At 66.1% G+C, this 113,749-nt stretch carries 101 protein-coding genes, 2 tRNA genes and 1 riboswitch; of the genes, 55 read left to right on the forward strand and 48 right to left on the reverse strand.

The window, feature by feature from the left end; all coding sequences use genetic code 11:
• Position 1: 1 nt before the first annotated feature.
• Together CK625_RS03365 and CK625_RS03370 are read right to left on the reverse strand one after the other, a co-directional pair.
• Positions 2–835 carry an SDR family oxidoreductase gene (locus CK625_RS03365; RefSeq protein ID WP_095538809.1) on the reverse strand — a complete coding sequence of 278 codons (834 nt, stop codon included), beginning with the start codon at positions 833–835 and terminating at the stop codon, positions 2–4.
• Between the two features lie 200 nt (positions 836–1,035).
• Positions 1,036–3,408, reverse strand: coding sequence for a Tex family protein (locus tag CK625_RS03370; protein ID WP_095538810.1), 2,373 nt, complete (start codon positions 3,406–3,408; stop codon positions 1,036–1,038).
• Between the two features lie 334 nt (positions 3,409–3,742).
• Between CK625_RS03370 and CK625_RS03375 the strand changes: the two genes are divergently transcribed.
• On the forward strand, positions 3,743–4,903 hold the full coding sequence (locus tag CK625_RS03375) for a hypothetical protein (RefSeq protein WP_095538811.1): 1,161 nt from the start codon (positions 3,743–3,745) through the stop codon (positions 4,901–4,903).
• A gap of 144 nt (positions 4,904–5,047) precedes the next feature.
• Here CK625_RS03375 and glmM read toward each other — a convergent pair whose 3' ends face one another.
• The 5 genes from glmM to recQ all read right to left on the reverse strand — a co-directional run bounded on the left by glmM (position 5,048) and on the right by recQ (position 12,927).
• A complete protein-coding gene (glmM, locus tag CK625_RS03380; RefSeq protein WP_095538812.1) occupies positions 5,048–6,379 on the reverse strand; it encodes a phosphoglucosamine mutase in 1,332 nt (443 codons plus the stop codon).
• Positions 6,380–6,479: 100 nt separating this feature from the next.
• Complete coding sequence (gene folP / locus CK625_RS03385) at positions 6,480–7,286, reverse strand: dihydropteroate synthase (protein WP_238945511.1); 807 nt, start codon at positions 7,284–7,286, stop codon at positions 6,480–6,482.
• A 395-nt stretch (positions 7,287–7,681) separates the two neighbouring features.
• Positions 7,682–8,473: a DUF6683 family protein gene (locus CK625_RS13565; protein ID WP_143326163.1), complete on the reverse strand. Its 792-nt coding sequence runs from the start codon at positions 8,471–8,473 to the stop codon at positions 7,682–7,684.
• Positions 8,474–8,741: 268 nt separating this feature from the next.
• Positions 8,742–10,679 carry an ATP-dependent zinc metalloprotease FtsH gene (gene ftsH / locus CK625_RS03395; protein WP_095538814.1) on the reverse strand — a complete coding sequence of 646 codons (1,938 nt, stop codon included), beginning with the start codon at positions 10,677–10,679 and terminating at the stop codon, positions 8,742–8,744.
• Between the two features lie 367 nt (positions 10,680–11,046).
• Complete coding sequence (gene recQ, locus CK625_RS03400; protein WP_238945473.1) at positions 11,047–12,927, reverse strand: DNA helicase RecQ; 1,881 nt, start codon at positions 12,925–12,927, stop codon at positions 11,047–11,049.
• 342 nt (positions 12,928–13,269) lie between these two features.
• On the opposite strand from recQ, the gene CK625_RS03405 reads away from it, so the two are divergent.
• Both CK625_RS03405 and CK625_RS03410 read left to right on the forward strand, forming a co-directional pair.
• Positions 13,270–14,256, forward strand: coding sequence for an AEC family transporter (locus CK625_RS03405; RefSeq protein ID WP_095538815.1), 987 nt, complete (start codon positions 13,270–13,272; stop codon positions 14,254–14,256).
• 16 nt (positions 14,257–14,272) lie between these two features.
• On the forward strand, positions 14,273–14,569 hold the full coding sequence (locus tag CK625_RS03410; protein ID WP_095538816.1) for a hypothetical protein: 297 nt from the start codon (positions 14,273–14,275) through the stop codon (positions 14,567–14,569).
• Positions 14,570–14,883: 314 nt separating this feature from the next.
• Here CK625_RS03410 and CK625_RS03415 read toward each other — a convergent pair whose 3' ends face one another.
• Positions 14,884–15,477 (reverse strand): hypothetical protein, encoded by a 594-nt coding sequence (locus tag CK625_RS03415; RefSeq protein WP_143326164.1) that lies wholly within the window; start codon positions 15,475–15,477, stop codon positions 14,884–14,886.
• Between the two features lie 47 nt (positions 15,478–15,524).
• On the reverse strand, positions 15,525–16,979 hold the full coding sequence (locus CK625_RS03420; RefSeq protein WP_095538818.1) for a phosphomannomutase/phosphoglucomutase: 1,455 nt from the start codon (positions 16,977–16,979) through the stop codon (positions 15,525–15,527).
• A 165-nt stretch (positions 16,980–17,144) separates the two neighbouring features.
• Here CK625_RS03420 and fumC point away from each other — a divergent pair, with 165 nt between their 5' ends.
• On the forward strand, positions 17,145–18,536 hold the full coding sequence (gene fumC / locus CK625_RS03425) for a class II fumarate hydratase (protein ID WP_095539068.1): 1,392 nt from the start codon (positions 17,145–17,147) through the stop codon (positions 18,534–18,536).
• Positions 18,537–18,977: 441 nt separating this feature from the next.
• Here the strand turns inward: fumC and trxA are convergent, their stop codons facing one another.
• Positions 18,978–19,313, reverse strand: a complete 336-nt coding sequence (gene trxA, locus CK625_RS03430; RefSeq protein ID WP_095538819.1) for a thioredoxin — start codon at positions 19,311–19,313, stop codon at positions 18,978–18,980.
• 218 nt (positions 19,314–19,531) lie between these two features.
• Between trxA and thiM the strand changes: the two genes are divergently transcribed.
• The 3 genes from thiM (at position 19,532) to thiD (ending at position 22,063) form a co-directional block, all read left to right on the forward strand.
• Positions 19,532–20,437 carry a hydroxyethylthiazole kinase gene (gene thiM, locus CK625_RS03435; RefSeq protein ID WP_172425075.1) on the forward strand — a complete coding sequence of 302 codons (906 nt, stop codon included), beginning with the start codon at positions 19,532–19,534 and terminating at the stop codon, positions 20,435–20,437.
• A gap of 14 nt (positions 20,438–20,451) precedes the next feature.
• Positions 20,452–21,102: a thiamine phosphate synthase gene (gene thiE, locus CK625_RS03440; protein WP_095538820.1), complete on the forward strand. Its 651-nt coding sequence runs from the start codon at positions 20,452–20,454 to the stop codon at positions 21,100–21,102.
• A 91-nt stretch (positions 21,103–21,193) separates the two neighbouring features.
• Complete coding sequence (gene thiD / locus CK625_RS03445) at positions 21,194–22,063, forward strand: bifunctional hydroxymethylpyrimidine kinase/phosphomethylpyrimidine kinase (RefSeq protein WP_095538821.1); 870 nt, start codon at positions 21,194–21,196, stop codon at positions 22,061–22,063.
• Positions 22,064–22,130: 67 nt separating this feature from the next.
• Here thiD and aroC read toward each other — a convergent pair whose 3' ends face one another.
• From aroC to CK625_RS03480, 7 genes are all read right to left on the reverse strand, one after another.
• Entirely contained in the window at positions 22,131–23,204 is a 1,074-nt protein-coding gene (aroC, locus tag CK625_RS03450) for a chorismate synthase (protein ID WP_095538822.1), read from the reverse strand.
• A 178-nt stretch (positions 23,205–23,382) separates the two neighbouring features.
• The gene (rpsI, locus tag CK625_RS03455; RefSeq protein ID WP_095538823.1) at positions 23,383–23,775 is read right to left on the reverse strand and encodes a 30S ribosomal protein S9; all 393 of its coding nucleotides are present in this window, start codon (positions 23,773–23,775) and stop codon (positions 23,383–23,385) included.
• 12 nt (positions 23,776–23,787) lie between these two features.
• Entirely contained in the window at positions 23,788–24,216 is a 429-nt protein-coding gene (gene rplM / locus CK625_RS03460) for a 50S ribosomal protein L13 (protein ID WP_095538824.1), read from the reverse strand.
• Between the two features lie 217 nt (positions 24,217–24,433).
• Entirely contained in the window at positions 24,434–26,107 is a 1,674-nt protein-coding gene (locus tag CK625_RS03465; protein WP_095538825.1) for an ABC transporter ATP-binding protein, read from the reverse strand.
• Positions 26,108–26,141: 34 nt separating this feature from the next.
• Entirely contained in the window at positions 26,142–27,218 is a 1,077-nt protein-coding gene (locus CK625_RS03470) for an ABC transporter permease (protein ID WP_238945474.1), read from the reverse strand.
• Between the two features lie 107 nt (positions 27,219–27,325).
• Positions 27,326–28,204 carry a DNA ligase gene (locus CK625_RS03475; RefSeq protein ID WP_238945475.1) on the reverse strand — a complete coding sequence of 293 codons (879 nt, stop codon included), beginning with the start codon at positions 28,202–28,204 and terminating at the stop codon, positions 27,326–27,328.
• A gap of 278 nt (positions 28,205–28,482) precedes the next feature.
• Positions 28,483–29,124, reverse strand: coding sequence for an NYN domain-containing protein (locus CK625_RS03480; RefSeq protein WP_095538826.1), 642 nt, complete (start codon positions 29,122–29,124; stop codon positions 28,483–28,485).
• A 303-nt stretch (positions 29,125–29,427) separates the two neighbouring features.
• Between CK625_RS03480 and CK625_RS03485 the strand changes: the two genes are divergently transcribed.
• From CK625_RS03485 to greB, 8 genes are all read left to right on the forward strand, one after another.
• Positions 29,428–30,381 (forward strand): LysR family transcriptional regulator, encoded by a 954-nt coding sequence (locus CK625_RS03485; protein ID WP_095539072.1) that lies wholly within the window; start codon positions 29,428–29,430, stop codon positions 30,379–30,381.
• A 70-nt stretch (positions 30,382–30,451) separates the two neighbouring features.
• Positions 30,452–31,873 carry a 3-isopropylmalate dehydratase large subunit gene (leuC, locus tag CK625_RS03490; protein ID WP_095538827.1) on the forward strand — a complete coding sequence of 474 codons (1,422 nt, stop codon included), beginning with the start codon at positions 30,452–30,454 and terminating at the stop codon, positions 31,871–31,873.
• 157 nt (positions 31,874–32,030) lie between these two features.
• Positions 32,031–32,162 (forward strand): entericidin A/B family lipoprotein, encoded by a 132-nt coding sequence (locus CK625_RS03495; RefSeq protein ID WP_095539073.1) that lies wholly within the window; start codon positions 32,031–32,033, stop codon positions 32,160–32,162.
• Between the two features lie 81 nt (positions 32,163–32,243).
• Positions 32,244–32,789 (forward strand): hypothetical protein, encoded by a 546-nt coding sequence (locus CK625_RS03500; RefSeq protein ID WP_095538828.1) that lies wholly within the window; start codon positions 32,244–32,246, stop codon positions 32,787–32,789.
• A 1-nt stretch (position 32,790) separates the two neighbouring features.
• Positions 32,791–33,462, forward strand: a complete 672-nt coding sequence (gene leuD, locus CK625_RS03505) for a 3-isopropylmalate dehydratase small subunit (protein ID WP_095538829.1) — start codon at positions 32,791–32,793, stop codon at positions 33,460–33,462.
• Positions 33,463–33,514: 52 nt separating this feature from the next.
• A tRNA-Arg gene (locus CK625_RS03510) sits at positions 33,515–33,592 on the forward strand.
• A 76-nt stretch (positions 33,593–33,668) separates the two neighbouring features.
• Positions 33,669–33,746: transfer RNA gene (locus CK625_RS03515), tRNA-Arg, on the forward strand.
• 222 nt (positions 33,747–33,968) lie between these two features.
• Positions 33,969–34,535: a transcription elongation factor GreB gene (greB, locus tag CK625_RS03520; RefSeq protein ID WP_095538830.1), complete on the forward strand. Its 567-nt coding sequence runs from the start codon at positions 33,969–33,971 to the stop codon at positions 34,533–34,535.
• Between the two features lie 44 nt (positions 34,536–34,579).
• On the opposite strand, the gene cyaY is transcribed toward greB, so the two are convergent.
• Positions 34,580–34,912: an iron donor protein CyaY gene (gene cyaY, locus CK625_RS03525; protein ID WP_095538831.1), complete on the reverse strand. Its 333-nt coding sequence runs from the start codon at positions 34,910–34,912 to the stop codon at positions 34,580–34,582.
• A 12-nt stretch (positions 34,913–34,924) separates the two neighbouring features.
• Here cyaY and lptM point away from each other — a divergent pair, with 12 nt between their 5' ends.
• From lptM to CK625_RS03570, 10 genes are all read left to right on the forward strand, one after another.
• The gene (gene lptM / locus CK625_RS13570) at positions 34,925–35,116 is read left to right on the forward strand and encodes an LPS translocon maturation chaperone LptM (RefSeq protein ID WP_143326165.1); all 192 of its coding nucleotides are present in this window, start codon (positions 34,925–34,927) and stop codon (positions 35,114–35,116) included.
• 136 nt (positions 35,117–35,252) lie between these two features.
• Positions 35,253–36,542 carry a diaminopimelate decarboxylase gene (gene lysA / locus CK625_RS03530; protein WP_095538832.1) on the forward strand — a complete coding sequence of 430 codons (1,290 nt, stop codon included), beginning with the start codon at positions 35,253–35,255 and terminating at the stop codon, positions 36,540–36,542.
• A gap of 58 nt (positions 36,543–36,600) precedes the next feature.
• Positions 36,601–37,908, forward strand: a complete 1,308-nt coding sequence (locus CK625_RS03535; protein ID WP_095538833.1) for a PLP-dependent transferase — start codon at positions 36,601–36,603, stop codon at positions 37,906–37,908.
• Between the two features lie 101 nt (positions 37,909–38,009).
• Entirely contained in the window at positions 38,010–40,913 is a 2,904-nt protein-coding gene (locus CK625_RS03540; RefSeq protein WP_095538834.1) for an SNF2-related protein, read from the forward strand.
• A gap of 9 nt (positions 40,914–40,922) precedes the next feature.
• Complete coding sequence (locus tag CK625_RS03545; RefSeq protein ID WP_095538835.1) at positions 40,923–42,635, forward strand: DUF262 domain-containing protein; 1,713 nt, start codon at positions 40,923–40,925, stop codon at positions 42,633–42,635.
• A gap of 9 nt (positions 42,636–42,644) precedes the next feature.
• Positions 42,645–44,336, forward strand: coding sequence for a site-specific DNA-methyltransferase (locus CK625_RS03550; protein WP_095538836.1), 1,692 nt, complete (start codon positions 42,645–42,647; stop codon positions 44,334–44,336).
• The gene (locus CK625_RS03555) at positions 44,336–45,460 is read left to right on the forward strand and encodes a virulence RhuM family protein (protein WP_238945476.1); all 1,125 of its coding nucleotides are present in this window, start codon (positions 44,336–44,338) and stop codon (positions 45,458–45,460) included. Before CK625_RS03550 ends, CK625_RS03555 begins: the two co-directional genes overlap by 1 nt.
• Positions 45,457–48,234, forward strand: coding sequence for a DEAD/DEAH box helicase (locus CK625_RS03560; protein ID WP_095538838.1), 2,778 nt, complete (start codon positions 45,457–45,459; stop codon positions 48,232–48,234). The genes CK625_RS03555 and CK625_RS03560 overlap by 4 nt, the downstream gene beginning before the upstream one ends.
• Positions 48,235–48,371: 137 nt before the next feature.
• On the forward strand, positions 48,372–49,010 hold the full coding sequence (locus CK625_RS03565; protein ID WP_143326166.1) for a hypothetical protein: 639 nt from the start codon (positions 48,372–48,374) through the stop codon (positions 49,008–49,010).
• Positions 49,011–49,058: 48 nt separating this feature from the next.
• A complete protein-coding gene (locus tag CK625_RS03570) occupies positions 49,059–49,943 on the forward strand; it encodes a DUF4124 domain-containing protein (RefSeq protein ID WP_172424926.1) in 885 nt (294 codons plus the stop codon).
• A gap of 9 nt (positions 49,944–49,952) precedes the next feature.
• Here the strand turns inward: CK625_RS03570 and CK625_RS03575 are convergent, their stop codons facing one another.
• Positions 49,953–50,984, reverse strand: a complete 1,032-nt coding sequence (locus tag CK625_RS03575) for an NAD-dependent epimerase/dehydratase family protein (RefSeq protein ID WP_420894318.1) — start codon at positions 50,982–50,984, stop codon at positions 49,953–49,955.
• Between the two features lie 114 nt (positions 50,985–51,098).
• On the opposite strand from CK625_RS03575, the gene CK625_RS03580 reads away from it, so the two are divergent.
• The gene (locus CK625_RS03580; protein ID WP_095538841.1) at positions 51,099–52,163 is read left to right on the forward strand and encodes a CDP-6-deoxy-delta-3,4-glucoseen reductase; all 1,065 of its coding nucleotides are present in this window, start codon (positions 51,099–51,101) and stop codon (positions 52,161–52,163) included.
• A 50-nt stretch (positions 52,164–52,213) separates the two neighbouring features.
• Positions 52,214–53,215 (forward strand): Bug family tripartite tricarboxylate transporter substrate binding protein, encoded by a 1,002-nt coding sequence (locus CK625_RS03585; protein ID WP_095538842.1) that lies wholly within the window; start codon positions 52,214–52,216, stop codon positions 53,213–53,215.
• Between the two features lie 157 nt (positions 53,216–53,372).
• Here the strand turns inward: CK625_RS03585 and CK625_RS14210 are convergent, their stop codons facing one another.
• Positions 53,373–53,501 (reverse strand): hypothetical protein, encoded by a 129-nt coding sequence (locus CK625_RS14210; protein WP_275250342.1) that lies wholly within the window; start codon positions 53,499–53,501, stop codon positions 53,373–53,375.
• Between the two features lie 138 nt (positions 53,502–53,639).
• Here CK625_RS14210 and CK625_RS03590 point away from each other — a divergent pair, with 138 nt between their 5' ends.
• The 7 genes from CK625_RS03590 (at position 53,640) to trpA (ending at position 62,356) form a co-directional block, all read left to right on the forward strand.
• Positions 53,640–56,495, forward strand: coding sequence for a FimV/HubP family polar landmark protein (locus CK625_RS03590; RefSeq protein WP_095538843.1), 2,856 nt, complete (start codon positions 53,640–53,642; stop codon positions 56,493–56,495).
• Positions 56,496–56,704: 209 nt separating this feature from the next.
• On the forward strand, positions 56,705–57,589 hold the full coding sequence (gene truA, locus CK625_RS03595) for a tRNA pseudouridine(38-40) synthase TruA (RefSeq protein ID WP_095538844.1): 885 nt from the start codon (positions 56,705–56,707) through the stop codon (positions 57,587–57,589).
• A gap of 8 nt (positions 57,590–57,597) precedes the next feature.
• The gene (locus CK625_RS03600) at positions 57,598–58,344 is read left to right on the forward strand and encodes a phosphoribosylanthranilate isomerase (protein ID WP_095539075.1); all 747 of its coding nucleotides are present in this window, start codon (positions 57,598–57,600) and stop codon (positions 58,342–58,344) included.
• A gap of 58 nt (positions 58,345–58,402) precedes the next feature.
• Positions 58,403–59,683, forward strand: coding sequence for a tryptophan synthase subunit beta (gene trpB, locus CK625_RS03605; protein ID WP_095538845.1), 1,281 nt, complete (start codon positions 58,403–58,405; stop codon positions 59,681–59,683).
• Positions 59,684–59,710: 27 nt separating this feature from the next.
• Entirely contained in the window at positions 59,711–60,856 is a 1,146-nt protein-coding gene (locus CK625_RS03610) for an AAA family ATPase (protein ID WP_095538846.1), read from the forward strand.
• A complete protein-coding gene (locus CK625_RS03615) occupies positions 60,853–61,497 on the forward strand; it encodes a DUF4276 family protein (protein ID WP_095538847.1) in 645 nt (214 codons plus the stop codon). The genes CK625_RS03610 and CK625_RS03615 overlap by 4 nt, the downstream gene beginning before the upstream one ends.
• A 28-nt stretch (positions 61,498–61,525) precedes the next feature.
• Positions 61,526–62,356 carry a tryptophan synthase subunit alpha gene (trpA, locus tag CK625_RS03620; protein WP_095538848.1) on the forward strand — a complete coding sequence of 277 codons (831 nt, stop codon included), beginning with the start codon at positions 61,526–61,528 and terminating at the stop codon, positions 62,354–62,356.
• Between the two features lie 4 nt (positions 62,357–62,360).
• Here trpA and CK625_RS14050 read toward each other — a convergent pair whose 3' ends face one another.
• From CK625_RS14050 to CK625_RS03630, 3 genes are all read right to left on the reverse strand, one after another.
• The gene (locus tag CK625_RS14050) at positions 62,361–62,654 is read right to left on the reverse strand and encodes a hypothetical protein (protein WP_238945478.1); all 294 of its coding nucleotides are present in this window, start codon (positions 62,652–62,654) and stop codon (positions 62,361–62,363) included.
• On the reverse strand, positions 62,600–63,094 hold the full coding sequence (locus CK625_RS03625) for a hypothetical protein (protein ID WP_238945479.1): 495 nt from the start codon (positions 63,092–63,094) through the stop codon (positions 62,600–62,602). The genes CK625_RS14050 and CK625_RS03625 overlap by 55 nt, the downstream gene beginning before the upstream one ends.
• 143 nt (positions 63,095–63,237) lie before the next feature.
• Positions 63,238–64,164, reverse strand: coding sequence for a YicC/YloC family endoribonuclease (locus CK625_RS03630; protein WP_095538849.1), 927 nt, complete (start codon positions 64,162–64,164; stop codon positions 63,238–63,240).
• A gap of 317 nt (positions 64,165–64,481) precedes the next feature.
• On the opposite strand from CK625_RS03630, the gene CK625_RS03635 reads away from it, so the two are divergent.
• From CK625_RS03635 to CK625_RS13575, 15 genes are all read left to right on the forward strand, one after another.
• Positions 64,482–65,483 carry a serine/threonine protein kinase gene (locus CK625_RS03635; protein ID WP_095539076.1) on the forward strand — a complete coding sequence of 334 codons (1,002 nt, stop codon included), beginning with the start codon at positions 64,482–64,484 and terminating at the stop codon, positions 65,481–65,483.
• A gap of 167 nt (positions 65,484–65,650) precedes the next feature.
• Positions 65,651–66,523, forward strand: coding sequence for a PP2C family protein-serine/threonine phosphatase (locus tag CK625_RS03640; RefSeq protein ID WP_095539077.1), 873 nt, complete (start codon positions 65,651–65,653; stop codon positions 66,521–66,523).
• 212 nt (positions 66,524–66,735) lie between these two features.
• Positions 66,736–67,485 carry a ribonuclease PH gene (gene rph / locus CK625_RS03645; protein WP_095538850.1) on the forward strand — a complete coding sequence of 250 codons (750 nt, stop codon included), beginning with the start codon at positions 66,736–66,738 and terminating at the stop codon, positions 67,483–67,485.
• Between the two features lie 39 nt (positions 67,486–67,524).
• On the forward strand, positions 67,525–68,127 hold the full coding sequence (gene rdgB, locus CK625_RS03650; protein ID WP_095538851.1) for an RdgB/HAM1 family non-canonical purine NTP pyrophosphatase: 603 nt from the start codon (positions 67,525–67,527) through the stop codon (positions 68,125–68,127).
• Positions 68,128–68,225: 98 nt separating this feature from the next.
• Positions 68,226–69,206, forward strand: a complete 981-nt coding sequence (locus CK625_RS03655) for a bile acid:sodium symporter family protein (RefSeq protein ID WP_095539078.1) — start codon at positions 68,226–68,228, stop codon at positions 69,204–69,206.
• A gap of 210 nt (positions 69,207–69,416) precedes the next feature.
• On the forward strand, positions 69,417–69,953 hold the full coding sequence (gene iscR, locus CK625_RS03660; protein WP_095538852.1) for a Fe-S cluster assembly transcriptional regulator IscR: 537 nt from the start codon (positions 69,417–69,419) through the stop codon (positions 69,951–69,953).
• Between the two features lie 207 nt (positions 69,954–70,160).
• Positions 70,161–71,375 (forward strand): IscS subfamily cysteine desulfurase, encoded by a 1,215-nt coding sequence (locus tag CK625_RS03665; RefSeq protein ID WP_095538853.1) that lies wholly within the window; start codon positions 70,161–70,163, stop codon positions 71,373–71,375.
• A gap of 101 nt (positions 71,376–71,476) precedes the next feature.
• A complete protein-coding gene (gene iscU / locus CK625_RS03670) occupies positions 71,477–71,869 on the forward strand; it encodes a Fe-S cluster assembly scaffold IscU (protein WP_095538854.1) in 393 nt (130 codons plus the stop codon).
• 111 nt (positions 71,870–71,980) lie between these two features.
• The gene (locus tag CK625_RS03675; RefSeq protein WP_095538855.1) at positions 71,981–72,307 is read left to right on the forward strand and encodes a cupin domain-containing protein; all 327 of its coding nucleotides are present in this window, start codon (positions 71,981–71,983) and stop codon (positions 72,305–72,307) included.
• Between the two features lie 23 nt (positions 72,308–72,330).
• Complete coding sequence (gene iscA / locus CK625_RS03680) at positions 72,331–72,654, forward strand: iron-sulfur cluster assembly protein IscA (RefSeq protein WP_095538856.1); 324 nt, start codon at positions 72,331–72,333, stop codon at positions 72,652–72,654.
• Between the two features lie 239 nt (positions 72,655–72,893).
• The gene (gene hscB / locus CK625_RS03685; protein WP_095538857.1) at positions 72,894–73,406 is read left to right on the forward strand and encodes a Fe-S protein assembly co-chaperone HscB; all 513 of its coding nucleotides are present in this window, start codon (positions 72,894–72,896) and stop codon (positions 73,404–73,406) included.
• Positions 73,407–73,489: 83 nt separating this feature from the next.
• Positions 73,490–75,370, forward strand: a complete 1,881-nt coding sequence (gene hscA / locus CK625_RS03690; RefSeq protein WP_095538858.1) for a Fe-S protein assembly chaperone HscA — start codon at positions 73,490–73,492, stop codon at positions 75,368–75,370.
• Positions 75,371–75,412: 42 nt separating this feature from the next.
• Positions 75,413–75,751, forward strand: a complete 339-nt coding sequence (fdx, locus tag CK625_RS03695) for an ISC system 2Fe-2S type ferredoxin (RefSeq protein ID WP_095538859.1) — start codon at positions 75,413–75,415, stop codon at positions 75,749–75,751.
• A gap of 897 nt (positions 75,752–76,648) precedes the next feature.
• Complete coding sequence (locus CK625_RS03700; RefSeq protein ID WP_095538860.1) at positions 76,649–77,713, forward strand: Sir2 family NAD-dependent protein deacetylase; 1,065 nt, start codon at positions 76,649–76,651, stop codon at positions 77,711–77,713.
• Positions 77,714–77,952: 239 nt separating this feature from the next.
• Positions 77,953–78,687 carry a hypothetical protein gene (locus CK625_RS13575; RefSeq protein WP_143326167.1) on the forward strand — a complete coding sequence of 245 codons (735 nt, stop codon included), beginning with the start codon at positions 77,953–77,955 and terminating at the stop codon, positions 78,685–78,687.
• A gap of 125 nt (positions 78,688–78,812) precedes the next feature.
• On the opposite strand, the gene CK625_RS03710 is transcribed toward CK625_RS13575, so the two are convergent.
• The 5 genes from CK625_RS03710 to CK625_RS03730 all read right to left on the reverse strand — a co-directional run bounded on the left by CK625_RS03710 (position 78,813) and on the right by CK625_RS03730 (position 84,751).
• On the reverse strand, positions 78,813–79,721 hold the full coding sequence (locus tag CK625_RS03710; protein WP_095538862.1) for a formate dehydrogenase accessory sulfurtransferase FdhD: 909 nt from the start codon (positions 79,719–79,721) through the stop codon (positions 78,813–78,815).
• 34 nt (positions 79,722–79,755) lie between these two features.
• The gene (locus tag CK625_RS03715; RefSeq protein WP_095538863.1) at positions 79,756–80,781 is read right to left on the reverse strand and encodes a bifunctional riboflavin kinase/FAD synthetase; all 1,026 of its coding nucleotides are present in this window, start codon (positions 80,779–80,781) and stop codon (positions 79,756–79,758) included.
• 92 nt (positions 80,782–80,873) lie between these two features.
• Positions 80,874–82,202: a methyltransferase domain-containing protein gene (locus tag CK625_RS03720; RefSeq protein WP_143326168.1), complete on the reverse strand. Its 1,329-nt coding sequence runs from the start codon at positions 82,200–82,202 to the stop codon at positions 80,874–80,876.
• A gap of 143 nt (positions 82,203–82,345) precedes the next feature.
• Entirely contained in the window at positions 82,346–83,503 is a 1,158-nt protein-coding gene (locus CK625_RS03725; RefSeq protein ID WP_095538865.1) for an acyl-CoA dehydrogenase family protein, read from the reverse strand.
• Between the two features lie 66 nt (positions 83,504–83,569).
• Positions 83,570–84,751 (reverse strand): acyl-CoA dehydrogenase family protein, encoded by a 1,182-nt coding sequence (locus tag CK625_RS03730; protein ID WP_095538866.1) that lies wholly within the window; start codon positions 84,749–84,751, stop codon positions 83,570–83,572.
• Between the two features lie 250 nt (positions 84,752–85,001).
• Here CK625_RS03730 and purN point away from each other — a divergent pair, with 250 nt between their 5' ends.
• From purN to CK625_RS03745, 3 genes are all read left to right on the forward strand, one after another.
• The gene (purN, locus tag CK625_RS03735) at positions 85,002–85,592 is read left to right on the forward strand and encodes a phosphoribosylglycinamide formyltransferase (protein WP_095538867.1); all 591 of its coding nucleotides are present in this window, start codon (positions 85,002–85,004) and stop codon (positions 85,590–85,592) included.
• A gap of 47 nt (positions 85,593–85,639) precedes the next feature.
• Complete coding sequence (locus CK625_RS03740) at positions 85,640–87,076, forward strand: RsmB/NOP family class I SAM-dependent RNA methyltransferase (RefSeq protein WP_095538868.1); 1,437 nt, start codon at positions 85,640–85,642, stop codon at positions 87,074–87,076.
• A 329-nt stretch (positions 87,077–87,405) separates the two neighbouring features.
• Positions 87,406–87,663, forward strand: a complete 258-nt coding sequence (locus tag CK625_RS03745) for a hypothetical protein (protein ID WP_143326169.1) — start codon at positions 87,406–87,408, stop codon at positions 87,661–87,663.
• 78 nt (positions 87,664–87,741) lie between these two features.
• Here the strand turns inward: CK625_RS03745 and CK625_RS03750 are convergent, their stop codons facing one another.
• From CK625_RS03750 to CK625_RS03770, 5 genes are all read right to left on the reverse strand, one after another.
• A complete protein-coding gene (locus CK625_RS03750) occupies positions 87,742–88,701 on the reverse strand; it encodes a helix-turn-helix transcriptional regulator (RefSeq protein ID WP_095538870.1) in 960 nt (319 codons plus the stop codon).
• A 19-nt stretch (positions 88,702–88,720) separates the two neighbouring features.
• Positions 88,721–90,811 carry an ATP-binding protein gene (locus CK625_RS03755; RefSeq protein ID WP_172425078.1) on the reverse strand — a complete coding sequence of 697 codons (2,091 nt, stop codon included), beginning with the start codon at positions 90,809–90,811 and terminating at the stop codon, positions 88,721–88,723.
• A 388-nt stretch (positions 90,812–91,199) separates the two neighbouring features.
• Positions 91,200–92,216 carry a ketol-acid reductoisomerase gene (gene ilvC, locus CK625_RS03760; RefSeq protein ID WP_095538871.1) on the reverse strand — a complete coding sequence of 339 codons (1,017 nt, stop codon included), beginning with the start codon at positions 92,214–92,216 and terminating at the stop codon, positions 91,200–91,202.
• Between the two features lie 132 nt (positions 92,217–92,348).
• Entirely contained in the window at positions 92,349–92,840 is a 492-nt protein-coding gene (gene ilvN, locus CK625_RS03765; protein WP_095538872.1) for an acetolactate synthase small subunit, read from the reverse strand.
• A gap of 222 nt (positions 92,841–93,062) precedes the next feature.
• Positions 93,063–94,844, reverse strand: a complete 1,782-nt coding sequence (locus CK625_RS03770) for an acetolactate synthase 3 catalytic subunit (protein WP_095538873.1) — start codon at positions 94,842–94,844, stop codon at positions 93,063–93,065.
• 437 nt (positions 94,845–95,281) lie between these two features.
• Here CK625_RS03770 and CK625_RS03775 point away from each other — a divergent pair, with 437 nt between their 5' ends.
• The 3 genes from CK625_RS03775 to CK625_RS03785 all read left to right on the forward strand — a co-directional run bounded on the left by CK625_RS03775 (position 95,282) and on the right by CK625_RS03785 (position 97,380).
• Positions 95,282–95,854, forward strand: coding sequence for an RNA polymerase sigma factor (locus CK625_RS03775; RefSeq protein ID WP_095538874.1), 573 nt, complete (start codon positions 95,282–95,284; stop codon positions 95,852–95,854).
• The gene (locus tag CK625_RS03780) at positions 95,851–96,330 is read left to right on the forward strand and encodes a DUF3619 family protein (protein WP_095538875.1); all 480 of its coding nucleotides are present in this window, start codon (positions 95,851–95,853) and stop codon (positions 96,328–96,330) included. Before CK625_RS03775 ends, CK625_RS03780 begins: the two co-directional genes overlap by 4 nt.
• 105 nt (positions 96,331–96,435) lie before the next feature.
• Positions 96,436–97,380 carry a DUF3106 domain-containing protein gene (locus CK625_RS03785; protein WP_172425079.1) on the forward strand — a complete coding sequence of 315 codons (945 nt, stop codon included), beginning with the start codon at positions 96,436–96,438 and terminating at the stop codon, positions 97,378–97,380.
• Positions 97,381–97,416: 36 nt separating this feature from the next.
• Here the strand turns inward: CK625_RS03785 and CK625_RS03790 are convergent, their stop codons facing one another.
• The 15 genes from CK625_RS03790 to CK625_RS03860 form a co-directional block, all read right to left on the reverse strand.
• Positions 97,417–98,373: an LLM class flavin-dependent oxidoreductase gene (locus tag CK625_RS03790; RefSeq protein ID WP_095538877.1), complete on the reverse strand. Its 957-nt coding sequence runs from the start codon at positions 98,371–98,373 to the stop codon at positions 97,417–97,419.
• 80 nt (positions 98,374–98,453) lie between these two features.
• Complete coding sequence (locus CK625_RS03795) at positions 98,454–99,266, reverse strand: ABC transporter ATP-binding protein (RefSeq protein ID WP_095539080.1); 813 nt, start codon at positions 99,264–99,266, stop codon at positions 98,454–98,456.
• 11 nt (positions 99,267–99,277) lie between these two features.
• Positions 99,278–100,309, reverse strand: a complete 1,032-nt coding sequence (locus CK625_RS03800) for a FecCD family ABC transporter permease (RefSeq protein ID WP_095538878.1) — start codon at positions 100,307–100,309, stop codon at positions 99,278–99,280.
• The gene (locus CK625_RS03805) at positions 100,306–101,421 is read right to left on the reverse strand and encodes an ABC transporter substrate-binding protein (protein WP_238945480.1); all 1,116 of its coding nucleotides are present in this window, start codon (positions 101,419–101,421) and stop codon (positions 100,306–100,308) included. Before CK625_RS03805 ends, CK625_RS03800 begins: the two co-directional genes overlap by 4 nt.
• The gene (locus CK625_RS03810) at positions 101,418–103,643 is read right to left on the reverse strand and encodes a TonB-dependent receptor (protein WP_095538879.1); all 2,226 of its coding nucleotides are present in this window, start codon (positions 103,641–103,643) and stop codon (positions 101,418–101,420) included. Before CK625_RS03810 ends, CK625_RS03805 begins: the two co-directional genes overlap by 4 nt.
• A 152-nt stretch (positions 103,644–103,795) precedes the next feature.
• A riboswitch (cobalamin riboswitch) is annotated at positions 103,796–103,981 on the reverse strand.
• A 158-nt stretch (positions 103,982–104,139) separates the two neighbouring features.
• Positions 104,140–104,829, reverse strand: coding sequence for a response regulator (locus tag CK625_RS03815; RefSeq protein ID WP_095539082.1), 690 nt, complete (start codon positions 104,827–104,829; stop codon positions 104,140–104,142).
• A 160-nt stretch (positions 104,830–104,989) separates the two neighbouring features.
• Complete coding sequence (locus tag CK625_RS03820) at positions 104,990–107,125, reverse strand: type IV pili methyl-accepting chemotaxis transducer N-terminal domain-containing protein (RefSeq protein ID WP_238945481.1); 2,136 nt, start codon at positions 107,123–107,125, stop codon at positions 104,990–104,992.
• Between the two features lie 73 nt (positions 107,126–107,198).
• Entirely contained in the window at positions 107,199–107,726 is a 528-nt protein-coding gene (mobB, locus tag CK625_RS03825; RefSeq protein WP_238945482.1) for a molybdopterin-guanine dinucleotide biosynthesis protein B, read from the reverse strand.
• Positions 107,714–108,403 carry a carbonic anhydrase gene (locus CK625_RS03830; RefSeq protein WP_095539084.1) on the reverse strand — a complete coding sequence of 230 codons (690 nt, stop codon included), beginning with the start codon at positions 108,401–108,403 and terminating at the stop codon, positions 107,714–107,716. Before CK625_RS03830 ends, mobB begins: the two co-directional genes overlap by 13 nt.
• A 13-nt stretch (positions 108,404–108,416) precedes the next feature.
• Complete coding sequence (gene moaA, locus CK625_RS03835; RefSeq protein WP_238945512.1) at positions 108,417–109,388, reverse strand: GTP 3',8-cyclase MoaA; 972 nt, start codon at positions 109,386–109,388, stop codon at positions 108,417–108,419.
• A 71-nt stretch (positions 109,389–109,459) separates the two neighbouring features.
• Positions 109,460–110,239 (reverse strand): peptidylprolyl isomerase, encoded by a 780-nt coding sequence (locus tag CK625_RS03840; RefSeq protein WP_095538882.1) that lies wholly within the window; start codon positions 110,237–110,239, stop codon positions 109,460–109,462.
• Positions 110,240–110,268: 29 nt separating this feature from the next.
• On the reverse strand, positions 110,269–110,952 hold the full coding sequence (narI, locus tag CK625_RS03845; protein WP_095538883.1) for a respiratory nitrate reductase subunit gamma: 684 nt from the start codon (positions 110,950–110,952) through the stop codon (positions 110,269–110,271).
• Between the two features lie 24 nt (positions 110,953–110,976).
• A complete protein-coding gene (gene narJ / locus CK625_RS03850) occupies positions 110,977–111,738 on the reverse strand; it encodes a nitrate reductase molybdenum cofactor assembly chaperone (protein ID WP_095538884.1) in 762 nt (253 codons plus the stop codon).
• Positions 111,739–111,740: 2 nt separating this feature from the next.
• Positions 111,741–113,297, reverse strand: coding sequence for a nitrate reductase subunit beta (gene narH, locus CK625_RS03855; protein WP_095538885.1), 1,557 nt, complete (start codon positions 113,295–113,297; stop codon positions 111,741–111,743).
• A 61-nt stretch (positions 113,298–113,358) separates the two neighbouring features.
• Complete coding sequence (locus CK625_RS03860; RefSeq protein ID WP_095538886.1) at positions 113,359–113,721, reverse strand: cupin domain-containing protein; 363 nt, start codon at positions 113,719–113,721, stop codon at positions 113,359–113,361.
• Positions 113,722–113,749: the final 28 nt, after the last annotated feature.

Below are 113,749 nucleotides of genomic sequence, written 5' to 3' on the forward strand. Positions count from 1 at the left end.
CTCAAAACGTACCTGGATAGGCGCCCCCATCGATCAGCCAGTTCTGCCCGTTCACATAGGCCGCCTGCTGGCTGCAGAGAAAGGCGCAGATGGCGCCGAACTCCTCGGCCGTGCCAAAGCGCCCGGCCGGGATCAGCGCCCGCTGCTGCGCGCACAAGTCCTCATCGCTCAGGCCCAGGCGCTGGGCCTGGGCGTGCATGGTGCTGCGCAGGCGCTCGGTGTCGAACTTGCCCGGCAGCAGGTTGTTGATCGTCACCCCCTGCGCGGCCAGGGGCGAACGCGCCAGCCCGGCCACGAAGCCCGTCAGCCCGCTGCGCGCGCCGTTGGACAGGCCCAGCACATCGATGGGCGCCTTCACCGCGCTGGAGGTGATGTTCACGATGCGGCCAAAGCCGCGCCCGGCCATGCCATCGAGCACTGCCTTGATCAGCTCGATCGGGGTCAGCATATTGGCCTGCAGCGCCGCCAGCCACTGCGCCTGCTCCCACTGGCGGAAGTCGCCCGGCGGCGGCCCGCCGGCATTGGTCACCAGGATGTCGAAATCCATGCCCGGCCCGCCTTCGAGGGCAAAAATCTGCTCGCGCCCGGCTGGCGTGGTCACGTCCGCGGCCACTGGCAGCACCTGCGGCTGCGGCGCATGCGCATCGCTGTGCTGCTGCGCATACCAGCGCGCCAGCTTGCGCAGCTCATCGGCCGCCTTGCCCAGCCGCACCGCGCCACGGGCGTTGACGACCACGTTCACGCCCTCTTGCACCAGCGCCTTGGCACAGCCCAGGCCCAGCCCGGCGCTGGAGCCACACACCAGGGCCCAGCGCCCTTCAATCCCCAATTTCATCGCAGCGTTTTCCTTTGCTTTGAACAGGCTCTCACACCCTTGGGATGCCCTGCATGCCAAGCGCGCCGCGCCCGAGACGGGCGCAAGCCGCGCATTGTGCCAAGGGAAAGCTGTTGCACGAACGAGAGGCGCACAGTCTGCGCGAATCTGCCAAGGCACGCGGCACGGCGATTCGCACAGAGCTTGTGCTGCACAAGCGCTTACCTTTTCAGCCCCTGCAACTTGGCAAAGGCCGATTGCATGGCCGATTGCGGTTGGGCCTGGCGCGGGGCGTTGCGGTTGCCAGCGGGGCTGCGGCCGCGTTCGCCGCGCGCGCCAGCGCCTTGGCTGTGGCTGGCGGCGCTGGTGTCCAGGCGCATGGTCAGGCTGATGCGCTTGCGCGGCACGTCCACTTCCAGCACCTTGACTTTGACGACCTGGCCGGTCTTGACGATTTCGCGCGCGTCGGCGACGAATTTGTTGGCCAGTTGGCTCACGTGCACCAGCCCGTCCTGGTGCACGCCCAGATCGACGAAGGCGCCGAACTGGGCGACGTTGCTGACCGTGCCTTCGAGCACCATGTCGGGTTTCAGGTCGGCAATGTCCTGCACGCCTTCGTTGAAGCGCGCCACAACGAAGTCCGGGCGCGGGTCGCGGCCGGGTTTTTCCAGCTCGGTGAGGATGTCCTTGACGGTGATGGCGCCAAAGCCTTCGCGCGCGAATTGCTCGGGCTTGAGGCTTTTGAGCAGGGCGGTGTCGCCCATGATTTGCTCGACGGATTTGCCCGTGCCGTCCAGGATGGCCTGCACCACGGGGTAGGTTTCGGGGTGCACGCCGGTCATGTCCAGCGGGTTGTCGCCGCCGCGGATGCGCAAGAAACCCGCGCTTTGCTCGAAGGCTTTGGGCCCCAGGCCGGTGACTTTGAGCAGTTGCTGGCGGTTCTTGAACGCGCCGTGCGATTCGCGCCAGCGCACGACCGAGCGCGCCACGGAGGCGCTCAGGCCCGAGACGCGCGAGAGCAGCGGCACGCTGGCGGTGTTCAGGTCCACGCCCACGCCGTTGACGCAGTCCTCCACCACTGCGCCCAAGGTGCGGGCCAGCTCAGTCTGGTTCACATCGTGCTGGTACTGGCCCACGCCGATGGATTTGGGGTCGATCTTGACCAGCTCGGCCAGCGGGTCTTGCAGGCGGCGGGCGATGCTGGCTGCGCCGCGCAGGCTCACATCCACATCGGGCATTTCCTCGCTGGCAAAGGCGCTGGCGGAATAGACCGAGGCCCCGGCCTCGCTGACGACGACTTTCTGCACGCGCTGGCCGGCCTTGTCGGCCAGCAGCTTGACCAGCTCACCGGCGAGCTTGTCCGTCTCGCGGCTGGCCGTGCCGTTGCCGATGGCGATCAGCGCCACCTGGTGCTTGGCGCACAGCGCCGCCAGGGTGTGCAGGCTGCCTTGCCAGTCGCGGCGCGGCTCGTGCGGGTAGACGGTGGCCGTGTCCAGCAGCTTGCCGGTGGCGTCCACCACGGCGACTTTGACGCCGGTGCGGATGCCCGGATCCAGCCCCATCACGGTGTGCGCACCCGCAGGCGCGGCCAGCAGCAAATCGCGCAAGTTGTCGGCAAAGACCTTGATGGCCACGGCCTCGGCCGCTTCGCGCAGGCGGGCGAACAAATCGCGCTCCAGCGACAGGCTGAGTTTGACGCGCCAGGTCCAGGCCACCACCTTGCGCAGCCAGTCGTCGGCCGGGCGGCCCTGGTGGCTCCACTTCAGTTGCAGGGCGATGTGGCCTTCGGCCAGGCTGGGCTGGCCCGCTTCGGGCTCTTGCGGCTGGGCCAGACGCAGGTGCAGGATGTCCTGCGCACGACCACGGAACACGGCCAGGGCGCGGTGCGAGGGCACCTTGGCGATCGGCTCTTCGTATTCGTGGTAGTCCTTGAACTTGGCGATTTCCGGGTCTTGCGGGTTCTTGCCCTCGATCAAGCGGCTGCTGAGCACGCCGCCTTCCCACAGCCACTGGCGCATGGCTTGCACCAGCGCCGCGTCCTCGGCCCAGCGCTCGGCCAGGATGTCGCGCGCGCCGTCGAGCACGGCCTGTACGGTGGTGAAGTCGCTGCCATCCTCGCCTTTTTCGGCTTTGACGTAAGGCTGCGCGGCCTCGGCGGGGGTGAGACTCGGGTCGGCAAACAGCGCATCGGCCAGCGGCTCCAGCCCGGCCTCGCGCGCGATCTGGCCCTTGGTGCGGCGCTTGGGCTTGTAGGGCAGGTACAGGTCTTCCAGCTCCTGCTTGGTCTGCACCTGGGCGATGGAGGCGGCCAGTTGGGGCGTGAGCTTGCCTTGCTCCTCAATGCTCTTGAGCACTGCCCGGCGGCGCTCTTGCAGCTCGCGCAAGTAGCCCAGGCGCTCTTGCAGCGTGCGCAGTTGGGCGTCGTCCAGAGCGCCAGTGGCTTCCTTGCGGTAGCGCGCGATGAAGGGCACGGTCGCGCCTTCGTCCAGCAGCTTGACGGCCGCTTGAACCTGGCGCACAGCCGCGCCCAGCTCTTTTGCAATCAATTGCTCGATGGCCTGTTGGGTACTGGGGTCGATGGCTGCAGAAGACATGGCAAATCGGTCGGGAGTCTGGCGGCACGAAGCCGCATGCAAAGGCTTGAGGCGCTTGGAAAAAAGCTGCTCAAAAAACGAAAAGCGCGTGAGTGTGCCACAAGGCCAGCGCAGCCCAACGCCACCCAGAGCGCCACCCAGCCCCGGCGGCCTGCCGCAGCCATCGCACGCGTGCAGGCCTGGGATGCCTGCACGCATTGCGCAGGCATGGCACTCCAGGCCAGCCGGGGAAATCCCGCTGCCCAATACACCGTCGCTGAGTAACAATTGCTTTGGCTTTGGCTTTGGCTTTGGCTTTGGCTCCCTCACATCCCCATTGAAGGAGTTTTCTCACATGCGCACCACATTGCTCTCCCCCCTGATTGCTTCGGCCGTGGCGCTGCTGTGCGCCTGCGGCGGCGGCAGCGATGAGGCCCCAGGCCCTGACGCCAACCCGGGCCCTGGCAGCCACCAGCCGGGCACGCCCGATGCCGATCTGATCACGGCCCAGCCACGCGCGCGGCTGGCGCTGCTGTGGGGCCCGCTGCGCCCGGTCAGCGACGCGGCCCGCATGCAGCAGGCCGGTTGCGTGGATGGCCCAAGCGGCACGGAGGGCGGCCCGCTGCTGGGCCACACCCAGGCGCTGGCGCCGGCCCATGCCAGCGCCGCCTTGCTGACGCTGGAGCAAGGCGCCTGCGACAGGCAATGGCGCCTGCGGCGCCTGGATCTGGGCAACGGCCAGATGCACACCGTGTACACGGCGGCCCGGCCCGATTTTTCTGCGGCGCAGCCGCAGTCGCTGCTCTCGCCCAGCGCCGTGCTGGATCTGGGCCAGGGGCGCTACCTGATTGCCGATTCGGACATTTTCACCGGCGGGCTGGGCATCACCCGGCGCGACAAGCCCGGTTTTGGTAATGGCCTTTGGCTGCTGCACGCCAATGGCCAGCTGCAACAGTTGGCAGGCTTTGCCACGCCCAACCAGCCAGGCGCGCCGGGACTCTTCCAGGATGGACAAAGGCCTGCGGCCAGTTTTTCATCGCTGACGGCGCTGTGCGCCTCGCACGAGCCGCAGCGCTTTTACGCGCTGGATGCCGGCGTGCTGCGCAGCATCGACCTCGATGGCCGGGTGACGACGCTGCGGCATGGGCCAGAGGGCCGGCAGTTGCAGGGGCTGGTGTGCGGCGTGGCTGGGCAGGCGCTGGCCGCACTGCGCCCGGAGGGCGATGCGCCACAGCAGGTAACGGCCGTGGAGCTGCCCAGCGGGCAGCAATACAGCCTGCCCAGGGCAGACTTTGCCTGGCTGGTATCGCTGGCTGGCAATGGGCGGGCCTGGCGGCGCGACCCCGATCAACCTGGCAAGCTGCAGCTGTATGACCTGCAGCGCGCGCAGCCGATCGAAGGCACGACCGTGCATGCCCAGCACCCGCAACTGCAGGGCCTGGCATTCGCCGCCGGCGACGGCCAGACGCTGTACTACGCGGGCCGGCAGGCCCTGCTGCGCGTGCAGGCCGATTGAGCGGGCGCTGCGAGCACGCGGCAACGCGCCAGCGCCCGCCGTAGCCTGCGTGCATGCCAAGGACCGCGCGCCTGTTCAAAACAAAACAAAGCAAAAGCCCGCGCGAGCGGGCTTTTGCTTTGTTTTGTTTTGTTTTGAACAGGCTCAGCCCTGCAGCACGCTGGCCAGGCGCTCGGCCCAGTGTTGCGCCAAGGCCGGATCCTGGGCTTCGACCATCAGGCGCAGCACCGGCTCGGTGCCGCTGGGGCGCACCAGCAGGCGGCCCTGGCCTTGCAGCGCAGCCTCGGCTTCGCGCATGGCGTTTTGGAAGGCCGCGTGCTGTTGCCAGGCGTCGCGGTCGGCCAGGCGCACGTTGATCATGGTCTGCGGGAACAGCTGCACGCCCTGCAGCGCCTGGGCCACGCTGTGGCCGCTGCGCACCACTTGCTGCAGCACCTGCAGCGCGCTGATGATGCCGTCGCCGGTGGTGTGCCGGTCCAGCGCCAGTAGGTGGCCGGAGCTTTCGCCGCCGAGCACCCAGCCATTGCGCTGCAGGGCCTCGATGACGTAGCGGTCGCCGACCTTGGCGCGCTGCATCGGGATGCCCAGGCGGGCAAAGGCCTGTTCGATGGCCAGGTTGGTCATCAGCGTGCCGACTACGCCCTGCACCGGCTCGCCGGCCTCCAGCCTGGCGCGCGCCATCAGGTACAGCAGCTCATCGCCATTGAACAGCCGCCCGCTGGCGTCAACCAGTTGCAGGCGGTCGGCATCGCCATCGAGCGCAATGCCGTAGTCGGCGCCGCTGGCGCGCACGCGCTCGATCAGCGCCTGCGGCGCGGTGGCGCCCACGTCCTGGTTGATGTTGAAGCCATCGGGCTCAGCCCCCATGGCGATGACTTCGGCGCCCAGCTCGTGAAACACCTTGGGCGCGCACTGGTAGGCCGCGCCGTGGGCGGCATCGACCACCAGCTTCAGCCCCTTGAGGCTGAGCTCGGTGGGGAAGGTGCTTTTGCAGAACTCGATGTAGCGCCCGGCCGCGTCGGTCATGCGCCGCGCCTTGCCCAGCGCGGCCGAGGGGGCCCACTGCGGCGGCAGGGCCAGGCCGCGCTCGACCTCTTCCTCCCACTCATCGGGCAGCTTGCTGCCCTGGGCGCTGAAGAATTTGATGCCGTTGTCCTCAAAGGGGTTGTGGCTGGCGCTGATGACCACGCCCAGATCGGCGCGCACGGCGCGCGTCAGGTAGGCCACGGCCGGGGTCGGGATGGGGCCGAGCAGCACCACGTCCACGCCGGCGGAGTTGAAGCCCGATTCCAACGCGCTTTCGAGCATGTAGCCAGAGATGCGCGTGTCCTTGCCGATGAGCACCGTCGCGGCGGCGTTGCCGGCCTTGAGCAGGCGGCCCACGGTGTGGCCCAGGTGCAGGATGAAGTCGGGGGTGATAGGGCTGCGACCGACGGTGCCGCGAATGCCGTCGGTGCCGAAATACTGTTTGCTCATGCGCCGCTATTGTGGGGCAGGGTTTTGGCCTGCCAACGCCAGGCCAGAGGGCGGAAACCTTTGATTACGATTCTTGCCGCCAGCCGCCCTGCCCTATGGCTCAGCGCCATTGCTCAGCCCCGCCGTCCTGGCCCTGGGCCTGCATGGCCTGCCAGACCTTGAGCGCATCGGCGGTGGCGGCCACGTCGTGCACGCGCACGATGCGCGCGCCGCGCTCCACGGCCAGCAGCGCGGCGGCCACGCTGGCGGCCTGGCGCTGGCCCACATCGCGGCCAGTCACCGCGCCCAGCGAGGATTTGCGCGACCAGCCCGCCAGCAGCGGGTAGCCCAGTTGCAGCAGCCTGGTCTGCTGCGCCAGCAGCGCGAAGTTCTGCGCCACGGTCTTGCCAAAGCCAATGCCGGGGTCGAGCACGATGCGCTCGGCAGCCACGCCGGCCTGGCGCAGCGCCTGGGCGCGCCCGGCCAGAAAGCCCTGCACCGTGGCCACGGCATCGCCGGTCAGCGGCTCGCGCTGCATGGTCTCGGGCTCGCCGTGCATGTGCATCAGGCACACGCCGCAGCGCGGGTGCTCGGCCACGGCCTGCAACGCGCCAGGCTGGCGCAGCGCCCAGATGTCGTTGACGATGTCCGCGCCCAGCGCCAGGGCCGCGCGCATGACCTCGGGCTTGTAGGTATCGACCGAGATGGGCACGCCCAGGCGCACGGCCTCGGCCAGCACAGGCTGCAGGCGGCGCAGCTCCTCCTCCAGCGGCACGGCCGCGCTGCCCGGGCGCGAGGATTCGGCGCCGATGTCCAGAATGTCCGCGCCCTCCCCGATCAGCTGCTCGCAATGGCGCAGCGCGGCGCTGACGCTGGCATGCCGGCCACCATCGGAAAAGGAATCGGGCGTGAGGTTGACGATGCCCATAAGCAACGGGCGCTGCAGGCTCAACGCGTGGCGGGCGGTCTGCCAGATGGCTGGCGCGCCGCGCTGGCCACTGGCCTGATGCGCGGCCTGATTAGTGGCGTGATCGCTGGCCGGGGCGCAGGGCTGCGCAGAGCTGGGGGCGCTGTTGGGCACGGTGGGGCATGGCTCCATGATGCGGCAGGGCGCCCATGTGGCGGTGGCCAAGCCATCGCCGGGGCGCCCCGCTCGGGAAAGTGAGGGGAAGCAGGCCTGCGCAAGCCGCAGGCTGAACTCGTGCAGAAACTTTGAAAGGCCTTTCCCCCTACGGGAGAAGGCCTGAAAAAAAGGGAAAAAAACTGGGGGGTGGGCCCAAAAGGCATACAAGCCCTGCGCCTTGATTGCCCATCCCGCATTGCTTATTTCAATTCCAGCCCGTTTTTGGTAATGTGCATCAAATCGGGATCGATACCGCCGCTCTTCAGGCTTTGCCGCGCCAGTTTCGCCGCTTCGCTGCGCCCTTGCGGATCGTTTGCCAATTTTGCCTGCGCATAGATCTGCACAAACGTCATCCACAGCATGCCTTCGGCAGCGCGCTGTTTTTGTTCGTCATTCATCGCCAGCACGGTTTGATCCTCGCTCATCGCCGCGCGCAATTGCGTATATAGCCCGCTATTGGGCTTCTCTGTGCCTTCGTGCTGATGGATGGCTCCGTAATTGACGGCAAGCCAGAGCGTCATCGCGGTGGCAAGGCTGTCGGGGGGCAGGCCGTTTGCTTTGATCTGTTGGCGCATCAAATCCATCGCCCCCCAGTTGCGCATCGCGCGAATATCGGCAAGCGTTTGTGCATCTGCTCCGTTTTTCTGTGCATGGGCATAAAAATCAGTGAGGAAATCTTCCATGACCGCCGCACTCACGGCCGCAGAGTGCCGATATTCATACGCCGAGGGGTTGAGTTTCGGCTTAGGCGCAACTTCTTTTTTATCGCTGCTTGTTTCGCTTTTTTTCCCACTGCTGCGGCTGCTGTAGCGTTGCGACAGTTTTCGGTTGTAATCGACGGTTTGTTGGTACATCCGTGCGCGCGACCAATCGGCGTAACCGCCGCCCGGGTCTGACCATGAAAACGTTCCGCCGTAATAGGCAGATGCCTGCCCAGCGAGCAACAGCCCGAGCGCCAACCCGCCAATGCACCGAAAAGCCTTGTTTTTCATCTTCACCTCCTGAAAACTCTCCTGAAACAACGCCGCCGCATGATGCGGCTGGCAGCTTGCACTTCAGCTCGCAGCGCAACACCCCAAATGGGAATGGGCGCTGCGCTGGGGCTGGAGTTTAGGGCCTGTTGAGATTTGGCGTTGCGGCGGTGTTTTCGGTCAAAACTGTGCAACTGCCACATTGAAAACGCTTGCAAGGCGCTCATGCCTTGCAAGCGTTTTCTTCTTGCGTCTGAATGGCTGTTTCAACAGCCCTTAGACCCAGTTCTTAAGCCGCCGTCGGCGCCGGGTCGGAGTCCACGGCCGCGCCGCCACCGCCAGCACTGTTGCTGCCATTGCCGCCATCGACCGAGGGCTGCTTCTTGGGCACCCAGTCCTTGGGCGGTGTGGGCGGCTTGCCGGCCATGATTTCGTCGAGCTGCGCGGAGTCGATGGTCTCCCACTCCAGCAGGGCCTTGGCCATGGCGTGCATCTTGTCCTTGTTCTCTTCGATCAGGCGGCGCGCCAGCGCGTACTGCTCGTCGATGATGCGGCGCACCTCCTTGTCGACCTTTTGCATGGTCGCCTCGCTGACGTTGGTGGTCTTGGTCACCGAGCGGCCCAGGAAGACCTCGCCCTCGTTCTCGGCATAGACCATCGGGCCCAGCTCGTCGGACATGCCGTAGCGCGTGACCATGTCGCGCGCCAGCTGCGTGGCCTTGTTGAAGTCGTCCGAGGCGCCGGTGGTCATCTGGTTCATGAACACTTCCTCGGCAATGCGGCCGCCAAACAGCATGGAGATGCGCGCCAGCGCCCATTCCTTGTCGTAGCCGTAGCGGTCTTTCTCGGGCAGGGTGAAGGTCACGCCCAGGGCGCGGCCGCGCGGCACGATGGTGACCTTGTGCACCGGATCGGACTTGGGCAGCAGGCGGCCAATGAGCGCGTGGCCGGCCTCGTGGTAGGCGGTGTTCTTCAGCTCCTCGGGGTCCATCACGGCCGAGCGGCGCTCGGGGCCCATGAAGATCTTGTCCTTGGCGGCCTCGAAGTCCTGCATTTCGACCACGCGGGCATTGCGGCGCGCGGCCATCAGCGCGGCCTCGTTGCAGAGGTTGGCCAGATCGGCGCCGGACATGCCGGGCGTGCCGCGCGCGATGACGTTGGCGTCCACATCCGCGCCCACGGGGATCTTGCGCATGTGCACGTTCAGGATTTGCTCGCGGCCCTTGACGTCGGGCAGGGAGACATACACCTGGCGGTCAAAGCGCCCCGGGCGCAGCAGCGCCGAATCCAGGATGTCCGGGCGGTTGGTGGCGGCCACCACGATCACGCCCAGGTTGGTCTCGAAGCCGTCCATCTCCACCAGCATCTGGTTGAGGGTTTGCTCGCGCTCGTCGTTGCCTCCCCCTAAGCCCGCGCCGCGCTGGCGGCCCACGGCGTCGATCTCGTCGATGAAGATGATGCAGGGCGCGTTCTTCTTGGCGTTCTCGAACATGTCGCGCACGCGGGCCGCGCCCACGCCGACGAACATTTCCACGAAGTCCGAGCCGCTGATGGAGAAGAACGGCACCTTGGCCTCGCCGGCGATGGACTTGGCCAGCAGCGTCTTGCCGGTGCCCGGCGGGCCCACCAGCAGCAGGCCGCGCGGGATGCGCCCGCCCAGGCGCTGGAACTTCTGCGGATCGCGCAGGAAGTCCACCACCTCCTTGACTTCTTCCTTGGCCTCGTCGGCGCCGGCCACGTCGGCAAAGGTCACGGTGTTGTTGCTCTCATCGAGCATGCGCGCCTTGCTCTTGCCGAAGCTGAAGGCCCCGCCCTTGCCGCCGCCTTGCATCTGGCGCATGAAGTAGATCCACACGCCGATCAGGATCAGCATCGGCCCCCAACTGATGAGCAGCGAGCCCAGCAGCGAGCGCTGCTCGCGCTCCTTGAGGTTGAGCTTGACGTTGCTGTTGAGCAGGTCGTCAAACAGGCCGCGGTCGGCCATGGAGCCGGTGGTGCGGATGCGCCGGTCGTCGTTGCGGATGGCCAGGATGTCGAAGCTGCCCGTGCCCGTGTCCTGCACGTTCACCTCACGCACCTCGCCGTTTTGCACGGCGGTGATGAAGTCGGAGTACGCCACTGGCGTGGCCCCGGCGCCGGGGCCGCCATCAAAGCGTTTGAATACGGTAAACAAAACGACGAGCAGCACCAGCCACATCGCCACTTTGGAAATCCATTGATTGTTCAAGCCACTGCTCCTGAGTACTGAGTAATCGTGCCGCTGCCGCCATTGGGCCAGCTACCCAGGCCTGGCGGCGCTGATCGCCTGGGTCGGAAAAAGAGGTTGAGGAAAAACAAAAGGCGCGCTACACCGCTCTGGGCGTGCCCCGCGCGCTGCCAACAGGCACCAGGGCCAACTGCTCTGCGTTGTGTCACAGCCATAGCCCATGTGCGGGGCATTCTATGCTTTTCAAGCCGCTCAGACAGGTGAAGGGTTACTGCGCCGCAGGGGGTATTGCAGGGCGGGTTTCAGGGCCTTTGAACCGACCTTCAACAGGGCTTCAACAGGCCTTGGAGCGCCCTGCCCCAGCGGGCGATGCATTGGCTTGCCCGCCTCAACTGCTGGCGCACACGCGCAGCAGCTCTTGCCCGTAGGCGTCGAGCTTTTTCTGCCCCACGCCGGAGATGGCGCTGAGCGCCTGCAGGCTGCGGGGGTTTTCGCTGGCAATGGCCAGCAAGGTGGCATCGGCAAAGACCACGAAGGCCGGCAGCTGGTGCTGCTGGGCCACTTCGCGCCGCCAGGCCTTGAGCGCCTCAAAGCGCTGGCGGCTGGCATCGTCCAGCGCGGCCAGGCGCTCTTGGCGGCTTTGGCGCTCGCTGCCGCTCTGGGTGCCCTGGGCGGCGCTGCGCCGGGCCTGGCGCTCGATGCGGCGTAGCTGCAGCGGGCGCTGGCCGGCCAGCACGCTGCGGGCCGCCGGGCCCAGGCGCAGGGTGTTGAAGGCCTGGGCATCGGCCACAACGGCGTCGATGGCAATCAGCTGCCGCACGACGCTGCCCCATTCGCGCTCGCCGATCTCCTGGCCAATGCCGAAGGTGCTCAAGCCCTGGTGGCCGTATTGCTCGACCTTGGGCGTGGCCTTGCCGCGCAGAATGTCGATCAGGTGCCCCGCGCCGAAGTGAATGCCGCTTTTTTGCTGCACGCGGTAGATGCAGCTGAGCAGCTTGCGCGCCGCATCGGTGGCGTCCCAGGTGGCCGGCGGGTTCAGGCAGTTGTCGCAATTGCCGCAGGGCTGGGCCTGCTCGCCAAAGTAAGCCAGCAGGCGCTGGCGGCGGCATTCGGTGGTCTCGGCCATGGCCAGCAGCGCATCGAGTTTGGCGCGCATGACCTGCCGATAGGCCTCGCTGGCCGGGCTTTGCGGGTCGTCGATCATGCGCCGCTGGTTGACCACGTCGGCCAGGCCATAGGCCATCCAGGCATCGGCGGGCTCGCCGTCGCGCCCGGCACGGCCCGTCTCCTGGTAGTAGCCCTCGATGTTCTTGGGCATGTCCAGATGCGCCACGAAGCGCACGTCGGGCTTGTCGATGCCCATGCCAAAGGCGATGGTGGCCACCATCACCAGCGCGTCCTCGCGCAGAAAGCGGTCCTGATGGCGCTGGCGCACATCGGGCGGCAGGCCGGCGTGGTAGGGCAAGGCGTCAATGCCCTGCTCCAGCAGCCACTGGGCGGTGTCCTCAACCTTCTTGCGGCTTTGGCAATAGACGATGCCGGCATCGCCCTCGTGCTCGTCCTCGATGAAGCGCAGCAGCTGGCGGCGCGCATCGCTCTTTTCCACCACTTGGTAGAAGATGTTGGGGCGGTCGAAGCTGCTGATGAACTGCCGCGCCTGCTGCAACTGCAGGCGCTCGATGATGTCGGCGCGGGTGATGGCATCGGCCGTGGCCGTCAGCGCAATGCGCGGCACCGTGGGGTAGCGCTCGTGCAGCAGGCTGAGCTGGCGGTACTCGGGGCGAAAGTCATGGCCCCATTGGCTCACGCAGTGCGCCTCGTCGATGGCAAACAGCGCCAATTGGCCGCGTTGGTACAAGCCATCGAGAAACTCCAGAAAGCCCGGCGTGGTGATGCGCTCGGGCGCCACGTACAGCAGGCAGGTCTGGCCACGCCAGGCGCGCGCCTGCACGGCCTGGGCCTGGGAAAAGTCCAACGCCGAATGCAGGCCATCGGCGGCCACGCCCACCTCCTGCAGCGCGCGCACCTGGTCGTGCATCAGCGCAATCAGCGGCGAGACCACGATGCTCATTCCCTTGCCCTGCTCGCGCCGGGCAATCGCCGGGATCTGGTAGCACAGCGACTTGCCGCCGCCAGTGGGCATCAGCACCAGCGCATCGCCACCAGCTATCACGGTGTCGATGATCTGGGCCTGCAGCCCGCGAAACTGCGGGTAGCCAAACACCTGTTGCAGGATTTGCAGCGCCTGCGGGCAATCGGAACTGGACACGGCTCAACCCCAAGCGGCACGGCCGCCAGGCCGCGCCCACATCAAAAAAGCCCGCCATTATGAAAGCATCGCGCCCAGCGCCAAAGGCTCATGGCGCAGCGTTGGCCAGATTCGGCTTGCGCAGCGGTTTGCCAAGGCACAGGCCGCAGATGCAAGGCGCAAATACGCGCAAGTGCGCGCAAGCTCGGGCGCCTTGCACACCGCTTCAACGCAGCAGCTGCGCAGGCTTGAGCAAAAACACCGCCGCAATACGGCAAGCCCAACAGCCCCTACACTTGCCGCCGCGCTGGCGCAGCGCCCCGCTTGCGCCGCCTTGCCATCCATGCCCACGGTGCCCCTCGCGTGTCCTCCATTCTTGCCATCATCTTCCCCGTGTTTGGCCTGATCCTGGCCGGCTGGCTGTGCCGCCGCCTGCGGGTGCTGGGCCCGGCCGCCGCTGCCGAGCTGGGGCGCTTTGTGGTCTGGCTGGCCCTGCCGGCCATGCTGTTTCTCATCATGGCCAAGGCCGACTGGCGCCAGCTGTACCAGCCGGCCTTCACGGCCACCTTCGCGCTGGCCGGCCTGGGCCTGTTTGCCGCCGTGGCCGCCGTGCAGCGCTGGCGCGGCCGCAGCCTGGCCGATGCCAGCGTCGATGCCCTCGCCGCGGCCTACCCCAACACCGGCTACATGGGCTTTCCGCTGACCTTTTTGCTCGCCGGCCAGGCCTCGCTGGTGCCCACCACCATCGCCACCATGCTGGTGGTGTGCGTGATGTTCGGCCTGGCCATCTTGCTGATCGAATACGCCCGCCTGCCCGCCGGGCAGCGCCAGCCCTGGCTGCTGCTGCCGCGCATCACCTGGTCGCTGCTGAAAAACCCCTTGATCGCCGCGCCGCTGGCTGGCGCCCTGTATGCCGCCACCGGCTGGCCGCTGCCGGTCAGCGGCGCACAATTGCTGCAACTGCTCGCGGGCGCGGCCAGCCCCTGCGCGCTGGTCAGCCTGGGGCTGTTCCTGGCCAGCCCGGCCGCATCGGCCGGCAGCGCCGCGCCCCAGGCGCTGGGCGACCGGCAGGCCAGCGCACTGGCCTGGCAATTGACGGCCGTCAAACTCCTGCTGCTGCCGCTGCTGACCTGGGCGCTGGGCGCCTGGGTCTTCCAGCTGCCGGCCACGCCGCTGCTGCTGGCCGTGCTGCTGGCCGCCCTGCCCACCGGCACCGGCCCCTACATGCTGGCCGACCTGTACGGGCGCGACGGCAGCGTGACGGCGCGCACCGTGCTGTTTTCCACCATCGCCTCAGTGGCCACACTGGCCGCCCTGATCCACTGGATGGGGCCTGCGGCGATGGAATAGGCACGGAGGCGCACCAATGGCTGTCAATCAGGTTCTGGCCCCTGGCGTGGCTGTGGGCGATGTCGTACTGCTGAAGAAAATCCCTGATTGGCTGGTCTCAGATTCCAGCCTGGAGGAATTCTTCCGATTCATGCGCTATATCGGGCGCAAATCGCTGGTCACGGAAATCGACCCATACGGCTATTACTGGCTTGGCTTTGGCAGCACGCAGCAAAGGCCGGATGGGGCCATCTATACCGGCGACTCTTTCTGTGTGACGGGCAATTGCATACAAAAATGCACCGACTTTGATTTCAATTGGCTTGAGCCATGACCAGAGACAACAATCCAATGCTGCCCCCTCCTGATACCCATCAAAGGTTCAAATATTTCACGCAGGCCACTGAGGAACAGCAAGGCGCTACTGCCCACTGATTGACTGAGTCGATTTCAAACTTCGTTTTGAGATCGACTGGTTTTTTTCTTAGAGCCTGTTCAAAATCTCGGCGCGAGTGGGCAAGAAGCGGTTTGGGATGGGCTGCAAGGCGCAAAACGCAGCCATAGCTGGGGCTATGGCGAGGCTTTGCAACGCAGCAGAGCGCCCAAATCCGCTCTCTTGACCGCCGTGCAAAGATTTTGAACAGGCTCTTACATGTTTTGACGACGCTGGGCGTCAAGAATGCTCCGAAAAACCTGCTGCACATTGGTTTTGATGTGCAGCTCTGGCGTGGCGGCGGCCCCGGGCCAGCCGGAGGGGAGCTGGATCAAGGCAGGGCTGCCCAAGGCGATGGTGCCGCTGCCGTCGGCACGCTCGGTTTGGGTGATGGGTGGCAATGTGCGCAAGGGGTGCGATTGCACTTTCTGACCATTGAAGCCGCTGACAACGAGGATGCGCTCGTTGGTCAGTGCGTAATGCGTATGCGCCCGCAGGCGGGCATCCCACCAAAAACGCCCGGCGATGAGGTACAGCCCGACGAGCACAAAGGGGATGCCCCAGAGTTTGAAGATCAGGGGCATATCCATACTCAGGGCGTTGATCTCCCAAGCAATGGCAAAGCCGCCCCAAAGCAGGGAAAACGGAATCAGCACTGCGTCGGCGGGGCGCAGCATCAAGCCTTGACGAGGGCTGTCGTGCCACAGCACTTGCTCATCAGGAGCGAGCTGGCGCCGCAAAGCTTCAGGCAAGACTCCGGACGAGAGATCCGCAGCCGCAGAGGTAGAAGACGGATATCCATCGTGCATGGCTGCTCCTTTGGCGGAGAGTAGAGCCTCAAAGCCTGCGCCAAGCCTCAATGCCCTGCCCCGCCCAGCTGCGCATCGGGCTTGACGCGGTGCAGCAGCGCCAGCATGTCGCCTTCGATGCGCGCCAGCGCCTCGGGCGTGTGGCCTTCAAAGCGCAGCACCAGCACGGGCGTGGTGTTGCTGGCGCGGATCAGGCCGAAGCCGTCGGGCCAGTCCACGCGCAGGCCGTCGATGGTGTTGACCTGCGCGGGGGCGCTGAAGGTATCGGCCGCCAGCGCTTGCAGCGCGGCGGCCAGGCGGTGCGGCTCGCCTTCGGCGCAGGGCACGTTCAGCTCGGGCGTGCTGTGGCTGCTGGGCAAGGCGTTCAGCACGGCGCTGGGGTCGGGGTGGCGGCTCAAGATTTCCAGCAGGCGGGCGGCGGCGTAGGTGCCGTCGTCAAAGCCGTACCAGCGCTCTTTGAAAAAGATGTGGCCGCTCATCTCGCCGCCCAGCGGGGCATCGACTTCCTTCATCCTGGCCTTGACGAGCGAGTGGCCCGTCTTGTGCATCAGCGGCACGCCGCCTGCGGCCTCAATGGCCGGGGCCAGGCGCTGGCTGCATTTGACGTCGAACACGATGGTGCTGCCGGGCACGCGGGTGAGCACGTCCTGCGCGAACAGCATCATTTGCCGGTCGGGGAAGATGGTTTGCCCGTCCTTGGTGATCAGCCCCAAGCGGTCGCCATCGCCGTCGAAGGCCAGGCCCAGCTCGGCGTCGGTGTCTTGCAGGGTGCGGATCACGTCGCGCAGGTTTTCGGGCTTGGAGGGGTCGGGGTGGTGGTTGGGAAAGCGCCCGTCCACCTCGGTGAACAGCTCGATCACCTCGCAGCCCAGGGCGCGCAGGATGCCGGGGGCCGATGCGCCGGCCACGCCGTTGCCGCAGTCCACCACCACTTTCATGGGGCGCGTCATGGCCTGCTTGATCTCGCACAGGCCCGCGCTGGCGCTTTGGCCGCTGGTTTGCACGGGGCGCGCCAGGCGCACGTCGCCCACGATGCGCTCGCGATAGGCGGGCAGCACGTCCGCCTGGCGCACGCTGCCGCCCTCTTTCAATTGCCAGCTTTCTTCTTCAATGATGCGGCGCAGCGCCTGGATTTCATCGCCGTAAATGGCGCGGCCGGCCAGCACCATCTTGAAGCCGTTGTCGTCGCGCGGGTTGTGGCTGCCGGTGACCTGGATACCGCTTTGGCACAGCGTGCTGGCGGCAAAGTACAGCATGGGCGTGGTGCACTGGCCGATGTCGATGACCTCAATGCCAGCAGCCACCAGCCCGCGGATCAATGCAGCCGCCAGCGCCGGGCCGGAGAGCCGCCCGTCGCGGCCCACGGCCACGGTGCGCTGGCCCTCGGCCAAGGCGCGCGTGCCGAAGGCGCGGCCCAGCGCCTCGGCCACGGTTTCGTTGATGGTCACGGGCGTGGTGCCGCGGATGTCGTAGGCTTTGAAAACACTGGGGGCGACTTGCACAGGCGGGCTCCGTTATCGCGGTTCTTCAATGGGTTCGGAAAACTGGCTGCGCGGATTCTATGGAACTTCTGCCTGGGCTTGGCGCTACAACTCAAGCGCCGAAGAATAAGAATAATTTGCAATAATAATCCTGCTTTTCGACTTCAAAACCCTTTGCACCGCACCATGACACAGCAGACCCGTACCGAAAAAGACACCTTTGGCCCCATCGAGGTGCCCGCCGACAAGCTCTGGGGCGCGCAAACCCAGCGCTCGCTGCAAAACTTCGACATCTCCGGCGAGAAGCAGCCGCGTGAAATCATCAAGGCGCTGGCGCAAGTCAAGCGCGCCTCGGCCGCCGTCAACCACGCGCTGGGCCTGCTGGACGAGAAAAAGGCCAAGGCCATCATCGCCGCCGCGCAGGAAGTGATCGAGGGCAAGCACCCGGACGAATTCCCGCTGGTGGTCTGGCAGACCGGCTCGGGCACGCAATCGAACATGAACCTCAACGAAGTCATCGCCAACCGCGCCAGCGAGCTGCTGGGCGGCCAGCGCGGCGAGGCCCGCCTGGTGCACCCCAATGACGACGTGAACAAAAGCCAGTCCTCTAACGACGTATTCCCCACCGCCTCGCACGTGGCCGCCGTCGATGCCCTGACCCACAAGCTGCTGCCCGCCATCGACCTGCTCAAAAACACCCTGGCCGAAAAAGCCAAGGCCTTTGACGGCATCGTCAAGATCGGTCGCACCCACTTGCAAGACGCCACGCCGCTGACGCTGGGGCAGGAGATCTCCGGCTGGGTCGCCCAGCTCGAACACGGCAAGAAACACGTGCAGGACGCCCTGCCCCACCTCTGCGAGCTGGCCCTGGGCGGCACCGCCGTGGGCACCGGCCTGAATGCGCCCAAGGGCTATGCCGAAGGCGTGGCCAAGGAGCTGGCGGACATCACCGGCCTGCCCTTTGTGACTTCGCCCAACAAGTTCGAATCGCTGGCCTCGCAAGACGCGCTGGTGCACGCCCACGGCGCGCTCAAAACCCTGGCCGCCAGCCTGACTAAGATCGCCAACGACGTGCGCTGGCTGGCCAGCGGCCCGCGCAGCGGCATCGGCGAAATCACCATCCCCGAGAACGAGCCGGGCTCCTCCATCATGCCCGGCAAGGTCAACCCCACGCAAAGCGAAGCCGTGACCATGCTGGCCGCGCAAGTCATGGGCAACGACGTGGCCATCAACATCAGCGGCGCATCGGGCAACTTCGAGCTCAACGTGTTCCGCCCCGTGGTGGCCCACAACTTCCTGCAAAGCGTGCGCCTGCTGGCCGACGGCATGCGCAGCTTCAACGACAACTGCGCCGTGGGCATCGAACCCAACCGCGAGCGCATCGCCGAGCTGGTGGGCAACTCGCTGATGCTGGTCACCGCACTGAACCCGCACATCGGCTACGACAAGGCCGCCTTCATCGCCAAGAAAGCGCACAAGGAAGGCACCAGCCTGCGCGAAGCGGCGATTGCCAGCGGCCACCTCAGCGCCGAGCAATTCGACCAGTGGGTGGTGCCTGAGAACATGGTGGGGCGCTGATCCACATCCGCTCAATCGACCAGACGCCCCTGGGCAAAGGCGCCGCGCCAGCGCCGCCAAGGCGCACAGCAAAAACGCCTCCGGATGGCGCAGCCCCTGCCAGCTGAACAAGGCGCTGCCCGCCAGCCCGGCCGCGCCAAACCACAGCAGCATCTGGGTAATCGCCAGCCCAGCCACTGGCCCATGGCCCGGCCCAGCGGAATGCCCAGCACTATGCCCAGCGAAGTGCCGCCAGCGCCAAGGCCAGCACCGCCAGCCAGGCTCGGCTGGGCGAGGCGCTGTGAACATGAGGAACCAGGGGGCTTGGTGGCATCGGCAGGAAAACAGGCAGGGGAAAATGCTTCACGTCACGCCAAAAGGCCCGCCCCTGGGATCCCAGGGGCGGGCCTTTTGGATATGCAGCGCGGCATTGCTTTCGGGCCGCGCCGCGTGCGCGCGGCTTCAGGCGTTCAGTGCGCCGTCAATGAAGGCCTGGATCTGTGTCTTGCCTTGCGCGCCAACCTGGGTGGCTGCGACCTGGCCGTTCTTGAACAGCATCAGCGTCGGGATGCCGCGGATGCCGTACTTGGCAGGCACTTCGCGGTTTTCATCGACGTTGATTTTCTTGACCAGCAGCTTGCCTTGGTTGGCGGCGGCCAGCTCTTCGAGCACGGGGGCGATTTGCCGGCATGGGCCACACCATTCGGCCCAGAAGTCCAGCAGCACTGGGGTCTGCGACTGCAGCACTTCGGCCTCGAAGCTGGCATCGGTCACGGGGGATGTGAGGGCATTGGACATGGCAGGTTCTCGCTGTGGGTTGCAAAAGACGAAAGATCGCAGCGCAGCGCGCGATCGAATAATGGTTGCGATTTTGACAGAACTTTGCCAAGCGCATCGCCGGCTGAGCCAGCCTGGCCTCAGGGCCTGAGGTCAAGCCGCGCTGGCCCCTGTGAGCGGGGCGATTGCGGTTAGGATTGGCCGCTTCTTCGACCAGCCACCGCGATGAATGCCACGCCATGACCACCAGCGCCGCCCTGCCCGATGCCTCCGCCCTGAGCCCTGAGAGCCTGCCCGCGTTTGCGGCCCAGGCCTTGACGCTGCTGCGCGCGCGCGCGCCCTTGGTGCAATCGATCACCAATACGGTGGTGGCCAATTTCACCGCCAATGTGCTGCTGGCGCTGGGGGCGGCGCCAGCGATGGTGGACATTCCGCGCGAGGCCGGGCCGTTTGCGCGCATGGCCTCGGGCCTGCTGATCAATCTGGGCACGCCCGTGCCTTCGCAGGCCGAGGCGGTGATGGAGGCCGCCTGCGCCGCGGCCGAGGCGGGCACGCCCTGGGTGCTCGACCCGGTGGCCATCGGCAGCCTGCCGGTGCGCACGGCGCTGGCGGCGCAGTTGCTGCAGCAGCGCCCCAGCGCGGTGCGCGGCAATGCCTCCGAGATTCTGGCCGCCGCCGGCTGCGGCGCGGGCGGGCGCGGGGTGGATGCCACGGCCAGCGTGGCGCAGGCCGAGCAGGCCGCGATGCAGCTGGCATCGGCCAGCGGCGCGGTGGCGGCGGTCTCCGGCCCGGTGGATTTTCTGACCGACGGACAGCGCCAGATCCGCCTGGCCAATGGCACGCCGTTGCTGACCAAGGTCACCGGCGGCGGTTGCGCCTTGGGCAGCGTGATGGCGGCGTTTTTGTCGCTGGCCAACTCCCGCGCCGAGCATTTGCCCCTGGCCGCTGCGGCCGTGCTGGTCTACACCATCGCCGCAGAGATGGCCGCCGAGCAGGTGGCCCGCCAGCAGCAGGGGCCAGGCAGTTTTGCCGTGCAGTTCATCGACCGGCTGGCGCTGATCACGGCGCACGATGTGCTCGCGCACGCGCGGGTGCTGGGCATCGAGCGCGCTGGCGCTGCCAGTGTCACTTCTTCAGTCTTGTAAACAGGCCCGGAACCATGTCTCTTGATCTTGCTTTGTATCTGGTGACCGATTCGGAGCAGTGCGCCCGCGCCGGCCGCAGCCTGCAGGAGACAGTGCTGCGCGCCGTCGAAGGCGGCGTGCGCATCGTGCAGATCCGCGAGAAGGACGCCAGCGCGCGCGAGTTTCTCGCCAGCGTCTGCGCCGTCGCCCAGGTCCTGCCCGCGCAGGTGCCGCTGCTGGTCAACGACCGCATCGACGTGTTCTTGGCGGCCCGCGCGGCCGGCGCGCGCGTGGCCGGGGTGCACATTGGCCAATCGGAAATCCCGGCCGAGCTGGCGCGCCAGCTGATTGGCCCGCAAGCCATCCTGGGTCTGAGCGCGGCCACGCCCGCCGCGCTGGCCGAAGCCGAGCGCTGCGGCGTGGTGGATTACGTGGGCATCGGCCCGCTCAACACCACCACGACCAAGAAGAATGCGCCGCCGGCGCTGGGCCTGCCGGCGCTGCAGGCCTTGCGCCAGCGCGTGCGCCTGCCGGCCGTGGCCATTGGTGGCATCGGCAGCGGCGACATGGCCGGGCTGCGCGCCGCAGGCTTTGATGGCGCGGCCGTGGTCAGCGCCATTTGCGCAGCGCCCGATCCCAGCCAGGCCGCGCAGGCGCTGCTGCAGGCCTGGCAGCGTGGCGCATAAAAACCCGCGCTCAAGGCAATCCATTCAAAGGCCTGCCCCAAATGCCTGCGCCACCCTTCTTCTCTTGCCCGAACATCCGCACTGCATGCCCATGAACTCTGTCCCCAGCCCCTCCCCCACCGGCACGGCCCAGGCTGCGCCTGCCATCCCGCGCGTGCTCACCATTGCCGGCACCGACCCCACCGGCGGCGCTGGTGTGCAGGCCGACCTCAAGAGCATTGCCGCCAACGGCGGCTACGGCATGGCCGTGGTCACGGCGCTGCTGGCGCAGAACACCCAGGGGGTGCGCTCCATCCATGTGCCGCCGATGTCCTTTCTGCGCGAGCAGCTCGATGCCGTCAGCGACGACGTGCGCATTGACGCCCTCAAGCTCGGCATGCTGGGCACGGTGGACATCATCGCCACCGTCGCCGACTGGCTGGCCCAGCATCGCCCGCCGGTGCTGGTGCTCGATCCGGTGATGGTCGCCACCAGCGGCGACCGGCTGCTGGACGCCGCCGCCGAGGATGCGCTGCGCGCCCTGCTGCACCAAGCCGATCTCATCACCCCGAACATGCCCGAGCTGGCCGTGCTGGCCGATGCCCCCGAGGCCAGCGACTGGCCGCAGGTGCTGCAGCAAGCGCAGCAGGTGGCCAGCCGCTACCAGGTGCACGTGCTGGCCAAGGGGGGCCATCTGCAAGGTGCGCTGGCGCCCGATGCGCTGGTGACGCCCGATGGCAGCGTGCAGGAGTTCCCGGGCGAGCGCATCGTCACGCGCAACACGCACGGCACGGGCTGCTCGTACTCCGCCGCGCTGGCCACGCTGCGCCCGCAAACGGCCAACTGGGCCGAGGCCGTGGCGCGCGCCAAGGCCTGGCTGACCGAGAGCATCCGCCACGCCGATGCGCTGCAGGTCGGCCAGGGCCACGGCCCCATCAGCCACTTCGCCACGCTGTGGCGGCTGCAGCAAGCGCGCGGCTGAGCGGCTCTGTTCAAAGACTTTTCAGGGGGCGCCTCTGGCCCCTGCCCAGGCAGGGCTCAAGGCCCATTCAGGCCACGGGGATGGCCGCCGGCGCATGGGCGCGCTGGCGCAGTGCGTGGTCCATCAGCACCAGGGCCAGCAGGGCCTCGGCAATGGGCGCGGCGCGGATGCCCACGCACGGGTCGTGCCGGCCCTTGGTGACGACTTGCACGGGGTTGCCGTCCACGTCGATCGAAGGCCGGGGCGTGAGGATGGAGCTGGTGGGCTTGATGGCAATACGTACCTCGATGTCCTGGCCGGTGCTGATGCCGCCCAGGATGCCGCCGGCGTGGTTGCTGGCAAAGCCCTGCGGGGTGATCGCGTCGCCATGCTCGCTGCCCAGCTGCGTGGCGCTGGCAAAGCCCGCGCCGATCTCCACGCCCTTGACGGCGTTCAGGCCCATCATGGCGTAGGCGATGTCGGCGTCGAGCCGGTCGTACAGCGGCTCGCCCAGGCCCCGGGGCACGCCGCTGGCGACCACGCGCACGATGGCGCCGCAGGAGTCGTGCCGCTTGCGCAGCGCGTCCATGTATTGCTCCAGCGCGCTGGTGTCGCGCACCGGGGCGAAGAACGGGTTCTGCGCCACGCACTCCAGCGATTCGAAGCCGATCTCCAGTGGCCCCAGCTGCGCCATGAAACCGTGCAGCTGCGTGCCGTACTGCTCTTGCAGCCACTTGCGCGCCACCGCGCCGGCGGCCACGGTGGGCGCGGTCAGGCGCGCCGAGGAGCGCCCGCCGCCGCGCGGATCGCGGATGCCGTACTTGTGCCAGTAGCTGTAGTCGGCATGGCCAGGGCGGAACTGGCGCGCAATCTCGCCGTAATCCTTGCTGCGCTGATCGACGTTGCGGATCAGCAGCGCGATTGGCGTGCCGGTGGTCTTGCCCTCATAAACGCCCGAGAGGATTTCCACCTGGTCGGGCTCGTTGCGCTGCGTGACGAAGCGGCTGGTGCCAGGGCGGCGGCGATCGAGTTCGCGCTGGATGTCGGGCTCGGCCAGCGCCATGCCCGGCGGGCAACCATCGATCACGCAGCCAATGGCCGGGCCGTGGGATTCACCAAAATTGGTGACGCGAAATAGGGTTCCAAAGGTGCTGCCGCTCATAGTGGGCGCGATTATCGCCGCTGCGGCACCCCACTCTGCCCAGGCGGCGACCTGGCCCGCCGAATCTGCAAGCCTGTGGATCAGTGCGCCAAGGCAGACGCAAGGCTGGGAGCCGGACGCAAAAAAAGCCATGCTTGTTGCCAAGCATGGCTTTTTGTCTCGCACAGCAGCAAGGCAATTAACGCTTGGAGAACTGCTTGCGGCGACGGGCGGAGTGCAGACCAACCTTCTTGCGCTCGACCTCGCGGGCGTCGCGCGTGACGTAGCCGGCAGCGGACAGCTGGGGCTTGAGCGTCTCGTCGTAGTCGATCAGCGCGCGGGTGATGCCGTGGCGCACTGCGCCGGCCTGGCCGGATTCACCGCCGCCGTGCACGTTGACCTGGATGTCGAAGGTTTCGACGTGGTCGGTCAGCACCAGGGGCTGCTTGGCGATCATGATCGAGGTCTGGCGACCGAAGTAGTTCTCGATCTCCTTGCCGTTGATGACGATCTTGCCGGAGCCTTTTTTCAGGAAGACACGGGCCACGCTGGATTTGCGGCGGCCGGTGCCATTGTTCCAATCACCAATCATGTTGCAGGCTCCTTAGATTTCCAGCGCTTTGGGCTGTTGGGCGGTATGCGGGTGCTCGGCGCCGCCATAGACCTTGAGCTTCTTGATCATGGCGTAGCCCAGCGGGCCCTTGGGCAGCATGCCCTTGACGGCCTTCTCCAGTGCGCGGCCGGGGTGCTTGGCCTGCATGTCACGGAAGTTGGTGGCGCGGATGCCGCCAGGATAGCCGGTGTGGCGGTAGTACATCTTGTCCAGGCTCTTGTTGCCGGTGACCTTGAGCTTGGAGGCGTTGATGACGACGATGTAGTCGCCCGTGTCAACGTGAGGTGTGTAAATGGCTTTGTGCTTGCCGCGCAGGCGCAGGGCAACTTCGCTGGCTACCCGGCCGAGCACCTTGTCGGTGGCGTCGATCACAAACCACTCATGTTGCACCTCAGCGGGTTTTGCGCTGAATGTAGACATGCGGTTTTCCTTTGAAAACAAGAAACTTGCCCTATTGCCACGGTCGGTGCTCTTCTTGGAGCGGAGCCTCTTAGGTGGTGGGCGGCGCGGGCTGCAAAACAAAAGCCTGGCAAGCCAGGCGCTGCATCAGCCGTGCCGTTTCGCTGCGGGGCAAAAACGCTGCAAACCGCGCATTGTATAACAAACGCCAGGGCGCGCCCTGCGCGTCCTGCGCCGTTCATGCAAGCGGCGGGACCTGGGCCTGGGCGGCGGCCAGCAGCGCCTGGGTGTAGGGGTGCTGCGGGCGCTGCAGCATGGTCGCGACAGGGGCGGCCTCGACGGCCTGGCCGTTCTTCATCACCAGCACGTGGTGGGCCATGGCGCGCACCACGTCCACGTCGTGGGTGATGAGCAAATAGGCCAGGCCCCTCTCGCGCTGCAGGCGCTGCAGCAGGGCCAGCACCTGCTGCTGGATGGTGGCGTCGAGCGCGCTGGTGGGCTCGTCGAGCACCAGGATGGAGGGCTCGACCATCAGCGCCCGGGCGATGGCAATGCGCTGGCGCTGGCCGCCGGAGAATTCGTGCGGGTAGCGCTCCAGCAGCTGGGGGAATTGCGCCGGCCTCAAGCCCACTTCGGCCAGCAGCGCCAGGGCCTTGTCGCGCCGCTGGGCCGCGCTCAGGCCCAAGCCGTGCGCCAGCGCGCCCTCCTCGACGATTTCGCCCACGGTCAGGCGCGGCGACAGGGCCGAGAACGGATCCTGGAACACGACCTGGATCTGCCGCCGCAATCGTTGGTTGTGCGCGCTGTTGCGCATGGCCGGCTGTTGCCAGGGTTGGCCATTGATGCGCAGCTGCCCTTGCATGGGCAGCAGGCCCAGCACGGCCTGGGCCAGCGTGGTCTTGCCCGAGCCGGACTCGCCCACGATGGCCAGCGTCTGCTGCGGCGCGAGCGTGAAATCCATGGGCTGCACGGCGGTAAAACGCCCCTTGCGCAGCCAGCCGCGCAGACCGGGGATGGGCACCTCGTAGTGCACCGCCAGGCCGCGCGCCTCGATGGCCGGCGCGGGCTGGGCCGCCTGCTGCGCAGGGGGCGTGCCGGGCGCTTCGACGACGTCGCGCACGGGGCGGCTGCCGATGAGCTGCCTGGTGTAGGGCTGCTGCGGCGCCGCGAACAGCTGCTGCACCGGGCCTTGCTCGACGATGCGCCCGGCCTGCATGACGGCGATGCGGTCGGCAAACTGGCGCACCAGGTTCAAATCGTGCGTGATCAGCAAGATGGCCATGCCCGTCTCGCGCTGCAGATCGGCCAGCAGCTGCAGGATTTGCTGGCGCAGCTGCACGTCCAGCGCCGTCGTGGGCTCATCGGCGATCAGCAGCGCCGGGCGGTTGGCCAGCGCCATGGCGATCATGGCGCGCTGGCGCTGGCCGCCGCTGAGCTGGTGCGGATAGCTGCGCGCACGCCGCGCGGGCTCGGGGATGCCGGTTTTTTCCAGCAAGGCCACGGCCTGCTGCTGCGCGGCGGCCAGCGGCAGGCCTTGCTTGAGCTGCAGCACCTCGGCAATTTGCCGCCCAACCGTCATCAGCGGGTTGAGCGCGGTCATGGGCTCTTGAAAGATCACCGCCACCTCGCCGCCGCGCACGGCGCGCAGCTGCGCTTCGCCCATGGTCAGCAGGTCGCGCCCGGCCAGCAGCGCGCGGCCGCCCAGCTGCGCGCCTTCGAGCAGGCGCAGCAGGCTCAGCGCCGTGACGCTTTTGCCCGAGCCCGACTCCCCGACCAACGCCAGGCGCTCGCCCTGGGCAATGCGCAGATCCACGCCGCGCACGACCTGCTGGCTGCCAAAGGCCACGCTCAGCCCTTGCACGTCAAGCAAAGGCTGCTGGGCATTGGCTTGCAGGTTGGAGTGTTGATTCATCGGGCAAGGGTGCATGGGGCTGTTGGAATGCCGCTCATGCGGCCTGCTTGCGCGGGTCCAACGCATCGCGCAGCGCATCGCCCATCAGCGTCAGCAGCAGCAGCGTCAGCACCATCAGCAAGAAGGTGAACACCCCGATCCACCAGGCGTCGAGATTGCTCTTGCCCTGGTTGAGCAGCTCGCCCAGCGAGGGCGTGCCCGGCGGCACGCCCAGGCCCAGGAAGTCCAGCGCCACCAGCGAGGCGATGGCCGCGCTCATGCGAAATGGCAGGAAAGTCACCACCGGCGTCATGCTGTTGGGCAGGATGTGGCGGCGCATGATCTGCCAGTTGCCCACGCCCAGCGCCCGCGCGGACTTGACGTAATCGAGCTGGCGATTGCGCAGGAATTCGGCGCGCACGTAGTCCGACAGGCCCATCCAGCCAAACAGGCTCAGGATCAGCAGCAGCAATCCGATGCTGGGCTGGAAGATGGCGCTGAGGATGATGAGCAAGAACAGCTCGGGCATGGAGCCCCAGACCTCCAGAAAGCGCTGGCCGACCAAATCGACCTTGCCGGCGAAAAAACCCTGCACCGCGCCGGCGGCCACCCCCAGCGCCACGCCAATGGCCGTCAGCGCCAGCGCAAACAGCACACTGACGCGAAAGCCATAGATGAGCTGGGCCAGCAGATCGCGGCCGCGGTTGTCCGTGCCCAGCCAGTTCTGGCGCGAGGGCGGCGCCGGATCCGGGGCGCTGCTGTAGTAATTGATGGTTTTGGGGCCATAGCGATTGGGCGGGAACAGCGCCCAATTGCCTGCGCTGGTGATGCGCTGCAGGATCAGCGGGTCGAGGTAATCGGTCTCGGTCTCGAAATCGCCGCCGAAGGTGGTCTCCGGGTAGCTGTGCAGCAGCGGCAGGTAAATCCGCCCCTCATAGCGCATCAGCAGCGGCTTGTCGTTGGAGAGCAGCTCGGCCATCAGGCTGAGCAGCAGCAGCGCGGCAAACAGCAGCAGGCTCCAATAACCCAGCCGGTTGCGCCGAAAGCGCTGCCAGGCGCGCCGGCGCGGCGACAGCGGGCGGGCCATGCTGTGCGGCACGGTGGGGGCGTCTTCAATGGGCTGGCTGGGCATGTGCAGGGATGTTCAGGACTGGCAAGCCCCCCGGCTGTGCATCCCGCAAGAGAAACTCACAAGCCCCAAGGCAGCGCCAGCGCCCGTTTATACCCCAGGCCAAGCGCTCAATCGCCCTGCGCCGGGCGAATGCGCACAAAGCTGGCAAAGCGCGGCAGGCCCTTGGCCGTCAGGCCGCGATAGCGGTAGGTGATGGTGCTGCCAATGGGCGGCGGATCACTGCGCTCGCGGTCGCTGAAGCCCGAGCCGATGCGAAAGCGGCCTTGCGCGTTCTCGCAACTGAGCGAGCCCAGCAGCCCCTGCAAGCGCCCCCGACCCGGGTGGTGCGCGACCACGACGCACTCGGCATCGTGCGCGCTTTTCATCTTCAGCAGCAGCTCGCTGCGCCCGCGCGGGTAGGCCGCCTGGGGATGGCGCAGCATCACGCCCTCGCCGCCACCGGCTTCGATCTCGCGCAAGAAGGCCTGCGCCGCCGCCGCATCGGCCACCGGGCGCTGCTGCACGATGCGGATGCGCTCTGGCGCAGCCCCGGCCGCACCGGCAGCCGCACCCTGCGCCAGGTAATCGCGCAGCACTTGCAGGCGCTGCAGCAGGCCGCCTGCGGCATTGGGCACGTCGAACACCGCATAGTGCAGTGGCTGCCAGGCCTGTGGATCGCTGCTGTGCACGGCCGCTGCGGCCAGCTCAAAGCGGCCCCGGCCGGCAAACAGCTCGCCATCGAGCGCGAAAGGCGGAAAGCCCTGCGTGAACCACGCTGGCGCCGTGAAGGCCTTGCCCGAGCGCCCGATGAGCTGGCGCCCATCCCAGAACGCGCGCACGCCATCGAGCTTCTCGCTCATCAACCAACCGGCCACGGCCTGGCCGCGATACTCCTGGGCCAGCATCATCTGCGCCGGCTGCACCGGCTGCACCGGCTGCGAGGCCTGTGGCGCAGGCTCGGCCCCGGCCAGAGGCGCCGCCGCGCCCAGGGCCATGGCCCAGGCCACGGCCCATGCGCCCCAACGACGCCAGACTTGACAAGACTTGCGGTGCAGCACTTTGGCCCCCTTCTTGGGCTGGGAGCCTGCCTCCCAAATCCCCACGCCGCGCCGCAAACAGGAACGGTCGGGCTGGATGAGCTGGGGCGAGCGCCGTGCGCGGCGATTTTGTGGAGGACAGGCCCTGTGAGGGATTCACTGCGCCCGCGCGCCTGGCGCCATCGCGCGCAGGCTGGGCACAGGGGCTGCCCACTATGCCACAGGCTTGGCCTGCCCATGCAGTGCGTTCAGCGAAAGACTTCTTCCAGCAGTGTTTCGTATTCGTCGTCCACGCGGCCGTCGATCAGCTCCGACAGCGGCAGCACGTAGGCAGCCTCTTCCAGCAGGCGCTGGGAAGTCTTGGCGTAGTTGGGCAGGTCGAACTCGGGCACCATCACGCGGCAGCCAATGCCCTGCAGCTTGCGCACCAGCGGCGAGAAATCGGCCGCGCCGGTGAACAGCACCACGACGTCGAAGCGGTGGTGCAAGGCCAGGTCGTAGGTCTCCAGCGCCAGGCTGATGTCCACGCCCTTCTCCTCCGGCGGGCTGACCGCCTCGTTCATGGGCTGGTAGTGCGGGATCACGCCCGCCCACATCAGCACCTGGTCCTGGAAGCGGTCCGTCTCCAGCTGCTTGAGCGGGTCGCGGGTGGCCTGCACCGCCTTGAGCGAGAAGCGGCCACGGAAGAAATGCGCCTCGGCAATCTGGCACAGCCCGATCAGCCCGTCTTTCTCGATGGCGCTGATGTGGTGGCGCAGGTAGTTGTGCAAAGCGCCAATGTTCAAATGGCTTTGGCGTTCGTGGGTGAAGCGGTAGTAGTTGCTGATGCGCCAGAAGAAGCTGCCGTCGTAAATCACGGCAATCTTCAGAAGACGGTGTCCATTGTTCATTGGTGAAGTAGTCAAGTCGATCAAACGGGCTGGGCAAGAGCGCAATCACAGCGCCCCGGCATGCCCTTCAAAAAAATGAAGCGCGCGATTGTAGATAAAAGTCAACTGGCGCCGCCTGGCCAGTGCGCCCAACGCACGTAACAGGCGGCAAAAAGAGGCAGAGGCGGCAAAAATCCCCGCGCGCTCAGGGCCAGTGCAGTGTGAGCTGCCCAATCACCAGGCAAGCCATCGCCATTCACGAATCCAATCGGCGTTTTCATCGGAAATAATTCTCCATATTCGCAAAAAGCGATGCCAGAAACCATGACGCCCACAGCCCACGCCCCCCGCCTGCTGCGCCCGCCCAGCCTGACGACTCTGCAATTGTTCGTGGCCGTGTGCGAAAGCGGCAGCATCGGCCATGCGGCGCAGCGCCAGTTCATCGCCGCTTCAGCGGTCAGCAAGCGCCTGTCCGATCTGGAGCGCGAAATCGGCATGCCGCTGCTGCAGCGCCACAGCCGGGGCGTGCGCCCCACCCCAGCCGGGCAAAGCCTGTTGCAGCACGCGCGCAGCATCCTCAACGAGATCGAGCGCCTGCACAGCGATTTGCAGGAATACGCCGAAGGCGTGCGCGGCCATGTGCAGGTGTTTGCCAACCTGTCGGCCATCGTGCAGTTCCTGCCCGAGGACCTGGGCCACTTCGTGCGCCAGCACCCGGCCATCAAGATCGACCTGCAAGAGCGCATGAGCCGCGACACCCTGGCCGCCGTGCAGGAAGGCGCCGTGGGCCTGGGCATTTGCCACACGCCCGGCCAGCCGCCCGCCGCGCTGCAGGCGCGCCCCTATCACCGTGACCGCCTCGTGCTGGTCATGCCGCGCGGCCACCGGCTGGCCAGCGCCGGCGGCGCACACGGCCTGGCCTTTGCCCAGGCCCTGGAGGCCGATTTCGTCGGCCTGCACAGCGACAGCAGCATCGGCCTGCTGATGCGCCAGGCCGCGGCGGCGGCGGGCAAGACCCTGCGCCAGCGCATCCAGGTCACCGGGCTGGATGCCATGTGCCGCATGATCGACAACGGCCTGGGCATCGGCCTCATGCCCGACCGCGCCTTTGCGCTGATGCAAAGCTGGGGCGGGCTGTGCGCCATGCCCTTGCTCGACGCCTGGGCGCAGCGCCAGTCCTGGCTGATTGCACGCGATTTCGAGGCCCTGCCGCCAGCGGCCCGCCTGCTGGCCGAGCATTTGCAGCGCCGCGCCCAGGCCCCGCCCGCCCAGACTTGAGAAGCCCACCTACAATGCGCGCCCATTAATGCGCCCCCCCAAATCCATCGTCACCTGAGCGCCCCGCCCCATGAACAAGACCCTCTACGACAAGATCTTCGACGAGCACGTCGTCCACACCGAGGAGGACGGCACCGCCATCCTCTACATCGACCGCCATCTGGTGCACGAAGTCACCAGCCCGCAGGCCTTCGAGGGCCTGCGCGAAGCCGGCCGCAAGGTCTGGCGCGTCAGCTCCATCGTCGCCACCGCCGACCACAACACCCCCACCACCGGCTGGGAGCGCGGCTACGACGGCATCGAGGACCCGATCAGCAAGGAGCAGATCGTCACGCTCAACGCCAACATCAACGAATTCGGCGCGGCGGCCTTCTTCCCCTTCATGTCCAAAGGCCAGGGCATCGTGCACGTCATGGGCCCGGAAAACGGCGCCACGCTGCCGGGCATGACCGTGGTCTGCGGCGACAGCCACACCTCCACGCACGGCGCCTTTGGCGCGCTGGCGCACGGCATCGGCACCAGCGAGGTCGAGCACGTCATGGCCACGCAGACGCTGCTGGCCAAGAAGGCCAAGAACATGCTCATCAAGGTCGAGGGCAAGGCCGCGCCCGGCGTCACCGCCAAGGACATCGTGCTGGCCATCATCGGCAAGATCGGCACTGCCGGCGGCACGGGCTACACCATCGAATTTGCCGGCTCGGCCATCCGCGACCTGTCCATGGAAGGGCGCATGACGGTGTGCAACATGGCCATCGAAGCCGGCGCGCGCGCCGGCCTGGTGGCCGTGGACGACAAGACCATCGACTACATCAAGGGCCGACCGCTGGCGCCCACCGGGCTGGAGTGGGAACAGGCCGTGCAGTACTGGAAGACCCTGCACTCCGACCCCGGCGCCGTGTTCGACAAGGTGGTCGAGCTCGATGCGGCGCAAATCGTGCCGCAGGTCACCTGGGGCACCTCGCCCGAGATGGTGCTGGGCATCGACGCCAGCGTGCCCGACCCGGACAAGGAAAAAGACCCGGTCAAGCGCAACGCCATGGAGCGCGCGCTGAGCTACATGGCGCTGGAGCCGGGCAAGCCGCTGCACGACATCTTCGTGGACAAGGTGTTCATCGGCTCGTGCACCAACAGCCGCATCGAGGACATGCGCGAGGCGGCCGCCGTGGTCAAGAAGCTCGGCCAGAAAGTGGCGCGCAACATCAAGCTGGCCATGGTCGTGCCCGGCTCGGGCGTGGTCAAGGAACAGGCCGAGCGCGAAGGGCTGGACCAGATCTTCAAGGCCGCCGGCTTCGAGTGGCGCGAGCCGGGCTGCTCCATGTGCCTGGCCATGAACGCCGACCGGCTGGAGCCGGGCGAGCGCTGCGCCTCCACCAGCAACCGCAACTTCGAAGGCCGCCAGGGCGCCGGCGGGCGCACCCACCTGGTCAGCCCCGCCATGGCCGCTGCCGCCGCCATCCATGGCCACTTCGTCGACATCCGGCGCTTTGCCTGAGCGCGCCTTGAGCGCACACTGAACGCACATTGCGCACACATTGAGCGCCCCCTGGCAGTTGCCTGGCCGGCGCGATTGGGCTACAAACTGCCCAGCCTTTTTCACAACCCTGCTGCCTTGCAGAAAATGCCCGGGCAGCCCCCACAAGGAGATCATGATGAAAACCATCGCATCCAGCATCCTGGCCGCCCTCGTCGCCGCCCTGGCCCTGGCCGGCTGCAACACCGTGCAAGGCGTCGGCCAGGACGTGCAGCAAGGCGGCCGCGCCATCGAACGCGCCGCCAAGTAATCCCGGCGGCTCGCTGGCCGCAGCCCTCCTCTCTCTCAGAAAGAGGGCTGCGACCCATCACTTCTTGCCAGTACTGCGCCCATGCTCCGCGTCACGCCCAACTTCCGCCTGGCCTATGCGATCAACCTGATCGCACTGATGCTCTCGGCCGGCACCACGCTGCTGGTGCTGCTCCTGAGCATCCTGCAAGTGCTTTACTGGGACATCAGCCGGCTCATGAGCCTGCTGATGACTCTGGTCTCGCTGCTGCTGGCCGCGCTCGTGCTGGCCCTGCCGCTGTACCGCCTGACTCTTCTGAGCCAGGACCCGCACCTGCTCGACGCCTATCTGTTTCCTGGCCCCATCACCTGGCTGCGCCGTGCCGGCATGGCCTTGATTTATCTGATGGCCGTGCTTGCGCCGCTGCAGTTGCTCTGGGTCTTGGTGGCCGTGGATCTGGTGCCCATCCACAAAGCCGGCCCCAAGGTGCTGGAACTGCTCAGCTCGCTGTTTTCGCTCAGGCCCTTGCAGTTCGGCAGCATGCTGCTGGGCCTGCTGCTTTTCGAGCTCAGCCGCCTGCTGGGCTTCGAGCACAAATTCCGCCTCTGGCGCGCGCAGCAGCGCGCCGCCAAGCCTTCGTCCGACTGACATGCAAAAGTTCACCACCCACCAAGGTCTGGTGGCGCCGCTCGACCGTGAAAACGTCGACACCGACGCCATCATCCCCAAGCAGTTCCTCAAGTCCATCAAGCGCACCGGCTTCGGGCCCAACCTGTTTGACGAATGGCGCTACCTGGACCAGCCCGGCCAGCCGGGCGTGCCCGAGTCCGAGCGCAAGCCCAATCCGGACTTCGTGCTCAACCAGCCGCGCTACCAGGGCGCCACCATCTTGCTGACGCGGCAGAACTTCGGCTGCGGCTCCTCGCGCGAGCACGCCCCCTGGGCGCTGGCGCAATACGGCTTTCGCGCCATCATCGCGCCCAGCTACGCCGACATCTTTTTCAACAACAGCTTCAAGAACGGCCTGCTGCCCATCGTGCAACCGGCCAGCGTCGTCGATCGCCTGTTCAACGAGGTCTACGCCTTCCCCGGCTACACCCTGACCATCGACCTGGAGCGCCAGTGCATCGTGCTGCCCCAGGGCGAGGAGCTGCCTTTTGACATCCTGCCCTTCCGCAAATACTGCCTGCTGGGCGGCTTTGACGACATCGGCCTGACCCTGCGCCACGCCGACAAGATCCGCGCTTTCGAGGCCGAACGCCTGGCGCGCAAGCCTTGGCTGGCGCGCACCATTGGCGTTGAAAAAGCGCCCGTGGCCTGAGGGCCTTGTTTTTCCGAGAAGCAGTTTTTTTGTGCTAGAATCTTTGTTTTCAGCGGCTGTAGCTCAGTTGGATTAGAGTACTTGGCTACGAACCAAGGGGTCGTGGGTTCGAATCCTGCCAGCCGCGCCATTTTCAAAGTCTTGTTGCGCCCGGTGCGCTGCCATTTTTTTGGTGGCTCTGGCCAGCGACAGGGATTGTCAGTTTTGCGGCTGTAGCTCAGTTGGATTAGAGTACTTGGCTACGAACCAAGGGGTCGTGGGTTCGAATCCTGCCAGCCGCGCCATTTTTGAAAGCCCGCTTGCGCTGTTTCCGGCCAGGCGGGCTTTTTCCATGGCAGCAAGGGAAGAAGCCGCAACGCCTTCTGTGCCGCTGGATTCGCGCAAGTTTTTGCAGCCTTTGCAATTTGCAAGCCCATGCGCGATGGCGCCCCGGTCTGTTGCAACCCCAGCGCTGGCTGCACGCCTGCGAACATCGCCCGATTGGCAATTGGAGTGAGGTACGTCCGATGAACAAGGCCTTCGTCAAGGAAGACACCGAGCAGCCCGAACAGGATGAGCCAGCCCAATCCAGACCGGCGCTGCCCGCTGGCGCGAAAAACTACATCACGCCCGCAGGCCACGCGCGCCTGCACGCCGAGCTCAAGACCCTGCTGCAAGAGGAGCGCCCGCGCATCGTCGATACCGTGCACTGGGCGGCCAAGAACGGCGACCGCTCGGAAAACGGCGACTACCTCTACGGCAAGAAGCGCCTGCGCGAGATCGACCGGCGCGTGCGCTTTCTCACCAAAAGGCTGGAGATCGCCCAGGTCGTCGATGCCAGCGTGCACCACGGCAAGGACCAGGTGTTCTTTGGCGCCAGCGTCGATTACGAGACCGAGGACGGCCAGCAGCACAGCGTGACCATCGTCGGCATCGACGAGGCCGACAGCCTGCAGCAGCGCATCAGCTGGATCTCGCCCGTGGCGCGCGCCCTGCTCAAGGCCCGCATCGACGATGAGGTGCTGCTGCACACCCCGGTCGGGCCGCAGCGCCTGCTGGTGCTGGATGTGCGCTATCCAGCGCCAAGCAACTGAAGCAAAAGAGCCCGCAAAATGCCACGCGGGCAGCTCAGGCTGGTTCAGGCCGCTGCAAAGTCCAGCGCCGTTCCAGCCTGCTCGCTGGCAAAGCGGTTGAGCAGCGCGAAGAACTCGCCGCTGCCCTTGGTGTCCTGCCACTGGCCCTGCTCGAACTTGAAATGAAAGCCGCCTGCGCTGGCGGCCAGCCAGATCTCGTGCAAGGGCTTTTGCTCATTGATCACCAGCTGCGATCCGTTGGGGAACACGATCGTCACCATGCCGCCCACGCGCTGCGCATCCAGATCCACATCGGTGGTTTCAAGGATGCGGTCGCAGGCCTGCTCTACCTGCAGCAGCAGGGCGTCGGCGCGGTCGGCGTATTCCAAGTCTGTCATTACAATTCCCGGATGCTTTCAATCCGCAAAATTGTAATCTGCGCCTGTGCCCACGGCCTGCTGGCTGCGGCGCTGGCAGGCTGCGGCCAGTCGGGCCCGCTGTACCTGCCGCCGCCAGCCGATGCCGGCACGGCCGCGACGCCACAGCCGGCGGCCCCGGGCTCGCCCTCTTCCATCCCACACCCGGGCGCCCCGGCGCGTTGAGCCGTTTCGGCACCTTGTCTTCAGCACACAGCGCGCGCCTTTTGCGCGCTGTTGTACTTTCATTTGGTACTTTCACTTTCGCCAGCGCCCGCCCTGCCCCCATCGCAGGCGCACGGGCGCAGCCCTTGCCCCGATCATGACTACCTCTCTTCCCGGCGCCCCGTTTTTTCACTACCGCGATGGCCAGTTGCACGCCGAAGACGTGCCGCTGCACACGCTGGCACAGCAACACGGCACGCCGCTGTTCGTGTATTCGCAAGCGGCGCTGGGCGCGGCGCTCGATGCCTATCTGCAGGGCTTTGCCGGGCGCCAGGTCAGCCTGCACTACGCCGTCAAGGCCAATTCCAATCTGTCGATCCTGCGCTTTTTTGCCCAGCGCGGCTGCGGCTTCGACATCGTCTCCCAGGGGGAATTGCAGCGCGCCCTGGCCGCTGGCGCCGAACCGGGCCGTATCGTGTTTTCCGGCGTGGGCAAAACCCGCGCCGAGATGCGCTTCGCGCTGGAATGCGGCATCGGCTGCTTCAACGTCGAAAGCGAGGCTGAGCTGGACGTGCTCAACGAAGTGGCACAGCAACTGCAGCGCAAGGCCCCGGTGAGCCTGCGCGTCAACCCCGATGTGGACGCGCAAACCCACCCCTACATCTCCACCGGCCTGAAGGGCAACAAATTCGGCATCGCGCACGAGCGCGCCCTGCCCGCCTTCCAGCACGCCGCCAGCCTGCCCTGGATCGAGGTCAAGGGCATCGATTGCCACATCGGCTCGCAAATCACCACGCAGGCGCCCTACCTGGATGCGATGGACAGGCTGCTTGATCTGGTCGAGCGCATCGAGGCGGCCGGCATCGCCCTGGGCCACATCGACTTTGGCGGCGGCCTGGGCATCCAGTACCGCGACGAAACCCCGCCTTCGCCACACGCGCTGTGGCAACAGCTGTTCGCCCGCGCCGATGCGCGCGGCTTTGGTCAGCGCCATTTCATGGTCGAGCCCGGGCGCTCGCTGGTGGGCAATGCCGGGGTTTGCATCACGCAGGTGCTCTACCTCAAGCCCGGGCAGGACAAGCATTTCTGCATCGTCGATGCCGCCATGAACGACCTGCCGCGCCCGGCCATGTATCAGGCCTACCACGCCATCGTGCCGCTGGCGCAGGCCGCGACGGCCCATGCCGCCGCGCCCCAGCAGTACGACGTGGTTGGCCCCGTGTGCGAAAGCGGCGACTGGCTCGGCCACGACCGGCAGCTGCAAGTGACCCCGGGCGACTGGCTGGCCGTGTGCTCGGCCGGTGCCTACTCCATGAGCATGGCCAGCAACTACAACAGCCGCCCACGCGCAGCCGAGGTGCTGGTCGACGGCGCGCAAAGCCGCCTGATCCGCCAGCGCGAGAGCCTGGAGCACATGCTGCACAACGAAATGCTGCAGGCAAGCTGAAATTCCAGCCCCACGCCTGCCCCGCCTTCCCTCCCGCTCCACACCACCTTAGCTAGCCATGGCCCAATCCCCCGAACTCCCCGAGCAACCCGCCTCGCCCGCCTGGCACCCCAGCACGGCCATCGTGCACCACCCCTACCAGCCCCCGGCTGGGTTTGAGGCCGTCCAGCCCGCAGTGCACAAGGCCTCGACCATCTTCTTCCCCAGCATGGCCGCCGTGCGCCAGCGCGACTGGGCCTTCAAAAGCACCTACACCTACGGCCTGCACGGCACGCCCACCAGCTTCACGCTGGAGGAGCGTCTGGCCAGCCTCGAAGGCGCCCGCTACTGCCTGCTGGCGCCCAGCGGCCTGGCGGCCGTCTCGCTGGTCAACCTGGCCTTGCTGCGCCAGGGCGACCAGGTGCTGCTGCCCGACAACGTCTACGGCCCCAACAAGGAGCTGGCCCGCCAATGCCTGGCCGAATACGGCATCGACTGGGCCTGCTACGACCCGCTGGACGCGCAGGATCTGCAGCGCAAGCTCACGCCCCGCACCCGCCTGGTCTGGCTGGAGGCCGCCGGCTCCGTCACCATGGAATTTCCCGATCTGCTCGGCCTGCTGCAAGTCTGCCGCGCGCACGGCGTGACCACCGCGCTGGACAACACCTGGGGCGCCGGCCTGGCATTTGCGCCATTTGCACTGCCCGGCGCGGACGGCAGCACGCTGGGGGTGGACATCAGCGTGCACGCCCTGACCAAATACCCCAACGGCGGCGGCGACGTGCTCATGGGCAGCATCTGCACGCGCGACGCGCAACTGCTGCAAACCCTCAAGCGCCGCCACATGCACCTGGGCCTGGGCGTGGGCATGAACGACGTCGAATCCGTGCTGCGCGGCCTGCCCAGCATGGCCTTGCGCTACGCCGCGCAAGACCGCGCCGCCCGCCAGCTGGCCCAATTCCTGGCCCAGCACCCGGCCGTGGCGCGCGTGCTGCACCCGGCCCTGCCCAGCAGCCCCGGCCATGCCCACTGGCGTCAGATCTGCGCCCCCGACGCGCCGCCAGCCCCGGCCAGCGACGGCCAGCGCGCCGCCGCCCCTATCGCCAGCGAAGGCGCAGCCGCCGGCATCTTCTCCTTCGAGCCCGCCGCGCACTGGTCCAGCCAACAAATCGACGCCTTCTGCGAAGCCTTGCAGCTTTTCCGCATCGGCTACAGCTGGGGCGGCCCCATCAGCCTGGTCATGGCCTACGACCTGCGCAACGACCGCGAACTGAGCAGCAGCCACGCCAGGCTGGCCAGCCAGCGCGTCATCCGCCTGTGCATCGGCCTGGAACACCCCGACGACCTGCAGGCCGACCTGGCACAGGCACTGGCCGCCTGCGGCTGAACGGCCTGCGCCACGGCCCTGGCCTCTTCGCCTGTTCGCCCGCCCAGTGCCGCACTGCCACCGCACCGCACCGCATTGCATCCATTGCACTCATTGCACCTATGACTGCTTCCATCACCCCTCACCAATCCCAATACTTCGCCTGGCAACTCACCCGCCAGGCCGAAAGCGGCAGCGTGGCTGCGCTGGCCAGCAGCCTGGTGGATGCGCAAGTGGATTTGAACCCGCACCAGGTCGATGCCGCCTTGTTTGCCTGCCGCAACCCGCTCTCCAAGGGCGTGATCCTGGCCGACGAAGTGGGCCTGGGCAAAACCATCGAGGCCGGCCTGGTCATCCTGCAACGCTGGGCCGAGCGCCGCCGCCGCATGCTCATCATCGTGCCCGCCAACCTGCGCAAACAGTGGCATCAGGAGTTGCAAGACAAGTTCGGCCTGCAAAGCCTCATTCTGGAAGCCAAGAGCTACAACACCCTGCACAAGCAAGGCCGCGGCAACCCGTTTGAACACACCGGCGGCCCCATCATCTGTTCTTACCAGTTTGCCAAGGCCAAGGCCGACGACCTCAAGCGCCTGGCCTGGGACCTGGTGGTGCTGGACGAAGCCCACCGCCTGCGCAACGTCTACAAAAAAGGCAACGTCATCGCCAGAACGCTCAAAGATGCGCTGGCGCACGTGCCTGCCAAGGTGCTGCTCACCGCCACGCCGCTGCAAAACACCCTGCTGGAGCTGTACGGCCTGGTCAGCCTGATCGACGAGCGCGTGTTTGGCGACCTGGAGAGCTTTCGCACCCAGTTTGGCGCCAAGGCCACCGAGCAAAGCCTGCACAAGCTGCGCCAGCGCCTGGCCCCCGTGTGCCAGCGCACCTTGCGCCGCCAGGTGCAGCCTTACGTGTCCTACACCCGGCGCAAGGCCATCGTGCAGGAATTCACCCCCTCGGCAGACGAGCAGGCGCTTTCCAGCCAGGTGGCCGATTACCTGCGCCGCCCCAGCCTCAAGGCCCTGCCTGAAGGGCAGCGGCAACTGATCTCGCTGGTGCTGTGGAAACTGCTGGCCTCCAGCAGCCACGCTATTGCCGGGGCCTTGGGCACCATGGCGCAGCGCCTGCGCACCGTGCTGGCCGAAACCGACCCCGGCTGCGATCTGCTCGAAACCCTGGACCAAGACTACGAAAGCCTGGACGAAACCGCCGATGAATGGAGCGATGAGCCAGGCACTGAAAGCGGCCCAAGCGCCTCCACCCAACCTGGCCAGCCCAGCCAGCCCAACGAATACCAGGCCATCCAGGCCGAAATCGAAGAGCTGGAACACTTCCAGCAACTGGCCACCCGCATCCGCCAGGATGCCAAAGGCCAGGCCCTGCTCACCGCGCTGGGCAAAGCCTTTGAAGAGCTCGAACGCCTGGGCGCGGCGCAAAAAGCCATCATCTTCACCGAATCCAAACGCACGCAGGACTACCTGCTCACCCTGCTGGCCGGCACCCCTTACGCCGGTGAAAACGGCCAGGGCATCGTGCTCTTCAACGGCAGCAACAGCGACGCGCAAGCACAAGCTATTTACAAAGACTGGCTCAAGCGCCACGCGGGCACAGACCGCATCACCGGCTCCCAAACCGCCGACACCCGCGCCGCGCTGGTGGAGCACTTCAAAGAGCGCGGCACCCTCATGATCGCCACCGAAGCCGGCGCCGAGGGCATCAACCTCCAGTTCTGCTCCCTCGTCATCAACTACGACCTGCCCTGGAACCCCCAGCGCGTCGAACAGCGCATTGGCCGCTGCCACCGCTACGGGCAAAAGCACGATGTCGTCGTCGTCAACTTCGTGGACCGCAGCAACGAAGCCGACGCCCGCGTCTACCAACTGCTGGCCGAGAAATTCCAACTGTTTGAAGGCGTCTTCGGCGCCAGCGACGAAGTGCTGGGCGCCATCGGCAGCGGCGTGGATCTGGAGCGCCGCATTGCCGACATCTACTGCAGCTGCCGCAGCCCGCAAGAAATCCAGGCCGGCTTTGCCAATTTGCAAGAAGAACTGTCCGGCGAAATCAACCAGGCCATGATGCAAACCCGGCAAACCCTGCTGGAAAACTTCGACGAAGAAGTGCAGCAAAAACTGCGCCTGCGCCACGAAGACAGCCTCCACACCCGCAACCAGTTCGAACACATGCTGCTCGCCCTCACCCAAAGCGAGCTGGGCCCGCACGCTCGCTTTGACGAACACGGCTTCACCCTGCACAGCCTGCCGCCCGGCCTGCACGGCGTGGAGCCCGGCCGCTACGAACTGCCCCGCCAAAGCGGCCACGCCCACCTCTACCGCACCGGCCACCCCTTGGCCGAACACCTGCTGCAACAAGCCCGCCAGCGCACCAACCCGCCCGCGCGGCTAACGTTCGACTACGTCGCCTACGGCAACAAAATCAGCACCTTGGAGCCCTACCGCGGCCAAAGCGGCCAACTCGCCCTCAAACTGCTGCGCGTGCAGGCCCTGGGCCATACTGAAGAACACTGCCTGCTGGCCGCTACCACCGCCAGCGGCCAGGCCCTGCACCCCGAGGATGCGGAAAAACTCCTGCGCCTGCCCGCCACCACAGCCAGCATCCCCGCCCCCAGCGCCACACCGCCCCTGCTGGACGCACTACACACCCGCCGCCAAGCCCTGCTGACAGGCATCCAGCAACGCAACCTTGGCCACTTTGAGCAAGAAGTACAAAAACTCGACGACTGGGCCGACGACCTCAAACTCGGTCTGGAAGAAGCCATCAAGGAAACCGACCGCCAAATCAAGGAAGTGCGCCGCAGCGCCACCCACGCCTCCACCCTGGAAGAAAAATTGCACTGGCAAAAACAGCAACGCCAACTGGAAGCCCAGCGCAGCAAGCAGCGCCGTGAATTGTTTGAACGGCAGGATGTAATTGAGGCGCAACGCAATCGGCTGATTGAACAGCTGGAAGGGCAGTTGCTGCAGCGGGTGGAGGAAGAGGAATTGTTTTTGATTGAGTGGACTGTTATTTAGGAGAAAAAGATGTCTGCAACCAATTTCAAAACAGAAAACAATACATTCAGAAAGCTGATTGGGAATGGCCTGAGCTATCGGATTCCGCGCTTTCAGCGCGACTACAGCTGGGGCAGTGACGAATGGGAGGATTTGTGGTCAGACATCATGGATATTCTTCAAGAAAACAGCCCTTCCCATTACATGGGCTATTTGGTGCTCCAGTCATCGGACGACAAAACCTTTGACGTCATCGACGGACAGCAGCGCCTGACCACATTGAACCTCATCATCTTGGCCGTTCTGAAGAACATTCAGCGCCTGATTGATGCGGGCAACGAGTCAGAAGCCAACACGCAAAGGCTGAATCAAATACGCCAAACCTACATAGGCTACCTGGATCCGGTGACCCTGGTCGCCCGGCCAAAATTGACTCTCAACAGAAACAACAACAGCTATTTTCAATATCACCTGGTGCCGCTGGGGCACTTGCCGCAACGCAGGCTCCGCGCATCCGAGCACCTGCTCAGAAAATCGTTTGAATGGTTTGACAGAAAAATTGCAAACCATCTCAAGCAGGAGTCTGGGGGTGAGGGCAGAAGACTAGCGCAGCTGGTAGAAAAAATCAGCGATGCTCTGTTCTTTACGGTCATCACCGTGACGGATGAGCTCAATGCCTACAAGGTATTCGAAACGCTGAATGCGCGCGGCGTTCGTCTTTCATCCACGGATCTTTTGAAGAACTACCTTTTCTCATTGCTGGATCGCGGCGGCGAAACGGATCACGAAATCACAGACCTGGAAAACCGCTGGGAGGCCATTGTTGGGAATTTGCAGTCTGAAAAATTTCCGGATTTCCTGAGAATTCACTGGAACAGTCGGAACAATTTTGCAAGGCAGGCTGATCTTTTCAAGATCATACGAGCAAAAATTACCGACAGGGAATCCGTTTTCTGCTTGTTGCGCGGCATGGAGGAAGACCTTGATACCTATCTGGCGCTTTCTTCTCCGGAAGGTTCAAATTGGCCGCAGGAAGATAAAATCAATGCCGGAATACTTAAAACATTCCGCGTGCGCCAGCCATTCCCCTTGTTGCTTGCAGCAAAAAGAAGCTTCTCTCCAAACGACTTTTCCGATTTGCTGCGCGCAACGGTTGTAATCTCGCTGCGATACAACGTGATTGGGACTCAAAGCACGGCAGAGCAAGAGCGCGTTTATAACGCTGCCGCAGAAAAAATCGCCAATAATGAATTGCAAAATCTTTCCCCGGCATTGCAAGCGCTGCGCGGCATCTATATTGACGACAAGCGATTTCAGGCGGATTTTTCCGAAAAAACAATTCGCACAACAGACTCGCGCAACAACAGAGTTGCAAGGTTTATCCTGTGCGCACTGGAGAAGCACCTGTCTGGGCAGGATTACTCTTTCATTAGCGATGCTTTCAATATTGAACACATTCTTCCTCAAAGTGCGCCGGACGGCTGGGGAGGGTTTAGCAATGAAGAAGCAGACAGCATGATTTACCGCCTTGGGAATATGACTCTCATGAAAACATCCGAAAACAACGACGCAGGCAACGAAGCCTATCATGCCAAGCGCGAAAAATACCGAAAGAGCGGGTTTGCCATCACTCGAAAATTGGCTGAAGAATATGCCGAATGGACACCTGCAAATATTGCCGCATGGCAAGCCTGGATGGCCCGGCAAGCCACATCCATATGGCGCATTGCACAACTGAGCTGAGCCGTATCCATGACAAAAAAGCAAAAACTCGAACTCACCTGGATTGGCAAGGAGAAGCGGCCCAAGCTGGAGGCGCGGATTTTGCTGGAGGATGGGGAGCGGTCGTATCACGCTGGGCGGCGGGTGTCGGAGGAGGATGTTTTTGATAACCGGCTGATTTTCGGGGACAACCTGCTGGCCTTGAAGGCGCTGGAGGCGGAGTTTGCGGGCAAGGTGAAATGTGTGTTCATCGACCCGCCGTACAACACCGGCAGTGCGTTTACCCATTACGACGACGGGCTGGAGCATTCGATTTGGCTGGGGTTGATGCGCGACCGGCTGGAGATTATCAAGCGTTTGCTTTCGGATGATGGTTCGTTGTGGATCACGATTGATGACAACGAAGCACATTATTTGAAAGTGCTTTGTGATGAGGTGTTTGGGAGGGGGAATTTTGTGGCGAATGCAATTTGGCAGAAAAAATATGCACCACAAAATGATGCAAAATGGCTGTCTGACTCTCACGACCATATCCTGATTTATGCCAAGAATAAAATACCATGGAGACCAAACCTACTTGCACGAACAGAAGAGGCGAACAGCTTATATAAAAATCTCGACAACGATCCGAGAGGAGCATGGATGTCTGACAATATGTCGGTAAAAACATATTCTTCCACAACGGATTATCCAGTAGTCACTCCATCAGGGAGGGTCGTCAATCCACCGGCAAGTCGATGCTGGGCATACACCAAAGAAAAGCTGGAGCAGTTAATTAATGAAAATAGAATTTGGTTCGGCGCAAAAGGCAACGGTGTTCCACGAGTAAAGAGATTTCTCAGTGAAGTTCAAAGCGGGATAGTTGCAAAAACAATATGGCTAAGAGAAGAAGTTGGTGACAATCAGGATGCCAAAAAGGAAGCAAAACAATTTAATGCCAACGATGTTTTTGACACTCCAAAACCCGAAAATCTTTTACAGCGCATTTTGCATTTAGCCACAAACCCCGGCGATCTGGTGCTCGACTCCTTCGCCGGTTCCGGCACCACGGGCGCCGTGGCGCACAAAATGGGGCGGCGCTGGATCATGGTGGAGTTGGGCGAGCATTGCCATACGCACATCATTCCGCGCCTGAAAAAGGTGATTGATGGCGAGGACCCGGGCGGGATTTCCAAGGCGGTGAACTGGCAGGGCGGCGGCGGGTTTCGCTATTACCGGCTGGCGCCGAGCCTGATTGTCAATGACCGCTGGGGCAATCCGATCATCAACCCGGAATACAACGCGGCGATGCTGGCCGAGGCGCTGGCAAAGCTGGAGGGCTTTACCTATGCGCCGTCGGAAACGCTGTGGTGGCAGCATGGGCATTCCAGCGAGCAGGATTTTATTTTCGTGACCACGCAAAGCTTGTCTGCTGAGCAGTTGCAGGCGCTGGCCGATGAGGTGGGCGATGGCCGCAGTTTGCTGATTTGCTGCTCGGCCTTTCGTGGCGTGACGGCGCAGCAGGCGCTTGAGCGTTGGCCAAATCTGACGCTGAAGAAAATCCCCAAGATGATTTTGGCGCGCTGCGAGTGGGGGCAGGACGATTACAGCCTGAACGTGGCGAATTTGCCGTTGGCCAAGCCGGATGTGCAAGCGCCTTCACTCCAGCCTTCTCCCAAAGGCAAAGGGAGAAAAGCCGCCGACACGCCGGATCTATTTGGCGATGACGGGGAGCAGGGTTAATGGCAAAGCAAGTGCCAGGCGACACACCCGCAAAGGCAGGCGGCTTGGTGCAGCAAGCTGCTGCACCTATGGCAGAAACGGGCGAATTTCTGCTCTACCAGACCGAGGATGCGCAGACGCGGGTACAGGTGCGCCTTCAGGATGGCGGCCTCTGGCTGACCCAGGCGCAGCTGGCCGAGCTGTACCAGTGCTCGCCACAAAACATTACCCAGCACATCCGCGCCATCTACCAGACGGGGGAGCTACAGGAAGCGGCAACTTGTAAGCCGTACTTACAGGTTCGGCTGGAGCGTGGGCGGCAGGTCAACCGCAGCCTCAAGCATTACAGCCTGGAGGTGGTGCTGGCAGTGGGCTACCGGGCCAAGTCGCACCGGGGTACACAATTCCGCCGCTGGGCCACGGAGCAGCTCAAGACCTATCTGCACAAGGGTGTACTGCTGGATGACGATCGGTTCAAGCGGGGCGAGGATGCGGAGTATTTCGAAGAGCTGCTGGCACGCATCCGCGATATTCGCTCGTCGGAAAAGGTGTTCTGGCGCAAGGTGCTGGACATCTACGCCACCAGCATCGATTACGACCCGCACACGGAAATCGCACGGCAGTTCTTTGCCACGGTGCAAAACAAGATGCACTGGGCAGCGCATGGTCATACCGCCGCAGAGCTGATCGTGGCGCGGGTAGACGCGCAAGCCCCTAACGTGGGGTTGACGAATTGGCCGGGCGCCAGCAAAGGGGCGCCCGTGCGCAAAGCGGATGTCGGCATTGCCAAGAACTACCTCAATGCCGAAGAGTTGGACACGCTCAATCGCATCGTCACGGCCTATATCGAGGTGGCGGAGCTGCAAGCCCAGGCGCATCAACCGATGACGATGCGCGACTGGGCGCAGGAGCTGGACAACTTCTTGCGCATGACACGAAAAGACATCCTGACCCATGCGGGCAAGGTGTCGGCCAAGACTGCGCTTGCCAAGGCGGAGACGGCTTATGCCCAATACCGGGCTCGTGTGCGCAATTTGCTATCGCCAGTGGAAAAAGACTTTGAGGCCGCTCTTGCGCAACCGGTCAAGCAGTTGCAAAAAAGCCGGAAGTCGCTGCCAAAGAAGAAAAAAGGGGAACAGACTTGAACACCCGCGTACAACACCATGTCAACGGGCGGCTGTCGCTGCGCGCGCCGCAGGCGGAATCACTGGCAAAGCTGATTCAGGCCATTGAGGCCGCGCCGGAAATGCTGACGCATGAACGGGATGTGGCCGCCATTTTGAGCAGTCTGAAGGCGCAGTTTGCGACGCTGGAAGACTTTGAGCGCGACTTCCCTTCGCTGTGCTTTGCGCTGGCGACCGGGGTGGGCAAGACGCGGCTGATGGGGGCGTTTATCGCCTATCTGCATCTGGCGCATGGCATCCGCAATTTTTTCGTACTGGCGCCCAATCTGACCATTTACAACAAGCTGATTGCCGACTTCACGCCCAACACGCCCAAGTACGTGTTCAAGGGCATTGCCGAGTTTGCGCAGCAGCCGCCCCTCATCATCACCGGCGACAACTACGAGCAAAGCGGCGCGGCGGTGGAGGTGCAGCCGCAGGGGCTGGGCATGGGCTTTGTGCAGGACGTGCGCATCAACATCTTCAATATCAGCAAGATCAATTCCGAGGTGCGCGGCGGCAAGGAGCCGCGCATCAAGCGCATGCGCGAGGTGCTGGGCGAGAGCTATTTCAACCACCTGGCGAATCTGCCGGATCTGGTGCTGCTGATGGACGAATCGCACCGTTATCGCGCCCAGGCGGGGATGCGGGCGATCAATGAATTGCAGCCGCTGTTCGGCCTGGAGCTGACAGCCACGCCGTTTGTGGAGAGCAGCCGCGGGCCGGTGGCGTTCAAGAACGTGGTGATGGATTACCCGCTGGCGCGGGCGCTGGAAGATGGTTTTGTCAAGGAGCCGGCCGTGGTGACGCAGCGCGGCTTTGATGCCAGCGCGCACATGCCGCAGGAGCTGGAAAAAATCAAGCTCGAAGACGGCGTGCGCCTGCACGAGGCCACCAAGGTGGAGCTGCTGACCTATGCGCGCGAGAACGGGGTGCAGCCGGTCAAGCCCTTCATGCTAGTGATTGCGCGCGACACCACGCATGCCGCCGACTTGCTGGCCTTGCTGGAGTCGCCCGCGTTTTACGAAGGGCGCTACGCGGGCAAGGTGATTCAGGTTGATTCCAGCAAAAGCGGCAAGGACGAGGAGCAGATGATTGCGCGCCTCTTGGCGGTGGAGAGCGTGGATGAACCGACCGAGATCGTGATCCACGTCAACATGCTCAAAGAAGGCTGGGACGTGACCAACCTCTACACCATCGTGCCGCTGCGCGCGGCCAACGCACGCACACTGATCGAGCAAAGCATCGGGCGCGGCCTGCGCCTGCCCTATGGCAAGCGCACCGGCGTGGCGGCGGTGGACAGGCTCAACATCGTGGCGCACGAGCGGTTTCAGGAAATCGTGGACGAGGCCAACCGGGGCGATTCGCCCATTCGCCTGAAGCAAGTCATTCTGGAAGCGCCGCAGGCGGATGAGAAAAAGGTGAGCGTGCAGGTTAGCGCGGGCGTGCATGCGCGCCTGGGATTGGAAAGCGCACCGGAAATCGTCCAGGTTCCGGGTAGCGACGCTCTCGCCCCGCCTGCACCGGCGTTTGCCAGCGAAGCGGAAAAACAGGCCGCGCGCGCGGTGCTGGACGTGATCGGCCAGTACGAAACCCGGCCTGATGTGGCCCCCACCCGCAGCGCGCTGCTGCGCCCCGAAGTGCAGCAGGCCATCGCCGCCGAGGTGGCCGAACGTCTGCGACCCGCGCAGGGCAGCCTGGTGGCCGGTGCTGATGAAGCTGTGTCTGCCGTGGTTGCCAAGACGTTGGAGGCCGTGGTGCAGCAAAGCATCGACATCCCGCGCATCACTGTGGTACCCAAGGGCGAGGTGACAACGGGCTTTCGCCCCTTCACGCTGGATGTGAGCGGGCTGCATTTGCAGCCGGGCACGCGCGAGATCGTGGGGCAGATGCTGCACAGCAATGCGCAGTTCAGCCTGGCGGCAGAGATTGGCCTGAAGGAGCAGCGCGCCGAGGACTATATCGTCCACGCGCTGCTGGACTTTGACGACATCGACTACTTCACCCAGTCCGAGCTGCTGTACGACCTGGCGGGGCAGATGGTGCGGCACTTGCGCAGCTATCTGGTGGACGAGGCCGATGTCATCAACGTGCTGGATCGTGACCGCCGCCTGATTGCGCGTGAAATCCATGCGCAGATGCAAGCGCATTTCTATGAGGAGGCTGCGGATTTCGAGGTGCGCATCAGCCGCGGCTTCACCCAGCTCAAGCCCTGCCAGTACACCGTGGCCGCGGGCGAGGCCGCGCGCCACTATCGCGAGACGCTGGCCGAGCCTGGCCGCATCAAGTCCCTGCTGTTTGGCGGCTTTGCGCGCTGCCTGTACCCCTTGCAGAAATTCGACTCGGACACCGAGCGGCGCTTTGCCATCCTCCTGGAGCGCGATGCGCTCAAGTGGTTCAAGCCCGCCAAGGGGCAGTTCCAGATCTACTACAAGCTCGGCAGCGAGCAGCCCGAATACGTGCCCGACTTCGTGGCCGAAATGCAGGACTGCATCCTGATGGTGGAAACCAAGGCACACAACGACATCGCCAGCGCCGAAGTGCAGGCCAAGGCGCAGGCCGCCGCCGAGTGGTGTCAGCACGCCAGCGCCTACAGTGCCCGCGTGGGTGGCAAGCCCTGGCGCTATGTGCTGGTGCCGCATGACGAGGTGCAGGAGTCGAAACGGCTGGCGGATTTTTTGCGCTTTGAGCAAAAGCGCAATGCCCCCGACAAAGCCATTGCATCCAAGAGATTGGCTGCCACACCCGAAGGCTGAAGGGACGTTGTCACAAGAAAAATTCTGCTCCCTCACAGTCAGCGAGTCCATCCAGGATGCTGAAATTTGAGAACAGCAAAAATCTGGTTCGCTACACTTAACCGCCCGCCATGGTGGCCATTACCAGGAGTGATTGCATGCCCCGCCGTAACCTTGCCCTGCATGGACTTGCCAAGCCCTTTGCTGCATCGCCCTTGCGGCATCTGCCCGCCTCACCTGCTGCGGGGCAAGCCGCCGGTCTGCGCCAACGTTGGCGCCACTGGCTGGGCTGTGCGCTGCTGGCGCTGGGCATGGCCGGTTGCGCCGTGCACGACAGCGCCTATTACGGCGATGGCCACTACGGCCATGTGCGCGGCCACAGCCTGGGCGGCTATGCCTACCCGCCTAGGGCGTACAGCTGGCCGCCGGGCGCCGTCTACCGCGGGCGCTATTACGGCCAGCCCGCGTACCTCGTCCCCTACCCCGGGCCCGATGACTACTACTGGCCAGGCTACCGCCGGCCCTATTACGCCCCGCCGCCTGGCTATGGGCCGCCCTATGGTCATCCGCATGGGCATCGCCCCGCGCCCAGGGTGCCGAGCTGGCTCAATCGAAAGCCGCCGCCCTCGGTGCCAGCGCCGCCGCCCAGCGGCGCCCAGCAGGCCCTGGATCGGCCTTTCCAGCCCCCAGACCAGGGGCGCAACCCCCATTGGCTGCAACCGCAGCCCCCACAACCGCACACCGAGCGCCCCAGCCCCGCCAGCGGCAGTGTGTTGCGGCCGCTGCCCCAGCATTAGGGAAGGTCAGCACCACGCCAAACGTCTGCCCCCATGCAGGAGAAGCCCATGACACACCACCGCAAGCCCCGGCGCATGGCTGCCCGCCACAAGCTGGGCATGGGCGCCGGCTGGCTGGCCGCGCTGCTGCTGTGCAGCCTGCCGGCCAGCGCCCAGGTCAACCGCTGCACGGCGGGTGATGGCCGCATCGTCTATACCGATGGCAACTGCCCTGCAGGCATGCAGGCAGTGCAGATCGAAGCGCCGCGCTCGCCCGAGGAGATCGAAGCCGATCAAGAGCGCGCCCTGCGCGCTTTCGAGCGCGAGCAGCAGCGCCAGCAGGCCAGGCAGCAAACCTTGCGCCTGCAGGCCGAGACCGAGGCGCTGCAGGCCCAGGCCGAGGCAGCCCGCGCCGCCGCCGGGCAGCAGCGCAGCGCCGCCCCCAACCCGGCCGCCTGCCGTGCGGCCCGCCGGCAGCTGGAGCGCGCCACGCTCGACCACGGCCGCTACGACCGCGAAGGCCTGCAACGCCTGCATGCCGCCCAGGCCCAAGTCGAGCGCGCCTGCCCCAACGCAGCGCCCACGGGCAACGCAGCGCTGCCCGCGCCGCCCACACCGCTTGTGCTGCCGCCCTGGGCCTTTCCGCCTGCTGGCCATGGCCTGCCGCCTGGCTCAGACTGGGGGCTGCTACTGCCTGTGCCCCCGCCTGTCATCCCTGCTATAGATGTGCAACTGTTGCCGCCTTACGGTCAGCGTCCGCCGCCGATCTACATTTCGATCGAGCCCCCGCCTGCGCGGCCCTTGCCTGCACCGCTCCATGGCAGATGGCCACCCGATGATGACGCTTGGCAGCCGCGCCGCCCTTCTGCCCCGGAGAGCGGCATCAGCACCGTGCCGCGCCAGCGCCCGCCCGCCCTGCAGCCGCAGGGCCACGAGCCGATGCAGGCGCGCTGAAGGCCGCGCCTATGCCGGTTGTGCGCTGCCGCCAGACACCCCGCCCCCGCCTGCCGCCGCCCACAGCGGGGCCAGCCCATCCCACACGGTGGGATAGCGCCATTGCAGGCGCAGTTCGGTCTTGATGCGCTGGTTGCGCAGCCGGCGCGATTCACGCAGAAAACGCATCTTGCTGTCACTGAAGATGCGCTCGGCCTCGGCGCGCGTGATGCGCGGCGGTGGCGGCAGGTCCAGGCGGCGGGCGGCCTCGTCCAGGTATTCGCCCAGCTTGAGCACAGTGTCGTCACAGGCGTTGAAGGCGCGCCCGGGCCGCGCCCGCCACAGGGCCAGCCAGCAGGCGCGCGCCAAGTCCTCGGCATGGATGCGGTTGATGTAGACGTCCTCGCGGTCCTGCAGCACGGGCTCGCCCTCTTGCAGGCGCTGGCGCGGATCACCGTGGGCGCGGCCGATGGCGTAGATGCCCGGCGCACGCAGCAGCGCCACACGCACGCGCTGGCGCGAGTGCAACAGACCGCGCAGCTGCGCCTCGGCGGCCACGCGCCGCCGCGCCTGGGCGCTGGCCGGTGCCGTGGGGCGGCTCTCGGCCACCCACTGGCCCTGGCAATCGCCGTACACCCCCGTGGTCGAGACATAGACCACCGAGCGCGGCAGGCACCGGCCGCGGCGCAGGCTGCGGCACAACGCCAGGCTGCGCGGGTCGCCCAGGGTGCCGGCCGCAGGCGGCGGCGCCAGGTACACCAGGCGCGTGGCCAGCCCGGCCAGGCGGCGCAGCGTGGCCGGCTCGTCGAGGTTGCCCAGCAGCGGCTGCAGGCCCAGCTGGCGCAGCTGGCCGCAGCGCCCGGGGCTGGAGGTCAGCGCCAGCCAGCGCCCGTTGCGGGCCTGCAGGCGCGCCAGGCGCATGCCCACGTCGCCGCAGCCGATCACCAGCACCCGCTCCTGCCTGAAGCGCGCCGGCAGCGCGCCGCTGCGCCCCCTGCCTGCTGGTTTGCCAGGCCGAGCCGCCAGGCTGCGCCAGGGCCGCGCTGCCCCGCCAGCGGCCATGCGCGCCATCCGGATATTCCCTGGTGAAATCAAGGGCACAATGCGGCCTTTCCCATCCATGGTTTGCACAAAACCGGCCATGGTAGCGCGTCTGCCCTGGCCTTTTCCGCAACGATGAACACCACCACTGCTTCCTCTGCGCTGCACGTGACCGTGCTGCCCAGTGCCCGGCGCTTTGACGTCGCTGCCGATGAATCCGTTCTCAATGCCGCCATCCGCCAGGGCGTGGGCCTGCCCTACGGCTGCAAGGATGGGGCCTGCGGCTCCTGCAAATGCAAGCTGCTGCAGGGCCAGGTGCACATGCTGCCCTACGCCAGCAAGGCGCTGAGTGAGGAGGAAAAGGCCCAGGGCTACATCCTCACCTGCCGGGCGCAGGCGCAAGAGCCCCTGGTGCTGGAGTCGCGCCAGGTCACCCAGGCCGACGCCTTCCCGATCCGCAAGCTGCCCGTGCGCGTGCAGACGCTGCAGCAGCGCAGCCGCGATGTGATGCAGCTGACGCTGCAGCTGCCGGCCATGCAGCGCTTTGAATACCACGCCGGGCAGTACGTCGAGTTTCTGCTCAAGGACGGCGCCCGGCGCGCCTACTCGATTGCCATCGCGCCGCACGAGCAAAGCGTCGCGCCGCGCCTGGAGCTGCACATCCGCCACTTCCCCGGCGGGCTGTTCACCGATCACGTCTTCTCGCAGATGAAGGAAAAGGAGGTGCTGCGCATTGAAGGCCCGTTTGGCAGCTTCTACCTGCGCCAAGACTCCGATCGCCCCATCATCTTGCTGGCCTCGGGCACGGGTTTTGCGCCCATCAAGGCCATCCTCGAGCACATACAGCACCGACACATCGAACGCCCGGTGCACTTTTACTGGGGCGGTCGGCGGCCAGCGGATTTGTACCTGCACGACTGGCTGCAACAGCAACTGCCTGCCATGCCGCAGCTGCGCTACGTGCCCGTGGTCTCCGACGCCCTGCCCGAAGACGGCTGGCAGGGCCGCACCGGCTTCGTGCACCAGGCCGTGCTCGACGACTTCGACGACCTCAGCGGCTTTGAGGTCTATGCCTGCGGCGCCCCCATCGTGGTCGAGAGCGCCCGCCAGAGCTACACCCAGCAGCGCGGCCTGCCGCCCGAGCACTTCTACGCCGACGCCTTCACCACGGCGGCCGACCTGGCCGAGACCACGGCCTGAGCCCGTCCGCCATCGCCCTACCTTTGCCCACCCCATTCAGGAGATCCCCCATGCGTCTTGCCAAACTTCTGCCCGCGCTGCTGTGCAGCCTGGGCCTGCTGAGCGCTGCCGGCTCGGCCCAGGCCCAAAGCGCGGCCACTGCGCCGGCCCGCCAACAGGAAGCCACCGCCATCGTCGTGCCCTACGCCCCAGGCGGCCCGCTGGACATCTCGGCGCGCGCCCTGGCCGATGCCCTCAAGGACGCCATTGGCCCCACCATCGTGCACAACCGCCCCGGCGCGGGCGGCAACATCGGCCTGGGCCAGGTGGCGCGCAGCACCGCCGATGGCAAGACCCTGGGTGTTGGCGCCGTGGCCACGCTGGCCATCAACCCCTGGCTGTACGCGCAGATGCCCTACGACGCGCAAACCGCCTTCGAGGCCGTCAGCCCCATCGCCCGCGTGCCCAATGTGCTGGTCATGAATGCCCAGCGCGCCAAGGCGCTGAACATCGGCTCGCTGCAAGAGCTCATCGCCTACGGCCGCAAAAACCCCGGCAAATTGAACTACGGCAGTGGCGGCAACGGCAGCGCCGGGCATCTGGCCGGCGAGCTGTTCAAGCGCATGGCCGAGCTCGACGCCGTGCACGTGCCCTACAACGGCGCCAGCCCGGCGCAGCTGGCCCTGCTGTCGCAAGAGGTGGACTTCAACTTCGACAACCTGGCGGCGGCCTCGGCCAACATCCGCTCGGGCAAGCTCATCGCGCTGGCCGTGACCACGCTCGAAGCCAGCGAGCTGCTGCCGGGCGTGCCTCCCATGGCCCAGAGTCTGCCGGGCTTTGCCGTGGACACCTGGTGGGGCCTGGTGGCCCCGGCCGGCACCCCGGCCGAGCAAGTCCGCGCCTTGAACCAGGCCGTCACCCAGGCCCTGCAATCGCCCGCCATGCACAGCCAGCTGCAGGCCCTCTCGGCCAGGCCCTTCACAGCCAGCCCGGAGCAATTCAAGCGCTTCATCGAGGCCGAGCGCCAGCGCTACCAAGGCATCGTCCAGGCTGCGGGCGCGCGCATTGATTGAGCCATGCGCCCCTCTGGGCCCCGCTCGCGCGGCCCAGGCAAGGCGTCTTGCCTGCATCAAACCATGCACCAGCCCGGCCCGCGCGTGCACTGCGGGCCGGGCAAACCTTGCCCCGCGCCCCAGAAAGCCCACAAAGCATGCGCTTTGAAGCAGCCCCTCAAAAGAGGGGCGCAAGCTGCTGATTTGACTGATGCCTGACTGCAGCGTTGCCCGCAGGCAACATGGCACAAAGTGTTTTCAATCGTAACAGCATTGCGCCATGAATTTCCTTGTCAGTGAAATTCATTGCTGCTATCTTCCATCAGCATTCTGGTGCGTTTTCGCCGCGTGAGGCGGCATTGCGCAGCGTTTTGGCTTTCCTGCAAAGGGCCGGCACAGTGCGCCAAGGCACCAATCCTCTCTTACATTTATTAAAAAGAAGCACATGGCATACACGCACCACTGGAAACATTCCGTCCTGACCGCCGCGGCATTGCTGGCCGCAGGTTTGCATGGCTCCAATGCCTGGGCACTGACCCTGGGGCAGATTCGTGTGCAATCGCACCTGGGCGAGCCGCTGCGCGCCACCATCCCCGTCACCAACATGACCAAGGATGAGGCCCAGTCGCTGCAGGCCAATCCGGCCTCGCCCGACGTCTTCAATGCGCATGGTGCGAACTACTCGGCCATCATGACGCAGCTCAAAGTCAAGCTGCAGCGCCGCGCCGATGGCAGCGCCGTGCTGCAGTTGAGCACCTCCGCGCCGGTGAACGAGCCTTTCCTGGATCTGGTGCTCAACACCACCTGGAATGGCGGCAGCGCCGTGCGCAGCTACGCCCTGCTGCTCGATCCCCCGGCCAGCACCCGGGCGGCCCCTGCCGTGCAGACGGCCCAAGCCGGCGCCGTGCCCAGCCAGACTGGCGCGCTGCCCGCGTTCGAACCCGCGCCCGTGGCCGCCAGCGGCCAGCCCAGCACCTCGTACCAGCGCGCCCAGGAGTGGATGCGCAGCAAAGGCCATGTGAGCAGCGGCAGCGCCACGTCGCGCCGCCGCGCCTCGGCCACCATCCCGGCCCCAGTGGCAGCGCCTGTGGCCGCCGCACCGGCGGCCACCCGCACCCGCGCCCCGGCGCCGATGGCCCAGCACACCCCCAGCAGCGCCCGCTCCGGCTCGGTCACCACCCGCCGTGGCGATACGGCCGGCGCCATCGCACGGCGCAACCTGCCGGCCAATGTGTCGCTCGACCAGATGCTGGTGGCCCTGCAGCGCGCCAACCCGCACGCCTTCATCCAGGGCAACGTCAACCTGCTGCGCTCGGGCGTCACGCTGGAAATCCCCGATGCTGGCGAGGCCCAGGCCGTTTCTGCCAAGGAGGCGCGACGCCTCATCTCCGCACAGACGCGCAACTTCAACCAGTACCGTGGCCGCATCGCCCACCGCGCACCAGCTGCGCGCGTCGCGCCCCAACCCAAGGACACGACCAGCGGCCAGGTGACGGCCCCGCCAGTCGTGGCCCCGGCGCCGCAGCCCGACACCCTGGTGCTGACCCAGCCCAAGGCCGACGCCGCACGCAAGGCCGAGGAAGACCGCATTGCGGCGCAGCGCCAGCGCGAGGAAGACGCCGCGCGCAAGAAAGAGGCGGAAGACAACGCCAGCAAGATCGAGGAAATGCAGCGCCTGCTCGACGAGGCCAACAAGCAGGCGGCCACCAGCAGCCCTGCTGCCAGCGGCAGCGGCGATGGCTCGGCCAGCACAGCGCCCGGCGCCGACAGCGGCGTGGGCATCTCGGTCGAGGCCCAGCCACCCATGCCCCTGCCGCAGGAGCCCACCCCTGCCTCCACGGACGCCACCGGCCAGAGCGGCATGGCCACCACCGGCAGCCAGGAGGGCGCGCCCGATGCGCAAGCGCCCATCGTACCGCCCGTGGAGCCTGCCGAGCCGGTTGCGCCCCCGCCTCCGCCTCCGCCCCCGCCTCCACCACCACCTCCTCCGCCCCCGCCGCCGGAGACCAGTCTGCTGGACGACTACATGCCCTACCTGCCCTACCTGGGCGGCGGCCTGCTGGCCTTGTTGCTGGGCTACGGCTTTTACCGCTACCGCCGCAACCGCGGCGAGGGCGACGTCGTCTACGAAAACAGCGGCAACATCCCCGACTCCTTCTTTGCCAGCGGCTCCAAGAACGACGCCGGGCATGCCGACCATGAGCACGCCGACAGCGCCATCACCAAGTCCGGCACGACCGGCATGTCCACGGGCGTGTCCTCCATGTCCTATTCGCCCAGCCAGATCGACGCCACGGGCGAAGGCGATCCCGTGCTCGAAGCCGACGTGCTGCTGGCCTATGGCCGCGATCAGCAGGCCGAGGAAGTGCTCAAGGAAGCCGAGATCAACAACCCGACGCGCGCGGCCATCAAGGTGCGCCTGGCGGAAATCTATGCCTCGCGCCAGGACAAGGTCGCGTTCGAGGCCAAGGCCAACGAGATTGCCCGCCTGACCCAGCAATCGGGCGCCGACTGGGTCAAAGTTGCGGAGATCGGCCGCACGCTCGACCCGGGCAATGCCCTGTACCAGACGGCCGTGGCCCAGACGCCGCTGGCCGACCCCAATGCCGGCGCCGACTCCAGCATCCTCTCGGGCTTTGGCCCGCTCTCGGGCCTGGACTTCGACTTCCAAAGCTCCTCGCAATCGCCAGCGACCAAGCAAACCGGCTTCGACACCGACAGCCGCCAGGGTGCCAGCTCGGGCGTGGCCCCGCTGAGCGATCTGGATCTCTCGCTGGACAGCCTCAACACCTCGGCCACGACGCCTTTGTCCGTGTCCGATTCTGCGGCCGCACCGCTGGATCTGGATTTCAACGCCATGCCGCCCGCCACCGCCCCGGCGGCGGACAGCAGCGCCGCCGGCCTGCCCTCCGGCCCATCCACCGGCCTGGATGCAGCGCCCGCGGCCGCCGTGACCACCCCGGCCACAGCGCCCTTGCTGGATCTGCCCACCGACCTGGCGCCGCCGGGCCCGGTCGTCAAGGACAGCCCGCCGCCGTCGCTGGATCTGGACCTGTCCGATCTGCAGTTCGACGCCCCGCCGCAAACCAGCGCCAAGGAAGAAAGCATGCTGGCCGACCTGGATCTGCAAGATGGCGGCGCCATGGCCGACAACCCCCTGGCCACCAAGCTGGCGCTGGCCAAGGAGTTCAGCGCGCTGGGCGACAACGAAGGCGCGCAGGCCCTGGCCCGTGAAGTGCTGGAGCAAGCCGACGGCGAGCTCAAGGAAAAGGCCCAGGCCCTGCTCAAAGAGTTGGGCTAAAGCCCTGCCGAACGGCTGCGCTGCGGGCCGCTGCCAGGCCCACAGCAGTGGCCATCCATGACGAACACGCCGAAGCATGCTTCGGCGTTTCTCATTGGCAGGCCCGAAAAAGCCGCGCCCAAAACCGCCCCCCAAAACCGCGCCCAATACAGCAGGCACAATGGCGGCCATTTGCCCGCTGCGCCCACTCCCCCCGCCCGCCCCGCCCCATGGACCACTCCCCCCGCATCGCCCTGGGCATCAGCTACCACGGCCAGCACTACCACGGCTGGCAAAGCCAGCCCGATGGCCAGACCGTGCAAGACCGGCTTGAGCACGCCCTGCGGCAGTTCATCGGCCAGCCCGTCTCGACCCTGTGCGCCGGGCGCACCGATGCCGGCGTGCACGGGCTGATGCAGGTCGTGCATTTCGATTCGCCCGTGCAGCGCACGCCCATGTCCTGGGTGCGCGGCACCAACCGCTACCTGCCCGGCGACATCGCCGTGCAATGGGCGCGCAGCGTGCCAAGCCAGTTCCACGCGCGCAACCACGCGCTCAGCCGCCGCTACGTGTACGTGGTGCTGCAATCGGCCGTGCGCCCCAGCGTCGATGCCGGCCGGGTGGGCTGGACGTTTCTGCCGCTGGACGCCCAGGCCATGCGCGAGGCCGCCAGCCACTTGCTGGGCGAGCACGACTTCAGCTCCTTTCGCGCCGCGGCCTGCCAATCGCACACCCCCATCAAGCAGCTGCAGGCCATCCGCATCAGCGCCACGCCGCTGCGCCAGCAGCACCCCGTGGCCGGGCCCGACGAGCGCGCCGTGCCCAGTTGCTACTGGCGCTTCGAGTTCGAGGCCAATGCCTTCTTGCACCACATGATCCGCAACATCATGGGCTGCCTGCTGCACATCGGCCAGGGCCAGCAGGCCCCGCACTGGATGCTGCAGGTGCTGCAGGCGCGCTCGCGCGCAGCGGCCGCGCCCACCTTTTCGCCCGATGGGCTGTACTTCATCGGGCCGCGCTATGCGCCGCACTGGGGCCTGCCCGAGAGCTGCGCCCTGCTCGACTTTCTGCCCGGCGGCCCCCTGGGCAGCGCACAGGAGCATTGCCGGCCATGACCACCGCCATGACCGCCGCCAAGACCACCACCGCGCCGCCAGCCGGCACCCACGCCAGCGCCCGCACGCGCGTCAAGTTCTGCGGCCTCACGCGCGAGCAGGACGTGGCCGCCGCCGTGGCCGCCGGGGCCGATGCCGTGGGCTTCGTGCTCTACCCCAAAAGCCCGCGCCACGTCACGCCCGAACGCGCCGCCGCGCTGGCGCGCGCCCTGCCGCCCTTCGTCACGCCCGTGCTGCTGTTCGTCAACGCCAGCCAGGCCGAAGTCGATACCGCCCTGGGCCTGCTGCCGCACGCCTGGCTGCAATTTCACGGCGATGAAACGCCCGAGGACTGCCAGCGCCTGAGCCACCAAGGCCGCCACCCGTATCTGCGCGCCGCGCGCATTCCGGTGGCTGCGGACGGGGCCGGGGCGGCATTCGATCTCGTAGAATTCGCCCGTCGTTTCTCACAGGCCCAAGCCATTTTGCTGGACGCCCACGTCACGGGCTACGGCGGCGGCGGGCAAACATTCAATTGGTCACTTCTGCCAACAAGCGTCACATCTCACCTCGTCTTAAGTGGTGGGCTCACACCATCAAATGTGATCGATGGCATCGCTGAGCTGCGCCATCGCGGCCTGTCGCTGGCCGTCGATGTGAGCTCCGGCATCGAGCAAGACGGCCCCGATGGCCGAACACTCAAAGGCATCAAAGATGCCGGCAAGATGATGCATTTCATGGCCGCAGTGCGGCAGGCCGATGCCAGCCAGGGCTGAAAGCCTGGCGATCGCGCCCCGCCTGGCACGCAAGCGCGGCCATTTCAGGATGAGAAAGATGACCACCACAACCACCCCTTGCACCCTGCCTAACGAACAGGGCCATTTCGGCCCCTACGGCGGCCGCTTCAGCAGCGAAACCCTGACCTACGCCATCGACGAGCTGACGGCCGCCTACGCCCGCTACCAGCACGACGCGGATTTCCAGGCCGAATTTCAGCGCGAGCTGGCGCACTACGTGGGCCGCCCCTCGCCCATCTACCACGCCGAGCGCACCAGCCGCGAGCTGGGGGGCGCGCAGATTTACCTCAAGCGCGAAGACCTCAACCACACCGGCGCGCACAAGATCAACAATGTCATCGGCCAGGCCATGCTGGCCAAACGCATGGGCAAGCCGCGCATCATTGCCGAAACTGGCGCGGGCCAGCACGGCGTGGCCACCGCCACCATCTGCGCGCGCTACGGGCTGCAATGCGTGGTGTACATGGGCGCGGAAGACGTCAAGCGCCAGTCGCCCAACGTCTACCGCATGAAGCTGCTGGGCGCCACCGTGGTGCCGGTAGAGTCCGGCAGCAAAACGCTGAAAGACGCCCTCAACGAAGCCATGCGCGACTGGGTGGCGAACGTGGACGACACCTTCTACATCATCGGCACCGTGGCCGGGCCGCACCCCTACCCCATGATGGTGCGCGACTTCCAAAGCGTCATCGGCCGCGAGTGCCTGAGCCAAATGCCCGAGATGCTGGCCGCGCAGCGCATGGCCGCCACCCAGCCCGATGCGGTGATTGCCTGCGTAGGCGGCGGCAGCAACGCCATGGGCATCTTCCACCCCTACATCCCGCACGCGGGCACGCGCCTGATCGGCGTGGAGGCTGCGGGCCAAGGGCTGGACAGCGGCAAGCATTCGGCCAGCCTGCTGCGCGGCAGCCCCGGCGTGCTGCACGGCAACCGCACCTACGTGCTGCAAGACGACGACGGCCAAATCCTCGAAACCCACAGCATCAGCGCCGGGCTGGACTACCCCGGCGTCGGCCCCGAGCACGCCTGGCTCAAAGACACCGGCCGCGCCGAATACGTGGGCATTACCGACGCCGAAGCCCTGGCCGCCTTCCACCACCTGTGCCGCACCGAGGGCATCATCCCCGCGCTGGAATCCAGCCACGCTTTCGCCCACGCCATGAAGCTCGCCCCCACCATGCGGCCCGACCAGGCCATCCTGGTGTGCCTCTCCGGCCGCGGCGACAAGGACATCGGCACCGTGGCCGACCTGGACGGCGTGGACTTCTACGACCAGCCCTCCATGCGCGGGCATGTGGTCAAGGGGGCTGGCAAGGGCTGAAGGCCGACTACGTGAAAGGAATGTGTCATGGCTGAATTCGGCACGCCTGGCCTGGCGCCCAAAGCGCCCGAACCTGCCCGTATCAAATCCGTCACCATCGAAGGCTTTCGCAGCCTGCGCGCCATTGAGGGGCTGGAACTGCCTGATTTGACGGTCTTGATCGGCGCAAATGGCTCGGGCAAATCCACGCTCATCCGTTTTTTTGAAATGCTGAGCTGGATGCACAGATCTGCCAGCTTGCAGGAATTTGTGCTGCGCCACGGTGGCGGGGACGACCAGTTTTTCATGGGCGCACGCCGCACGCCGCGTATCCATGCCGAAATCTGCCTGGAAACCAACAAGGGCGATAACGACTACCGTTTCGACCTGGTGCATTTGGCCGCAGGCGATACGGTCATGGTGATGAACGAGGCCTATCGCTTCTCGGACCGCAGCAAGCCGGGCAAGGCCATGTGGACAGAAATCGATTCGCCCGGCAAGGAATCTGCCTTGCGCACCCGAGAGGAAAAAACAGCCCAAACCATTGCGCATCTTTTGAGGCAGTGTGCGACCTACCAGTTTCACGACACCTCCTTGCAGGCCTCCATTCACCACCGCTGGGACGTCGCCGACTCGCTGAGCCTGCGCACCGATGGCGGCAACCTGGCGGCCGTTTTGCTGGCGCTGCGCGAGGCGGACCCCCGCCGTTATGAGCTCATCGTGCGGCAGATCCGCCGTGCGCTGCCCATCTTCAAAGACTTTGTGCTGGAACCCGAAGCCGGCAAGGTACTGCTGCGCTGGCGGGGCGCGCAGAGCGACAAGGTATTTGGCTCGCACCTCACCTCCGATGGCTCGTTGCGGCTTTTCTGCCTGTTGACCTTGCTGAACCTGCCGCCCGAGCGGCTGCCGGGCGTGATGTTTTTCGATGAGCCCGAGCTGGGTTTGCACCCCCACGCCATCACGCTGGTGGCCGAGATGTTCAAACGGCTGGCGCAAAAGCGGCAAATCTTCATTGCCACGCAATCGCCCTATTTGGTGGATTGCTTCGAGCTGGAAAACATCATCATCGCCAGTGCCAGCCAAGGCGAAACCTCGCTGCGCCACTTGCCGCGTGCGCAATATCAGCAATGGCTGGACGATGAATACCTGCTCTCCGACATCTGGCTCAAACAGGCCATTGGAGGCCTGGAATGATCCGCGTCTGCGTAGTATGCGAAGGCCAGACGGAAGTGCAGTTTGTGAAAAACTGTCTGGCGCCGTACTTCCAGCAGCACGCATTGCATGTATTTCCCACGCTGCTGCAGGCGCCGTCGGGCGCGCACCGGGGCGGGAGGGTGACGGTGGAGCGGCTGGTGCGCTTTATTTCGCATCAGCGCCATCAGTGCGATCGCATCACGACGCTGGTGGACTTTTACGGTTTTCAAGACCGCAACGGACGCAGCCGGCAAGAGCTGGAACAAGCCATCCTGGATGGCGTGCGCACCAAAGGCGGCGACCCTCGCTTTGTGCTGCCCTACATCCAAATGCACGAATTTGAAGGCTTGCTGTTTGCAAATGTGCAGGCGTTTGAGTGGGTGGCCGATGGCTGGAGCGAGCCAGTGCACGCCCAACTGGCCCAAGTACGAGAGGCCTTTGCAACGCCGGAGGACATCAACGGCGGCGAGGACACTGCCCCCTCCAAGCGGATCCTCTCCATCTTCGGCCCGGGCATTTATTCCAAAACCGAGCACGGCCCATTGATTGCCGAATCCATCGGGATCGACGTCATGCGGGCGCAGTGCCCCAACTTCCACGCCTGGCTGGATCGGATTGCCGCATGGAGCCAGTCTGTGTAAGCCCCCGAAATTTTTGCCTTTTCTTCCCATGAGCCGCATCCAAACCACCTTCACCACCCTCAAGCAACAGGGCCGCAAAGCCCTCATTCCCTACGTCACCGCGGGCTTTCCCTATGCCGACATCACCCCCGCCCTCATGCACGGCATGGTCGCCGCCGGGGCGGATGTGATCGAGCTGGGCGTACCCTTTTCCGATCCCAATGCCGACGGCCCCGTCATCCAGCAAGCGGGCGAGCGCGCGCTGGCGCTGGGCGTGGGGTTGGCCAAGGTGCTGGGCATGGTGCAGACCTTTCGCGCGCAGGACCAGCAAACCCCCGTTGTGCTGATGGGCTACGCCAACCCGGTGGAGCGCTACGACCAGAAGCACGGCGCGGGCAGCTTCATCCGCGATGCGGCGGCCGCGGGCGTGGACGGGCTGCTCATCGTCGATTACCCGCCCGAGGAATGCGCAGACTTCGCCGCCGCGCTGAAAAACGCCGGGCTGGATTTGATCTTCCTGCTCGCCCCCACCAGCACCGAGGCGCGCATGCAGCAGGTGGCCCAAATGGCCAGCGGCTACGTCTATTACGTCTCGCTCAAGGGCGTGACCGGCGCGGCCAGCCTGAACACCGCCGAAGTGCAGGCCGCGCTGCCGCGCATCCGCCAGCACGTGCATATCCCCGTGGGCGTGGGCTTTGGCATCCGCGACGCCGACACCGCCCGCGCCATCGGCGAGGTGGCCGACGCGGTGGTGATTGGCAGCCGCTTGATCCAGGTGATCGAGAACCAGCCGCCCGAAGGCGTGGTGGCCGCCGCCCAGGACTTTCTGCGCCCTATCCGCGCGGCGCTGGACGGGCCAGCGCCCACAGTCGCTTCTTGAGCCCTCAAAAAAAGTAGCGCGCCAGCAAGGCCAGGCCCGAGGCCAACACAATGCCGTGCATGATGCGCAGGAACTGCTCGCGCGTCAGGCGCAGCGTGATGTGGCGGCCCAGCCAAAGCCCGCCCCACATGGCAGGCAGCAGCGCGGCGGCCAGCAGCAACTGGCGACTGTCGTGGTAAGCACCCTCCAGCAGGAAGAAAAGCAACGGCCCCAGGGCAGACAGACCAATCAGCATACTTTGCGTCACGCGCAAGCACTCCTTGTCCTCCACCCGGCCCGCCAAGTAAACGGCGTACACAAAACCACCACCGCCAAACAAGGCGCTGAACGCCCCGCCCAATAGGGCCTGGCGAACGTGGCGGGAAAGGACTTGTGCGCCTGCTGGTGCCGCAGCGCATGCAGCGCATAGGCCACGGCAAGAATGCCCACCATCAGCATCACCGTGGGTCCAGTCTGGAATCCCGCCACCACCCCCACACCGTAACCGAGCAGCATCCAGGGCAGCAAGCGCTTGAGTTCGATCACGTCCACACGCTGACGGCCATCACACAGCAAATTGGTCGCGGCAGCGCCAAAGTCCAGTACAGCCAGCAATGGCCCCATGCGCAACAAAGGCATGAAAGGCTCCAGCACCGGTCTCGCTAACTGCACCACGCCAACGCCTGCAATGCCAAACACCACGTAGGCCACAGCAGCCACTATCCAGATCAATACCCATTGGGCAGCTGAGAAGTCCATCATCGCTTGCCTTTCATTGGTATGGAGAGACAGCGCTGCCCATTAGGGGCAGCGTCTCTCTGGGTTGTGCCCGTGATGGGCTGCCAGGCAGCTGGGTGGGCGGCCCTCTATCCTCTACCGCCAGGCCGCATGGCCAGCGCCATTCACTCGATGTTCTGCACCTGCTCGCGCATTTGCTCGATCAGCACCTTCATCTCCATGCTGATGCGACTGAGTTCTAGCACGGGCGATTTGCTGCCCAGCGTGTTGGCCTCGCGGTGCAGCTCTTGCATCAAAAAGTCCAGGCGCTTGCCGATCACGCCGCCCTTGTCCAGCAGCGTCAGCACTTCCTGCAGGTGGGCCTCCAGGCGGGTGAGCTCTTCGGCCACGTCCACACGCATGGCAAAGGCCGTGGCCTCTGCCATGGCCCTTTGCTCCAGCTCCTTGCGGTCCAGCGCTGGCGGGGCGTCGGCTGCGCCGTCCAGGGCGGGGGCAAGTGCTTCGTGCCAGCGGTCGAGGAATTTTTGCTGCTGCTGCGCCACGACCTGCGGCACCAGCGGCTCGGCCTGGCGCACCCAGTGCTGCAATTGGCGCGTGCGCTCGGCCAGACCCTGCGCCAGCCGCGCGCCCTCGGCCTGCCGGGCCTGGCGCAAGCCGGCAATGGCCTCGAGCACGAGCCGCTCGCAGGCCTCGTCCCAGATCAGCTCTTGCTCATCGCGCTCGTCCTGCGGTTGCGTCTGCAGCTGCAGGATTTCGGCCACCGACAGGCTGCGCGCATCCGGAAACCAGCTCTGGATCTGCGCCTGACTGTGCGCCAGGCGCTGCAGCGCCTCGACCTGCAAAGCGCCGTGCCGCACGGCTTCGCTGCGGCGCAGCGTCATGCGCACCTCGACCTTGCCGCGCGCCAGGTTTTCAGTCAGCAATTGGCGGATGCGCGCCTCGTGCGCCTTGAGGGCCTCGGGCACTTTCAGCGCCAGATCCAGAAAGCGGCTGTTGACCGAGCGCAACTCCATCCCCAGGCCCATGCCCTGGCCTTGCTGCTGCACCTGGCGCTGTACCGAGGCGTAGCCGGTCATGCTGTAGACTGCCATACGTTGTTGCAATGGTTGGTTTTCGTTACAGACGCACGCCCGTGCGTGGCCTTTGCCACACGGGGCCGCGCGCGCAAAGCAGCTATTATCCCCGCTGCCGCAGGCGGAGATGCCGGCCTGCCATGGCCTTTGCCACGACAGGTTACAACTGCAAACCCAAGCGGCAAGGCTCACCGGCCAAGCTGCGCGGCGCAGTGCGTGGCGCCAATCGGTTGCCTCTGGCGCTCGCGCCCGCGCGCCCTCTCCCTCTCTCTGGCAGATCGCCCATCCATCGCCCCATGCAGCAGCGCCTGCAGCATCAACCCCAGCAGACCGCCATGGCCACCCCAGCAGCCCCCAGCACCAACGCCCCCAAGGCCAAGCCCGCCCCGCTGCCGCCCAACACCAAGGTGGGCGGCTACCAGTTGCTGCACCGCATTTCCTCGGGCGGCTTTGGCGTGGTGTACTTTGCCATCGACCCCGAAGGCCACCCGGTGGCCATCAAGGAATACCTGCCCTCGTCGCTGGTCACGCGCGAGCCGGGCCAGCTGATCCCGCAGGTCGCGCCCGAGAAGATGTCGCTGTACCGCCTGGGGCTCAAGAGCTTTTTCGAGGAGGGGCGCTCGCTGGCGCAGATCTCGCACGATTCGGTGGTCAGCGTGCTCAATTTCTTTCGCGAGAACGAGACCGTCTACATGGTCATGAACCACCTGGAGGGCTCGACCCTGCAGGAGTTCATCGTCACCGCGCGCAACCCCGACAGCCGCAAGGTGTTCAGGGAATCGACCATCCGCTCACTGTTTGACGAAATCCTGCGCGGCCTGCGCATCGTGCACCAGCACAAGATGCTGCACCTGGACATCAAACCGGCCAACATCTTCATCACCGACGACGACAAGGCCGTGATGATCGACTTCGGCGCCGCGCGCGAGGTGCTCTCCAAGGAAGGCAATTTCGTGCGCCCGATGTACACGCCGGGCTTTGCCGCGCCGGAGATGTACAAGCGCGATGGCGCGCTGGGCCCCTGGACGGACATCTACGCCATTGGCGCCTGCATCTATGCCTGCATGCTGGGCGTGCCGCCCAACGATGTGCCACAGCGCAATGAGAAGGACCGCCTGAGCCTGTCGCTGAGCCGGGTCAAGCGCATTTATTCAGACAATTTGATCCAAGTCGTCGAGTGGTGCATGGCGCTCGACCCGCTGGCGCGCCCCCAGTCGGTGTTTGCGCTGCAAAAGGAATTGGCGCGCGAGACCGAGCTGCGCTACTCACAAATGAGTATGGGCGAGAAAATGCGCATGCAGCTGAGCTCGCTGGTGGGCGGTAAGAAAGAAGAATAAGCATCCAGAGCGACCGCAGGCTGCGCCGCCCCGACCAGCGGGGAAAACCGCAGCTTGGCCTTCGGATGCTCGCCCACACGCCCCAATACCAGCGACAATACGCCGTTTTGGCCATCGGGCATGCCAACGCACCAGCCCACCGCTGCTGCCGCTGTGCCACCATCGCAATGAAATTCTCTGTATTCCAAACCAGCCACCAGGGCGGCCGCAAGAAGAACGAAGACCGGATGGGCTATTGCCACACGGGTGACGCCGCCTTGTTCGTGCTGGCCGATGGAATGGGGGGCCACCCCGAGGGCGAGACGGCCGCGCGGATTGCCATCCAGACCATGGCCGCGCTGTTCAAGAAACAGGCCCTGCCGACGATCGACGATGTGCCGCACTTTCTCGAATCGGGCCTGCTGATGGCGCACCGCCAGATCCTGCGCTACGCCATCGACAAGGGCATGCCCGATTCGCCGCGCACCACCTTGGTGGCGGCCGTGGTGCAAAACGGCGAGATCCAATGGATCCATTGCGGCGACTCGCGCCTGTACATCACCCGCAAAGGCGTGCTGCTGACCCGCACGCGCGATCACTCCTATTCGGAGTTGCGCGAGTCCGTACTCACCAAGATGGGGGAAATGAACCGCAACGTGCTGTTCACCTGCCTGGGCTCGCCAGCACGCCCGATCTACGACCTCAGCAGCCCGGAAAACCTCGACAAGGACGACCGCATCCTGCTGTGCTCGGACGGCCTTTGGGGCCCACTGGACGAAGACGCCATCGTCAACAAACTCAATGGCGGCGACATCACCCTCACCGGGCCAGAGCTGGTCGAGCTGGCCTTTCACACCGCCGGCAAGTCCAGCGACAACATCACCATCATTGCCGTCGATTGGCAGGAAGAGCGCAAGCAAACGGCCAGCCGCGCGGTCGAGATCAACGACGATTTCTCGGACATGGAGGAGTTCACCACCACCATCTCCGGCGACCTGCTCGACGACGTGGACATCGAGAAAAGCCTCAGCGAAATCAACCGCGCCCTGCGCCGCAGTTGAAGCCGCCCGCCCATCCCATACCTACCCACCCATACGCGCCACATTGCGGGCCACGCTTCGCGCCCTGCCCTCCCCCTTCAGCGGCCGCGCGATCTGCCAGCGGCATCGTGACAAGCGCAGGGCATCGGCCGCCAGACAAACACCGCAACACATCTTCAAAAGCCCATCGCCCCCTTGAATGGATTTTCGGGGGCTGCATCCGCACCCACACCATGACATCCTCCACGCTTTTCCTGCGCGCCGACGGCCGCGCCTGCGACGCGCTGCGCCCCGTGCACATCCAGCGCCACTACACCATGCACGCCGAAGGCTCGGTGCTGATCAGCTTTGGCCATACGCAGGTGCTGTGCACGGCCTCGGTCGAAGAGCGGGTGCCGCCGCACAAAAAAGGCTCTGGTGAGGGCTGGGTGACGGCCGAGTACGGCATGCTGCCGCGTGCCACCCACACGCGCGGCGCGCGCGAGGCGGCCAAAGGCAAGCAAACCGGGCGCACACAGGAAATCCAGCGCCTGATCGGCCGCGCGCTGCGCTCGGTGTTCGATCTGCAACTGCTTGGCGAGCGCACCCTGCAGCTGGACTGTGACGTGCTGCAGGCCGACGGCGGCACGCGCACGGCCGCCATCACCGGCGCCTACGTGGCCGCCTGCGACGCCGTGCAATGGCTGCTGCAGCGGGGCCTGATCCAGCGATCGCCCATCCGCCAGGCGCTGGCCGCCGTCTCGGTGGGCATCGTGCAAGAGCAGGCCCTGCTCGATCTGGCCTACGCCGAGGATTCAGCCTGCGACACGGACATGAACATCGTCATGACCGAAAGCGGCCATTTCGTCGAACTGCAAGGCACGGCCGAGGGCCAGACCTTCAGCCAGGCTCAGCTGCAACAGATGCTGCAGCTGGGCGAGCAAGGCATCCGCAGCTTGATCGCGCTGCAAAAACAAGCCTTGCAGGCCACGCGCAATGCCTGATGCACGCACCCGTTTCGCCCCTTGAGCACACCGCGCCCCATGAAAACCATCGTCCTGGCCTCCAACAACCAAGGCAAGCTGCAAGAGCTGCAATCCCTGTTTGCGCCGCTGGGGGTGCAGATCGTCGCCCAAGGCAAGCTGTTCAGTGGCGAGGCCGAGGAGCCTTTCCAGACCTTCGTCGAAAACGCCCTGGCCAAGGCGCGCTTTGCCGCAGAGCACTCCGGCCTGCCGGCCATCGCCGACGATGCCGGCCTGTGCGTCAAGGCCTTCGGCGGCCTGCCCGGCGTGCAAACGGCCCACTACTGCCAGCAGTTCGGCTACCCCAAAAGCGATGCCAACAATGTGCGCGCCCTGCTCGAACAAATGGCTGGCCTGGCCGATCGCAGCGCCTACATGGTCAGCACGCTGGTGGGCGTGCGCCAGCCGCACGACCCTGAACCCCTGATCGCCGTGGGCAAGGTGGCCGTGCACATTGCCCCCGAGCCACGCGGCGACAAGGGTTTTGGCTTCGACCCGGTGCTGCTGCTGCCCGAGCTGGGCCAGACTTTCGCCCAATTGCCCGAGGCCACCAAAAACCAATACAGCCACCGCGGCCGCGCCGCCCGCACCATGTGCGAACTGGTGCGCCAATACTGGCTGTAACCACTGGCTGTGATGCCAGGCGCCACCCCCACACGCCACGGCCCTGCCCCGTACCGGGCTGGGCCTTTTCCCGACTGAAAAAGCGCCAGCCCATGCCGATTGCGCGTCTGCTCCGCCTCCTGTTCGATCCCTTCACGCTGATTCTCATCGCCGTCGTGCTGCTGGCCACTTTCCTGCCCGCGCGGGGGCAGGCAGAGCATGCCTTTCAATGGCTGACGCACGCGGCCATCGCGCTGCTGTTCTTCATGCATGGCGCAAAGCTCTCGCGCCAGGAGGTCGTGGCTGGCATCACCCATTGGCGCCTGCACCTGCTGGTGTTTGCCTGCACCTTTGTGCTGTTTCCGCTGCTGGGGCTGGTGCTCAAACCCCTGGTGGCCCCTTGGGTCGGGGCCGAGCTGTACCTGGGCATCCTCTACCTGTGCGCCCTGTCGGCCACGGTGCAATCGGCCATCGCCTTCACTTCGCTGGCCAGGGGCAACATCCCGGCGGCCATCTGCAGCGCCGCGGCCTCCAGCCTGATCGGCATCTTCATCACACCGCTGCTGGTGCTGTGGCTGATTGGCGCTGGCAGCGACGGCGCGCCCAGCACGCTCGATGCCATCGCCAAAATCACCCAGCAGCTGCTCATCCCCTTCATCGCCGGCCAATGGGCCCGCCGCTGGATCGGCGCCTGGGTGGCACGCAACCGGCATTGGCTCAAGAGTGTCGATCAAACATCGATTCTGCTGGTGGTCTACACAGCGTTCAGCCAGGCCGTCAATCAGGGGCTGTGGGCCCAGGTGCCGGCCGTGAATCTGCTGGCCTTGCTGGTGTTTTGCTGCGCCTTGCTGGCCTTGGTGCTGACGCTGGTCTGGATACTGGGCAAGGCACTGGGCTTCAATCTGGAAGACCGGATCACCATTTTGTTCGCAGCCTCGAAAAAAAGCCTGGCCACGGGCGTGCCCATGGCGCAGGTGCTGTTTGCCAGCCAGGCCATTGGCAGCATGCTGCTGCCCATCATGGTGTTCCACCAGATCCAATTGATGGTCTGCGCCGTGCTGGCGCAGCACTTTGCACAGCGCCCGGGTCAGCGACCCTGAATCGGCCACAGCCGATTACCCGACAAAAATTCTAGGGCTTGTGCTACACTTAGGAATATCCCGTATGTGGCGCCCAAGCATCGAAAAGCCCGGTGCAGCCTGGGGCCATTCATACACCCACTGCGTGAGGCCCACGCCATCCATTCACCTTCTGCCTGCCTCTGTCAGCCCTTGCGGCCCGCAAGCAGACCAACGGAAAGGAGCCGCACCATGCGTTTGACCACCAAAGGCCGTTTTGCCGTCACCGCCATGATCGACCTGGCACTGCGTGAAGGCAGTGGCCCAGTGACCTTGGCGGCCATCAGCCAGCGCCAGCAGATTTCGCTGTCCTATCTGGAGCAGCTCTTTGGCAAGCTGCGTCGCCATCAACTGGTGGAATCCACGCGCGGCCCCGGCGGCGGCTACACACTGGCGCGCAAGGCCGAGGAAATCACCGTGGCCGACATCATCGTCTCCGTCGACGAGCCCATCGATGCCACCCAGTGCGGCGGCAAGGGCAACTGCCTGGGCGAAGGCCATCGCTGCATGACGCACGACCTCTGGACGGCGCTGAACCAGCGCATGGTGGATTTTCTCGACTCCGTCACCCTGAAAAAACTGGTGGACGACCAAATCGCCAAAGGCGTGCAGGTCGAGGAGCGCAGCCCCACGCGACGCACGATCTCCTCTGCCCCGGTGGTCAAGCCCATCCGCGTCAACGCCCCCAACTCCGTCTTCGCGCTGGGCAATGCGCTGGCCAAGTCCTGACCGGCATTTCCCTTGCCAGTTGCCAGCCTCAGTTGCCAGCCACGCCGCCGCAATGGGGCAGCAATGGCTTGGTGGGTCTGCAGGCACAGGCCAAGCGCCAAGCCATTGCCCAAGGGCAAGGCCCCAATCCCTGTAACCGCATCCTTGCATGCACGAGCATGCGCGCAACACACGCGCAGCCCTGACGATCGATAAGCAAAACCCACTATGACACCCCATCTGCCCATCTACCTCGATTACGGTGCCACCACACCGGTCGACCCGCGCGTCGTGCAGGCCATGATCCCCTGGCTTTCCGAGCACTTTGGCAATGCCGCCTCGCGCAGCCACGCCTGGGGCTGGGAGGCCGAAGAAGCCATCGAGAAAGCGCGCAAGCAAGTGGCCGACCTGATCGGCGCCGACCCCCGCGAAATCGTCTGGACCAGCGGCGCCACCGAATCGGACAACCTCGCCATCAAGGGAGCCGCGCACTTCTACAAGGGCAAGGGCAAGCACCTGATCACGGTCAAGACCGAGCACAAGGCCGTGCTGGACACCATGCGCGAAATGGAGCGCCAGGGCTTCGAGGTCACCTACCTCGACGTCCAGGAAAACGGCCTGCTGGATCTGCAGGCCCTGGAGGCGGCTTTCCGGCCCGATACCACCTTGCTCAGCGTCATGGCCGTCAACAATGAGATCGGCGTCATCCAAGACCTGAACGCCATTGGCGCCATGTGCCGCCAGCGCGGCGTGATCTTCCACGTCGATGCCGCGCAGGCCACCGGCAAGATTGCGCTGGACATGAAGACCATGCCCATCGACCTGATGAGCCTGGCCTCGCACAAATCCTACGGCCCCAAGGGCATTGGCGCCCTGTACGTGCGGCGCAAGCCGCGTGTGCGGCTGGAGGCCCAAATCCACGGCGGTGGCCATGAGCGCGGCATGCGCTCGGGCACCCTGGCCACGCACCAGATCGTCGGCATGGGCGAGGCCTACCGCATCGCCCAGGAAGAAATGGCGCAGGACTACGCCCACGCCCAGCGCCTGCAAAAGCGCCTGATCGACGGCCTGAGCGACATCGAGCAAGTCTTCATCAATGGCGACCTGCAACAGCGCGTGCCGCACAACCTCAACATCAGCTTCAACTTCGTTGAAGGCGAATCGCTGATCATGGGCATCAAGGGCATTGCCGTGTCCTCGGGCTCGGCCTGCACCTCTGCCAGCCTGGAGCCCAGCTACGTGCTGCGCGCCCTGGGCCGCAGCGATGAGCTGGCGCACAGCAGCCTGCGCATGACCTTCGGGCGCTTCACCACCGAGCAAGAAGTGGACCACGCCATTGCCACCATCCGCGAAAACGTTGCGCGCCTGCGCGAGCTCAGCCCCCTGTGGGAGATGTACCAGGAAGGGGTCGATCTGAGCACCATCCAATGGGCCGCGCATTGAACCGGGCCCTCGGGCCCGCGCCAGGCATCGGCGCAATGCACGCCGCGCGCTGCGGCGGCACCCATCCCATTCCCCCAAGATGAAACACACTGGAGCCTGCCATGGCCTACTCTGACAAAGTCATTGACCACTACGAAAACCCCCGCAACGTCGGCTCCTTCGACAAGGGCGACAGCTCCGTTGGCACCGGCATGGTGGGCGCGCCCGCCTGCGGCGACGTCATGAAGCTGCAGATCAAGGTCAACCCGCAAACCGGCGTCATCGAAGACGCCCGCTTCAAAACCTACGGCTGCGGCTCGGCCATTGCCTCTTCCTCGCTGGTGACCGAATGGGTCAAGGGCAAGACCCTCGACGAGGCCGCCGCCTTGAAAAACAGTGTCATCGCCGAAGAACTGGCCCTGCCGCCCGTCAAGGTGCACTGCTCCATCCTGGCCGAAGACGCCATCAAGGCCGCCGTGGAGGACTACAGGAAAAAGCAGGCCACCGCCGCCTGATAGATGGATGGGCAAGGCCCCACAGCTGCTTGACCACCGGCAAAGGCGCTGTGCGGCAGCTGCAAAGCCGATGCCCCACACCCCGCGCATGTTCATCGAGGCACAGACAATATGGCACTGATCCACGCGCGACAGGGCGAGCCCGTGGATGTGCGCCCTTATGGCGCGCGCATCGAAGCGGCGCAATCCATCGCCTTGTTCAAGTCGCATGATCTGGAGGTGTTGCGGCTGGTGTTTCCAGCAGGCCACCACATGCCCGCCCACAAGGTGGCAGGCGAAATCACCATCCACTGCCTGGAAGGCAGCGTGCAAGTCAGCCTGAACGATGGCCCTGCGGCGCTGCTGCAAGCCGGTCATTTGTTGTTCGTCGAAGCAGGGGTCACGCACGCGCTCACGGCCGTACAGGCCTGCTCCGTGTTGGTGACCATCGCGCTTTGAGTTTTTATCGCCAGAGAATCCCTATGGCCGTCACCATTACCGAAGCTGCCGCACGGCATGTCAGCAAATACCTCGCCAAACGCGGCAAGGGCGTGGGTGTTCGCCTGGGCGTCAAGACCACGGGCTGCTCCGGCCTGGCCTACCAGCTCGAATACGTCGACGAGCCCGACCCCAACGACGTCGTCTTTGAAAGCCACGGCATCAAGCTGCTGGTCGATCCCAAAAGCCTGGCCTACCTGGACGGCACGGAGCTGGACTTTGTCCGCGAAGGCCTGAACGAAGGCTTCAAGTTCAGCAACCCCAACGAGCGCGACCGCTGCGGTTGCGGTGAGTCCTTCCGCGTCTGAGCCACGACTGACCCGCCTGCCCGCGCGCGCATGCGGGCGCTGGGCGGCGCGGCTTGGGCGCCCGTGCGCCCGCCTGGGATTGCCAAAGCATCCGATGTCATTGCCCACCCAAGGCGCAGCGCCGCGCGCAAACCACACCCACCTTGCCCGGCCAAGCCTTGCGAACGTGGCAAAGTCACGGCTTTGATCTGGAATGGCAACGCGGACCGCCCCGGCCACCGCTTGCCCTGCCCCTGCCAATGAACCTGCAATCGACCGACTTTGAACTGTTTGCCGTGCCCGCCCGCTTCGCGCAGGATGCGGCCGCGCTCGACGCCCGCTGGAAAGAGCTGCAGCGTCAGGTCCACCCGGACAAGTTCGCCGCCGAAGGCCCTGCGGCCCAACGCCTGGCCATGCAATGGTCCGTGCGCATCAATCAAGCCTACCAGCGCCTGCGCGATCCGCTGCAAAGGGCCCGCTACCTGTGCGAGCTGCAGGGCCAATCCGTCGGTGCCGAAGACAACACGGCCATGCCGCCACAGTTCCTGATGCAGCAAATGCAATGGCTCGAAGCCCTGGACGAAGCCCAATCGGCGCAAGAGCTGCAGCCCATCGCCCATGAAGTGCAGCAGGCGCTGGACGAGACCATCCAGGCCGTTGCGCAAGCGCTCGATGCCCAGGGCGATGCCCAGGCTGCGGCCGAACACATCCGCGCCTGGATGTTCCTGACCCGCTTCGAGCAGCGCCTGGCGCAGCGGCAAAAGCAGCTGTGAGCCGCCTGCGCCAGCGCAACCAGTCCGGCACCGCCGCAACCGCCACTTTTTCTTCCCCCTCTTTTGCGAGGACGCACGCCACCATGGCCCTGATGCAAATCGCCGAGCCTAACCAAAGCCCGGATCCCCATCAATTCAAACTTGCCGTCGGCATCGACCTGGGCACCACCCACTCGCTGGTGGCGGCCATGCGCCACGGCAGCCCGCAGTGCCTGCCCGACGCCCAGGGCCGCATCCTGCTGCCCTCGGCCGTGCACTATGGCCCCCAGGGCCAGCGCCACATCGGCCATGCCGCGCTGCAGGCCGGGCAGGAAGACGCCGCCAACACCATCGTCTCGGCCAAGCGCCTGATCGGCCGTGGCCTGGCCGACATCGCCAACGCAGGGCAATTGCCCTATGAGCTCAGCGAGCGCAAAGGCGAGGACGGGCGCATCAGCCTGTACGCGCGCACCGCCGCTGGCGAGAAAACCCCGGTCGAAGTCAGCGCGGAAATCCTCGCCTCCTTGCGCCAGCGCGCCGAAGACAGCTTCGATGCCGAGCTCTATGGCGCCGTCGTCACCGTGCCCGCCTACTTCGACGACGCCCAGCGCCAGGCCACCAAGGACGCCATCGCCCTGGCCGGCATCCGCCTGCTGCGCCTGATCAACGAGCCCACGGCCGCAGCCATCGCCTATGGCCTCGATCATGGCGCCGAAGGCATCTACCTGGTCTACGACCTGGGCGGCGGCACCTTCGATGCCTCCGTGCTGCGCCTGAGCAAGGGCGTGTTCGAAGTGCTGGCCACCGGCGGCGACTCGGCCCTGGGCGGCGACGACTTCGACGCCCTGCTCGTGCAATGGGCCAGCCAGCAACTGGGCGTCGAGCCCGCCACCAGTGCAGAAAAAGCCTATGCGCGCCAACAGGCCAGGGCCGCCAAGGAAGCCCTGGCCGAGCAAGACAGCGCCACCCTCGACGCCCGCTGGGGCGGCCGCCAGCAACAACTGGTGCTGCGGCACGACACCTTTGCCGAGCTGGTCCAGCCGCTGGTCGAGCGCAGCCTGCAATGCGTGGCCCGCACCCTCGAAGACGCCAAGCTCAGCGCCAGCGACGTGCAAGGCACCGTCATGGTCGGCGGCTCCACCCGCATGCGCACCGTGCGCGACAACGTCGCGCGCTTCTTGGGCAAGCCGCCGCTGACCGAGCTCAACCCGGACGAAGTCGTCGCCCTGGGCGCGGCCATCCAGGCCCACCAGCTCGCCGGCAACGCCCGCAGCGAAGACAGCGTGCTGCTGCTCGACGTTGTGCCGCTGTCGCTGGGCATCGAAATCATGGGCGGCCTGACCGAGCGCATCATCCACCGCAACGACACCATCCCCACCGCCAAGGCCCAGGACTTCACCACCTACCAGGACGGCCAAACCGCGCTGGCCATCCACGTGCTGCAGGGCGAGCGCGACATGGCCAGCGACAACCGCAGCCTGGCGCGCTTTGAGCTGCGCGGCATCCCGCCCATGGCCGCTGGCGCGGCGCGCATCCGTGTGACCTTCACCGTCGATGCCGACGGCCTGCTCAGCGTCAGCGCACAGGAGCAAAGCTCCGGCGTGCACGCCCAGGTTCAGGTCAAGCCCACCTACGGCCTGCCCGACAGCGAGATCGAGCGCATGCTGCGCGAGAGCTTTGCCACCGCCGAGCAAGACATCCAAGCGCGCGCCCTCACCCAGGCGCGCGTCGATGCGCGCCGCCTGATCCTCGCCACGCAATCGGCCCTGGCGCAAGACCGCGACCTGCTCAGCGACTCGGCCCACGCCGCCATCCTGGCCAGCATCGCCGCGCTGCAGGCGTTGATCGACCGCGACAGCGGCAGCGCCGCCCAGATCGAAGCGGCCATCCACACCCTGGCGCACGACACCGAAGCCTTTGCCGCCGCCCGCATGAACCGCGGCATCCAACAGGCACTGGCGGGCAAAAGCGTGCAATCGCTGTAACCGACCACAGGCCCCACACCGCCAAGCCACCTCCCCCCGACCATGCCCAAAATCACCGTCCTGCCCCATGCCGAACTCGCCCCAGAAGGCGCAGAGCTGCAAGTGCCCACCGGAACCTCGATCTGCGAAGCCCTGCTGGAAAACGGCATCGAAATCGAGCACGCCTGCGACATGAGCTGCGCCTGCACCACCTGCCACGTCATCGTGCGCCAGGGCTTTGACTCGCTCAACGAGCTTCAGGAAGAAGAAGAAGACCTGCTGGACAAGGCCTGGGGCCTGGAGCCGCAATCGCGCCTGGGCTGCCAGGCCATCGTCGCACACACCGACCTGACGGTCGAAATCCCCAAATACACCATCAACCACGCCAAGGAAAACCACTGAGGCCAGCGGCGCACACCGCCATGAGCGAGCGCTGCATAGAAATTGCAGGCAGAAACATCCGCGCAGGCACGCGGTGCTTCTGCCCAAGGCAGCGGCCTTTTTGCACGTGGAGCCCCATATACCAAGCAGCTGTCGAAGCTGATCGAGCCACGCGCAACGATAAAAACTGCCATCGGCGCCTGATTGTGCATGGGCGATTTGCGCATGGCTCGGCCCGCGCCAGCCCCTGACAAAAAGTCTTGGCTTACTGAGCAGGAAGCTGAAAGCTCGCGAAAGCCCCTGCCCCGAAGCGGCTGGAACGAGGCGGCCGAAGATCGACAGCCACCGCACACTGGCGGGCTGGCTGGGCCGGGTGCTGCGCGCCTTCCAACGGGCGCTGCGCCAGATCACCGGCGGCGGGCACGCGCACAAGATGACGACCCAGGACCTGGTGGACATGGCCCAGGGCGCGGCGCGCATCGCGCTGGCGGGCCAGACAGGCCCTGCGCGATGCGCTGGGCTTCGAGGCGGCAGAGGATGCCGATGGGGTGCGCCCCAGCCTGCGCCTGTGGAATGGCATGCGCCTGACGCGCGGGAATTTTCTGGTGCCTGAGACGCCGGAGTCCGCGGGCAACACGACGGGCGATCTGGCATATTTCTCGGGCAAGCCCATCCGCGTAGCAGTGGGCGATGCACCTGCGCCGCACCGAAGGTTTGGGGCCATGCACATGCGCGACAACGCGCAGCGTTCGCCCCAGCGTGCCAGCGTGCCAGCGTGCCAGCGATGAGAAACTACATATGTTTGGCCTACGACACATCGTGACGCAGCTTTGTAGAGAATGACATTCTTCTCTAGTCGAATTGGCCGCCTCTAGTGCTAATGCTTATAGCGCTGGCTGCTGTCAAAAAGGATGTTTTATGCCTGCGCCCAAACCCAGCGATCCACTGTACTACCAAGCACGCCAGCATGTGCTGTATTCCAATGATCCTAGCATTTCGCACCTCCAGCTCCGTCTGCGCATAGGCTATCAGCGCGCTATCGCTCTGCGCGATGCACTTGCGGGTGATGCAGTGCAATACCGAGCTGATACCGACTCATGGCATATCCATCCACAGGCTGATCGAGTCACCGACTTTCTGCTTGAAGACAAACTAGCGCAAGCTGCGCAGCTGATTGATAACGCCAAGGCTTTGGTTATCGCCGCAGGTGCGGGAATAGGCATCGACTCTGGCCTACCTGACTATAGGGGCAACAAGGGCTTTTGGCGCGCCTACCCCATGCTGGGCAGAAAAAGGCTGCCATTCGAGCGAATTGCCTCGCCGCATGCTTTTCAAAAGTATCCTGCCACTGCCTGGGGATTCTACGGCCATAGGCTCAACTTATACCGTGCGACGACGCCGCACGCAGGCTTCAGTTTGCTCCAGTCCTGGGCACAGCGTATGGAGCAAGGCTGTTTTGTTTTCACCAGCAATGTCGACGGACACTTTCAGAAGGCCGGCTTTCCCTCCGCCCGCGTGTATGAATGTCACGGCTCCATACACCGCCTGCAATGTATAGCCAACTGCAAAGGAAGTATCTGGCCTACTGTAGACCTACACCCGAAAATCGACGAGGCCAACTGTGAATGGCAAGGCGATTTGCCCCACTGCCCTCATTGCGGCAAACTGGCACGGCCCAATATCCTCATGTTCGAAGACTGGCACTGGAATCAGACACGTAGTGACCAGCAGCAGATGCTGCTCGATATGTGGCTGGACAACTCACCTGCCCCAGTGGTGATCGAAATCGGGGCTGGCAGTACTATCCCCACTGTGCGCCAGTTCACACGGTACATGCAGCGTCGCGGCAGTCGCCTGATTCGCATCAACTTGCGTGAGGCAAACATCCTCAACCCCGGCGCTATTGAATTGGCCTTAGGGGCGAAAGATGCCTTGCAACGAATCAACCAGTACTTAATCAATGCACACACTTCTCAGGCTTAGAGGTTAAGCGCAATCCTGAACGGTTCGCAAAAATAGTCCATGTGCGGCGAGTAATTAGTGAAAACCAACATATCTCCAGCGACATGAATTACCGTCAATAAAACACATCAAAGCCAATCCCGCCTCTTTGGCTTGAGAATTTTTCATAAATAATCTGAAGCCATGTTTCAGAGCATGTGCAGCCTTTGCGTGGCAATGGCAAAACCAACAAGCTCCCCAACGCAGGCCAAGGTGAACCAATGAGCGCCACAGCTGAATTTGCAAAATGGGCCACCAGTTTTTCTGGTTGTGATGGCGGCGACATCGGCACCCCTGCAGATCGCTCAATCTGGCTCTGCGGAATCGAATGGGGCGGCCAAGAGTCTTCCGAACGCCTTGCTGAAGAAATTTTGCGTGACGAATCGCAACCACGCACCGGCTACTCAGATGCCACGCGCAACGAAGCTTATATCTTCAACCGTCAAGCACTGAAAATACTTAGCGCCATTGATGGCACCAACGTATCTAACTACCGCGAATTCTGCAGCCGTGCCAAGCCCTTCACTCAGGGCTCAAGCGGCTACTTCAAGCTCAACCTCTACCCCGTAAGTTTTAAGGATACCAGCCCGTCTCGCTGGCATGAGCAATATGCCGCCATCACGGGTTTTTCCTCCAAGCAGGAGTACATCGATTGGTGCAGAATCCACCGTTTTTGGCAAATTCGTAAATGGGCATTTACTGCTCGGCCAAAACTTATTTTGTGCTTGGGCAAGCAATATCGCGCGGACTACAAACTGGCATTTCACGAGGGGAGTGCCACGTTCAATCACGAATCCATCGATAGCCGCGACCTGTGGTGGAGTGTCAATAGCGATGGCACCCTGGTGGTCATCATCCCCTTCATGGTCAACCGTCATGGCCTGACCCGCAACGACGTTATTCAGAAATTCGGCGACCGGATTGCCCGGCTGATGGAAATGCATGGCTGCAGGTAAACAAACAGCCTGTGAGTCACAGCCTTCCAACAATCAATGCGCCCTGCCCTCCGGGCGCCGCAGCAGGATGCAAACGCTGAACGAGCGCAACATCCAGCAAACGACAGCTGGCACGCTACCTTCCCTCAGCGGGTGTAGCGCACGGCGCGGGGCTCGCGTGCCAGGCCCCAGAGTTGCAGGCCGGCGATTTCGGCCACGCGGATGGCCAGTGAGGTCGGCGCGGAGATGGTGGCCAGCAGGGGCAGGTGCAGGCGCGCGCATTTGCGCACCAGCTCGTAGCTGGCGCGGCTGGACATGACGACGAAGCCCTGCTGCGGCCAGGCAGGGCCGTCGTTGCGCGTGGTGCCGCCTTGCAGCGCCCTGGCGCGCGCGCCCAGCAGCTTGTCCAGCGCGTTGTGGCGCCCCACGTCTTCGTAGATGGCGTGCAGCTGCCCGTGCACATCGGCATAGGCGGCGGCGTGCAGCGCGCCTGTGGCGTGGTTCAGGGTTTGCTGCTCGGCCATGGCGGCCAGGGCCTTGAAGATGGTGGGCGGGCCGATTTGCGCCAGCCAGGGCGGCGGCGCAGCCGCGCCAGGCGCTGGCAGCCAATCGTGGGCCTGCAGGCTGTCGATGCCGCACAGGCCGCAGCCGGTGCGGCCGGCCAGGTTGCGGCGGCGCTGCTTGAGGCGCATGAAGGCGCTGCTGGCGATGTCCAGGTGCACGGCCAGGGCCGGCAGGCTGTATTCGCTGGCGCCCGCTGCGGCCCAGTCGCTGGGGGCTGCGGCATCCACGGCGGCGATGTCGATGCCATAGCAGTCACTGGCGCAGTCGATGATGCCTTCGCTCAGGGCAAAGCCCAGCGCCAGCTCGGGCAGGTCTTGCGGGGTGCACATCATGACGGCGTGCGAGAGGCCATTGCACACCAGCGCCACCGGCACTTCGGCCGCCACCTGATCGCACTGCCACGGCGCGGCCTGCCCGTGCACATGGCGTTGCACGGGCACTGTCATCAGCGGCGGCGGCAGTGTGATTTCCTCGTCGTCGGCCTGGGGCATGCGGTCTGGCAGTGTGCTGGGGCAGCTAGGCGGATCAGAGCTCAAGGCCTGCCGCCTGGGGCTGGCGCTGGGCGAACCAGGCGCGCGCTGCGGCGCAGTCCTGGGCAATGCCTTGCGCCAGGGCCTGCAGGTTGGGGTATTTGCGCTCGTCGTGGAGCTTTTCCAACAGCTCCACGCGGATGACTTTGCCATAGCCGCCCTCGGGGCCCAGGGCTTCGGGCCATTGCAGGCAATGGGTTTCCAGCAGCACGCGGCCGCCGTTGACGTCGCTGGGGTCCAGCGAGGGGCGCACGCCCAGGTTGGCCACGCCGGGCAAGGGCTGCGCTGTCAGGCCGCGCACCTGCACGACGAAGATGCCGCTGGCGGCGGGCTTCCAGTGCTTGAAGTGCAGGTTCAGGGTGCGAAAGCCGCCAGTGATGCTGGGCAGGCCAGCGCCCAGATGGCGGCCGAGCTTGCGCCCGTGCAGCACGTGGCCGCTGATGGCGTAGGGGCGCCCCAGCAGCTCGGCGGCGTCGTGCATGCGGCCTTGTTGCAGGGCCTGGCGCACTTCGGAGCTGGAGACGCGCACGCCTTGCACGGTGTGGCTGTCCATGCGCGCCACTTCAAAGCCCAACTGCGGCCCCAGCTGGGCCAGCAGGGCGTAGTCGCCCGCGCGCTGGTGGCCGAAGCGAAAGTCATCGCCCACCAGCACATAGCGCGCGCCCAGGCCCTGCACCAGCACCTGACGCACGAAGTCTTCGGGCGGCTGCGCGGCCAGCGCGGCATTGAAGGGCAGGATGACGGTTTGCGCCACCTGTTGCCCGGCCAGGTCGGTGAGTTTGTCGCGCACCGTGCCCACGCGCGCCGGCGCGATCTCGGGCTTGCCCAGCACCTTGGCGAAGTAGTCGCGCGGATGGGGCTCGAAGGTGAGCACGCAGCTGGCCAGCTGGCGCTGGCGGGCTTGCGCATTGAGCAGGGCCAGCATGGCCTGGTGCCCACGGTGCACCCCATCGAAGTTGCCGATCGCCACGGCGGTGGCAGGCGCCAGGCTGCGGTGGTTCAGGCCAAGAAAGGTGCGCATGGCAGTACGAGAAACCGAGAAACGGGTGTGAAAACGGGGGGCAGCAGCGCCCCGCCCCGCAATGGGAGCGCGGCAATGGGGGGCGCGCAGCGTCAGCGCCCTTTTTGCGCCGTGACGACGAAGCCGGCCACGGGCTCGCCGGCTTCATAGCGCAGGGTTTTCTCCTCGATGCTGGCCAGCGCGAAGCCGGCTTGCTCCAGCAGGCGCTCCAGGTAGGCGCGGCCATGCACATAGCGGCCGGTGCTGGCCTGCAGGGCGTAGTCGGTGCCGGGCTCGGGCGCGGCCTCGGTGGAGAAGAAGAAAAAGCCCTCGGGCTGCAGGATGCGGTGCACATTGCCCAGCACCGGCTGCAGGTCGCCCACGTAGGGGAACACATCCAGCGCGGCGATGACTTCGTAGAGCGCATCGGGCGTGTCGCGCACCGCATCGAGCAGGTTGACCTTGTGAAATTTGTCGTAGACGTGGTGGCGGGCCGCCTGCGCGATCATGCTTTCAGAGGCATCGACGCCCACCATGCCGCCGTCGATGCGGCCCAGGCACACGCCCAGCAGGCCCGTGCCACAGCCCAGATCGAGCAGGTTGAAGCGCCGGTCGGGGAAGATCTCCAGGATCTTTGCCGCCGTCTGCTGCGGCAGCTCGTAGCGCAGGTAGCGCACCATGTGCAGGTCGTACTGGCGCGCCAGGCCGCCGAACAATTCCTCCTGCAACTCCACAGGTTGGGTCGGCGGGGTCTGGCCCTGGGCCACCTGGGCGAAGTAGCGGTACACGGCGTCGTCCGGGGCGTGGGCCAGCAGCTGCTGGGCATCTTGCAGGGCCTCATCGTTGCGGCCCATTTGCAGCAGTGTGCGCAGGCGGCCGTAGCGCGCCTGCATGTTGGCCGGCTCTTGCTCGAGCACGGCGCTCCAGCTGCGCAGCGCGGCCTCGTACTGCTGCGAGAAGAACTGGGTGCGCGCCAGGTTCATCAGCAGCACCGGGTCGCTCGGATAGTGCGTCAGTGCGTGCTCGGTGTAGCGCGCGGCCTGGGCCATGTCGCCACAGCGCACGGCGATGTCGATCACGCCGGCCAGGACCATGCGCTCGCGCGACTCCAGGGCAAAAATCTTCTCGGCCTGCTCCAGCGCCTTGGCGTTGCGGTCCAGGCGCGCCAGCAGCAGGCCGTATTCGAGCTGCGCCGGCCACCACTGCGGCGCCAGGCGGGTGGCGTGCTCCATGGCCTCCAGCGCTTCGTTGGGCTTGTCCGATTGCTCGGCCAGGCGCGCGCCCAGCATGAAGATGCGCGGGTCGTAGGGGGTGTTGCGCTGCGCCTCGTTGAGCAGTGTGGCCACTTCCTGCAGCTTGTTTTGCGCCAAGAGCTGGTAGGCCTTGATGATGAAGGGGTCGTTGGCGGAAAGCTGGTCTGCAGCAGACGAAACAGAGGTCATGGGGCGCGGCACGCCAATGCGTGCAATTTGGGCAAAGGGCGCATTATGCGGCAAGGCAGCGCCGCCATGCGCTGCCTTGCCTGGGGGCGCGGGCCCTGCCCGCGCTCTTGCGGTCTGCCGGTTTTACCGGCCCCCGATCTTCTTTATGCGAACACGCCCGCCGTGTCCTGCATGTTCTCGCTGACGATGCCCAGGTGGTGCAGGCTGTCGCCCCAGCACATTTCCAACTGCGTGAGCTTTTTGAAGTAATGGCTGCCGATGTATTCATCGGTCACGCCGATGCCGCCGTGCAGCTGCACGGACTGCTGGCCCACGTAGCGCATGCTTTGCCCCAGCTGGTATTTGGCGCGCGAGAGGGCCTGTTGGCGCTCGCGCTCGGCCGCATCGCCGGCGCCTGTGCCATCTGCAGGCGCCTCGGCCAGTTTCAGCCAGGCGTAATAGCTCATGGAGCGGCCCAGCTCCAGCTGCATCTTCATGTCGGCGATGCGGTGGCGCAGCGCCTGGAAGCTGGCGATGGGCACGCCAAATTGCTTGCGCTGATTCATGTAATCGGCCGTCAGCGCCAGGGTTTGCTCCATCACGCCCACACCCTCGGCGCACACGGCGGCCGTGCCGATGCCGGCCAGTTGCTGCAGCAGCGCCAGGCCCTGGCCATCACCGGCGGCGCAGAGCAGTTGCGCCGGGCTGGCCTGCAGGCGCAGCTCGGCTGCGCGGCTGCCGTCCTGGGTCAGATAGCCCTGGGTTTGCACCCCTGCGGCGCCTTGCTCCACCCAGAACAGCGCTACCTGGCCATCGAGCAGGGCCGGCACGATCCAGGCATCCGCATGGTCGCCGGCGGGCACCAGGCTTTTGTGCCCGTTGAGCACATAGCCCTGGCCCTGGGGCTCGGCCTGGGTCTGAAGTTGATCGAGCCGGTAGCGGGCGCCCTTTTCCTGGTGCGCCAGCACGATCAGCGCCTGCCCCTGCACCAATTTGGGCAGCCACTGCTGGCGCAGCGCCTGGGGCGCATGGGCCAGGGCCTGGGCCGCGATCAGGGCCTGGGCGTAGGGCTCGAGCACCAGCCCCTTGGCCAGCTCTTCGAGCACGATCATGGCCTCCACGGCGCCCATGCCCATGCCACCATCCTGCTCGGCCACGGTCAGGCCCAAGAGGCCCAGCTCGGCCAGCTCACCCCAGGCCGCGCGGTCAAAGCCGCCCTCGGCCACGATGGCGCGGCGGCGCTCGAAGCCGTAGGCCTTTTCCACCCATTTGCCCACCGCATCGCGCAACTGCTCTTGCTCGGGCGTGAAATTGAAATCCATATGCAACTCTCCGGTATCGGTATGTTCAGCGTGATGTGCTTCGGTGCAGGCGCTGGCCTTGGCCGCTCAGCCCAGCACCGTTTGCGCCACGATGTTGCGCTGCACCTCGTTGGAGCCGCCGTAGATCGTGGTCTTGCGGTAGTTGAAGTAGGTCGGCGCCAGCACGGAGTGGGCGGCCTCGCCGCCGGGGAAGTCGCCCTGCCAGCCCGCCTCCATGGCCTCCTGGATGAAGGGCAGGCTGAAGGGGCCTGCCACCAGCATCATCAATTCGGAGTAGCGCTGCTGGATTTCGCTGCCGCGAATTTTCAGCAAGCCGGCAATGTCCAGCGGGTTGCGCCCCGAGCTGACGGCCGAGAGCACGCGCAGCACCAGCATCTCCAGCGCCACGATGTCCACCTCGAGCTTGGCGATCTCGTCGCGGATGCGCAGGTCCTGCCACAGGCCCTCGGCCTTGGCCAGGCGCTTGAGGCGCTCGAGCTCGCGCTTGGAGCGGTTCACATCGGCGATGTTGGTGCGCTCGTGGCTGAGCAGGTGCTTGGCGTAGGTCCAGCCCTTATTCTCCTCGCCGATGAGGTTTTCCACCGGCACCTCGACGTTGTCGAAGAACACTTCGTTGACCTCGCACTCGCCATCGAGCAGGCGGATCGGGCGCACCGTCACGCCGGGCGAGCGCATGTCGATCAGCAGGAAGGAAATGCCCGTCTGCGGCTTGCCCTCGGTGCTGGTGCGCACCAGGCAGAAAATCCATTCGCCATACTGGCCCAGCGTGGTCCAGGTCTTCTGGCCGTTGACGATGTACTTGTCGCCCACGCGCTCGGCGCGGGTCTTGAGCGAGGCCAGGTCCGAGCCCGAGCCCGGCTCGCTGTAGCCCTGGCTCCACCAGACCTCGCCACTGGCAATGCCGGGCAAAAAGCGCTTTTGCTGCTCGGCATTGCCATAGGCCATGATGACCGGCGCAACCATCACCGGCCCGAAGGGCACGATGCGCGGCGCCCCGGCCAGCGCGCATTCCTCCTCGAACAAATGGCGCTGCACAGCATCCCAGCCCGGCCCGCCAAACTCCTTGGGCCAACCATAGCCCAGCCAGCCCTTCTTGCCCAGGATCTTGGCCCAGCCCTGCAAATCCTCGCGGTGCAGGCGCAGGTTGTTGTGCACCTTGTGGGCCAGCTCCTGGGGCAGATGGCTGCGCACCCATTGGCGCACTTCCTCACGAAATGCCTGCTGTTGCGGGGTAAAACTCAACTCCATAAAACCTCTCGTATCGATGGGGCGCGAAAGCGCCATACAAGCCAGCGGCGCAGCATGCCCTGCCGCTTCATCAAGGCCGCGGCAGGGCCCCAATGCCATGCCAAACGAGGCCGCGCTGCAAGCCGCAAGATGTACCACGGCCCGGCCCCGCGCATCTGTCCGTTAAGCGACTGGCCTACTCTGCACCGGCCCAGCCCACAGCCCGTTTCTGCCTGGCCGGGGCAATGCGCGGTGCGAGAATAGCCCTCTTATGAAGCGCAAGAACATCGTCATTCTGATCTCTGGCACTGGCTCGAACATGGCCGCCATCGTGCAGGCCCAGCACGCACAGCAATGGCCGCAGCGCCTGAATGCGCAGGTCAGCGCCGTCATCAGCAACCGCGCCGATGCCGCCGGCCTGCAATGGGCGCGCGAGCGCGGCATTGCCACCCAGGTTGTGGACCACCGGCAATACCCCTCGCGCGAGGCCTTCGATGCCGAGCTGGCCCAGGCCATCGAAGCGCACCAGCCTGCGCTGGTGGCGCTGGCGGGCTTCATGCGGGTGCTGGGCGATGCCTTCGTGAACCGGTTTTCCGGGCGGCTCATCAACATCCACCCCTCGCTGCTGCCAGCCTTCCCCGGCCTGCACACCCACCAGCGCGCGCTGGATGCGGGGTGCCGCTTTGCCGGCGCGACCGTGCACTGGGTCATCCCCGAGCTGGACGCCGGCCCCATCATCGATCAGGCGGCCGTGCCCATCCTGCCTGGCGACACCGCCGCCACGCTGGCCGCGCGCGTGCAATCGCAGGAGCACCTGCTCTACCCCCGCGCCATCGCCGCCATCATGCCGACGCTGCGCTGAAACCACGCCCCATCACCCACGCCCCCCAGACAAGGCCAAGGCGATCCATGCCACCGCATTTTCTGCTCACCACCACTGGCGCACTGCTGCAGCGCATCGCACGCTTTGAAGAGCCGGCCAATGCCGTGCTGCTGCAATTTCTCAAGGCGCACCCCAGGCTAGGGGTGCGCGAGCGCCAGCAACTGGGCAATGCCGCATTCACCGCGCTGCGCTTTTGGCGCCTGCTGCAATACTGGGCCAAGCTGGGCAGCACGCCCCAGCTGCCCGACGCGCAACACTTCGAGCGCCTGGCCCTGCTCAGCCACGCCCTGCTGGCGCAATACCCGCAGCAGCCGCCAGCGCCTGCCGCCCAGGCCGCCTACCCTGCCGCCGCCCCCATCACCGATGCCCTGGCCCGGGCCGTGCTGCAGCAGGCGCGCGACTGGGCTGGCCAATGGCCCCAAGAGGACGGCAGCGCCGCTGCCCAGCAATGGCTGGGGCATTGCATTGACGCCTTGCAAGCGGAAGGCGCAGCAACAGGCCAGGCCAGCAGCCTGCCCCTGGCCTGCCAGCACAACCTGCCCGACTGGCTGGCCGAGAAACTGCTGAGCGCCTATGGCACGGCCCACTTCTGGCCGCTGATGCACGCCCTGCGCCAAAGCGCGCCTCTGGATCTGCGCGTCAACCTGCTGGCGCACAAGCGCCAGATCGTGCAGCACATGCTGCAAGAGCAAGGCATCGCCTGCGAGCCAACGCCCCACTCCCCCTGGGGCCTGCGCCTGCCGGGCAAGCCCTCGTTGCGCCAAAACCCCTTGATGCACAACGGCACGCTGGAGGTGCAGGACGAGGGCTCGCAACTGCTGGCCCTGCTCAGCGAAGCAAAGCGCGGCGAGACCGTGGTGGACTTCTGCGCCGGCGCCGGCGGCAAGACCCTGGCGCTGGGCGCCATGATGCGCGACAGCGGCCGCCTCTATGCCTTCGACACCTCCGCACACCGCCTGGCGCGGCTGCAGCCGCGCCTGCAGCGCAGCGGCCTGCACAACGTGCACGCCATGGTGCTGCAGTCGGAAGCGGACGCTCGCCTGCAGCGCCTGCACGGCAAGGTCGATCGCGTACTCGTCGATGCGCCCTGCTCCGGCCTGGGCACGCTGCGCCGCCACCCCGATCTGGCCTGGCATCTGCCGGCCGAGGAAATCCCCAGGCTGCAGGCCCTGCAGCTGCGCATTCTCAGCGCCGCAGCAGCGCTGCTCAAGCCTGGCGGGCACCTGATCTACGCCACCTGCAGCCTGCTGCCCGACGAGAACGAAGCCGTCTGCCAACTCTTTGCCAACAAGCGCCCGCAATTCGCGCAGGAGAGCTGGCCGCCCCTGCTGGAAAAACACGGGCTGGCGCATCTGCTGCCCAACCCCAACACCTTGCCAGGCCGCACGCAGGGGCTGATGCTGCTGCCCCATCTGCACCAGACCGACGGCTTCTTCATCGCCCGCTGGCGCAAGCAGGGCTGAGGGTTTGTTTCAAGCGTCTGCGGACCATCTCTGCCCGGGCGCAAAAGAGCAGGCAAACTGACCAATTTTTCCTTTTTTGCTGCCGAGCTGCCCGCTACGATAGCGGCACTTTCCCAGTCCACAGCCCTGCGCCAGCAGCGTTGCCATGACCGGGAAAGCGCTGCAGCAGCGCTGCCCATCGCCCTCGATGGGCACAAGCTGCAAAACCATGCAGCCAAAAAAGTGCCGGGGCCTTGCGCCAACAATGCCCCGGCGTGTCACACAGCGATTGGCTCTCCTGGCCGTGCAGCACAGCCTGCCAGGAAAGCCATGCCATCAGGAGCATCGCCATGAAACGCCCGCAGTCTAGCAGTTTTACCCTCGGCAGCGCCCAACCCATCGAGCTGATCGAAGGCCGCCCAGCCGATCTGCAGATCCAGTCCTTTCACACCGCCATCAATGCGCTGAGCATGGCGCGCCACTATCTGCTGCAAGGCGATGAGCAAGCGGCCGAAAGCAAGGCCAGCGCCGCCCTGGCAGCCTTGCGCTGCCTGCTGGCCCAGGCGCAAGCTGGCGCTGTGCCCGCAGCCGGGGCTGCGGCGCATTGAGCCGCCGGCCGCCCGTGCGGCGGCGATTTGGCCTTGTCTTGGGGGGCAAGCAGCTGAGGCAAAAGGCAGAGCGCCCCATCACAGCGGCTGCTTGCTCACCTCGCGCACGGCGCTGCCAAAGCCGCGCAGCCACCAGTCCAGCATGGCGCTGTCGACCACGGTGGCGCTGATCTCCAGCAGGCCGTCGGCGCGCTGGCTGGCCTGTTGGTCGGTGGACAAGGGCGACTCCAGCAGGTGCAGGCCGGCGGCGTGCTCAATGCAAAAGCACAGCCTGATCTGGCGGCCTTCGCCAAAGCCGAAGCGGCCTTCGTCGTCGTATTGCTTGAGGTCAAAGCCCTTGGGGCGCTCAAATGTCAGGGTGGACATTTCGGCGCTGTGGATGCGGTTGAGGGCCAGGTTGCGCTCGTTGTCAAAGCCCCGGTAGCGGCCCACGATGTACAGGCGCACGCCTTGCTGCACCAGGCCCAGGGGCATGAAGTCAAAGCGGCTGCGCTTGCCGTTGGCGTTCTGGTAGTCCAGCTCCAGCCAGCAGTTGGCGTACAAGGCCTGGCTGACGGTGTCGAACACGCCGGGCCTGATGCGCGGGGGCAGCAGGGGCTGGCTGGTGGCCACCACGCGTACTTTGTACGGCCATTGACGCTCCAGATGCGCATGGGCCTCGTGGCCCAGGTTGCGCCGCGCCTGGCTGAAAAAGCCGCTCATGGCCCCCATCAGCCTGGGCGGCAGCAGGTGGCGCAAATGTTCTTCGGCCAGTTGCAGCAGCAGGGATTCCTGCGGCGTGAGCGTGGGCACGGCCAGGGCGCGGGCCTGCTGCAGCCAGCGATAGCCATAAGGCTTGCTGCGCTCGTCGCGCTCGATCTCGAAATGCTCACTGAGCATTTCCAGTTGGCGCTGGATGGTGCGCAGCTCGCGCTCGATGCCTGCATCGCGAAGCTGCTGGTGCAGCTCGGCGGCGGTGATCTTGCGGTGGCGGGGGATGCGCCGCAGCAACTCGATGGCAAGCTGCACGGTCTCCAGCGTGTCGGGGCGTTTGGCCATGGCCAGCAGTGAGTGGTGGTCAGATGAAACCCACAGCCTGCCGCGCGCCTTCTTTCAGGGCGCATTCGGCTTGCAGGGCCGAGACCAACGCGGCCGCAGATGCCATGGGACGAAAGCGGTGCTGACGCATGACGGCAGCAAAATCACCTGGGGTCAATTGCCGCAGGCGCGCCAGGCGCATGGCAACATCTTTTTCAGGTGGTGTGAATTGTAATATTTTGCAATATCTTTCCAGCAGGGCAAGGGCCTGTTCAGGGCGCAAAAAGTCGAATCGGACTTTCAAATCAAAGCGGCGCAGCGAGGCCGGATCCAGCCCTTGCATGAGGTTGGTCGAAGCGATGAACAGCCCTTCGAACGCCTCCATTTGCGTGAGCATTTCGTTGACCTGGCTGACTTCCCAGCTGCGCTGGGCGCTGCGGCGGTCTTGCAGGAAGCTGTCGACCTCGTCGATCATCAGCACCGCGCCTTCGGCCTGCGCTTGCCCGAAGGCGCGGGCAATGTTTTTCTCGCACTCGCCCACCCACATGGAGGCCAGGTCAGAAGCGCGCTTGACCATCAGCGGCGCGCCCAGTTGCTCGGCCACCCAGCGGCCATAGGCGGTTTTGCCCGAGCCGGGCGGCCCGTACAGGCACAGGCGGGCGCTGCGCGCAGTCTGCAAGCCGCTGGCAATGGCGGCCAGATCGGCATCGGCGTGGATGAAGGCGGGGTCGTAGATTTCGGGCGGGGCATCGGGCCCATGGGCTGCAAGCGGCGCAAGCGGGCGGTGCCCCTGGGCCTGCAACGTGCTGGAGATCAGGTGCTGCAAGGCCGCCGCCGGTGGTTGGCAGCCCAGCTCATCGCGCACCAGCCGCACGATGGCGCTGGCCCTGGTCACCACGGCAGGGGCCAGTGCTTCGGCCTGGGCCAGGCGCTCGATCTGGCGGGCGTCGAGCAAGTCGGCGCAGTGTTCGCGCAGGATGCGCTCGCGCTGCTTCTTGGGCGGCACGGGCAGCTCCAGCACCATGTCAAAGCGGCGCACAAAGGCCGGATCCAGACCGTCAATGGCGTTGGACAGCCACAGCGCAGGCACGGGGTTTTCTTCCAGCATGCGGTTGATCCAGGCCTTGCGCAGCTGGGCAGTGCTTTTGCCCCGCAGGCCATCGCCATCGTCAAACACGTCCTGCGCCTCATCGAACACCAGCAAGGCCTTGCGCTGCGCAAAAAAGCTCTGCGCAGCGCGAAAGGCGCGCAGGCGGCGATGGCCGTCAATGGGGTCGCCGTCTTCATCCTCGCTGGCAATCTCGAACGGCTCGCAGCCCAAGACCTGCGCCAGCACACGCGCCAGCTGGCTTTTGCCCGTGCCCGGCGCGCCGTGCAAGAAGATGTTGACGCCCCTGCGCCCTTGGGCCAGGGCGCGGCGCAAGTAAGGCAGCAGGATATTCAGTGAGTCTTGCACGTGCGCGTAGTCGGCAAGCTGCAAATGGCCAGGCGTTACGGGCGCGACCATGCCGCGCAGCAGATCGCCCGCATGGGCCTGGGTGCTGACCATCGTGTCGGCAAAGCCGTCCGAAAGCAGGTTCAGCTTGTAGCGCAGGCGCTGGCTGGACTTGTCCAGCACCAACAGGCCTGAGCGCGCCAGCGCGCCTTGCGCGCTCAGGGCGGTGCGAATGTCCGCTTCCGGCAAGTGCAACACCACGGACAGCGCATGAAAAGCCTTGGCCGAGGACAAATTGCCCAGCAGGTCGGCCGTGTCCTCCAGCACCCGCTCCATGCCAAGCATGACCGTGAATTCCAGCAATCGGCATTCGGTCGCGTTCAAACCCACCAAGGTCGCCAGCCGGTTGGCGTTATCGCGCAGCAGCTGCGGCGGCGCGGCGCTGCCGTGGGCTCGCTCTGCTTGCTGGTGCAGCCGCCGCAGCTCCATCAGTTCGCGCCTGGGGTCGGCCTCGTAATCGCTCTCCAGCCAATGGCGCATGCCCAGCGCCAAAGCCAGCCTGCTGTCGCACAGCCCATGTGCACCCAATGCTTCGCGGTACATGCCCAGCGGCACCAGCAAGCGCAGTATCCAGAGCCGCACAATGGACTCGTCAGCCTCGACACATCGGGATCGACGCCTGGAGGAATGGGACATACCTGCTCCTTTCGCATTGACAGGTCACCCATTATTGGAATATGTGCGACAAGCTGTGTCGCGGTGAGAAAAGGCAGGCGCTGCTGGATGGGGCTGGCAGGCGGCGCTGCGCGCGGGAACTGCGCGCGCACGGCTGAGGCGGCGCATGCGATCAGGGCGCGGGCAGTCAAAGAAGCAGTGCCTGCGCACCACATCCACACAGGGGGAACTGCCCCCAAAGTCCACAGCCCTCAAGCAGCAGACATGGATGCAAGGCAAAAAAACCTCGCCGGGCCCATTGACCCGGCGAGGTTTTGCTTGCATCTGGGCCTGTTCTGCCAATCCAGAAACACAAGCCTTACGAATCCGCAGATGAATGCCTGGCCGCGAGATTCGTACAGAGTCAGCCTCAGTTCTTGGCCTTGTCCACCAGCTTGTTCTTGGCGATCCAGGGCATCATGGAGCGCAGCTGGGCGCCGACCTGCTCGATCTGGTGGTCGGCCGTGTTGCGGCGGCGCGCCGTCATCGAGGGGTAGTTCAGGCGGCCTTCCTGGATGAACATCTTGGCGTATTCACCGTTCTGGATGCGCTTGAGCGCATGGCGCATGGCCTTGCGCGATTCTTCGTTGATGACCTCCGGGCCGGTGACGTACTCGCCATACTCGGCGTTGTTGGAGATGGAGTAGTTCATGTTGCCGATGCCGCCTTCGTAGATCAGATCGACGATGAGCTTGAGCTCGTGCAGGCATTCGAAGTAGGCCATCTCAGGGGCGTAGCCGGCTTCGACCAGGGTCTCAAAGCCCATTTTGATCAGCTCCACAGCGCCACCGCAGAGCACGGCCTGCTCGCCGAACAGGTCGGTCTCGGTTTCTTCCTTGAAGTTGGTCTCGATGATGCCGGCCTTGCCGCCGCCATTGGCCATGGCGTAAGACAGGGCCAGATCGCGCGCCTTGCCGGACTTGTCCTGGTGCACAGCCACCAGGTGCGGCACGCCGCCGCCTTGCGTGTAGGTATTGCGCACGGTGTGGCCGGGGGCCTTGGGCGCGACCATCCACACATCCAGGTCGGCGCGCGGCACGACCTGGCCATAGTGCACGTTGAAGCCGTGCGCAAAGGCCAGCGAGGCACCCTTCTTGATGTTGGGCTCGACCTGCTCCTTGTAGACGGCGGCAATGTCCTCATCGGGCAGCAGGATCATCACCACGTCGGCTTTCTTGACGGCGGCGGCCACTTCCATGACTTTCAGGCCGGCCTTCTCGGCCTTGGACCAGGAGGCGCCGCCCTTGCGCAGGCCGACGATGACCTTGACCTTGCTGTCGTTGAGGTTCTGGGCGTGGGCATGGCCCTGGCTGCCATAGCCGATGATGGCCACCGTCTTGCCTTTGATGAGGCTCAGATCACAGTCTTTGTCGTAAAACACTTTCATGGGTTTGCTCTCCTGGTCGAAAAAAAGGTCTGGATAGGTTGCCGCCCAGCGCGGCCGGCAGCCGTCTTTCTTGAATGCGTTGCAGGCGCGCGCCATGCGCGGCGGGATGCCCGCAGCCTGCTCAGAGCCTGTTCAGAGCCGCAGCACACGCTCGCCACGGCCAATGCCGTTGGGGCCGGTGCGCACGGTCTCGAGGATGGCCGAGCGATCCAGCGCGCCCAGGAAGGCGTCGATCTTGCCCTGGTCGCCCGTCAGCTCGATGGTGTAGCTCTTGTCGGTCACATCGATGATGCGCCCGCGGAAGATGTCGGTGGTGCGCTTGATTTCCTCGCGCTCCTTGCCGGCGGCGCGCACCTTGACGATCATCAGTTCGCGCTCGGTGTAGGCGCCATCGGTCAGATCCACGACCTTGACCACCTCGATCAGGCGGTTGAGGTGCTTGGTGATTTGCTCGATGGTGTCGTCCGAGCCCACGGTCTGGATCGTCATGCGCGAGAGCGAAGGATCCTCGGTGGGGGCCACGGTGAGCGATTCGATGTTGTAGCCGCGGGCGGAAAACAGCCCGACGACGCGCGAGAGTGCACCGGGCTCGTTCTCGAGCAGCACGGCAATGATGTGTCGCATGAAAGAACTCCTCTTTTCGCCGCCCTCCCCCGGCCACGGTAATGGCCAGGCTTGGCAAGCAATTGACTCATCCCTCAGGGGAAAAATGGATGTTTGAATGGATGTCTGAATAGGGCTGGCCCGCGCCCGGCTGCACCAGGTGCCCGGCCAGCCAGGGCCTGCTGTGGCAAGGCACGGGCCAGAGGCATGGCATGGTGTGGCCACCCTGGCGCCATGACTGGCTTACAGGTCTTCGGCGCTGAGCAGCATTTCGGTAATGCCCTTGCCGGCCTGCACCATCGGGAAGACGTTTTCGCTGGGGTCGGTGCGGAAGTCCAGAAACACCGTGCGGTCCTTGAGCTTGCGCGCCTCGCGCAAGGCGCCTTCCACGTCCTGCGGGCGCTCGATCAGCAGGCCCACGTGGCCATAGGCCTCGGCCAGCTTGACGAAGTTGGGCAGCGCGTCCATGTAGCTCTGGCTGTAGCGGCCCGAGTACTCGATCTCCTGCCACTGGCGCACCATGCCCAGGTAGCGGTTGTTCAGCGCGCAGATCTTGATCGGCGTGTTGTATTGCAGGCAGGTGGAGAGCTCCTGGATGCACATCTGCACCGAGCCTTCGCCGGTGATGCAGAACACCTCGCTCTTGGGCTTGGCCAGCTTGATGCCCATCGCATACGGGATGCCCACGCCCATGGTGCCCAGGCCGCCGGAGTTGATCCAGCGGCGCGGCTCGTCGAAGCGGTAGTACTGCGCAGCCCACATCTGGTGCTGACCAACGTCGGAGGTGATGTACACATCGTCGCCGCGCGTCATGTTCCACAGCGTCTCGACCACGTACTGGGGCTTGATGACGTCCTTGTTGGCGCGGTCGTAGTCCAGGCATTTGCGCTCGCGCCAGCCTTCGATCATTGCCCACCAGGCCTTGAGCGCCTGGGCGTCGGGCTTCTCGTCGGTCTCCTCGAGCATGTTCAGCAGCTCGGTGAGCACGTCCTTGCAGTCGCCCACGATGGGCACCTGCACCTTGACGCGCTTGGAGATCACCGAAGGGTCGACGTCGATGTGGATGATCTTGCGCTCGTTCTGCGCAAAGTGCTTGGGGTTGCCGATGACGCGGTCGTCAAAGCGCGCGCCAATGGCAATCAACACATCGCAGTGCTGCATGGCGTTGTTGGCCTCGACCGTGCCGTGCATGCCCAGCATGCCCAGGAACTTCGGGTCGGAAGCCGGGAAGGCCCCCAGCCCCATCAGCGTGTTCGTCACCGGGTAGCCCAGGCGGTCGGCCAGCGCGCGCACTTCCTGCGTGGCATTGCCCAGGATTGCCCCGCCGCCCACGTAAATGTAGGGCCGCTTGGCTGCCAGCAGGTACTGCATGGCCTTGCGAATCTGCCCGGTATGCCCTTTGCGCACCGGGTTGTACGAGCGCATCTCGACGGTTTCCGGGTAGCCGGTATAGGGCACTTTCTTGAACGACACGTCTTTGGGGATGTCGATCACCACCGGGCCGGGGCGGCCCGAGCGCGCAATGTGGAATGCCTTCTTGACGATGATGGCCACGTCCTCGGCGCGCTTGACCAGGAAGTTGTGCTTGACCACGGGCCGCGTGATGCCCACCGTGTCGCACTCCTGGAAGGCATCCTGCCCGATCGACGGCGCCGGCACCTGGCCGGAGATCACCACCAGCGGAATGCTGTCCATATAGGCCGTGGCCAGGCCCGTGACCGCATTGGTCAGGCCCGGGCCGGAGGTCACCAGCGCCACGCCCACCTCGCCCGTTGCGCGGGCGTAGCCATCGGCCGCATGCACGGCCGCCTGCTCGTGGCGCACCAGCACGTGCTGCACCTGCTCCTGCCGGTACAGCGCGTCGTAGATGTAGAGCACCGCCCCGCCTGGATAGCCCCAGATGTGCTTGACCCCTTCGGCGGCCAGCGCCTTCATCAGAATTTCTGCGCCCATCAATTCGACAGGCGCGCTCGATTGCTGCACGGCCTGCGCCGCAGCAGTGGTTTCTGTCTTGGAGATTTCCATGGATGAACCTTCTGAGATTTTCGAAATGAAAAACCTTCGGTGCCCCTCACCCGGACTCTTGTGAAGCAGGCTCAGGACTTGAGAATGTGATTGCGGGCACCGTCGCGGCCGCGCCGCCTTGGCCCCACCACACTCCGTTTGACTGTGGGAGGATGGAGGAAAAGCGCGCATTATTGCATTGAATTGCAAACGTCCCGGGCAGTGCGACCGAAAATTCTGTCGCTGCGGCGATAGCCGCTGCCCGCCTGCGTTCTGCGCGCTGCGGCTGGTTTCTCTTGGCACAATGCCGCCCTGGCGATGCCAGCGCCATCCAGCGCCTGCATTGCGCCATGCGGCCCTGGGCCTTGCCCGCCCGCCCAACTCTTGTCCTGCCCGCTGCGAGCGGTGCAGGTTTTGCGCTGCCTTCGACGGTTGCGCCCACTCTTTCCAAGTCTGCTTTGGCCTCGGAACAAGAATTTGCAGATTTCCTTCGTGACGTGGAAAAGCGCGCCTACAAGCGCGCGCTGTTTCACGTCAAGGACGAAAACGCTGCCTTGGACATCGTGCAAGACAGCATGCTGCGCCTGGCCGAGCACTACGCCGACAAGCCCATCGAGGAGATGCGCATGCTCTTCAGCCGCATCCTCATCAACACCACGATGGACTGGTTCCGGCGGCAGAAAACGCGCAAAGCCGTCATCAGCAACTTCAGTGATTTCGAGCGCAGCGGCGCCGATGAGAAAGACCAGTTCTCGCTGCTGGAGCACCACATTGGCCCAGGTCAGGCGCAGCAGTGCGAAAGCGCCGAATCGGCCACCGAGCGCAAGCAGGTGTTCGAGATGATCGAAGACGCCATCGGCAAGCTGCCGGCGCGTCAACGCGAAGCCTTCATCATGCGTTACTGGGAAGATATGGATGTTGCAGAAACGGCAGCGGCCATGGGGTGTTCCGAGGGCAGCGTGAAAACCCATTGCCACCGCGCCGTGCAGGCCCTGAGCCAAATGCTCGGGGCATCGGGGATCAAACTATGAACACACACAATCAGACCGCGCCGCGCGCCGCCACGGACCTCAGCGCCGCACAGGCCCAGCGCCTCGGCATCGCGCTGGGCAAAGCCTTGCGCCAAGCCGAACACGCCCAGCCGATGGGGCACGACATTGGCCAGCGCCTGCGCATTGCCCGCCAGCAGGCCATGGCCGCACACCAGTTGGCCCTGCTGCGCCAGCAGCAAGCCAGCACCGTTACAAGCCAGCCTGCCCCGCGCCGCGCCATGGCCTGGTGGAAAAAAACCTTGGCCCTGCTGCCCCTGGCTGCCGCCGGTGCCGGCGTGATGTTCACGCAAGGCGCGGTCAGCAATGACGGAGGCGCCGAGATGGCCCAGACCGACACGCACATCCTCTCGCATGAGCTGCCGCCCTCGGCCTTGTCCGATCCTGGCTTTCAGCAGTTCCTGAAAAACCAGCGCATCGCCCCGCCAGCCTCAGCGCCGCAGCAGGGCAACCAATGAACACCACCTGGGGCCGTCTGGCCCCAGGCCTTCATGGGCAGAGCCCTGCTGCCGCGCACATCTGCCATACCATACGGGGCCTTGCCCCCGTCCCCCTGCCCGCCTGTGCCATCCACTGCCCGCCCCATCCCCTCCACCACCGCTGAAACACGCAGCAACCGGCCGGCAGCTGCGCTGGGCTTGGCCAGCCTGCTGCTGCTGACGCTGAGCTGGGCCGGCTTCCAACAACCCCTGCTTGCGCCGGCACTGCCCCCTGGCATCGTCTATGCCGGGCCCCTGATCCTGCAGGGCAACCCCCAGCCCCTGCCCGATCTGGACACCCCCGCGCCCACCACCACCCAGGACAGCGTCACCAGCGGCCTGCACATCACCCGCCCGATCTGGGCCGATCTGCCCGAAGAACAACAAACCCTGCTGGCCGGGCTCCAGCCCCTGTGGCCCTTCATCAGCAGTGCGGAAAAACGCCGCTGGCAAGCCATTGCCAGGCAGGCCAAGTCGCTGGACGAGCACGCCCGCCAGCACTTGGTGCGCAACATCGCCCTGTGGGGCGCCCTGAGCGAGCCGCAGCGCCACGCCATCCGCCAACAGTACCAGCACCTGGACGAGACCGAGCTGCTGCGCCTGGCCCAGGCCTGGCGCGATTACCAACAGCTCTCGCCCGAGCAGCGCCTGGCCCTGCTGCAGCAAGCCACGCAGCAGCCCCAGGCCGCCAAGGCGCGGCCCGGCAGCACTGGCCATGCCGCCGCACCCCGGCGCGGCCACAATCTGGTGCGCATCCCCGCTGCCAGCCAGAGCGGGCCCGGCCTGTCCAACCTGCCCAAAATCCCGCTGCAGCCGGTGCGCTTCAATCGCCGCAGCAGCCCGCCTGCTGCCGCCAAGCCCGCCAGCCCCGCAACCGAACCTGCGCTGAGCACCGTCACCACCGTCCAGGTGGATGCCGCGCCCGCCCCCACGCCCCCGCAGGCGCCGCCGGTGAGCGCCCCCCCAGTGCGCTACTGGCACGGCATCCCCATCACCCCGCCAGAGCCCGCCCCCATCTACGCCAACTGAGCGCCGCTGCGCTGGGCCCCTTCACAATGCCCCGGCTCACGCTTTGCTGCGCAATGCAGGCATAGCCTCCCGGGCGAACAGGCGCATGGCGGCCAGGGCCGCCGGCCAGTCCAGCAGGCCATTGGCGTTGAAGACCAGGCGCAGATGGGCGCAGCCCGTGCGCTGTTGCAATTGGCGCAGCTGGGCCACGCACTGCTCGGGCGTGCCGTGGATGAATTGCTCGCGCAGGGCTTTGGCGGTGTCCAGCGCGGGCACTTGTTCGGGTGTTTGGCCGCGCTTGGCGGCAAAGTACAGGCGGCGCTGCCAGAGCTTGGGCCACAGGGCCTGCAATTGGGCCTGCACGTCTTGCGCCGTGGCGCCGATGACGACGTAGCGCGAGATGGGCGAGCGCTGCCGCAGGGCCTGGGCCTCTGGGTGGCGGCCTTGCTGGGCGCAGGCGGCGTCCAGGCGTTCGAGTTGCACGGTCTCGGGCGGCTCCAGGCTCAGCAGCAAGGCGATGCGCTGGGCCACGGCAAAGGCAATGCTTTCTTCAGAACTGGCCGCCAGGTACAGCGGCAGCGCGCTGGCGTCGCTGGCTTCGGTTGAGAGGGCCTGCTGCAGCGCCAGCACGCAGCGCTCCATGCTCTCGCGCGCCTGCTCGGGGGCGATGCCCAGTTGCTGCAAGGTGGCCGGGTCGGTGCCGCGGCCAATGCCAGCGTCAAAACGTCCGCCGCTTTGGAATTGCAGTTGCTGCACCTGCTCGGCCAACAGCTGCGGCCGGTGCAGCGGCGCCACCAGCACCGAGCTGCCCACGCGCAGGCGCTGCGTGCGCGCCAGCACGGCGGCGGCCAGCAGCATCGGGCAGGGGTAAGGCCAGGCCTGCTCTTGCAGGCGAAATTCATGGAACCAGACGCCGTCGTAGCCCAATGCTTCGGCCTGCTCGAACAAGGCCAGAAATTCCCGGTGCGGGCCTTGCGTGGCCTCTCGCGACCAGCCGGCCAGGTCGATGCGCAAGGGCTGGACAGGGGGGTAAGTGGGGGGATGGGAAAAGTCTCGGGCCATGGTTGTGGATCGCGTTTTCTGGGCCTGTTCATTCACGAGATCGGCCATTGAGCGGGCCACTGCGCGCGCAGCAGCACCTGCGGCGGCGTGCCGATGCGCTCAAAGCGCACGCCGAAATGCGCATCCAGGCGCTCGTCCAAGGCCAGCTCCGGGCCACCGTCGAGCACGATGCGCCCCTGGGCCATGACGAGGATGCGCCCAAAGCACTGCAAGGCCAGCTCCAGATCGTGCATGACCACGACCACCAGCTGCGTGCGCCCGCGCTGGGCCAGCGTATGCACCAGCTCCAGGCGGTGGCGCACGTCCAGCGCCGCGCCCGGCTCATCGGCCAGCAGGATGGGCGGCTGCGCCGCCAGCACGGTGGCCAGCAGCACGCGCGCCTGCTCGCCACCCGAGAGGCTGGACCAGCGCCGCGACGCAAACGCGCCCAGGCCCTGGGCCTGCAGCAGCTGCGCCGGGCTCTGGCCCAGCCCGGGCTGCAGCGCCAGGCGCACCTGCAGCAGCTCCTGCACCGTCAAATCCCAATGCGGCGTGAATTGCTGCGGCATGTAGCCGATGTGGCGGGCGCGCTCGGCCACCGGCATGGCCGCCAGCGGCCGGCCATGCAGCAGCACCTGCCCGGCATCGGGGGCGCTCAGGCCGGCCAGCACCGACAGCAGGCTGGACTTGCCCGCGCCATTGGGCCCCACCAGGGCCACGGCGCCGCGCGCTGGCAGCTGCACGTCGATGCCTGCCAGCACCTGGCGCTGCTGGCGACGCAGCCGCACGCCATGCAGGGCCAGGGCCGGCGATGCGCTGTCCGCTGCAGGATGGGCGCCAGGCTGGCGATCAGACTCAAACACCATGCTCATTGCCATCATTGCCGCAGCCGGCGCGCCAGCAAGATGATGAAAAACGGCCCGCCGGCCAGGGCCGTGACCAGGCCCAGCGGCACCTCGGCCGGGGGCAGCACGGAGCGCGCCAGCGCATCGGCCAGGGTGACGACGATGGCGCCGATCAGGGCCGAGGCGGGCAGCACGTGGCGGTGCAGCGCCCCGACCTGCCAGCGGGCGATGTGCGGCGCGGCCAGGCCCACGAAGGCCACCAGCCCGCCCCAGGCCACCGCCACGGCCACGGTCAGCGCGCCGGCCACCACGGCCCAGGGCACGAAGCGCGTCACGTTCAGGCCAAAGCCCTGCGCCAGCTGCGGCCCCAGGCCCAGCAAATCCAGCCCGCGCGCGGTGCGCTGGGCCATGAAGGCGCAGCCCAGCGTAGCCGCCAGCAGCCCCAGCAGGCCCGGCCAGCTGGGGGTTTGGATGCCGCCGAGCATCCAGCTCATCACCACTTGCAGGCTGACGGTTTCGTCCGACAGCGCCAACATCAAAAACGAGCGCAGCGCGCCCAGCACGGCGGCGATGGCCACGCCAGCCAGCAGCATGCCGGCCGCATCCAGCGCGCCGGCCACCCGGGCCACACCCAGCACCAGCAGCGTCGCGCCCCAGGCGCCGGCAAAGGCCAGCGCGGGCAGCAGCCAGGCGCTGGGCAGGCCCAGCGGCACCAGCAATGCCACGCTGGCGCCCAGCGCCGCGCCACCGGAGGCGCCCAGCAGATAAGGCTCGGCCAGCGGGTTGCGAAACACCCCTTGGAAGATCGCGCCCGACAGCCCGAGCAAGGCCCCGACCAGGGCGGCAGCCAGCACGCGCGGCAGGCGCCATTGCAGCAGCAGGCGGCTGCTCAGGGCCTCGTCGCCGCCCAGCGCGGCCAGCGCGGCCGCCGGGCTGGCCCAGCGGTGCCCGGCGCAGGCGGCCAGCAGCAGCGCCAGCGCCAACAGGGCCGCGCTCAGGGCAAGAAAGCGCCGCCAGCGGGTCTGGGCCTGGGCAGCGTCAACCAAAGGACTCGCAAGCGTCATGGCGGCGTGGGCGTGGGCGTGGGCGTGGGCGTGGGCGTGGGCGTGGGCGTGGGCGCGGGCGTGGGCGCGGGCGCGGCCTGCGCCGCGCCGGGCAGCAGCTGGCCGGCGCGTTGCGGGTGCAGGGCCTGAAACAGTTTTTCGATGCCGTCGATGGTGCGCGGGCCAGGGATGAGGAATTCGGCGCGCGCCACCGTCAGCGTGCGCCCGGCGCGCACGGCCGGCAGGTCGCGCCAGCCGGGGCTTTGCAGCAGCTCGTCAAAGGCCGCCTGGGTGCCGGCAAAGAGCAGCACCTCGGGCGCGGCGGCCAGCACGGCCTCGGGCGAGACCTGGGCCAGCGGCCCCAGGCCTTGCAGGGCGTGGCGCGCGCCGGCAAGCTCAACGGCCTCGGCCGTGTAGCTGCCGGGCCGGGCCACCAGCAACATGCCATTGCCCATGCGGCCGGTGATGAGCACGGCGCTGGGCGCGGCCCCCGGCGGCACGCTGCGGGCGATGCGATCGAGCCGCGCCTGCAATTGCGCCGCCAGGCATTGGCCCCGCTCTGGCACGCCGGCGGCGCGGGCCACCAGGCGCAGGTTGTCCAGCACCTCGCCCACGGAACGACTGAGCAGCACCATCACCGGCACGCCGATGCGCTGCATGGGCTCGACCAATTGGTGCGCAGCCTGGCGCGCCGGGGTGACGATGACCAGCTCAGGCGCCAGCGCGGTGACGGCATCGACCGAAAAGCCCAGCCGCCCGCCCACCTTGGGCAGGCCCAGCACGGCCTTGGGGTAGCGGGTGTAGTCCTCCACGCCGACGATGCGCCCGGCCAGGCCCAGATAGGCCACCAGCTCGGTGTTGGAGGAAAAGATCGTCACGATGCGCTGCGGCGGGCGCGGCAGCGCCACCTCGCGCCCCAGCGCATCGCGCAGCAGCACGGGGGCGCTGGCTGCGGGCTTTGCGGCCTGCTCATGCAGGCAGTGCGCCAGCCAGGGGCTGGCCCCGCTGGCTGGATCGGCTGGCGCCGCGCCGCTGGCCCAGGCAGGCCAGGCTGACCAGGCCAGCGCGGGCAGCAGCGCTGCGCACAGCCCGCGCAAATCCGCCCTCCCCCTGCGGCGGCCGCTGGCGCTCAAAAACGCGCCTCCAGGCCAAGCTGGAATTCGCGCCCGGGCATGGAGGTGCCGCAGCCGCCGTTCTGGAAGCGCCGATCAGAGATGCAGGCCGCGCCGCGGTCGGTGGAGATGAAGATCGGGTGCTGGTTCTTGTCCAGCAGGTTGTTGACCGCCGCAAACAGGCGCAGGCTTTGGCTGAGCTGGTACTGGCCGCGCAGGTTCCAGACCGTGAAGCTGCCCTTGCGGTGCAGGAAGGCGCGGCGCGGCTCGGCCTGCGGGATCAGCAGCGACTCCTCCGTGTCGTACCACATCGGCCCGCGCAGAATGCCCGCCAGCTGCACATTCCAGGCGCCGGGCCTGCCCTCGCGGCCCTGGCCGTAGCGCAGCCCGGCCGAGAGCGCGTGGCGGTACATGCGCTGCACGCGCTGGCTGGCCAGCGCAGCGGCGGCGCCCTTGTCCTGCATGGTGAAGTGGTAGTAGCCGTGGCCGAACAGGCTCAGCGCCGGTGCGCCCGCGCCCCAGCCCAGGGCCTGATCCAGGCGCAAGTGCGCGCTGACCTCCAGGCCGCGCGCGACGATGTTGGCGCGGTTGTTGCCGTAGTCCGAGGTGTTGGTGCCCGGCCCGCGCGAGATGGTGATGATGCGATCGCTGATGGTGTTCTGGAACAGCGCGCCATCGAGCCGCCAGGCCGCGCCCTGCCAGGTCGCGCCCACTTCCAGCTGGCGCGCGCGCTCGGGCTTGAGGTTCGGGTTGCCAAAGCTGCGCCCGCCGCCCAGCGCGGTGAAGTCTGCGGCCAGCTCGGTGGCCGTGGGCGCGCGAAAGCCCGTGGCCGCCAGCGCCCGCAGGCTGGTTTGCTCGCTCAAGCGGTAGGTGGCGCCCAGCGACCAGGTCAGCGCGTCGTAGGAGCGCGCCGCCGCGCGCTGCGCCGCCAGGTGCGGGGTGTCGTCAAAATGCGTGCGGCCCCAGGTCTTGCGCAGGCCGCCGCGCAGCGTCAGGCGGTCATCGAGCAGGCGCTGCGCGTCCTCGAAGTACAGCGCATGCACCTGCTCGGTCTGGTTGTAATCGATGGGCGGCACCTGCCGGGCGGGGCCGCCGGGCACGGGCAGGCGCTCGCGCTGCGAGCGCAGCTTGCTGCGCTCGGTGTCGTAGCCCAGCAGCAAGTCGTTGCTGGGCGTGAGCGCCGCGCGCGCATGCAGGCGCGCGCCCGTGGCATCGAGGTTGCGGCGGTTGTAGTCGCGCGCTGTGCCCGGCGCAGGGTTGCTGCCCGAGCGGATCACCGGCGAAGCCCAGTTGAACTCGTCCATGTCCTTGAGGCGGTACAGGTGCGCCGTCCAGCCCAGGCGCTGATCGGCGCTGGCGCCGTCATAGACCAGATCCAGCGAGCGGTTGGAGCGGTTGTCCCGGCTCAAGGTGTTGGCGCCCGAGCCGCGAAAGCCCGCATCGAAGATGCCATCGGTGCGCAGGTTCACATCCAGCCGGTGCTGCTCGTTCAGCTGCCAGCCCCAGGCGGCGCTGGCGCCACGGCGGCGCCAGGCGGTGTTTTCCATGCGGTGGCCCAGGCCGCTGTCGTAATCCTCGCGCCCGCCGGCGGAGACGCCGACGAACCAATCCATGTTGCCGCTGGCGCCGCTGGTCTGCGCCTGGGCGTGGTACTGCCCCCAGGAGCCGCCGCGCAGCTGCACACTGGCAGGCGGCTGGCCCTGGCCGCTTTTCATGATGACGTTGACGATGCCGCCCATGTTCTGGCTGCCGTACAGCACTGAGGATGGGCCGCGCACGATCTCGATGCGCTCGACCTCGGCCGGGCTGAGCTTGGAGAGATTGGCCGTGCCCGCGCGGCGGCCATTGACCAGCACCAGCACCTGGCTGCGAAAGTCGCGCCCCTGGCCATCGGTGGCCGCGCCGCGTAGATTCATCGAAGTCTGCGCCGCCGTCCACTCGCTGAAAAAGCCCACGGCGTGCTCGGCCAGCAAATCCGTCACCGAGCGCGCCGACGAATGTTCGATCGCCTCGCGCCCGATCACCTGGGTCGTGCCGGCGATGCGGCTGCGCTCCTCAGGGCGGGCCGTGGCGGTGACGAACACCTCATCGAGCGTCGCCACCGCATCGACCGCAGCCGGCTGCTGGGCCAGCGCCGGCGCGCACAGGCTGGCGCAGGCCAGCGCCACACTGGCCAGGCAGCCGGCAGGTCGAGAATGCCCAGGCGCAGCGCAGCCCAGGCCCGATGTCAAGAAACGGGTCATTGAATTTCCCCTTGCCGCGCCAACCCGCGCGGCCTGCACACACTCAGCGCCCCGGCCCGCCGCCTTGCCAGGCCACGCGCCCTGCACGGGGCGGCGGCTGAAGCAAGAAGAGTGGCGGGCGTGCAAAGACGCCACCAGGGTGGTTTCGCAGCCGGTCTCCGGGCTCGTTCAGGCCGCAGGCGCGCATCAAGGCAATGCGCCTGCAAAACACCGCCGGGCCTTCCCATGGCGCAGGGCCACAGTGGCAGCCACCGGCAGCGTGCAGCAGCCGGGGCCAGGGCGGATACAAGAACCTACCGTTGCGGGGGCAGCGCAGGCTTGGGCACACCTGCTTCCCGCCGGGCCTTGGGCCGCGCAGCACAGGCTGCGCGCCCCTCCAGGCCCGGCCGCCAGCGGCATGCTGGCGGACACCACGAAACACTGCGGCCGCGCGCACAGCAGCGTGCGGCCGCGCAAAAGGCGCGCATTGTAGTTCGATGAGAGTCTGTTCTCGATCTCAGTCGGGCTTGTCGCCCTCCTCATCGGCCAGGCCATGCTCGACCACGTAGACCGCGATCTGCACGCGGCTGTTGAGGTTGAGTTTCTTGAGCACGTTCTGCACATGAATCTTGACGGTGCTCTCGGTCACGTCCAGCTCGCGGGCGATGACTTTGTTGCTGGCGCCGCGCGCCAGCAGGCGCGCCACCTGCACCTCACGCGCCGTCAGGCGGCTGCGCTGGGCCTCGCCGTCGGCCGGCGCGGGCGGGGCTGGCGGCGTCTGGGTCTGGTGGCGAAACTGCTCGACCAGCTTGGCCGTCATGCCCGGGTCGATCACGGGCTCGCCCGCCACGGCGCGGCGGATGCCCTGCACCAGGGCCTCGGCGTCGATGTTCTTGAGCAGGTAGCCGCGCGCGCCGCTGCGCAGCGCCTGCGCCAGCTCCTCGCCCTCCTCGGAGACGGTCAGCACCATCACCGCACTCTCGGGCACGTCCTGCGAGAGCATTTGCAGCACCTCCAGGCCGCTGGGGCCGGGCATGTTCAAGTCCAGCAGGATCACGTCCGGGCGCAGCTCCTTGGCGCGCTTGAGGCCTTCAATGCCATCGGGCGCCTCGCCCACGATCTCAAAGTCCTCCTGGCGCTTGAGCAGCAGGCGCAGGCCGGAGCGAAACAAGGTGTGGTCGTCGATGAGCAGAATGCGGATGGTCATGGATGTGTCGTGGGGGGATTTTCTGTCTTGGTTTTTCATGTGCGCGTCATGCGCGCCGCAAGGCCCGCGCCCTGGCGGGCGGCCATGGGCGTCGCGGTTGCGATCGTACGGGCAATATGGGCAGTACGCGGGCAGTACGGGCAGATGGGGGCGGCGCGCATCAGGCCGGCTGGCGTTCGCTGGCCGGCAGCGTCAGCCGCACGCGCGCGCCGGCGCCTGGGGCCGAGTCCAGCAGCAATTGCGCGTTCATGCGCGCGGCGCGCTCGCGCATGATGTGCATGCCCACATGGGCGTCGCCGCGCGTGCGCACTTGCTCAGGGTCGTAGCCCTGGCCGTCGTCCTGCACGTCCAGCGTGAAGTCGCGCGCATTGTCGATGCGCACCGACACGCGCCGGGCCTGGGCGTGCTTGCGCACGTTCGAGAGCGCCTCCTGCAGCAAAAACAGCACCTGCAGCTGCTGCTCGGGCGCCAGCGGCGCGCCCTGGGTGTAGTGCAGCTCCAGCGCAATTTCGCAGCCGCTTTGGCGGCGAAAACGCTGCACGGTGTCTTCGATGAGCTCGCAGAAATCGCCTTGCTCCAGCTTGCTGCGGAAGTTGCTCAGCAGCTCGCGCACGTCCTGGTAGCTCTCCTCGACGCCGGTGCGCAAGAGCGGCAGGATTTCATCGACCTCCTGCGCGTCCTGGCGGCGCACGGCGTCTTCGAGCAGTTGCAGCTGCAGGTTCAGGAAGTTCAGCCCCTGCGCCAGGCTGTCGTGCAGGCCCTGCGCCACCAGGGCGCGCTCTTGCACCACGGCCAGCTCGCGCGTCTTGGCGTCCAGGCGGCGGTTTTCCAGGGCCACGCCCAGCAGCTGGCCCAGCGATTGCAGCAGCTGGCGCTGCGCCGGCTGCAGCTCGCGCGGCGTGCGAAAGTGCAGCGAGAACGAGCCCAGCACCGCATCGCGCGCAATGATGCGAAACACCGCCACGCTGGCAAAGCCCTCATGGCGGCAATTGGGCGCGGTGGCTTGGGGCAGGTGCGAGAGATCGCGCACGAACAGCACCTGCTGCTGCAGCGTGGCCTGGCCGCAGTGGCAGTCGCGCACCGGCATGCAGTGCTCGGCCTCGGTCAAGGCCGGCGACAGGCCCACCGCAGTCACCAGGCTCAGGCGCTCGCTGCCGGCATCGAGCGTGCGGATGCTGGCGCCATGGGCCTCGAACTGGGCCGTCACGCGCTGCAAAAAGCCTTCGCACATGGCCTCGATGTCGTTGGGCTGGTTCAGGAACGCGGCCATGTCGTACAGCGCGCCGATCTGGTGGTTCTGCGCGGCCAGGCGCGCGGTTTTCTCGGCCACGCGCTGCTCCAGCCCCTGGTAGAGGCTTTGCAGCTCATCGGCCATCTGGTTGTAGCCCGCCGCCAGCAGGCCGAACTCGTCGTGGCGCTGCACCGGCAGCCGCGTGCCGAACTGGTGCGCGGCCATGGATTGCAGGCCTTCGCGCAGCCGCATGACCGGCGCGACGATCCAGCGGTAGAGCAAATAGATCATGGCCAGCGTGCCCAGCACGGCCAGCAGCAGCAGCACGCCCTGGGCCAGGTGCAGCGCAGTGGTCTTGCGGGCGCTGTCCTGCTCGATCTGTGCGACCAGCGCCTCGGTGCGCAGCACCAGCTCGGGCAGCGCCGCCAGGTAGGCGCCGGGCTCGCCGCTGCGCAAGGCCTGCTCGATCGCCGGGCGCGCCGTGTCCTGCCAGTACTGCTGCACGCGTGCGAACTCGCTGCGGATCGCCGGGGTTTGCGGCAGCAGCAAGGGGCGCTGCGCGTCGCCCTGCTCGATTTGCTGCAGGGACTGCTGCAACGCATCGGCCAGGCTGCGTACCTGGGCCGTCAAATCCAGGCCGCCCTGGCCCATGGGGCGCGTCTGGCGCCACTGTGGCCCGGCGCGCAGCAGCTCCACGGCGATGCGGTGCGCCTGCATGCGCAGGCTGCCCGTGTCGTTGATGGCCGCGGCCGCGCCTTCGAGCCGCCAGGCCAGCCACAGCGTGGAGCCGATCATGCACAGCATCAGCACCAGGGCCAGCAGCGCCACGGTGACGATGCGCGCCACCAGATGCTGCGCGGGTTTGCCAGGCTGCTGGCCGGCCTGCTGCCCAGCCTGCTGACCGGCTTGATGCCAAGGGCTGCTGCCTGTCGCGGCGTGGGCGCCAGGCGCGGCGCTGGCCGGCGGCGCGGCAGCGCCGGAGCGCTCGCGGCCCAGCCCAGCCAGGGCCGCATCGGCCTCCAGTGCCGCCGTCATCGCTGCCTTGCCCATTGCCGTGTGTGCCATCGCCTGTGTGTGTGCTGTGTGGGGTGTGGTCTGTGCCGGGGGCGTCTCGGTGCCTGCGGGTCGCGCGGCGCGCTCACGCCAGGCGCAGCTGCGCCAGGATGAAATCGAGCACCTGCTCTGGCGCATTCAGCGGCAGCCAGGGCAGCGCCGCGCCGGGCGGCGGCGGGGCATCGCTGGCCACGGCAATGATGCCGCTGCCGCTCTGGGCGTGCAGCGGCAGCTGCTGCAGCGCCGGGCGATAGACCTCCAGCTGGGCGATGGGTTGGCGCTTGAAGCCTTCGAGCAGCGTCAGGTCCGCCGGCGCCAGCCGCGCCAGTTGCTCTGCCAGCTCGGGCTCGGGCTGGCCGTGCAGCTCGTGCATGATGGCAAAGCGCCAGGGCGAGGCGATCATGACCTCCTGCGCGCCGGCGGCGCGAAAGCGCGCGCTGTCCTTGCCCGGCGGCTCCAGCGTGATGTCGTGGTGGCTGTGCTTGATGACGTTGACGCGCAAGCGGCGTGCGCGCAGCAGCGGCAGCATGGCTTCGATCAGCGTGGTCTTGCCGCTGCCCGAGCGGCCGACGATGCCCAGCACGTTCTGGTGCACGGCGCTCATTTGCGGCATGGCGCAGTGGCTGCGCTGCTGCGGCCTGCGGCGGCGATGGCCTCGGTCACCGGCAAGAAGGCATCGACCCGGGGCGAGTAGGCCGAGAGGCTGCCCGAGGCCAGATCGAAGTACCAGCCGTGCAGGCTGAGCGTGCCCTGCTCGGTGCGCCGCTGCACGGCGGGCAGGCGCTGCAGGTTCTGCAGCGAGATGATGATGGAGGCCTGCTCGCAGGCGCGGCGGCGCTCTTCGTCGCTGGCCTCGGGCAGCTGCTGCAGCACGCGCTCGCGGGCCGGCTCGGCAATGGCCATCCAGCTGCCGACGAAGTCGGCCGGCTGCGGCGCCTGGCCGCGGCCTTGCATCAGCGCGCGGATGCCGCCGCAGCCCGAATGCCCCAGCACGATGACGCGCTCGACCAGCAGCTCTTCCACGGCGAACTGGATGGCCGCCAGCACGCCCTGCGGGCCGATGTCGCCGCGCGGCGGCGGCACCAGATTGGCCACGTTGCGCATGGTGAAGATGTCGCCCGGGTCGCAGTCCAGCAAGATGGCCGGATCGACGCGCGAGTCGCAGCAGCCAATCAGCAGCGTGCTGGGGCGCTGGCCGTCGCGCAGGTCGCGGTACAGCTCGGGGGCCTCCTCGTAGTAATGCTGCTGAAAGCGCGTGAAGCCGTCGATGAATCGTTCGATTTTCTCTATGGGCATGGCCTGGCTATCCCCCGGTTTGCGACATGAAGCGCACGATGCGCTGCGGCGCGCTGTGGAACTCGTGCCGCTCGGGCTTGGCGGCGATGCCGGCGCGGATGGCCGCCAGCAGTTGCGCATCGTCGGCGCCCTGGCGCAGCATGCGGCCCAGCGGCACGCTGTCCTCCTGGCCCAGGCACAGGTGCAAGGTGCCATCGACCGTCAGGCGCACGCGGTTGCAGGTGGCGCAAAAGTGCTGCGACATGGGGGTGATCACGCCCAGCGCGGGCGCCCCCTGGCCGGCCGCCCAGTAGCGCGCCGGGCCGCCATCGCCAATGTCCAGCGCCGGCACCAGGCCAAAGCGCTTGGCCAGGCGCGCACCCATCTGCGTGAGGTCAGCCGGCTGGAACTGGCGCCCGCTTTCGCCCATGGGCATGGTCTCGATCAGCCGCAGGATGAAGCCGCTGGCCAGCGTGTAGGCCAGCATGCGGGCCACCTCGGGCTCGGGCGTCTGGGCGTGCACGACGCAGTTGAGCTTGATCGGCGCAAAACCGGCCTGGCGCGCGGCGTTGAGGCCGGCCAGCACGTCCTGCAGGCAATCGCGCCCGGTGATTTGCGCAAAGGTGGCGGCATCGAGCGAATCGAGGCTGACGTTCAGGCGCTTGACGCCGGCGGCCTTGAGGCCGGCGGCATGGCGCGCCAGCATGGTGCCGTTGGTGGACAGCGAGAGATCGCGCACCTGCGGCATGCTGCCGATGCGCTCGGCCAGCTCGACCACGCCGCGGCGCGTGAGCGGCTCGCCGCCGGTCAGGCGCACCTTGTTCACGCCCAGCTGCACGAACAGGCCGATGAGCCGCGCCATTTCGGCATGGCTGAGCCAGTTGGCCGGCTCCTCAAAGCCCTTGAAGTCCTTGGGCATGCAGTAGTTGCAGCGCAGGTCGCAGCGATCGGTGACGGACACGCGCAGATAGTGGATGCGGCGCCCAAAGCCGTCGATCATCTGGGCCTGGCCTGCGGCGGCGGCGGCCGGGGGGGCGTCGTCGTTGTGGGGTGGGGGTGTCGTCGTGGCAGTCATGGCGGGCTTTCCCTGCTGGTCTCGGGTGCCATGATACGGTCTTCGCCCAGTTGTTCGCCCAGGTCGATGCCCTCGATCTGCGCGCGCGCCACCAGCACCTTGGTGTATTGGCGCCAGGCGGTGTCGCGCCCCATGGCGGTGAGCACCTGGGCAATGTCGCCGGCCACGTCCTCATAGGGCCGCAGCCGCCCTGGCACGCTGCGCGCCACGCGCACGATGTGCAGGCCATGGCGCGAGTGCACCAGCCTGGGGTGCACGGTGCCGGCTGGGATGGCAAAGAGCACTTTCTCAAACTCGGGCACGGTATCGCCCCGGCCCAGCTGCCCCAGGCTGCCGCCCACGGCCGCCGATGGGCAGTTGGAGTAGCGGCGCGCCAACTCGGCAAAGCGCCCGGGCTCGGCCCGCGCGCGCTCGAGCACGTCCTCGGCCTGCAGCGTCAGGGCCTGCAGCGGCACTTTGGGCGTGACCTGGAACAGGATGTGCTCGGCCTCGACGCAGGCGCCCACGGTGAAGCGCTCGGGGTGGCGCTCGTAAAAGCGCCGGCAGTCGGCCTCGCTGGGCGCCGGGCTGGGGGCCTGGCGCTCGAGCAGCTCGCCGATGGCCTGCTCCTCGTCGCCCGTGTCGATCTGCAGGCGCTGCGCCTCATCGAGCAGCACGCGCCGCAGGATGCGCGCCAGCACGGCCTGGTGCAGCGGGTTGTCGCTGTCCTGGTGCCGGGGCAGTTCCTGCTCGACTTCCGCATCCAGCAGTTCGACGCCGTTGACGGTGATGGGCATAGGCCACTCCTCTGCTCAAATGATGGGATTCAGCGCGGGCGCACCAGCTGCCAGGCGCGGCCCAGGTAGGCCACGCTGGCAAAGCCGCTCCAGACGTGCACCATGCGGGTGAAGGGGAAGATCAGGAAGAAGCTCAGCCCCATGAAGATGTGCAGCCTGAAGAGGATGTGCGTCTCGGTCAGGAAGTTGGCCGCCTCGCCACGGAAGGTCATGATGTGCTGGGCCCATTGCATCAGCAGCACCATTTCGTGCCCGTCCAGGTGGTCCATGCTGACGAAGATGGTCGACAGGCCCAGCAGCAGCGTCACCAGCAGCCACACCAGCACCAGCTTGTCGCGCCAGGTGCTGTTGGCCGCCAGGCGATCGCACATCAGGCGCCGGTGCAGCAGCAGCAGCAGGCCCACCAGCGCCATGCCGCCGAAGATGCCGCCGGCGGTCATGGCGAAGATTTGCTTGGCGCCGTGACTGACGCCCAGCATGTCCCAGACCCACAGCGGCGTGAGCAGGCCAAACAGGTGGCCGAAGAACACCGCCAGCACGCCAACGTGAAACAGGATATTGCCCAGCCGCAGCTGGCCGCGGTAGAGCAGCTGGCTCGACTCGCTCTTCCACGAGTACTGCTCGCGGTCAAAGCGCACCAGACTGCCCAGCAGGAAGACAGCCAAACAGATGTAGGGGTAGATGCCGAAAATGAATTGGTGAAAGGTGTTCATGGGGGCGCTCCTTGTCGCGATCCGTCAGCTGGCCTGCGCAGGCTTGCGGCCTGCGGCCACGGCGGCCTTGGGGTAGAACTGGATGGTGCTCTCCAGGCTGGGCTTGAGCAGCGGCTCCAGCCCGGCGGCGTCGGGGCCGAAGGTCTCCATGGCCTCGTCCATGTCGCGCACCGGCGGCTCGACCAGCGGCTGCGGCGCCACCGGGCTGAGCGCCACCAGCGCATCGAGCACCGCGGCATAGGGCGAGCCGCTGGCGTGCAGGCGCGTGGCGATGTGCGCCACCACGTGCACCAGATCGCCCAGCAGCTTACGGGCGTGCGCATCGGGCACGTGCGAGAAGTACTCCAGCAGCGCCGGCAGGTAGTCCGGCAGCTCCTCATCGCCCAGCTCAAAGCCGTGCTGGCGGTACTCCTCCAGCAGATCGACCATGGCCGAGCCGCGGTCGCGGTCTTCGCCATAGACGTACTCGAAGATGTAGAGCGCGTGCTGGCGGTTGTGGTCGAAGGTGCGCACATAGGCTTCCTGCAGCTGGCGCAGGCTGCGGCCCTGCAGGTGGTCCAGAAGGCCGTGCAGCGCCGCGTGGTGGGCCTGCAGCTCGGGCCAGCCCGCCAGCATGGCGCGCAGCTGCGGCAAGGCTTCGATCAGCTCGGCCTCGGGATAGCACAGCAGGGCCGAGCACCATTTATAAAGCGGGTTGGCCGGGGTCTGCAGCAGGGCAGTGTCGGCCTCGGCGCGGGCGTCCTGAGCGCGGGCGTCCTGGGCGGGGGCGTGAAGGGTTTGGGCCATGGTCAGTGCACCCCCTCTTGCCGGTTCTTCTCGATGTCCTTGCGGCGATCGACGAAGATGATGGGCGCGCTCTTGCGCTTGCCAAACAGATTCTCGCTGCCGCCGCCGGAGCAGCCGTTGCCGAAGCTGAAGCCGCAGGCGCCTTTCTCGTCGAAGCTGTCCTCGACCATCTCGCGGTGGCTGCTGGGGATGACGAAGCGGTCCTCATAGTTGGCGATGGCCATGATCTGGTACATGTCCTCGACCATCTCGGGCGTCAGGCCCGTGCCCACCAGCGCCTGCAGCGCCTGCTGGCCGTGCACGACCTGGGCGCGCTTGAAGCGGCGCATGGCGATCATGCGCTCCAGCGCGAGCTTGATGGGCTCGATCTTGCCGGCCGTCAGCAGGTTGGCCAGATAACGCAGCGGGATGCGCATTTCATCCACGCTGGGGATGATGCCGCTCTCGCCCACCAGGCCGTTTTCCATGGCCGACTGGATCGGCGAGAGCGGTGGGATGTACCAGACCATGGGCAGGGTGCGGTACTCGGGGTGCAGCGGGAAGGCCACCTTCCACTGCATGGCCATCTTGTAGACCGGCGAGGCCTTGGCCGCGTCCAGCCAGCTCTGGCTGATGCCCTGGCGCAGCGCCTCGCGCTGCACCTGCGGGTCGTGCGGGTCGAGGAACATGTCCAGCTGGGCCTGGTAGAGATCCTGCGGGTCCTCCACGCTGGCGGCCTGCTCGATGCGGTCGGCGTCGTACAACAGCACGCCCAGGTAGCGGATGCGACCCACGCAGGTCTCCGAGCAGATGGTGGGCTGACCAACCTCGACGCGCGGGTAGCAGAAGATGCACTTCTCGGCCTTGCCCGAAGTCCAGTTGTAGTAGATCTTCTTGTAAGGGCAGCCGGAGATGCACATGCGCCAGCCGCGGCACTTGTCCTGGTCGATCAGCACGATGCCGTCGTCCTCGCGCTTGTAGATGCTGCCCGAGGGGCAGGAGGCCACGCAGGCCGGGTTCAGGCAGTGCTCGCACAGGCGCGGCAGGTACATCATGAAGGTCTGCTCGAAGGCCGAGAGCATGTCCTTCTGGATGCCCTCGAACAGCGCGTCCTTGGCGCGCTTTTCGAACTCGCCGCCCAGGTCGTCCTCCCAGTTCGGGCCCCATTCGACCTTGTCCATCTTCTTGCCGGTCAGCACCGAGATGGGCCGCGCCGTGGGCGCGGTCTTCATGCGCGGCGCGTTCTGCAGGTGCTCGTAGTCGTAGGTGAAGGGCTCGTAGTAGTCGTCGATCTGCGGCAGATTGGGGTTGGCAAAGATGTTGGCCAGGATCTTGAGCTTGCCGCCCTGCCGGGGCACGAGCTTGCCATTGGGCCGGCGCTCCCAGCCGCCCTGCCACTTCTGCTGGTTCTCCCATTCCTTGGGGTAGCCGATGCCCGGCTTGGTCTCGACGTTGTTGAACCAGGCGTACTCCACGCCATCGCGGCTGGTCCACACGTTCTTGCAGGTCACCGAGCAGGTGTGGCAGCCAATGCATTTGTCCAGGTTCAGGACCATGCCGACTTGTGCTCTGATTTTCATGGTGGGGTTCCTTTTTGGTGCTTGTCTGGGAAGAGCTGGCAAATTCGCTGCAACGGCGCGTTCAACTCAAGGGCTCGAAGCCCGCATCGGTGGGCACGACGGAGACCAGCACGCAGTCCTGCCCGGCCGTATTGCGCACGCCGTGGCGCTGACGGCGCTCGATGAGCACGATGTGGCCGGCATGCACGCTGCGGCGGCTTTGCGCGTCATCGAGCAGCTCGGCGCTGCCTTGCAGCACGAACCAGATGTCCGTGCCATGCGGGTGGCGGTGCGGCGGCAGGCTCGCGCCAGGCGGGATCTGCCACAGCACCAGATTGGTGCCATCGATGGTGTGCAGCAAGGTGCGCACCGCCTGCCGGGGCTGGGCCTGCAGATGGGCTGCAACGTCCAGCACGTGGGGCAAGGCCGGGATGGGCTGATCCATGCGTGAATCTCCTTCTCTTAGGCCGGGG

Source organism: Vandammella animalimorsus, from assembly GCF_002285265.1.
Taxonomy (GTDB): domain Bacteria; phylum Pseudomonadota; class Gammaproteobacteria; order Burkholderiales; family Burkholderiaceae_C; genus Lampropedia.

What these genes read in the sequence shown, in the direction of transcription:
- trpB (WP_095538845.1), top strand. Translation starts at nt 58,403, where the DNA reads ATGACCACCACAACCACCCCTTGCACCCTGCCTAACGAACAGGGCCAT.
- CK625_RS03715 (WP_095538863.1), bottom strand. Translation starts at nt 80,781, where the DNA reads ATGCGCACCTTTCTTGGCCTGAACCACCGCAGCCTGGCGCCTGCCACC.
- CK625_RS03585 (WP_095538842.1), top strand. Translation starts at nt 52,214, where the DNA reads ATGCGTCTTGCCAAACTTCTGCCCGCGCTGCTGTGCAGCCTGGGCCTG.
- CK625_RS03545 (WP_095538835.1), top strand. Translation starts at nt 40,923, where the DNA reads ATGTCTGCAACCAATTTCAAAACAGAAAACAATACATTCAGAAAGCTG.
- hscB (WP_095538857.1), top strand. Translation starts at nt 72,894, where the DNA reads ATGAACCTGCAATCGACCGACTTTGAACTGTTTGCCGTGCCCGCCCGC.
- CK625_RS03465 (WP_095538825.1), bottom strand. Translation starts at nt 26,107, where the DNA reads ATGAATCAACACTCCAACCTGCAAGCCAATGCCCAGCAGCCTTTGCTT.
- CK625_RS03565 (WP_143326166.1), top strand. Translation starts at nt 48,372, where the DNA reads ATGCCCCGCCGTAACCTTGCCCTGCATGGACTTGCCAAGCCCTTTGCT.
- rph (WP_095538850.1), top strand. Translation starts at nt 66,736, where the DNA reads ATGACATCCTCCACGCTTTTCCTGCGCGCCGACGGCCGCGCCTGCGAC.
- CK625_RS03755 (WP_172425078.1), bottom strand. Translation starts at nt 90,811, where the DNA reads ATGTCCCATTCCTCCAGGCGTCGATCCCGATGTGTCGAGGCTGACGAG.
- thiD (WP_095538821.1), top strand. Translation starts at nt 21,194, where the DNA reads ATGAACTCTGTCCCCAGCCCCTCCCCCACCGGCACGGCCCAGGCTGCG.
- CK625_RS03860 (WP_095538886.1), bottom strand. Translation starts at nt 113,721, where the DNA reads ATGGATCAGCCCATCCCGGCCTTGCCCCACGTGCTGGACGTTGCAGCC.
- CK625_RS03700 (WP_095538860.1), top strand. Translation starts at nt 76,649, where the DNA reads ATGCCTGCGCCCAAACCCAGCGATCCACTGTACTACCAAGCACGCCAG.
- moaA (WP_238945512.1), bottom strand. Translation starts at nt 109,388, where the DNA reads ATGATCGACGGCTTTGGGCGCCGCATCCACTATCTGCGCGTGTCCGTC.
- CK625_RS03815 (WP_095539082.1), bottom strand. Translation starts at nt 104,829, where the DNA reads ATGACCATCCGCATTCTGCTCATCGACGACCACACCTTGTTTCGCTCC.
- CK625_RS03495 (WP_095539073.1), top strand. Translation starts at nt 32,031, where the DNA reads ATGAAAACCATCGCATCCAGCATCCTGGCCGCCCTCGTCGCCGCCCTG.
- greB (WP_095538830.1), top strand. Translation starts at nt 33,969, where the DNA reads ATGAACAAGGCCTTCGTCAAGGAAGACACCGAGCAGCCCGAACAGGAT.
- CK625_RS03590 (WP_095538843.1), top strand. Translation starts at nt 53,640, where the DNA reads ATGGCATACACGCACCACTGGAAACATTCCGTCCTGACCGCCGCGGCA.
- glmM (WP_095538812.1), bottom strand. Translation starts at nt 6,379, where the DNA reads ATGAGCAAACAGTATTTCGGCACCGACGGCATTCGCGGCACCGTCGGT.
- lysA (WP_095538832.1), top strand. Translation starts at nt 35,253, where the DNA reads ATGACTACCTCTCTTCCCGGCGCCCCGTTTTTTCACTACCGCGATGGC.
- CK625_RS03470 (WP_238945474.1), bottom strand. Translation starts at nt 27,218, where the DNA reads ATGCCCAGCCAGCCCATTGAAGACGCCCCCACCGTGCCGCACAGCATG.
- fdx (WP_095538859.1), top strand. Translation starts at nt 75,413, where the DNA reads ATGCCCAAAATCACCGTCCTGCCCCATGCCGAACTCGCCCCAGAAGGC.
- rplM (WP_095538824.1), bottom strand. Translation starts at nt 24,216, where the DNA reads ATGTCTACATTCAGCGCAAAACCCGCTGAGGTGCAACATGAGTGGTTT.
- CK625_RS03600 (WP_095539075.1), top strand. Translation starts at nt 57,598, where the DNA reads ATGACCGCCGCCAAGACCACCACCGCGCCGCCAGCCGGCACCCACGCC.
- trpA (WP_095538848.1), top strand. Translation starts at nt 61,526, where the DNA reads ATGAGCCGCATCCAAACCACCTTCACCACCCTCAAGCAACAGGGCCGC.
- aroC (WP_095538822.1), bottom strand. Translation starts at nt 23,204, where the DNA reads ATGAGCGGCAGCACCTTTGGAACCCTATTTCGCGTCACCAATTTTGGT.
- truA (WP_095538844.1), top strand. Translation starts at nt 56,705, where the DNA reads ATGGACCACTCCCCCCGCATCGCCCTGGGCATCAGCTACCACGGCCAG.
- CK625_RS03415 (WP_143326164.1), bottom strand. Translation starts at nt 15,477, where the DNA reads ATGCACGATGGATATCCGTCTTCTACCTCTGCGGCTGCGGATCTCTCG.
- CK625_RS03730 (WP_095538866.1), bottom strand. Translation starts at nt 84,751, where the DNA reads ATGGAGTTGAGTTTTACCCCGCAACAGCAGGCATTTCGTGAGGAAGTG.
- CK625_RS03370 (WP_095538810.1), bottom strand. Translation starts at nt 3,408, where the DNA reads ATGTCTTCTGCAGCCATCGACCCCAGTACCCAACAGGCCATCGAGCAA.
- rpsI (WP_095538823.1), bottom strand. Translation starts at nt 23,775, where the DNA reads ATGATTGGTGATTGGAACAATGGCACCGGCCGCCGCAAATCCAGCGTG.
- CK625_RS03810 (WP_095538879.1), bottom strand. Translation starts at nt 103,643, where the DNA reads ATGACCCGTTTCTTGACATCGGGCCTGGGCTGCGCTGCGCCTGGGCAT.
- CK625_RS03740 (WP_095538868.1), top strand. Translation starts at nt 85,640, where the DNA reads ATGCCACCGCATTTTCTGCTCACCACCACTGGCGCACTGCTGCAGCGC.
- CK625_RS03640 (WP_095539077.1), top strand. Translation starts at nt 65,651, where the DNA reads ATGAAATTCTCTGTATTCCAAACCAGCCACCAGGGCGGCCGCAAGAAG.
- CK625_RS03410 (WP_095538816.1), top strand. Translation starts at nt 14,273, where the DNA reads ATGGCTGTCAATCAGGTTCTGGCCCCTGGCGTGGCTGTGGGCGATGTC.
- CK625_RS03375 (WP_095538811.1), top strand. Translation starts at nt 3,743, where the DNA reads ATGCGCACCACATTGCTCTCCCCCCTGATTGCTTCGGCCGTGGCGCTG.
- mobB (WP_238945482.1), bottom strand. Translation starts at nt 107,726, where the DNA reads ATGCCGCAAATGAGCGCCGTGCACCAGAACGTGCTGGGCATCGTCGGC.
- CK625_RS03540 (WP_095538834.1), top strand. Translation starts at nt 38,010, where the DNA reads ATGACTGCTTCCATCACCCCTCACCAATCCCAATACTTCGCCTGGCAA.
- CK625_RS03780 (WP_095538875.1), top strand. Translation starts at nt 95,851, where the DNA reads ATGAACACACACAATCAGACCGCGCCGCGCGCCGCCACGGACCTCAGC.
- narH (WP_095538885.1), bottom strand. Translation starts at nt 113,297, where the DNA reads ATGAAAATCAGAGCACAAGTCGGCATGGTCCTGAACCTGGACAAATGC.
- CK625_RS14210 (WP_275250342.1), bottom strand. Translation starts at nt 53,501, where the DNA reads ATGAATTTCACTGACAAGGAAATTCATGGCGCAATGCTGTTACGATTG.
- CK625_RS03570 (WP_172424926.1), top strand. Translation starts at nt 49,059, where the DNA reads ATGACACACCACCGCAAGCCCCGGCGCATGGCTGCCCGCCACAAGCTG.
- CK625_RS13565 (WP_143326163.1), bottom strand. Translation starts at nt 8,473, where the DNA reads ATGAAAAACAAGGCTTTTCGGTGCATTGGCGGGTTGGCGCTCGGGCTG.
- hscA (WP_095538858.1), top strand. Translation starts at nt 73,490, where the DNA reads ATGGCCCTGATGCAAATCGCCGAGCCTAACCAAAGCCCGGATCCCCAT.
- CK625_RS03580 (WP_095538841.1), top strand. Translation starts at nt 51,099, where the DNA reads ATGAACACCACCACTGCTTCCTCTGCGCTGCACGTGACCGTGCTGCCC.
- CK625_RS03365 (WP_095538809.1), bottom strand. Translation starts at nt 835, where the DNA reads ATGAAATTGGGGATTGAAGGGCGCTGGGCCCTGGTGTGTGGCTCCAGC.
- thiM (WP_172425075.1), top strand. Translation starts at nt 19,532, where the DNA reads ATGACCACCAGCGCCGCCCTGCCCGATGCCTCCGCCCTGAGCCCTGAG.
- CK625_RS03625 (WP_238945479.1), bottom strand. Translation starts at nt 63,094, where the DNA reads ATGGACTTCTCAGCTGCCCAATGGGTATTGATCTGGATAGTGGCTGCT.
- thiE (WP_095538820.1), top strand. Translation starts at nt 20,452, where the DNA reads ATGTCTCTTGATCTTGCTTTGTATCTGGTGACCGATTCGGAGCAGTGC.
- folP (WP_238945511.1), bottom strand. Translation starts at nt 7,286, where the DNA reads ATGGGCATCGTCAACCTCACGCCCGATTCCTTTTCCGATGGTGGCCGG.
- CK625_RS03675 (WP_095538855.1), top strand. Translation starts at nt 71,981, where the DNA reads ATGGCACTGATCCACGCGCGACAGGGCGAGCCCGTGGATGTGCGCCCT.
- CK625_RS03795 (WP_095539080.1), bottom strand. Translation starts at nt 99,266, where the DNA reads ATGGTGTTTGAGTCTGATCGCCAGCCTGGCGCCCATCCTGCAGCGGAC.
- iscR (WP_095538852.1), top strand. Translation starts at nt 69,417, where the DNA reads ATGCGTTTGACCACCAAAGGCCGTTTTGCCGTCACCGCCATGATCGAC.
- CK625_RS03555 (WP_238945476.1), top strand. Translation starts at nt 44,336, where the DNA reads ATGGCAAAGCAAGTGCCAGGCGACACACCCGCAAAGGCAGGCGGCTTG.
- ilvN (WP_095538872.1), bottom strand. Translation starts at nt 92,840, where the DNA reads ATGCGACACATCATTGCCGTGCTGCTCGAGAACGAGCCCGGTGCACTC.
- CK625_RS03745 (WP_143326169.1), top strand. Translation starts at nt 87,406, where the DNA reads ATGAAACGCCCGCAGTCTAGCAGTTTTACCCTCGGCAGCGCCCAACCC.
- narI (WP_095538883.1), bottom strand. Translation starts at nt 110,952, where the DNA reads ATGAACACCTTTCACCAATTCATTTTCGGCATCTACCCCTACATCTGT.
- trxA (WP_095538819.1), bottom strand. Translation starts at nt 19,313, where the DNA reads ATGTCCAATGCCCTCACATCCCCCGTGACCGATGCCAGCTTCGAGGCC.
- CK625_RS03480 (WP_095538826.1), bottom strand. Translation starts at nt 29,124, where the DNA reads ATGAACAATGGACACCGTCTTCTGAAGATTGCCGTGATTTACGACGGC.
- CK625_RS03710 (WP_095538862.1), bottom strand. Translation starts at nt 79,721, where the DNA reads ATGCCCCAGGCCGACGACGAGGAAATCACACTGCCGCCGCCGCTGATG.
- narJ (WP_095538884.1), bottom strand. Translation starts at nt 111,738, where the DNA reads ATGGCCCAAACCCTTCACGCCCCCGCCCAGGACGCCCGCGCTCAGGAC.
- CK625_RS03750 (WP_095538870.1), bottom strand. Translation starts at nt 88,701, where the DNA reads ATGGCCAAACGCCCCGACACGCTGGAGACCGTGCAGCTTGCCATCGAG.
- CK625_RS03610 (WP_095538846.1), top strand. Translation starts at nt 59,711, where the DNA reads ATGGCTGAATTCGGCACGCCTGGCCTGGCGCCCAAAGCGCCCGAACCT.
- CK625_RS03770 (WP_095538873.1), bottom strand. Translation starts at nt 94,844, where the DNA reads ATGGAAATCTCCAAGACAGAAACCACTGCTGCGGCGCAGGCCGTGCAG.
- CK625_RS03725 (WP_095538865.1), bottom strand. Translation starts at nt 83,503, where the DNA reads ATGGATTTCAATTTCACGCCCGAGCAAGAGCAGTTGCGCGATGCGGTG.
- CK625_RS03840 (WP_095538882.1), bottom strand. Translation starts at nt 110,239, where the DNA reads ATGCCCATCACCGTCAACGGCGTCGAACTGCTGGATGCGGAAGTCGAG.
- CK625_RS13575 (WP_143326167.1), top strand. Translation starts at nt 77,953, where the DNA reads ATGAGCGCCACAGCTGAATTTGCAAAATGGGCCACCAGTTTTTCTGGT.
- CK625_RS03575 (WP_420894318.1), bottom strand. Translation starts at nt 50,984, where the DNA reads ATGGCCGCTGGCGGGGCAGCGCGGCCCTGGCGCAGCCTGGCGGCTCGG.
- leuC (WP_095538827.1), top strand. Translation starts at nt 30,452, where the DNA reads ATGAACAAGACCCTCTACGACAAGATCTTCGACGAGCACGTCGTCCAC.
- CK625_RS03800 (WP_095538878.1), bottom strand. Translation starts at nt 100,309, where the DNA reads ATGACGCTTGCGAGTCCTTTGGTTGACGCTGCCCAGGCCCAGACCCGC.
- lptM (WP_143326165.1), top strand. Translation starts at nt 34,925, where the DNA reads ATGCTTTCAATCCGCAAAATTGTAATCTGCGCCTGTGCCCACGGCCTG.
- iscA (WP_095538856.1), top strand. Translation starts at nt 72,331, where the DNA reads ATGGCCGTCACCATTACCGAAGCTGCCGCACGGCATGTCAGCAAATAC.
- fumC (WP_095539068.1), top strand. Translation starts at nt 17,145, where the DNA reads ATGACACAGCAGACCCGTACCGAAAAAGACACCTTTGGCCCCATCGAG.
- rdgB (WP_095538851.1), top strand. Translation starts at nt 67,525, where the DNA reads ATGAAAACCATCGTCCTGGCCTCCAACAACCAAGGCAAGCTGCAAGAG.
- CK625_RS03615 (WP_095538847.1), top strand. Translation starts at nt 60,853, where the DNA reads ATGATCCGCGTCTGCGTAGTATGCGAAGGCCAGACGGAAGTGCAGTTT.
- CK625_RS03535 (WP_095538833.1), top strand. Translation starts at nt 36,601, where the DNA reads ATGGCCCAATCCCCCGAACTCCCCGAGCAACCCGCCTCGCCCGCCTGG.
- CK625_RS03665 (WP_095538853.1), top strand. Translation starts at nt 70,161, where the DNA reads ATGACACCCCATCTGCCCATCTACCTCGATTACGGTGCCACCACACCG.
- purN (WP_095538867.1), top strand. Translation starts at nt 85,002, where the DNA reads ATGAAGCGCAAGAACATCGTCATTCTGATCTCTGGCACTGGCTCGAAC.
- CK625_RS03630 (WP_095538849.1), bottom strand. Translation starts at nt 64,164, where the DNA reads ATGGCAGTCTACAGCATGACCGGCTACGCCTCGGTACAGCGCCAGGTG.
- leuD (WP_095538829.1), top strand. Translation starts at nt 32,791, where the DNA reads ATGCAAAAGTTCACCACCCACCAAGGTCTGGTGGCGCCGCTCGACCGT.
- CK625_RS03485 (WP_095539072.1), top strand. Translation starts at nt 29,428, where the DNA reads ATGACGCCCACAGCCCACGCCCCCCGCCTGCTGCGCCCGCCCAGCCTG.
- iscU (WP_095538854.1), top strand. Translation starts at nt 71,477, where the DNA reads ATGGCCTACTCTGACAAAGTCATTGACCACTACGAAAACCCCCGCAAC.
- cyaY (WP_095538831.1), bottom strand. Translation starts at nt 34,912, where the DNA reads ATGACAGACTTGGAATACGCCGACCGCGCCGACGCCCTGCTGCTGCAG.
- ilvC (WP_095538871.1), bottom strand. Translation starts at nt 92,216, where the DNA reads ATGAAAGTGTTTTACGACAAAGACTGTGATCTGAGCCTCATCAAAGGC.
- CK625_RS03550 (WP_095538836.1), top strand. Translation starts at nt 42,645, where the DNA reads ATGACAAAAAAGCAAAAACTCGAACTCACCTGGATTGGCAAGGAGAAG.
- CK625_RS03720 (WP_143326168.1), bottom strand. Translation starts at nt 82,202, where the DNA reads ATGACCTCTGTTTCGTCTGCTGCAGACCAGCTTTCCGCCAACGACCCC.
- CK625_RS03820 (WP_238945481.1), bottom strand. Translation starts at nt 107,125, where the DNA reads ATGGCACACACGGCAATGGGCAAGGCAGCGATGACGGCGGCACTGGAG.
- CK625_RS03635 (WP_095539076.1), top strand. Translation starts at nt 64,482, where the DNA reads ATGGCCACCCCAGCAGCCCCCAGCACCAACGCCCCCAAGGCCAAGCCC.
- CK625_RS03500 (WP_095538828.1), top strand. Translation starts at nt 32,244, where the DNA reads ATGCTCCGCGTCACGCCCAACTTCCGCCTGGCCTATGCGATCAACCTG.